Below are 115,343 nucleotides of genomic sequence, written 5' to 3'. Positions count from 1 at the left end.
CGGATCGCGAAGTCCAGCCCTTCCTCGATGACGTCGACGCGGCGATTGGTGGCATCGATCAGAACCTGCACCTGTGGGTTGTCGCGCACGTAACGGGAAACCGTCTCGGCGACGCCCGAGCTGAGAAGCGCAACCGGGCAACTGACCCGCACGGTGCCCTGCGGCTGCGAGCGGGTCTGGTCGACGATCTCCTTGGCGGCCCTGGCTTCGGCCACCACCGCAAGGCAGTGCTGGTGAAAGTGCCGCCCGGTCTCCGTCAGCGACAGGCTGCGGCTGGTGCGGTTCAGCAGGCGCACGCCAAGCGCCTCCTCCAGCGCGCGGATGCGCCGGCTCAGTTTCGATGTCTGCTGGCCAAGGCTACGGGCGGCGGCAGTGAAGCTGCCGCGATCCACCACTTCGGCGAACAGCCGAAGGTCGTTGAGGTCCGGTATCTGATCCATGTGGAGGGGCCTTCAGGATGATCGGATCATCCTACTGGTGGCAACGATGCTTTGCAAATGCGGATATTTCGCCGTTGTCGTTGCTTGTCTAGCATTCATCCCAACCAGAGACCACGCTAAATCGTGCGGGTCGATGGGAGAGCCGGTCGATCGCGGACGGCCTGACCGAGGGGATGGAAATGCTCGTACACCGGCGTTGGGAATCACTGGATGCAGCCGATCATGGCTGGCTCCGCGCGAAGCACCACTTCCAGGTCGATGCCGCTGGCAACCCCGCGCATCGCCCGCTTGGCTCGCTGATTGTCTGGAATGACGACGAGATAGCGGTCGATGGAGGCTTTCCGCTTCATGGGCACCGCGACATGGAGATCGTCACGTATGTCCGCCAGGGGACGCTCGAACACCGCGACACGCTGGGCTCTACCGGCACGATCCGGGCGGGACAGGTTCAGGTGATGAGTGCCGGCCGTGGCATTCGTCACGCCGAGTCCAACCGCGGCAGCGAGACGCTCAGGCTCTATCAGATCTGGCTGCTGCCGCGCGAGCGTGGCGGTGACCCGCGATGGGAGACCCGGCCTTTTCCCGAGGCTGACCGATCCGGACGCTTCGCGGTACTGGCCAGTGGATTTCCCGGCGACGGCGACGCACTGCCGATCCGTGCGAATGCTCGGCTTCTCGCCGCGACGCTCGGGCCCGGCGATCGCCTCACACATTCATTCGCTCCACACAGCAACGCTTACCTCGTGGTGGCTTCGGGACGTATCGCCGTGGATGGCGAGTTCGTCGGGCGACGCGATGGGGTGGCGATCACGAACGCCGCATCCATCGACGTCGCGGCGCTTGAACACTCTGAACTGGTGATGGTGGAAACCTGTTGAGAGTCACTTGATCCATCCACCTCGAAGCACTTTCGTCTGAAAGGACATGACCATGGAACACAACAAGTACTTCCCGCTACTCGGCCGCATCCTGCTCGGTGCGCCATTTCTCATGAGCGGTCTCGGCAAACTGGCCGCATATGGCGGAACCGTTGGCTATATTTCCGCAGTCGGCCTGCCGGCGGCGCCGCTGGCATACCTGATCGCGGTGGCGGTCGAGGTGGGCGGCGGCGTGATGCTGTTGTCGGGTTATCGGGTGCGCGCGGCGTCGCTAGTGATGGCGGCATTCTGTGTGGCGACAGCCGTTTTCTTCCATCACAACTTCGCCGATCAGAATCAGATGATTCACTTCCTGAAGAATCTGATGATCGCGGGCGGCCTTTTGCAGATCGCCAGCTTTGGCGCGGGCGCATGGAGCCTGGACGCGCGTCTTGCGGGGCCGGCGCCGCGCAAGACGGCGTTGCGGGCGAACTGATATCGGCGCTTGCTTGGCAAGCATGACGAATTGCCTGCAGGAGGCAACCAATGCAGAACAGTATTCCAACGCTGTTGCGGCGCAATCTTGAAGAGGTCTTCGGCGAAATCGATCCGGCGCGCAGGCGCCGCGCCATCGACGATATCTTTACTGACGACAGCGTGTTCTACGATCCGAACAGCGGTGTCCATCGTGGCCGCGACGCGATCGACAGGATTGCAGGTGTTATCAAGGCGTCGCATCCGGACTTCCGGTATCAGCCGATTGCCGAGCCCGAGGTGGCGGGGGACGGGGGGCGCATTCGATGGGTATCGGGGCGTCCTGGCGAAGCGCCTGCGTATGCGGGTACCGACTTCATCGTTGCCAGGGACGGCCGCATTGTCGCCGTTTATCTCTTCTTCGACGAATTGCCTTGAGTCGTGGCGCGCCCGCCCCAAAGGCTGGCGCTGCCGAATCCCTCCGGCGTTGCCGGAACCATAGAAACCTCATGAAGGAGTCTGCAAATGTCCAAGGTCCTGGTGCTGTATTACTCCACCTACGGGCACGTGGAAGCCCTGGCGGAGGCAGTCGCTGAAGGCGCTCGCGCCACCGGCGCTACCGTCGATGTCAAGCGGGTACCGGAAACGGTGCCGGCGGCGGTAGCCGAGGCTTCCCACTTCAAGGTCGACCAGAAAGCGCCGGTAGCCACGGTGGAGGATCTGGCTAACTACGACGCCATCGTGGTCGGCACGCCAACGCGCTTCGGGCGCATTTCCTCGCAGATGGCCGCGTTTCTCGATCAGGCCGGTGGCCTGTGGATGCGCGGCGTGCTGAACGGCAAGGTCGGTGGCGCTTTCACGTCTACTGCCACTCAGCACGGCGGGCAGGAAGCCACGCTGTTCTCGATCATTGCCAACCTGCTGCACTTCGGCATGACTATCGTCGGCTTGCCGTACAGCCATCAAGGGCAGATGACGCTGGATGAAATCGTCGGCGGGTCGCCGTATGGCGCGACGACCATCGCTGGTGGACAAGGGCAGCGTCAGCCGAGCGCCATCGAACTCGCGGGTGCGCGCCACCAGGGCGAACTGATCGCGAAGACCGCGAACAAGCTGTTCGGCTGAAGTTGTGTATCGCTAGCTGAGCGGCCTGCCGGTGGCAGTCGGGCAGGGAGTGGCGTCTTGCCTGGGCGTCGCTTCCTTTCGCCCATGGCGGAACGGCGCGCTCGGGTGCTAGAAGTTATGCCGCATGGCCAGTGCAAAGGTCTGCGGGTCGGCGCCGGCCTTCACGCCCAGACCGTTGATGGCGAAGTCATAGAGGGCGTTCCGCTTGTTATTGATCCGGCTGTAGTAGGTATAGATCGACGTGCGCTTGGAAAGCGGATAGTCGTAGCCAACAGTGATCTGCGTGGCGCCGGTCTCGGGGCCGGCATGGAATGACCCAATCGTCTCGGTCGCATTGCCCGCGCCGTTGCTGGCGAACGTGAAGCCGATCTTCACGCTGCCGGGTCCGAGCTTCTGGACCAGTGAGGTGTAATAGCTGTTGCGCGTCAGGTCGCCGGTGGCAGTGCGATAGTGCAATCGCTCGTACACCAGGGCGATCGTCGTCGTGGGGAACTGGTAGGAGACGCCGACCTTCATGCCATCGTCGTTACGGCCGGCGGTCTGATAGTGCTGATGGATCTCGTAGGCCATCGACACACTGAGCGGGCCGCGTTCGTACGCACCCGCGAACGAGTACAGCGCCGGATTACGCGGCACGCTGATCTTTTCTTCCGGCAGGCCCCAGGTCATCGCGCCGCTTAACCCGTGCCATTGCGGCGACTGGTAATGCAGGGAGTTCTGCTGGCGCCGGTCGAACGAGTTGGTGTTCTGGACGTTGTCCGTGGTGGCGGCCGCGCCATTGCCCATGATCGACATATAGCCGGCGGTGGTCGGGTAATAGGGGTCGAGGGTCTTGGTCGAGGTGGTATATGCCGTATCCCAGTTGCCCATGAATACGGTGCCATACGGGCTGGCCATGCCGAGCCGCGTGTCGCGCGCGGCGATCTGCCCCGCGCCGGTGTCGATCGACAGCGTGCTCTCGACCTGCCAGATGGCCTTGAGCCCATACCCGAGCGCTTCCTCGCCGCGAATACCGAAGACGGACCGGTTGTTGGTCAGCCGCGCAGTGCCGCCCAGGTGGGTGCCATCGGTCGCGGTGGAGGCTGACGCGTACTCGACGGCCGTATTGAGTCGCCCGTAAATCACAACGGATGACTGGGCGTTGGCCGTGCCGACCAGGCAGGTGGCCGAGGCCGCCAACGCCGCTATCGTCGCCAGGGGGCGCAGCCAGTGCCACACGCCAACTCTTGTCATCTCGCGCTCCCCCGTTGGTTTGATTCCTATAGTAGTGAAGCGTCGCACGGACGGGAATCGACGTTGATCGATAGAGGGACCACTACAAGGGAATCATGGCGCTCGAGAACCAGAAACCTATTCCGGCCAGCATGCACGGCTGTGTGCTGTCGTTTGTCGCAGGCTTTGTTGATGTGGTTGGCTTTGTCGCCCTGTTCGGGCTGTTCACGGCCCACGTGACCGGCAACTTCATCATGATCGGCGTGGAGTTGACTGGGAACTCGGACGGCCTGGCGACCAAGCTGCTGGCACTGCCGGCCTTTGTCATCGCGGTGGCCGCCACACGTGTGCTCGAGGCGAATTTCGCGCGACGCCAGCGTCCGGTGGTTGCGCTGCTGCTCGCCATCGAATGCCTGTTCCTGCTGCTGTTCATCGGCACCGGGCTTTGGGCGAAGGCTGGCGCTGGCCTGACTGCCAATGCGTTGCCGTCCACGCTTGCGGGAATGCTGGCCGTGGTGGCCATGGGCATCCAGAACGCGTTGTCCCGTACCGCGCTGGCCGACCTGGGGCCGACCACCATCATGACTGGCAATACCACCCAGGTCGTGATCGATCTCGTCGATCTGACTTCCGCCAGCCCGGAACAGACCGGGGCGATCGTCACGCGGCTGCGCAAGATGCTGCCAGCCGTGGTGGGGTTTGCCGCCGGCGCGGTGCTCGGCGCGCTTGCCTATCAGGCGGTCAGTTTCTGGTGCGTCTTTCTGCCGGTGCTGCTGCTGGCGGCGGTGTGTCGCCAGCGTTGGCCCGGCCGGGTGGCGTTGGCCTGAACCGAGGTTCACCAGCCGCCGAAATTTCGCCTTTTTGATTTGAAATATTTTGGTGTACCATCCGCATACATTAACAGCGTCAAAGTATGCAAAAAATGGAAGCCAATGAGTTTCGCCCGCTGGCTGGCGTAAAAGTGCTTGAGTTGTCACAGATTCTGGCGGGCCCCACCTGTGGGCTGATGCTGGGCGATCTCGGGGCCGACGTGGTCAAGATCGAGCGATTTCCTGCCGGGGATGACGCGCGGAAGTACCGTCGGCCGGGCGACAGCGGATTGCCGCCTTCCTTCCTGATTGTCAATCGCGGCAAGCGGTCGCTCGGACTTGACCTGCGCAAGGAAGAGGGCAAGGCCGTGCTCAAGCGGATGGTTGCCCAGGCCGATGTGCTGACCGAGAACTTCCGTCTGGGAGTGATGGAGAAACTGGGCCTTGGCTACGACGTGCTGCGCGAGGTGAATCCGGCCCTGATCTACTGCTCGATTACCGGATACGGACGGACGGGGCCGCTGGCCAGCAAGGGCGGTTTCGACCTGATTCTGCAGGCGTTCTCGGGGCTCATCAGCGTGACGGGAGAGCCGGGCCGCGACCCGGTCAAGCCGGGCATGTCGATCGCCGATGTCAATGCTGGCATCCTGGCCGCATTCGGTATCCTGGCCGCGTACATCAACCGGCTACGCACGGGCGAGGGCTCGCGCGTCGAGACCTCGCTGCTGCAGGCGTCGATGCAGCAGCTTTACTGGTACGCGGCGGCCTACTTCTCGACCGGGGCGATTGCGAAGCCGGTCGGCACGGCGCATCCGCTCATCGCGCCTTACCAGGTGTATCAATGCGCTGATGGCGGTATCGCGCTCGGGGGCGCCAATCAGACCAACTGGGAGCGCATCGCCGACGTGCTGGGCCATCCGGAGTGGAAGGCCGATCCGCGTTTCGACAGCGCGGCGGAAAGACTCGCGCGCCGTGCCGAACTTGAAGTGTTGATCACCGATGTCCTGAGGGGCGCGCCCGTGGCGACGTGGGTGGAGCGATTCGATGCCGTGGGGGTGCCTGTCGGCCCGGTTCAGAACGTGGGGCAGGCACTGGAGCATCCGCAGGCGAAGGCAGTCGGGATGGTCATGGAAGCCCGCAAGCCAGGCGGCGGCGTGACGCGCGCGCTGGGGCTACCCGTCCTGTTCGACGGGGGCAACGCCAGCTTGACCGGCCCGGCCCCCGCGCTGGGCGAGCATTCCAGTTCGGTGCTGCAGGAGTTTGGATTTGCCGCGGGAGAGATCGAGGACCTGCTACGCAACGCCGTGGTCCACGACTGCGCTCATCCGGTCGCGGCGTGATGCGCGTGATGTGTTTACGGGCGACGTCCGCGGCTGACCGCCGCGCCATCGTCGGGCATCGCCGCGATCATGTCGGCATAGACATTGCCGCCCGCGGAGATGTGCCGGACCATCGCTTCGGCGGCGGCATCCTCGTCGCCAACCTTGATCGCGTCGAGCACGGCCTTGTGCTCGGCCAGCGATGCGCGAACGCGCGCGGGGTGCTCGAAGCGGTAGTCCCGCATGCCACGCATCCGCGCGCGCATGGTGCGGATCTGCTTGGCCAGGATGTCGTTGCGACTGCCCTCGTAGAGCACGCCATGGAATTCGTCGTTGGCGGCGCGGTAGGCCTCGGCATCTCCCTGCGCGGCCGCGCACGCTTCGTACGCGGTCTCCAGCGCGTCCCGCTCCGCCGGTGTCATGCGGCGCGAGGCGAGTCGGGCGGCAAGCGATTCCAGCTGGACCAGGATCTCACTCAGCGCGACGTAGTCGCGCAATGTAATCGACGACACGATCGCGCCCTGGCGCGGCACCAGGGTGACGAGTCCCGCCGAGGCGAGCTGGATCAGCGCCTCGCGCGCGGGCGTGCGGGACACGCCGAAACGGTCGATCAGTTGCTGTTCATCGATCTGGGTGCCGCTCGGCAGGTGCCCGGACAGGATTTCCTGCTCTATCTCGGACCTGATGGTCTCGGTGCGGCTCTTCTTTTCTTCCGACATGCCTGTGTTCATCGCTGTAGATGTGGCGATTCTACGCTGCTGCCGGCGCTTTCCGGCCGCCTTCCGGCCCGGAGTTCGATCTTTTTCGTCGTTTATGTACACATAACGTTAGCTTGCGCATGCACAGATTTGCTGCGTGAGCGCCTTTACACACCTTCATCCCCAAACCTCCCATGACCGACACATCCGGACTGCCCTCGCTCGCCATCGAAGGGCGAGTTGCCACCATCACATTCCAGCGCCCCGACGTCGCCAATCGCCTTGGGCCCGATGACCTTGACGAGATTCATCGCCATATCGAAACGGTGAACGCCAGCGAAGCGCTCGTTCTGCGGATTCGTGGCACCGGCAAGTACTTCTGCAGCGGCTTCGATATCGGCAAGCTCGCGGCGGGTCAGCGTGGGTCGGGCTTTGAGGAACTCGTCAACGCGGTCGAGGACTGCCGACCCGTCACCATCGCCGCGCTTAACGGTGGCGTCTATGGCGGCGGCACCGATCTCGCGCTCGCGTGCGACTTCCGCGTTGGCGTACCGACGACCGACATGTTCATGCCCGCCGCGCGTCTCGGCCTGCATTTCTACAAGCGTGGCATGGAGCGATACGTGACCAGGCTCGGCCTGGACACGGCCAAGCGGCTCTTCCTGACCGCGGCCCGGCTCGAGTCGGACGAACTGCTGCGCTGCGGCTTTCTGACATCGCTGGTCGACGCTGCCGACCTCGACGCGAACGTCGATGCGCTGAGCGAAACGGTCGCCAGCATGGCGCCGCTCGCGGTGCTTGGGATGAAAAAACACCTCAACCGGATTGCCCGGGGCGTGCTCGATGTCGAGGAACTGGCTGTCGACGTTGCACGCGCCGCGCAATCGGCTGACATCAAGGAGGGCGCGCTGGCCTGGAGGGAAAAGCGCAAACCAAGGTTCCAGGGCAACTAGTCCAGGGAGCCGGCTTTCATCAGTAGAACCGAAATGGAGACAGAAGCATGAAGATTGCGAAGGCATCGAGGGTATGCATCGCCGCCGCGTTGCTGGTGCCGATGACGCTGGCGTGGGCGCAGGGCCCTGCCGCGTATCCAACCAAACCGATCCGGCTGATCGTCGGTTTCCCGCCGGGCGGCGGCGCGGATGCCGTGGCGCGCATCGTCGCGGAGAGAATGTCCCGGGACCTGGGGCAGAGCATCATCATCGACAACAAGCCCGGCGCCGGCACGACCATCGCGGCGGAAGCGGCAGCCCGCGCCGAGCCCGATGGCTATACGGTCTTCATGGGTAGCGCGAACCTCTTCGGAGCGGACAAGGTCCTCTACAAGACGATTCGCTACGACGGGCAGAAGGACTTCACGCCAATCTCGCGCTGGACCATCGCGCCGATGGTCCTGGCGGTGAATAACGATATCGGTGTGAAGTCGGTGCAGGAACTGATCGCCAAGGCGAAGCAGAATCCCGGCAAGTACTTCTATGCTTCATCCGGCAGCGGCGGGGCGCCGCATATGGCTGGCGTCTACTTCAACAAGCTCGGCGGCACGCGGATGGAGCACGTGCCGTTCAAGGGCGGCGCGCCGGCCGTGACGGCCGTGATTGCTGGCGATGCGCAGATGATCTTCGCCACGCCGCCGTCGGTGCTGCCGATGGTGGAGACCGGCAAGCTCAAGGCGCTGGCCGTGACGTCGGAGAAGCGGTCGCCCTTGCTGCCGAACCTGCCGACAGTGTCGGAGAGCGGCGTCAAGGGCTACGACTTCACGTTCTGGTTCGGGTTGTTTGGCCCGGCCAATCTACCGCCCGATGTCGTGCGCAAGCTTTTTGCCGCAAGCCAGAAGGCATTGAGCGATCCCGAGGTGGTGCAGAAGCTCGCGGCGCAAGGCAACCAGGCGCTGCCTTCTGCGTCGCCGGATGAATTCCGCAAATGGGCGTTGGCGGAAGGCGCCAAGTCCAAGCAATTGATTGAGCAGTCTGGCGCACATCTGGACTAGGCTGGGCGGAGCAGGGCCGCCAGGCCCACGGCCAATGGCGGAAATAGTGACGATTCAGGCGTTTGACTTTTTAAGACGACTGGTCATATTATTTCCGCCATGGCTCGTACATCAGACAAGACCGACATTCCGAACCGCCTGACCAAGGCGGGTCGCGAACTGTTCTCCCACCACGGCTACAACGCCACCGGCATCCAGCAGATCACCGATCACGCTGGCGTGCCGAAGGGCTCGTTCTACAACCACTTCGAAAGCAAGGAAGCGTTCGCGGCAGCGATCATCGCGGAGTACGCCGATTATCTGCACCGCTCATGGGAAGCCATGATGGAGGACGCCCCGCCCGAGCCGATGGCGGCGATCCGCTATGTCTTCACGCGGATGATTGCCTATCACGAATGCTGCCCCACGCAGGCGGGTTGCCTGATCGGCAACTTCGCTGCCGAGATCGCCTTGACGAGCGATACCTGTCGGGCCGTGCTGCAGGACGCCCAGTTCGCCTGGCGCGAACGGCTGGCCGGCATGATCAGCCTTGCCCAGGCGCATGGTGAGATCCGCGCCGATATCGCGTCAGCCGAGCTCTCGGGGCTCGTCTGGGATACGTGGGAAGGCGCCTTGCTGCGTATGAAGATTGAACGCTCGGTTGCCCCGCTGCGCCGCAGCGTCGACCTGATGTTCGACCACCTGTTCCAGCCGGCCGCCGCGGCCGGCATCCACCACAGTCCAACCTTGGAGTAAGTCATTCATGGGTGCACAGACCGAAGCATTCCTCACCGAAGCCCTGTTTCAGCCGATCAAGCTGGGCCGTATCGAACTCGCCAACCGCATGGCCATGGCACCGCTCACGCGCAGCCGCGCCGATGACGATCTGGTGCCGACCGAGATGGTGGTCGAGTACTACCGCCAGCGCGCCAGCGTCGGCCTGATCATCGCCGAAGCCACGCAGGTTTCGGAGACTGCCCAGGGCTACACGAACACCCCCGGCGTCTACACGCCCGAGCAGATCGCGGCCTGGAAGACGGTAACCGACGCCGTGCACGCGCAAGGCGGCAAGATCTTCCTGCAGATCTGGCATACGGGTCGCATGTCGCACTCGCATTTCCAGCCGGACAATCAGGCACCGGTGGCGCCTTCGGCCATTGCGGCCAATGCCAAGACGTATATCAATGGCCAGGGCTACGTCGAATGCTCGCTGCCGCGCGCGCTGGAAGCTTCGGAAATTCCGGAGATCGTGAATGACTTCCGCGTCGCCGCAGCCAACGCGATCAAGGCTGGCTTCGATGGCGTCGAAGTGCATGGCGCGCACGGCTATCTGCTCGATGCCTTCCTGCGCGATGGCACGAACAAGCGTACCGACGCCTACGGCGGCAGTATCGAGAACCGCGCCCGCTTCCTGCTTGAAGTCATGGCGGCGGTGACTGCCGAAATCGGTGCCGATCGCGTGGGTGTCCGACTGGCGCCGGTGTCGCCGGTCAACGATGCGGTGGAAAGCAATCCGCAGCCGCTGTTCGAATACGTCGTGCGTGAGCTGGAAAAACTCCATCCGGTGTACATCCACGTGGTCGAAGGCTACACGGGTGGCCCGCGCGACAACGTGCCGTTCGACTACGAGGCGCTGCACCGCCTGTACTCGGGCGTGTGGATGCTCAATAACGGCTACAGCAAGGAAATGGCCGAAGAAGCGATCCGCAGTGGCCGTGCCGACATGGTCTCGTTCGGCCGCAAGATGATCACCAACCCCGACCTGCCGCGTCGCTTCCGTGAGAACCAGCCGCTGAACAGTCCGTTCGAGGACGCGTCGCTCTACGGTGGTACTGGCCCGCACGGCTACGTCGACTATCCGGCATTGGCCTGATCTTCGGCATTGCGCGCTCTACGGGCAGGTTTGCATCCGGGGCTATGTCCTTAGGTCCGGATCGCGGCAAGCTTGACGTAGAGCGTGCTTCTTGAAATCCCCAGCGTTCTGGCGGCCCTTGAAAGGTTGCCGCGCGCATCGTTGATGGCGGCGAGTATCGCCTGCCGCTCCAGATCGTCGAGGCGGCCAGACGCTGCCGATATCGGTATCGGGGCCAGAGCCGTCGCGTCTCCGGCCGGCCCGGATTCGACGAGGGAGGACAACATCGACACATCGATGCCATTGTTCTCGCCGAGCGCGAACATGACCTCGAACACGTTCTGTAGTTCACGAATATTCCCGGGCCAGCGATAGCGCACCAGTGTCTGATAGACCGACGGTTCGATCCGCTTCGGCGGGCACCCGTACTTGCGCGCGAGCTTGTGGTTGAGGTGATTGACGATGGACTCGATATCGCCAGGCCGGTCGCGCAAGGCCGGAAGCTGCAGACTGACCGCGCAGAGACGGTGGTACAGATCCTCGCGAAAGCGCCCGGCGGCAATTTCCTTCTGCAGATCGCGGTTGGTCGCGGCGACAAGTCGCACCGATACCTGCCGCTCCCTCGTATCCCCCAGACGAACCACCACGCCATCCTGCAGCACACGCAATAGATGCGGCTGCATGTCGAGCGGCATCTCGCCGATCTCGTCGAGGAACAGCGTGCCGCCTGCGGCCTGTTCGAATTTTCCGGGATGGCCGCCGCGACGCGCCCCCGTGAAGGCGCCTTCCGCGTAGCCAAATAGCTCGCTGGCCAGCAATTCGCGCGTCAGAGCGCCGCAATTCACGGCAACGAATGGACCGTCGGGCCGCTTGCCAGACCGATGCAATGCGCGTGCGAACAGCTCCTTGCCCGCGCCGGTCTCACCGACCAGCAGCACGGGCAGATCGAGCGACGCGATACGGCGGGCGCGTGCCTTGGTGGCGGCGAGAATTTCGCTCTCGCCGATGATCTCGGTGAACGGGTCATCCGTTGTCACCGCAGTCGGGGCGGCGGGGAGTGAAATGCTGGTCCGGCCCGGGCGTGCCGCGAGTGGAATCACGAGCATCGTGCCGAGCAGTCCTTCGCGATCCTTGACCGTGTGAAGCCATTCGGGCCGCAGCCAGCCCGGGCGCTGACGTATTTGATCGACCTCCGTCTGTGTGAGGTCGAGCCCTGGTATCGCGCTGCCGGTCTCCAGCGCGAAACGTACACCATGGGCATCCCCGGCGGCCTGCGAGTGGCCGTTGATACGAACGACACGGCCGCGGAAATCGGCAAGGACCACGAAGTCGCTGGCATAGCGCACGAAATCGTCGATGGAGCGGGCCAGCAGCCGCTCGTGCATCGCCACGTCGCGCCGAGCCAGCTCGCTCTCGATCTGCCGGGCCGCCGCCACCACCAGACCGAGGGTGTGCCCGTGGAATGACTCCTTCACGCCCGAAACATCAACGACGCCAAGCAGGTGACGTCCGAACGGATCGAGTATCGGCGCGGCGGCGCAGGTCCAGCGTTTGACGTCCCAGCAGAAATGCTCGCTGGCATGGATCTGCACCGGCGCGACGGTGGCGATCGCGGTGCCGATGGCATTGGTGCCGATCACTTCCTCACTCCAGCATCCGCCCATGGCAAGGTTGACTTCCTCGCCGACGCTGCGCACGCGGGTCGAGCCATTGAGCTGAAGGATGGTGCCGTCGGTGTCGCTGAGCATGATCAGCGTGCCGCATTCGCGCAAGATGTCGCGCAGGCCTTCGAGCGCCGGACCCGCTGCGTCGCAGAGGTCACGGTTTTGGGTGCGCAGTTGGCGAAGGCGATCGTCGGCGGCGCCCGGCGCCGAATGCAGGGTCGGGTCGACAGCCTCGGAACGACACCGCTGCCAGGAAGCGAGGACAACTCTGCGTACGCCATCCCCCTCATGTGGATGATGGGGATGGTCCCGCAGGAAGCGTTCCCAGGCCGAGGCCACGACAGGTTCGTCGCTGATGCGGGGGACCAGAGTGCCGTAGTGGGTGAACGGCATGGAGCGATCACTCTCAGTTGATTCCGGCAACCGTAGCCCCACGCTTTTCGCAAGTCAACAATTCTCTTTGCAATCAAGGGTTTGTGCTGTGCAGCAGGGGCGCGAAAGTGTCCGGAATCCGGACACTTTCGCGTAGACGTCCGGAAATTGCACAACGTTGGGCGTTGATTGCCCCATGCCCGAACTGGCCAGTCGGTGACGGCAAGGCATTGATTTCAATCACATGTGATCGGCTCCTGCAGGTGCCAATGCCGCCTGGCATGTCCCTTGCCATGAAGGGTGTGTGGGACCTCCCACGACGATGACACCAATGACAGGAGACAACATGCAATCCCACTCCACCGTACAGGTGATGGGCATCGATGCAGGCGGCACGATGACCGATACATTCTTCGTGCGCTCGGACGGCCGGTTCGTGGTCGGCAAGGCGCAGAGCAACCCCGGCGACGAATCGCTGGCCATCTACAACTCGTCGGAGGATGCGCTGGCGCACTGGGAGCGCACCGTGGATGACGTCTACCCGGAACTGCTGACCTGCGTGTATTCCGGCACGGCGATGCTCAACCGCATTCTTATGCGCAAGGGCCTGGACGTCGGCCTTATCTGCAATCGCGGTTTCGAGCAGATCCATTCGATGGGGCGTGCGCTGCAGAGCTATCTGGGCTACGCATTGGAGGACCGCATTCACCTGAACACGCATCGCTACGACGAACCGCTGGTGCCTGTCTCGCGCACGCGTGGCGTGACCGAGCGCACGGATGTGCAGGGCAGGGTCGTCATTCCGCTGCGAGAGGAAGAAGTCCGGCAGGCCACGCGCGAACTGGTGGAGGCCAAGTCGCAGGCGATCGTCATCTGCCTGCTGCAATCCCACAAGAACGAGTCCAGCGAACAACGTGCGCGCGACATCGTGCAGGATGAACTGACGAAGCTGAAGGTCGATGTCCCGGTGTTTGCGTCGGTGGACTATTACCCGTCGCGCAAGGAAAGCCACCGGATGAACACCACAATCCTCGAGGCCTACGGCGCGGAGCCCTCGCGGCAGACGCTGAAGAAGGTCAGCGACCGCTTCAAGAAACACGGTGCCAAGTTCGATCTGCGTGTGATGGCCACCCATGGCGGCACGATCAGCTGGAAGGCGAAGGAACTGGCGCGGACGATCGTGTCGGGGCCGATTGGTGGCGTGATCGGATCGAAGCTCCTGGGCGAGGCGCTGGGCGACGAGAACATCGCATGCTCGGACATCGGCGGCACCAGCTTCGACGTGGCGCTGATCACCAAGGGCAACTTCGCGATCAAGTCGGACCCCGACATGGCGCGCCTCGTGCTGTCGCTGCCGCTGGTGGCGATGGACTCCGTGGGCGCGGGCGCTGGCAGCTTCGTGCGGCTTGACCCGTACAGCAAGTCGATCAAGCTAGGGCCCGACAGCGCCGGCTACCGCGTGGGTACCTGCTGGCCGGAGAGCGGGCTGGATACGGTCACCGTCTCCGACTGCCACGTCGTGCTGGGCTATCTGAACCCGGAGAACTTTCTTGGCGGTGCGATCAAGCTCGATGTGGAACGCGCCCGCCAGCACATCAAGGTACAGATCGCAGATCCGCTCGGGCTGTCGGTCGAGGACGCGGCAGCAGGGGTAATCGAATTGCTGGACCTCACGCTGTCCGAGTATCTGCGCGCCAACATCAGCGCCAAGGGCTACAACCCTGCCGAGTTCACATGCTTTTCTTACGGCGGCGCGGGCCCCGTGCATACCTACGGATACACCGGCGGCGTCGGCTTCAAGGACGTGGTGGTGCCGGCCTGGGCGGCTGGCTTCTCGGCCTTCGGCTGCGCCTGCGCGGACTTCGAGTATCGCTATGACAAATCGGTGGATCTCGGTGTCGGGCAATTCGCACCGGACGCCAGCAAGGAGACCGCGTGCCGGATCCTGCAGGAAGCGTGGTCGGAACTGGCCGTCAAGGTGATCGAGGAGTTCCGGACCAACGGCTTTGATGCCAGGGACGTCGTGTTGATCCCGGGCTACAAGATGCAGTACATGGGGCAGCTCAATGATCTCGAGATCGTCTCGCCGGTAGCCACCGCGTCGTCCGCCGAGGACTGGGACCGCATCGTCGACGCGTTCGAGAATACCTACGGGCGCGTCTACGCCAGTTCGGCCCGCTCGCCGGAACTGGGCTTTTCGATCACGGGAGCCATCCTGCGCGGCATGGTGGTCACGCAGAAGCCCGTGCTGCCAGAGGACCCGGACGCCGGTCCAACGCCACCCGGGGAGGCCTACCTGGGGGTTAGGCCCTTCTACCGCCACAAGGAATGGATGGATGCCGCGCTCTGGAAGATGGAGTCGCTCAAGGCCGGCAACCACATCGTGGGTCCCGCCATCATCGAATCCGACGCCACCACGTTCGTGGTGCCGGGCGGCTTCGAAACCACGATCGACAAGCACCGCCTGTTCCATCTCAAGGAAGTCAAATAAGGAGACACATCATGAACATGATGAGCAACAAGGAAGTCGGGTTCGCCGATCTGTTGAAGAACGGCCAGACCCTCAAGGAATTTCGCGACGCCATCCTCGCCCGTACCGAAGAATCTGGCCACTACAACGGCCTTACCAGTCTGGACTTCCGGGACAGCGACCCGATCGGATACGAGAAGCTGTTTTCCAAGCTGCGGGGTGGACTGGTCCATGCACGTGAAACCGCCAAGAAGATTGCCGCCAGCCCGATCGTCGAGCAGGAGGGCGAGCTCTGCTTCACGCTGTATAACGCGGTCGGGGACTGTGTGCTGACCTCCACCGGCATCATCATCCACGTGGGCACGATGGGTGCGGCGATCAAGTACATGATCGAGAACAACTGGGAGGCCAACCCCGGCATCCATCCCGGCGACATGTTCACGAACAACGACTGCTCCATCGGCAACGTGCACCCATGCGACATCGCTACGATCGTGCCGATCTTCTGGGAAGGCAAGCTGATCGGCTGGGTGGGCGGCGTGACGCATGTCATCGACACGGGCTCCGTAACGCCAGGCTCCATGTCCACGGGCCAGACGCAACGCTTCGGCGACGGCTACATGATCACGTGCCGCAAGACGGGCGCGAACGATGTGCCGTTCCGCGACTGGCTGCATGAGTCGCAGCGCTCGGTACGCACGCCGAAATACTGGATTCTCGACGAACGGACCCGCATCGCCGGCTGCCACATGATTCGCGATCTGGTGGAGGAGGTGATCCGCGCCGACGGCATCGAGGCCTACGAGAAGTTCGGCTACGAAGTCATCGAGGAAGGCCGCCGCGGGCTCCTGAGCCGCATCAAGGCCATGACGCTGCCAGGCAAGTACCGCAAGGTATCGTTCGTCGACGTGCCGTACAAGCATCCGGACGTGCAGGTCTCCAACGCCTTTGCCAAGCTCGACTCCATCATGCATTCGCCGGTGGAAATGACGATCCGCCCGGACGGCAAGTGGCGCCTGGATTTCGAAGGCGCGAGCCGCTGGGGTTGGCACACGTTCAATGCCCACCAGGTGGCCTTCACCTCGGGCATCTGGGTGATGATGTGTCAGACCCTGGTGCCGACCCAGCGTATCAACGACGGCGCCTACTTCGCCACCGAGTTCCGGCTGCCCAAGGGCACATGGTGCAATCCCGATGACCGGCGCACCGGCCATGCGTATGCCTGGCATTTTCTGGTGTCCGGCTGGGCGGCGCTGTGGCGTGGTCTCTCTCAGTCGTACTTCAGCCGTGGCTATCTGGAGGAAGTGAACGCGGGCAACGCCAATACTTCCAACTGGCTGCAGGGTGGCGGCATCAACCAGGATGGCGAGATTCACGCGGTCAACAGCTTCGAGGCCAGCTCCTGCGGCACAGGCGCGTGCGCAGTCAAGGACGGTCTCAACCACGCCGCTGCCATCTGGAACCCGGAAGGCGACATGGGCGACATCGAGATCTGGGAGATGGCCGAGCCATTGCTCTACCTGGGCCGGAACGTCAAGGCCAACTCCGGCGGCTACGGCAAGTATCGCGGCGGCTGCGGCTTCGAGACCCTGCGCATGGTCTGGAACGCCCAGGACTGGACGATGTTCTTCATGGGCAACGGCTTCATGAACAGCGACTGGGGCATGATGGGTGGCTATCCGTCGGCCACCGGGTATCGCTTCGAAGCGCACCGCACCGGGCTGGAACAGCGCATTGCCAGCGGCGACTCATTGCCGCTTGGCGGCGACATCGACCCGGCCAATCCGGACTACGAGCGCCATATCGACGCCACCGCCGAGGTCAAGCGCGACAAGCAGTGCATCACGACCGAGGACTGCTATGCCAACCACGATCTCTACCTGAACTACCTGCGCGGCGGCCCGGGCTTCGGCGATCCACTCGATCGGGACTCGAAGGCAATCGAGGCGGACCTCAACCAGAAGTTCTTGCTGCCTGAGTATGCGCAGAAGGTCTATGGCGCTGTGTTCGCTCAGGACGCCAGGGGTGTGTTCGCGGTGGATGCCGCCAAGACCAGAAAGCGTCGCGCGGAGATCCGCAAGGAGCGCCTGGCGCGCGCGGTGCCGACGCGCGAGTGGATGAAGGAGGAGCGCGAGCGCATTCTCAACAAGCACGCATCGGTCCAGGTGCAGCACATGTTTGCCACGAGCTTTGCGTTGTCGGAGAAGTTCACGCAGAGCTTCAAGGACTTTTGGAACCTGCCCGAGGCATGGCACGTGAAAGAGGAGGAACTGGGTGTGCCGGCCTATGGCGCCAAGCACCGTATGGATCTGTCGCTGATGCCGGACGTCACCACCGTCGTCCAGGTCGAAGAGTAACCACCGCACTCAGGAGTCGAACCATGTCTGTTTATACCAACGAACAAGTCGACCACCTCGTCGAGGGGAAGCTCGACTGGGAAACCACGTTCCGCATGCTGTCGATGCCCAAGGACGAAAGCCGCTTCGAGCAGTACCTGGCGGCCTTGCAGGCGAAGGTGAGTTTTCCGGACCGCATCGTGCTGCCGCTCAGCCCGCACATGTATATCGTGCAATCGGCCGCCAGCAAGAAGTGGGTGGTCAAGTGCGACTGCGGCCACGAGTTCTGCGACTACCGCGAGAACTGGAAGCTCCATGCCTCCATCTATGTGCGTGATACCGAGGAGGCCATGGCCGAGGTCTATCCGACGCTGATGGCGCCTGATACGAGTTGGCAGGTGTATCGCGAGTACTACTGTCCGTCGTGCGGCGCGATGCATGACGTGGAGGCGCCCACCCCGTGGTATCCGGTGATCCACGATTTCGAGCCGGATATCGACGCGTTCTACAAGGAGTGGGTGCACCTGCCGGTGCCCGAGCGGGCACCAGACTGATCGGGTAGGACAGGTTTGCCGGACGGTGCGAAGCAGCGGGTGGCGCAGCCCGCCCGCTCCGCGCCGTCCGGCGCCCCTCAGTGCGTCACTGCCCTAATGCATCAGCGCGGTTGATTGACCGCAGTAGTCAGGACGCTGGGCAGGCCATTACGGAACTGATAGGCACGTTCCGTGTAGCCCGCCGGGAACAGCACGCCGCTATGCAGCTGGCCATCGCGTAGCGCGAATACCAGCTTGGCGCCTTGTCCCACCGGCCAGGCGTTCCAGCCCAGCCTTGCCACGGTGGCAGCGGCATCGCGCGACATGTCGAAAACCATCACGTTTTCGTTGCGCGCATAGATGGACCACTTGCCGGTGACCGTGGTGTAAGCGGTCATGCCGAGCGGTTGGCCCGGGCTGACCTGCGAACCGAACACCGAGTTCAGCAGCGAGAACTGCGCCGTGCCATCCGCGTTGATCTGGACCTTCACCTGGCTCATCACCGGCTCGATCATCGTGCGGCCCACGAGCTGACGGATCGACGTGAGCGGGCTGGGCAGCGCCGTGTCGTTGATGACCGCCGACGGGTAGGCCGTTGGCAGTCCCGGGGCGATCGGGCACTGGCTGTTGCTCTGGTAGGGGACCGGGCAGCCGCCAAGGTCGATCGGCAGCACCACACGGTCCGTGTCGTATGACTGGATGCCCAGGTAGCCTTGGGTGCCCGCCGGCAGCTTTGCATTCTGCAATGCCGGGGCCAGCGAGGTGTCGGGACCGAACCGGCCGCCTGTTACCGCGTCAAAGGCCGGCAGGTTGCTCATGTCCACGTCGCGCGATTCGTACTGGAACGTAATGCCGGTTACCGGATCGGTACCGGCGAGCCGGTGGCCGATGGTGGTCAGCGGTAGCGGTGCCTTCAGATCGGAGGGCTGGAGGAGCCTGGTCCAGGTGCCGTCGGCCTTCATGTCGAACTCGGACGTCGGATCGCCCAGCGATACGAAGTCGCTGGCGGCCGCCTCCCAGGCGCCGCCGGCGGTCTGGCGTGCCTGGTAGTCCTTGCGCAGCGCATTGTTCTGAATCTGGATGACGGCTTGCGTGGGGGAGCCCAGGTTCGTCATCAGCGAATCGATGTAGCTGTACACCGGCGCCGCCAATACCTTGGAGGCATCGGCCAGCGTGTACAGCGGCTTGGCGGCCTGGGTATCGACATCGGCCTGCGTCACAGCCACGTCGCCCTTGGTGACCATCGCGTTCAGCACGTTGCGCACGATCGTGGCATCGGCCTTGCCGTCCTTGGCCAGCGAGGTGATCGTGTCGATGATGGCGATGGCCTTCGCGGTGGTGGCAGCGTCGCCATTGGCCACGAAGTCGGCCGTCGGATCGACGTTGCTGCCCAGCAGTGCCTGCACCGCGCGCACCGCTTCGTCGCGACTCATGCCGGCTTCCATCTGCGCGGTCACCAGCGTCGTCAGCGGGGACACGTGCTGGCCGGTGGTGCCGCCTTCGAGCACGGCGGACATCGTGTAGCTGGCCGGGAATGTAAAGCCCGCCGGGCGGGACAGGTCCTTCGTGGCAGGCGTGACCTGCACCAGCAGGCGCTTGCCGCTGGTGTCGCCGGTGTACGGCAGCGTGAAATTGCCATTGGCGTCGGTCGTGGCCGACGGCTCGCCGCTATCGCAAACGTTGTTCGCATTCAGGTCCAGGCAGACGGTCGCGCCGACCAGATAGCCGTCGATGGCTTTGCCGGTGATCGACGGCGTGGTGACGGCCGGGGGCGTGGTCGTCGGAGGCGTGCTGGTGCTCGGGCTGTTGCTGTCACCGCTGCCACCGCATGCGGCCAGCATGGTCGCGCACAAGGCGGCAATGACGGTGGGTTTGCGTGGAATGTTGTTCACTGCTGAAAGTCTCCTGCGAGGGGAAATACGACCGGAATGGTCCGCGGACACTGACGGCAAGACGTGGCGGCTTTTCTACCCCTCCTTCGCGGGTGAACCCACAATTCGCCCGGAATCCCGGCGATCAGGTGTGCGACAGGAGCACTGGAACTAAAAAATGGGCAAAAAATGCCGATATCGCCAGGATTCACCTTCAGTCCATGCAAGCCAAGACACCCGCCTTCGAGCAAGCCATGAATGCGCACCGGCACGGCGACCTCGCAAGCGCGGAGCGCCTGTATCGCGTCGCGCTGGCATCGGACCCTCGACACGCGGGTGCGTATCACCATCTTGGTCTGCTGTGCCACCAGGCGGGCCGACCGGCCGAAGCCGTGGCGCAATTGCGGCGCGCCGCCGTGCTCGCCCCTGGCGATGCTGGTGTGATCGTCAACCTCGGCATCGCCTGCAAGGCAGCCGGCGATTTTGCCGCCGCCGTGACGTGCCTCGTCCGGGCGACGCAACTCGCACCTGCCATGCCGGCAGCGCATTTCAACCTTGGGCTTGCGTGGATGGCCGCTGGCAAGGCCGCCGAGGCGGTGGAGAGTTTCGAGGCGGTGATCCGGCTACAGCCGCAGGACGCGGCGGCGCTGGCCAACCTCGCTTCGGCAAGGTTGGCGCTCGGCCTTCATGCTGAGGCAGTGGTGGCTGCCCGTCGGGCCATCGCAACTGCCCCGGGTCAGGCGCGATTCCACGCACTGCTTGGCCATGCGTTGCAAGGGGCAGGGCATGGCGTTCCTGCGGCGGAGGCGTTCTTGCGCGCCATCGCGCTCGATCCTGCCTCCGTCGAGGCGCGTCTGGGCGCCGGCACCACCTTGTGCGCGATCGAGCGGTACGCGCAGGCCATCGAGCAACTGGGGCTGGCAACGCAACACGATGCACAATGCTCGCCCGCGTGGTTCAACCTCGGTATCGCACACCTTGCACTCGGGCACTACGTGCAAGCCGAAGCTGCGTTCCAGCGCGTGCTGGCACTGCGGCCGGGTTGGCCTGTCGCCCATTTCCACCGGGCGATGAACTGGTTGTCGGCGGGAGATTTCGCGCGTGGACTGCCGGAATACGAGTGGCGCCTGAAGCTCGATGCCTACGCTGGCGAGCCACAGTGGCCGCGCTGGTCGGGCGCGCCGCTCGACGGCTGCCTGGTCGTCGACGCAGAACAAGGCCTCGGCGACACGCTCCATTTCCTGCGCTTCGTGCCACTTGCAAGCGACCGTGTGGGCAAGGTGGTCCTGCGTGTGCAATCGGCATTGCTGCGGCTGCTCAAGCCGCTGGAGTTGCAGTGGGGAGTTTCAATCGTCGCGCTGGACGATGCGCCGCCCGAGGCGCAAGCGTGGTGCCCGCTGATGAGTCTGCCGCTCATGCTTGGCACGTCGATGGACAGCATTCCGGACATGCCGGCGCCGCTGCCGGTGCCCGAGGCCAGCCGCGAGACGTGGCGCGCCAGATTGTCGGGCCTGAAGCGCCGTCGCGTCGGCATCGCCTGGTCGGGACGGATACGCGCCAACGAGAACCGCGCCATCCCGCTGCATCTGCTCGCGCCGCTATTCGCGCGCGATGACATCGACTGGATTGTGCTGCAGCGGGACATCCCCGCCGATGATGCGCAACACCTTGCCATGTACGCCGGCACCGGACGGCTGCATGATTTCAGGCATCACATCGAGGACATGGCCGACACCGCGGCGATCATCGGAACGCTCGACGCCGTTGTGTCGATCGACACCGCCATTGCGCATCTTGCCGGTGCCATGGGCAAGCCACTGTGGCTGATGCTCGCCGTGGCCGCTGACTGGCGCTGGCGGCAGGATGCGACGCACAGTCGCTGGTATCCGTCTGCACGGCTGGTCAGGCAGACCACGCCGGGCGACTGGCTGCCCGTGATCGCCGCGGTGAACGAGGCCTTGAACGTGGTCTTGGCAGGATGAGATCGGCGCTACGACATCGCCGATCCTACCGGTCCCGCCAGTAGTTCGGTGAGCGTGCCCGAATCCTCCAGGTCATCCAGCGACAGCAGGCAATCCTCGATGGCGCGCTGGCGCTGCGCGGGTAGCAGGCCGTCGGTGAGTCGGCGGTACTTGGCCACCACCTGCTCGCGGCTCATCGGTTGCAGGGCGGACTTGGGGGCAGGTTGTTCGGCCTGCAACTCGGTGCCGTCACGCAGGCGAATGCGCAGGCGGGTCCGGCCACGGCCAAGCGCGCCGGCCTGGTCGAATCCGGCGTCGTGGTGCGCGCGAATCCGTGGAATGAGTGCCCACACGTCATCGCGGTCGATGCGCTCGGGCGCGAACTGTCGCACCATGGCTTCGCCGTCCAGCAGGGTTACCGCAAGCGCGTAGGCGATGTTCATCTGGGCGGCAATCGGCGTGATTGGCCGCGCGAGGTCCCACCAGCCGTGGTGATAGACGGCGTGGGAAAGGTCGACGTCGATGCGCTCCACATCCTCGGCGCGGAACCGGTGCGTGGCGACGAGATCGAGGAGGGCGTCGATGCCCGCGTGCAGCCCGCCCATCGCCGCATGGGCCTTGAGCACGAAGCGGGGCGTCTCCCAGTGCTCGCCGAGTCCGTGCGCGATCTGTGTGGCATCGGGGTTGTGCCCCTCGCCGAAGGTCGAGAGAAAGCCACCGTACTCGCGCTCGAAAACGCGCTGGATACCGCTGTAGCCGCTGGCCGCCAGATGGGCGGCGTAGAGTCCGTTACGCGCGGCAAAGCCGTGGTGCATACGCTTCGACATCGCTTCATATTGCGCGGCCATCAGACCGGCGGACTGCGTTGCCGCCAGTCCAAGGGCGTCTTCGAAGCCCGCGGCATCCAGTTGCAGCAGCGAGCCCACGGCCGCCGCCGCCGCGTGCGTGCCGAACACCGGACCCGAATGCCATCCACGCGACAGCATTTGGCCACCGTGCAGGGCCAGGCCGACGCGCGGACCCACCTCGAATCCGGCGATCGCCGCCGCCAGCATCCGATCGCCACGGATGCCGCCGAGTCTTTCCGCCGTGGCGAGCAGCGAAGGCAGGATCAGTGACGCGCTATGCAGCGGCGCCAGCGGGTGGAAGTCGTCGAGCTCGAATCCCTGGATAAAGGTGCCATTGAGCAAGGCGGCCACCGGAGCAGTCGCCTTGCGACCCCATCCAATGATGCTGCACGGCCCTTCGGCTTCGAGGGCCATGACCGATTCAACCGCGGTGCGGGACCACGGCAACTGGGCGCCAACCAGCGCGCAACCCACGCCGTCCAGCAGCAGCAACCTGGCCCGTTCGCGCACGGTGTCAGGCACCGCGCTCAAGTCGAAGTTGGCCAGCCAGGTAGCCAGTTGGCCGGTCGGGCCCGAGGGATCGCTGGCCTGTCGTCGAGCCTGTTCGCTCATGCTGTTCTCCATGTTTTCAGATACGTTCGAAAATGCCATCCAGACGGCCCCGGGCGAGGACCGATCGGTCAAGCTGCGCCAGCACTTCGCGCAGCGTCGGCGGATTGTCGAAATGCAGTTTCCCGTTGAGTGCCAGCAACTGGAAGGAGTAGCGATGGGGCCCGTGGCCGGGCAGGGCTCTCGGGCCGGCATAGGCGGTTTTGCCGAAGCTGTTGCGGCCCAGCACGGCATGGATGCTTGCCGGTGGATTGAAGGCGGCCTCCGGCAGGCCGCGCAGGTTGGGGTCGATGCCGGTGGCGACCATGTGCACGAATGGGCGTGGCAAGGGCGCATCGGCATCTTCGATGATCAGCACCAGTTCCTCGGTCTCCGAAGGCAAGCCGCGCCAGGCGAGTGCGGGCGAGCGATTCTCACCGACGCCCTTGCCGGCGTGCGCGACCGGAATCGTTTGCCCGGCGCCGAAGCTGCCGCTGCTGAGTTCCAGCAGAGCGGGGGCAGAGGCAACGGCCGGGTGATGCCAGGCAAGGCGTTGCTCTCCGGCCCTTCGTCCTTTCAGGAGACGTCCCAGCAGGCGGCTCAGCATGATTTGACTCCGCTTCCGCTATCGGCATTGGCTTCGGACAGGTCCCATACCCAGGGCCGGCGCTGACGGTCGGCGGCCTGCCAGGCACGGATCTGGTTGTCTTCGAGCAGCGTGCCCCCGATCTCGTCGAGGCCCTGGAGGAGCATCTCCCGGCGGAGTGGGTCGATATCGAAGCTCCAGCGGCGATCGCCGGCTTCGACCACCTTGTGCTGGAGATCCACCTTGAACGGGATGGCATGGCGCGCGAGGTTCATCAGTTCGCTGACCAGCGCCTCGTCGAGAATCAAGGGCAGGATGCCGTTCTGGAAGCAGTTGTTGTAGAAGATGCTGCCGAAGCTTGGCGCGATGATGCACCGATAGCCCATCGACTGCAGCGCCCAGACGGCGCTCTCGCGCGACGAGCCGCAGCCGAAATTGGCACCGCTGACAAGAATCGGCGCGCCGGAGAACTCAGGCTGGGCCGGAAGGAATGCCGGATCGGGGCTGCCATCGGCCAGGTAACGAATCGCCTCGAAGGCGTGCACGCCAAGTTGGTCTCTGGGTACGGTGGTAAGGCGCTCGATGCGGATGATGACATCGGTATCGAGGTTGGCGCGGGGCAACGGCGCCGCAAGGCCAGCAAGTGTATGGAACGGTTGCATCTCAGAAGCTCCTGATGTCGGTCAGCACCCCAGTGATCGCCGCTGCCGCTGCCATGGCCGGGCTGGCCAGATGCGTGCGGGCGCCCGGTCCCTGACGGCCGACGAAATTGCGGTTTGAGGTGGAGACCGCTCGCGCACCCGGAGGCACCTGTTCACCGTTGGCCGCCACGCACATGCTGCAGCCGGGCTCCCGCCACTGGAATCCAGCATCTTCGAAGACGCGATCCAGCCCTTCGGCCTCGGCGGCGCGCTTGACCAGTTCGGAGCCGGGCACCACCCAGGCCGTCACGCCGGCGGCTACGCTGCGGCCACGCACGACGTGTGCTGCATCGCGCAGATCGGATAGCCGGGAGTTGGCGCAAGAGCCAATGAAAACCCAGTCGACCGGCGTGCCTGCCAACGCCTGTCCGGCCTCGAGCCCCATGTACGCCTGCGCTGCGCGCCATTCCTCCGCTACGGCCGGGTTTGGGGCATCGTCCGGGTGGGGCACGCACTGGTCGATGGCGACTGCCTGGTCCGGACTGGTGCCCCACGTAATCACCGGACGCACGGCTTCGGCAACGATGTGTTCTTCTCGATCGAACACGGCGTCCGCGTCGCCGGCCAGGGACCGCCACGTCTCGACGGCACGCTCGAACAACTCGCCCTTTGGGGCGAAAGGCCGGCCGCGCAGGTAGTCGAACGTGGCGTCGTCCGGTGCGACCATGGCGAATTTGGCGCCCAGCTCCACCGCGAGGTTGCACAAGGTCAGCCGGCCCTCGATCGGCATGGCTTCGATCGCCGGTCCGGCGAACTCCACGGCGTGGCCGACGCCGGCGGATGCGCCGAGTGTTGCGATGATATGCAGGGCCAGGTCTTTCGGTGTCACGCCCCTGGGCAGTCGTCCATCGACACGCACGCGCATACGCCGCGGCTTTTGTTGGCGCAGCGTCTGGGTGGCCAGCACATGCACGATTTCGGACGAGCCGATACCGAAGGCCAGCGCGCCAAGGCCACCGTTGGTACACGTATGGCTGTCACCGCAAACCAGGGTCGTGCCGGGGAGCGCGATGCCCAGTTCGGGCGCCATGACGTGAACGATGCCCTGACCCGGCTGGCCGAGGTCGAACAGACGAATGCGGCCTTTCTCGCTCCCCTGCTTGAGCCCGGCCCAGAGCATGGCACCAAGTGGATACGTTGTTTCCGTGCGACCGGGCGCGCTGGAGACGACGTGATCGGGCGTTGCAAAGCACAGTTCCGGGTTGTGCGGCGGCAGCTTGCGCTTGGCGAGCTCCCCCAGGGCCGGCGCGCCGGAGAGATCGTGCAGCAGATGCCGGTCAATGTGCAGTAGCGCCCAGCCGTCACCGAGGTCCTTGATGACATGCGCATCCCAGACCTTGTCAAAAAGCGTTCGACCCATGCTTCACTCCTGATGGCTTTGCTGGAAGTGCTGCCGGAGCGCGCTCCATTCGTCGGCACCCAGCCGGCGGAACAGCGCGGCGACGGTCGCGTCCATCCGGGGCGCGGGCATTTGCCCCTCGCGCTGCACGTCCTGCAGCACGGTGTCGCAGGCTTCGATGGAGGCCTTGAGCAGAAGACCGGGAAGGATGACCATGCGATATCCGAGTTCCCCCGCTTCTGCGAATGGCAGCAGCGGTGTGCGTCCGGTGGGGACCAGATTGAGCAAACAAGGCCCGCTGACTTCGCGCGGGATGGTGGCGACTTCTTCGCGGGTTTGCGGCGCTTCCACGAATGCCATATCGGCGCCGGCCTCGAGTGCGAGGTTCGCGCGGGTGATGGCCTCTTCGAGGCTGACCACGGCGCGCGCATCGGTCCGCGCGATGATCGTGAAGTCCGGATGCCGCCGCGCGGCCACGGCGGCGCGGATCTTGGCGAGGAACTCGTTTCGTTCCACGATCTCCTTGCCGTCCAGGTGGCCGCAGCGTTTGGAGAAGACCTGGTCCTCGATATGGATGGCCGCGACGTTGCGGGATTCGAACTCGCGCACGGTGCGCGTGACGTTGAGCTCGTTGCCATAGCCGGTGTCGGCATCGGCAATCAGCGGGATGTCCACCGAACGCGCGAGCACGGCGGCGTTCTCGACCATTTCGCTCATGCCGAGCAGGCCGAAGTCCGGGAACCCGCGGGCAGCGGCGGTGCCGGCGCCGGTCATGTACACGGCGCTGAATCCCGCCTGCTGAACGAGGCGGGCGGTGAGGCCGTCATAAGCGCCCGGTGCGACCACGATTTCCGGTCGGGCGAGCAGTTGGCGCAGCTGGGTGGCAGCGTTCATCGAGGTCTCCTGGCTTGATTTGAGGATGATGCGAAGGGTTGGGTCACTGACTGATCTCCTCGAGCGAGAGGCCGGAGGTACGCGGTCCGAGCAGGCCGATACTCAGGGCCACCAGCAGCATGCAGGCGACGATCAGCCCCACCGCGCCGGGCACGCCAGCGTGCTTCAGCGATGCGGCGATCAGGAATCCGCTCAATGCGCCGGAGACACGGCTCACGGCATAGACGAAGCCGATCGCCTTGGCGCGGTGGCGCGTCGGATACAGCTCGGCCTGGTACGAGTGGAAGCCCAGCGAAATCATGGTTCCCCCGAGTGTCAGCAGCGCGCCCGTCATCAGGATGGCGACCCCGCTGTTCAGGTTCACGAACATCGTGCCTGCGCCGGCCATTACCAGCGCGGAGACCACGATCAGGGTCTTGCGCTCGACACGATCGACGAAGGCCACCGCCAGCAGCGGGCCAAGCGGTGCGACGAGGGAGACCATCAATCCGTACTCGAGGCTCGAGGAAAGCCCCACGCCACGCTGCACCAGGAACGTGGGCATCCAGTTCGAAAAGCCATAGAGGCCAATGGCCTGGGCGGCGTGGAACAGCACGAGCATGACTGTTCGGCGTCGGTACGGCGCGCGCCAGATCTCGCGGAAGGCGGCCGGTTTGCCAACGGGCACCTCGCGCGGCGGGAGAGGTGCCGGCAAGGGGCGGCCACTCTGCTGGCGGGCTTTTGCTTCCAGTTGCTCGACCACTGCCGTGGCCTGCTGCAATCGGCCATGGCTGGCCAGCCAGCGAGGACTTTCCGGCAGGCCCAGCCGCAACAGCCAGACGAACAGTGCTCCGACGCCGCCCATCAGCACCACCACGCGCCAGCCGTCGAGACCCAGCACGGTGCGCGGCACGAACCACCAGGCCATCAGCGCGACTGACGGCACGGCAAGGTAGGAAATCACCGCGCTCACCGCGAACGCGCGGCCACGGATGCGCGCCGGCACGAGTTCGCTCAGGTAGGCGTCGATGGTGACCAGCTCCACGCCGAGGCCGATGCCCGTCATCAACCGCCAGAAGTTCAGCCAGGCCGCGTCGTGCTGGAACGCCATGCATACCGCCGACGCCGAATACCAGAGCAGGGCGACGGTGAATACCGAGCGCCGCCCAAGTCGATCGGCAATCGACCCGAATGCCAGTACGCCGATCAGGAGGCCAAGGAACGTCGCGGCGATATAGCTCGCCGCGCCGTCGAGGGCGAAGAAGCCTTCCGTGGTCGCGCTGAGCACGCCGCTGTGGATGATCCCGGGCAGCACATAGGCCGTGGAGAAGAGCTCATAGAACTCGAAGTAGGCCCCCAGCGAGAGCAGCAGGACCAGGCTCCAGGTGCTGCGCGTGGCTGGAAGGCGGTCTATCCGTGCGGCCAGTTCGCCGGCACTGATGCGTGCGGGGGCGGCCTGCGATGCCGCGGACAGCGTCCGATCAGTCATGTTGTCTCCGTCTTATCTGTACGGACTTGGCATGCGCTGCCTCGTCCGCAATTAATGTTGTTATATTATTATGATGTCATAGATACGGCACAGCAAGGGGAATTTCAGATAAGCTCCGGACTGACAGGAGGGATTCGCCACAAATGACATCGGATGTGATGCATAGCGCGCTAAAGCGTAGCCCGGGCACGTCGTTGCACCGGCAGATGTTCACGGTCCTGCGCGATCTGATCGTGCGCGGCCAGTACCGCGCCGGCGCGATGATTCCGAAGGAGGAAGAGCTTTGCGCCATGTTTGGCGTTTCGCGCATCACCGTGCGGCGCGCATTGGCCGATCTGGAAGCGGAAGGGCTGGTCGAAAAGCGCCAGGGCAAGGGCACGTTCGTTCGCCTTGAACTGCCGGCGATGCGCCCGATGGCCACGCTTGGGTATCTCGAATCGCTACGTCAGATTTCGGATGAAACGCAGGTCGAAGTGCTGAACTTCGAGCGGCTGCTGGCGGCAGGGGATATCGCGCAGCTACTGGGGATCGAGGAGGCGTCGCCGCTGCTGCACGTGACGCGTCTGCGCCGCAAGGCCGCAGTGCCCGTGATGATTACCGAGACATGGGTGCCGGAGGCGTATATCGGAGAGATCAACCAGTCGGATCTGGAAACGGAGCCGCTGTTCGAGCTGCTGATGAAGCGGGGCATCCGGTTTGGGCGCGTGGCGCAGGAGTTCACCGCCATCGCTGCATCGCCGGCGCAGGCGCGGCTGCTGCAGGTACCCCCGGGCCAGCCGCTGATCGGTATCAACCGGCTGATCTATGACGATCAGCAGCACCCCGTGCAATACCTTGTGGTTGTGATGTCGCCGGAGCGCAGCAGGGTGCTGATGGATATCGCGGTCGGGGCCATGAATACGCCGGCGACCGGAAGCATCGTCCACGACGCCGCCGCCTAGCCGCCTAGCCGCCTGGCCGCCTGGTCGGGCGGCGGCGTTGTGGCAGTCGACGGGACTACGCCAACCTTACTGCGCGTCGAGCTGGCGGCGCGCGCGGCGCGAATAGTAGGCGAAGGTCGCTTCGAATCGCTTCTGCGTGCTGACCCAGCGCTGAGCCTCGCGACCGAGTTCGGGTGGAATCGGCTGGATTTCCCCGGCGGCCATCGCCAGCAGTTGCAGGCGAGCGGCGCGCTCGAACATCACGCCCAGCACGCAGGCTTCTTCCACCGACGCGCCCGCCACCAGCAGGCCGTGGTGCGACAGCAGAATCGCTTTCTTGTCGCCCAGGGCGCCCGCGATGAGTTCGCCCTCTTCATTGCCGACTGGAATGCCTGGCCATTTTTCCAGGAACGCGGTCTGGTCGTACAGCACGCACGTGTCCATATGCGAGATCGTCAGCGGCACTTCCAGCATGGCAAGCGCGGAAGCGTGCGGCGCGTGAGAGTGCACGATGCAGTTCAGATCGGGACGCGCGCGATAGAGCCACGAATGGAAGCGATTGGCGGGGTTTGGCATCCCGTTCCCCGAAATCACTTCGAGATCCTCATTGACGAGCAGGAGGTTGTCCGCCGTGATTTCGTCGAAGCCAAGACCCAGGCGTTGCGTGTAGTACGTGCCCGGTTGTTCCGCCCGCGCCGTGATCTGGCCGGAGAGCACGGAATCGTGCCCGAATGTGAACAGGATCCGGCAGGTCTCGGCGACAGCTTCGCGCAGCGGCATTCTGTCCGCGCGGAGTTCGGTCTGCATTTTTTCGAGCGAAGACGCGACGATTTCGCTCTTGCTCAACTGCATGGTATTGGCCATGTTGTGTCCTTCAGGGATGTGCTGGAGTCGGGATAGGAGGTGGCTTTACTTGTTGCCTGCGCCAAGCAGGGCAGACCATCGCTGATTCTCGTCGCTGATCAGCTTGCGGAATTGTTCGGGTGATGACGCGGCGGGCTCGGTCCCTTGCGCGATAAGCGTTGCCTTGAACTTCGGATCGGCAGCCACCTTCGCCACGGCGGCATTGAGTTTTTTCACGATGGCCGGATCAAGTCCCGCGGGTCCGATCAGGCCGGCCACGGAGCCGGATACCAGTGATGGAAAGCCAAGCTCTGCTGTGGAGGGTACCTGCGGCGCGGTGGAGAGCCGGTGCGGGCTTGCCACGGCCAGCGCGCGGAGCTTGCCGGACGTCACGAACGGCATCACCTGGGGCGTGGCCTCGAATGTCATGTTGACCTGGCCCGATACGACGTTGGTGACGGATTCCGCGCCGCTCTTGAATGGCACATGCAGGAATTCGACCTTCGCCACGTCCTGGAAAATGCGCATTCCCTGATAGGGCGCGCTCCCCACGCCGGCGGTGCCGACGCTGATGGCATCGGGCTTGCGCTGAGCGAGCTTGATCAGTGCGGGCAGAGTGTTAGCCGGAACATCCGCGCCAACCACGACGAGGAATGGCGTGGACCCCACAAGCGAGATGTAGGTGAAATCCTTCGCGCTATCAAAGTTGACCTTGACGTCCGTATGCGGATTGACGGCCAGCACGCCAACGGTGGCAAACATCAGCGTGTAGCCATCGGGGCGCGCGCGCCGCACGAAGTCGGCAGCGATGTTGCCGCCGGCGCCGGGCCGATTCTCTACCACCACCGACTGGCCAAGCTGCTCGGAGAGCGCCTTGCCCGTCGCTCGCGCGATAAGGTCGGTAATGCCACCGGCGCCGAACGGCACGACCAGGGTGATTGGCTTGTCGGGGTATCCGGTGGCATTGGCGGTGAACGGGATACTCAGCAGCATGGCGGCAGCCAGGCTGGCCATGGATGACAGGCTACGGCGGCGGTGGGGGCGGGTAGGGCGGGTGGGACGCACTTGCATTCTCCTTCAGGGGGCATATTGGAAACAAGTGTGTCTAGCATGACACCAAAGTGTCCTTAGTGCAACCGAGTTGCCGGGTGGGTCCATCGGGCCGTAAAATCGCGGACCGATGGATGCGCCGGTTCAGGCGCGCACAAACCTCGATTCCGGGATGAGCAAAAAGCAAAAAGTGGAACCCGTGGCGGCCGAGCCGAGCATTGCCGAGCGGCTGGCCGAGCTGCGCAAACTCAACGGCCTGACGCTCGAAGAACTGGCGCAACGCGCGTCACTGACCAAGAGCTACCTGTCCAAGCTGGAGCGGGGACTGTCGTCGCCGACCATTGGCACTGTGCTCAAGCTGGCCGATGCGCTGGGCGTGACGGTGGATCAACTCATCACGCGGTCGTCGCGAGCCAACGAGATTCTTCATATCCGGGCGGCGGACCGGATTCCTTTCAGCCCTTCCACGGAGCGCCTTGGCTATACCTACGAGGCCATTGCGACCGAACGGCCCGACAAGGCGATGCAGCCGTTCATCATGGTGCCGCCGTTCACGCTGGAAGAAGGCCAGCCCATGGCGAGCCATGCGGGAGAGGAACTGATCTTCGTCGTTTCGGGCGAGATGGAGGTCCTGTTCGATGACCGTACCGTGCGCATGAGCGCTGGCGATTCGCTGTATTTCAACGCTTCCATTCCGCACCGGTCACGTTCGCTGGGGCGGATTCAGGCACAGGCCCTGGTAGTCGTCAGCGATCGCAAGAAGGCGTAACGCGAAGGCGAACCCTCGCGGAGGCTGACTTTCGCTCCAGGCAACAGCGGATCACGTAGTTCTGCAATTCACTTGCCGCGCCGTACCTCTGGCCCTATGATTTCATGACACAGTGTGTCATATAGGAAATTTTAAGGGTATGGAGGAAACCGTGAGTCAGACCTCAGACCGCAGCGTCGAAGCCACTGCGCCGTCGTGGCGTGGTGTTGTCCGCTTTCTTCACAAAACGCCAAGGGCTTTCCTGCCGATGCTGCCCTTTCCGGAGATCACCCTCGTCGCTGGCAAGGGTATCGAAGGGGATCGCTACATGATCGGCAACGAGGCAGGGTTCTACTCTCACAAGCCTGAAGAGGGCCGGCAGGTCACGCTGTTCGAACTGGAAACGCTCGAGGCGCTGGCCCGGGATGCCAAGGTCGTGTTGCATCCCGAGGAACACCGCCGGAACGTCACGGTAGAGGGCGTGCCTCTCAATCACCTCGTGGGGCGCCGGTTCTGGCTTGGCGACACGTTGCTGGAAGCCACTCGCCTGTCCACGCCATGCCGTCACCTGGAGGAAATCCTGGGCAAGGCTGTCTTCGATCCGCTCGTTCATCGCTCGGGTCTCAACTGCAAGATACTCAGCGGCGGTGTGGTCCGTATTGGCGATGTAGTGAGGCCAGCCTGATGGCGGCCCGGCCCATCAAGACCGTCTCGGTGGTGGTGTCCGCCATCGACGAGCCACTGCCCGGCGTCAAGCGGTTCGTCCTCAGCGACCAGGACCACTGGCCATTGCCGCCTTTCACCCCCGGCGCGCATATCGACCTGCATCTCGGAGGCGGCCTGGTGCGCACGTACTCGCTGTGCAACGCGCCTTCGGACAGGAACCGGTATGTCATCGCCGTGAAGCACGAGGTGGCGGGGCGAGGGGGATCGGCCTTCGTGCACGAGCGGCTCGATGTCGGGGCGTCGATCGGGGTGTCGCTGCCCAGAGGTGGCATCCGCACCACGGATACGGGGATGAACGTCTTCATCGCAGGCGGGATAGGTGTGACGCCGTTTATCTCGACGATCTGCGATCTCGAACTGCGGGGTCAGACGAACTACGTGCTGCACTGGTCTAGCGCGGGGGCGCCATCGCTCGTCGACATGCTGGGCGACGCCATCGCGGCGGGCAGGGTCCGGCTGTACGACACGCGCGTCGAATCCGCGCCGGATATGGATGCAATTCTGAATGCGTGCGATGGGAACGCCAAAGCCTATTGCTGCGGTCCGGTGAGGATGCTTGACGTCTTCGAGCGGATCGTCGAAGGCTGGCCGGACGCCCGCAAGCACATCGAGCGCTTCACGCCGCCCAAACCTGTGGAAGATACCGACGCGGCGCCCTATACCGTGGTGCTGGCAAGGAGCGGGAAGGAGGCGATCGTCGAGCCAAATGTCGGGCTGGTCGCAACGCTGGAGGCACTTGGGGCGGACGTGTCCGTGTCTTGCGGAGGCGGCGTTTGTGGCGCGTGCAGGACGACCTGGCTGGAAGGCCCGCCGATTCATCGGGACCGGGTCCTGTCGCCGGAGGAGCGCGCCCAGGACGTCATGGTCTGTGTGGCCGGATGCGCGGGGTCACGTCTGGTGCTGGATCTGTAGGGGCTGCCGTTTCGCCCCTGAGCCTGTGCATGGTTTCGGTTTTCGCCGGATCCCACTCCGTCCTGTGTCGTGATAGCATTTGTCCTATGACAATGCTGCGGCGGGAGTGGCATGTCCGCTCACCGCTGATATCCCGATATGCGCCGAGGCCCGGGCCATGCACACAGATTCCCCTGATTCCGTACATCCGACGCAGCCGCTCCACGACCTGCACAACCGCTGGCCACAGGCCGAGTCCGTGGAGGACTTCCGTCACAACCTCGCAGCGGTTCATGCGCGCATCGCGGCGGCCTGTCACCGCGTTGGCCGTGATCCTGCCGGTGTGCGGCTGTTGCCCGTCAGCAAGACCAAGCCGGAGGCGAGCATTCGTCTGGCCCATGCGGCCGGCTGCCGTCTGCTCGGTGAAAACAAGCCGCAGGAGGCCTACCGAAAGTGGGAGGCGCTGGCGGATCTGGAAGACCTGCAGTGGTCGGTGATTGGCCACCTGCAAACCAACAAGGCCAAGCTCGTGGCGCGTTTCGCCACCGAGTTCCAGGCGCTGGACAGCCTGCGCGTGGCCGAGGCACTGGACCGACGTCTGCAGATCGAGGGCAGGGCGCTCGATGTGTTTGTGCAGGTCAACACGTCCGGCGAGGCGAGCAAATTTGGTCTGCATCCCGATGAGGTGCCGGGATTTCTGCGCGCGCTGCCTGCGTTCTCCGGCTTGCGCGTGCGCGGGCTCATGACGCTGGCGCTGCTGTCGGCGGAAGCCGAGCGGGTACGCCAGTGCTTCGTGCTGCTGCGCGAGCTTCGCGAGCGGCTACGGCAGGATGCGCCCGTCGGCATCGGGCTCGAGGCGCTTTCGATGGGTATGTCCGGGGATTTCGAGATTGCTATCGAGGAAGGCGCCACGGTCGTGCGTGTTGGTCAGGCAATTTTTGGCGCCAGATCTACGCCCGATAGCCATTACTGGCCAGAGGCGGAGGAGGGCGACCCTACAATGAGTGCTGCTCGCTCCGGCCTTCAAGACGAACGTTGATGGCACACGCTGAATTGCATCGCAAGGGAATGATCCATGTCTGCTGAGACAGATTCCGGGGACGCGCTGCGTCCCATCTTCATGGACGTTGTGTCCGTACAGTCGCAGGTGGTCTATGGCCATGTTGGCAACAACGTGGCGTTGCCAACGCTGCGTGCGCATGGCCTGAACGTGGCCGCCGTGCCGACGGTCATGTTCAGCAACACCCCTCACTACCCGACGCTGCACGGTGGGGCGCTACCCACCGACTGGTTCGGGGGATATCTAAGCGACCTGTCGGCCCGTGGCGCGCTCCAGCGCCTGAAAGCCATCCTGGTCGGCTATCTCGGCAATCCGGAGCAGGTGGCCGTGCTATCCCGCTGGATCAATCAGGTGTTGGCCGAGTACCCGGATGTGCAGGTGATCGTCGACCCGGTGATCGGTGACCATGACACCGGGATCTATGTCGCGGATGGCATGGTCGAGGCCGTGCGCGAGCTGCTTCTGCCGCTGGCGCATGGACTCACGCCGAACGATTTCGAACTCGGGCATCTGAGTGGCCGTTCCGCCGACAGCGTCGAGCAGGTCGTCGCCGCCGCGCGCAGCCTGTTGACCGATCGCGTGCAATGGATGGTGGTCACCAGCGCGGCCCCCGGCACGTGGGGACACGACGACATGAAACTGCTCATCGTTACCCGGCACGATGCGCAGGTGCTGAGCCATCCCCGCATCCCGGTGTCACCCAAGGGCACCGGAGACCTGTTCAGCGCGAAGTTGACCGCGCGGCTATTGGAAGGAATGCCGCTGGCTGAGGCTGCGGCCAGCGCCAGCGACCACGTGGTGACCGCTCTGGAAGCCACCCGTCGCGCGCAAAGCCTGGAGCTTCAATTGCCGTCGACCCCCTGTATCACGCATCGAGAGTGATCCGATGAAAACGTATCGACTCAACATCTGGCGCCATGACAGGCTGCTGGGCCATTTCGATTCCGGCACACCGTGGGCCGCGGAGGCCGTCAAGGACATTGCGGGCCGCCTAGGTGCCTCGGATGGCTATCGACTCGAGTTGCTTGTGGCAACGGATGAGCGTCGTGTGGTGGAAAGCGGCCCCGGTGGCGTGCGGGTGCTCGGCATCGAGCCGCTGTTCGTCAAGACCTCCCTGGACGAGCACATCCAGGGCTGAAATCGGTCAGGTGCGTGGGGCGGTTGTGGGGCGATTGTGGGGCGGATTGTGGGGCGGATTGTGGGGCGGATTGTGGGGCGAATGCGGGACGACTCAGCCCCGGCTGGCAATTGCCTGACCCAGCCGCACCGGCTGTCCGACCTGCCAGTCCGGATGGTATTGCCATGCCGATCCCGGCATCAGCAACACGATCGTCGAGCCGAGCTGGAAGTGCCCCATCTCCACACCCTGGAGCAGATCCTTCAGTTGAGGTGCGGTAGCGCCGTCGGCGTAGTGCCACTCCGAGACTTGCCCGGATCGCTTGGGCTCCACCAGGCCATGCCAGACCGTGGCGATGCGCCCGACGATGGCCGCGCCCACGAGCACCAGCGCAAAGACGCCGTGCTGCGGATGCTCGAACCAGCAAACCAGACGCTCATTGATGGCGAGCAGTCCGTCGATGCCTTCAACGATATCTGGCCTGACGGAGTACAGCTTGCCGGGCACATGACGCATGCCCAGCAGGCGCCCATCGCACGGCATGTGAATCCGGTGGTAGTTGCGGGGGCTCAGATACACCGTGGAAAAGCACCCACCCTCCAGCTGTTTCGCGAGGGCGGCATCCCCCAGCAACGCGGTGGCGCTGTAGGCATGTTGCTTGGCATGGATCATCTGGCCGGCTTCGACGCGCCCAATCTGGCTGATCGTGCCGTCCACCGGGCTGGTCCAGTCTGCTGCGGCGATCGGGCGCGCGCCGGGGCGCAACGCGCGGATAAAGAACTCGTTGAACGTCGGATAGGTGGTGAGGTCGCTGACCAATGCCTCATCGAGGTCGATCTTGTGCCGGCGCACGAACGTGCGGATCAGGTACTGGGCGAGCCAGGGCTGACGGCAATCCGCCAGTTGACCTGCGATACGGGTCAGCAGGTGTAGCGGGGCGAGGCGTTGCAGCAGGACCGAAAAGGACATGGAGGCGGGCGTTGGGGCGACCCGGTGCAACGCATCGGGCCGCTGATTGTTTCATGGGGCAGAATTCTAATGTGGAACGATCCCGTTTGTACTGTTTGTACCGTTTCTGCCCGGTATCGTCGCAAGGTGTCGTTGTTACGGCAGGGAATCACTGTATTGCCACCGTGGTGACGGCGATCTACCCAAGGCTGCGCCTGATGTCCTGCGCCAGCCGTTCGCATTGTGCCGGTTCGATGGCGGAAATCGTGATGCGCAGGCCCCGCACGCCATCCTGCACGGAGAAAACGCTCCCTTGCCGGACCAGCCAGCCTTGCCGGGCCAGTGCCAGGGCGATGGCCTGGTCGTCGCGCTGCAAGGGCACCCAGAGGTTGAAGCCATCGCCCTGCGCCATGTGCCCGATGCCCTGAGCGTCCAGCGCCTGCTCCATCGCCTGCCGGCGTCGGGCGTAGTCGTTCCGGGCCTTGTCGATCAGCCCGATGGTCTCGGGGCGGGTGACGGTGACCTCGACGATGTCCTGCAGAAGGTGGCTGACCCAGCTTGTTCCGGGCGCCAGGCACAAGCGTAGCTGCCGGGATGTGGCCACGTCGCTGGCAACCGCGGCGACGCGAAGATCGGGGCCCAGTGCCTTGGTGAAGGACCGCACCACGGCCCAGCGATAGGTGCTGCGAGGAATCACCGGGTGGTAGGAGGCGCCAGAGAGCAGGGCGAAATGGTCGTCGACGATTACCGGCACATTGGGATGCTTTGCGAGCAATCGCGAGATTGCCCGCGCCCGCTTCTCGCTCAGGCAGCAGCCCGTCGGGTTGTGCGCGCGCGGCGTCAGGATGACAGCCTGAGCCCCTTTGGCAAGGGCGCTTGCCAGACCTTCTGCCTGGATGCCTTCCGCATCCACGGGCACGCCGATCGGCTGCAGTCCGATGGCGCGCAGCATGTTGATGCTGCTCAGGAAGCAGGGATTTTCGACCGCTACCTTGTCCCCAGCCACCAGATACGCGTTGAGCAGCCGCTCGATGGCATCGACGGCGCCATGCGCCAGATTGACTTCGAAAGGCGTGGGGCAGTCGGGCTCGAACCATTTCCGCACATACGCTTCCAGCCCGGCATTGACGGTGGGTTCGCCATAGAGCCGCGGTTTGTAGGGGCGACTCTGCAGCGCGGCCGAGATATCCGGCAGCCACTCGATATTCGGATTGCCGCTGGCAAGATCGGTCAGGGGGCTGCCCGCCAGCGTGCCTTCCTGCTCACCCGGCTCGTACTGGTCGCGGATGATCGTGCCAAGCCGCCCCTGCGTCACGGCAATGCCCGCCATGGCGAGGCGCTTGTAGGCCGCGGCCACCGTGTTCCGATTGATGCCCAGTTCCAGGGCCAGGTCGCGTACGGGGGGAAGAGACGTTCCGGGGAGCAGTTGCCGGGACTGCGTCAGGGTGCGTACACAGTCGAAGATCTCCGCGGCGGTCTTGCCGTGTATTTTCATTGGGTGCCAGGACAGTCGATGTGTGCGGGAAAGCCAGGATTCATCTGGCCCGATCCAGTCCGATCTGGCCCGAAGGCGTCATTCTGACATGCCCGGACACTTGGCAGGTATGCCAATCCAGCGATTGGCATAGGGCAAAAAACGGTGATGCGGTGGAATCGGGGACGCCGGATTGAAGCGGGATCCGCACCGCATTCGCGGCGGTGGCTCCGCCCCGGCGCGCCGCGCGGATGCTCCACACCGATCCGTCGTTGGAGCCGCCAAAGGAACTTGCCGCCCTCCGCCGGGTCCATTGTTGCGGTCGGTTACAATGCTGTGCCGCAATATCACAATTCTCAGGCTGATGCCGCAGTTGTACCGTATCAGTCACAAGAAATGTGATTTTTATCCGCTTTTCACGCCCCCGATTTGATGCGTTTCGTCCTCTTCCTGCTGACTGCCTTGTGCCTGTCCGCGCTGTCGTTCTCGGCAGCGGCGAACGTGCGCTCGGCCGTGCCGAAGGTGGTAGCGGCGAAAGCGGAAGCGGCGAAGGTTGAGGTGGCCATACCCGATTACGATGCGAGGCTCGCCACCGGTGACGATCTCGCGCAGCTTGCCCTGCCGGGAGATCCCGACTTCGGTGACGAGGCGGAATTCGATGACGGTCCGCCGCCGGGGTACTGCAATATCTGGTCGGCTGATCTGCTCGATCCGCTCGATCTTTTCGACGCGGTCGACGAGACCAGCGCGTTATTCATCCTTCCCGCATTCCAGCTTGCGCAATCCGTCGATGTCGTGCTGCCCACGCTCACGGAACGCGGCAAGTTCCAGTCCGAAGGCCAGTTCCGGCCGCCCAGACCCTTCGTCTGATCGCTCAGGCGCACCGTCCGTGCTGACTGCACGCACGGTGCGCCTTCATTGCCCCTGAGCCCACACACGTCCGTGACGCTTGCCGTCGCGGTCTGACGCCATGCGTGCCCGCCTGCCGAACGATGTTCGGTGGCGGGGCGTGTGACGGGAAACGTGCGTGTAGGCGCCGGGGCAGTCGTACCGTTCGACCGATCCTGACATGAAGACCAAGAAAACGTTGACTTGGGCCGCCGCGCTGTCGTTGATGAGCGCGCCGACCTGGGCCGCGCAGCCCGTGCCGGCCGGCGTTACCGCCGCCCCCGGGGCTGCCTCGCCACAAGCGGCGAAGCTCGCCGCCAGGGCCATGCCGCGCGCTACCACGCCAGCCCCCGACACGTTCGACCTGCCGCAGTTGCTGCAACTGGCGCAGTCGACCAACAAGGGCGTGGAAGCCGCGCAGGCCAATGTGGATGCTGCCACGGCTGCTATTACCAGCGCCCGTGCGTATCCGAACCCGCAGGTGGAAGTGATGTATGGGCGCCTGTCCGGCAAGCAGCCGGGCGTGACCAGCGGCAATGCGCCGTCGTACGCAATCGTCCAGAAACTCGATTACCCGAACCAGCGCAATCTGCGCGAGCAGATGGCGGGCCGTGGCCTGGAGGCGTCCGAGGCAATGCGGCAAGGCTTCCGCAGCGACCTGGCTGCGCGCGTGAAGACGTCGTACTACCAGGTGCTGCGCCGCGAGACCGAACTGGCCGCCGCGCGCGAGGACCTGAACATGACGCGTCAGATCCAGGAGCGCGCGAAGGTGCGCGTGAACGTCGGCGAGGCCCCGCGCTATGAATTGATCAAGGCCGACACCGAACTGCTGGCTGCGCAGAAGACGCTGCAGACGGCCGAGCTGCGTGTCGACCAGGCCAAGGCCACGCTGCGCCAGCAGGTGGGAGGCGTAATGCCCGCGCGCTTCGCGCTGGACGGCAGCCTCGGGCACGCGCCCGACATGCCACCGCTGGCAACGTTGCGCGACACGCTGCAGGCCAGCAATGCGGAACTGACCCAGCGCCGCAGCGAGCTGGAACGCGCGAAGCTGGGCGTGGACTACCAGCGCGCGCTGCGCTGGCCCGAGGTGGCGGTGCGTGCCAGCTCCGAGCGGCAGCCCGACAACAATGTTTCGCAGATTGGCCTGGTGATGACGATTCCGATCTGGGATCGCCGCAGCGGCCCGGTGGGCGAGGCGACGGCGCAGGCCACGCAGGCCCGCACGGCGCTCGAAGCGCGTGAATTCGAATTGATGCAGGAACTCGACACCGCCTATCGCCAGTACGAGATCGCGCAGGCCCAGGTGACGGCGCTCGAATCGGGCATCGTGCGCGAGGCCGAGTCGGCGTTGGGCGTGGCTGAGTCCGCGTATCGCTTCGGCGAGCGCGGCATTCTCGACTACCTCGACGCCCAGCGCGTGCTGCGTAGCGCGCGCAGCGAGCTGATTGCCGCGCAGTACGAACTGCAAGTCGCCGCCATCCAGATTGACAAGCTCATGTCGGCCTCGCCGGGCGTCAATACCGCCCCGGCGTCGTCCATGCCCGATCTCCCGAATCTGAACTGATCATGCGTCCCCAATTCCTGCTTTCCTTTGCAGCCGCCGCCGTGATGATGCTGTCGCTGGCCGGCTGTTCCGATGACCCCGCCCCGGCCGCCGAGGCGCCAAAGTTGCCACCTGGCATCGTCAAGCCCGCGGAGAACCTCAAGCGCACACTCAAGGTGGCGCCGGTTGCCGCGTCCCCATTCAGCGAGATGTTGCGCGTGGCGGGCCGTATCGACTTCGACGAGCAGCGCGTCTCGCGCATCGGCGCCAGCGTGACTGGCCGCGTGACCGATCTCTATGCTGTGCTCGGCCAGGAGGTCAAGGCGGGCCAGGTGCTGGCCCGTCTGCACAGTAGCGAACTGGGCGCTGCCCAGATGGCCTTCCTGAAGGCCGAGGCGCAGAACACGCTGCAGTCCCGCAATGCGGAGCGCGCGCGGCAACTGTTCGCCGCCGATGTGATTGGCCGTGCCGAACTGCAGCGCCGCGAAAGCGAATACGCGATTGCCGCGGCGGAGGCCCGTGCCTACCGCGATCAACTGCGCGTGCTCGGCATGTCCGCCGCGTCGATCGCCACGCTGGCGAAGAGCGGCAGCATCGAGTCGTACTCGCCGGTGTTCTCGAGCATCAACGGCACGGTGGTCGAGCGCAACGTGGCGCAGGGCCAAGTGGTGCAGCCGGCTGACGCGCTGTACACGGTGGCCGATCTGTCGCGCGTGTGGGTCGTCGCCGAGGTGCCCGAGCAGCAGGCTGCGCAGGTGGCCGAAGGGCAGAGCGTCGATATCGAGGTGCCGTCACTCGCCAACAGCAATGGCCGCATCACGGGCAAGCTGATCTACGTGGGCCGGACCGTGAATCCGCAGTCGCGCACGGTGCTGGTTCGTACCGAACTCCAGAACAAGGATGGCCGTCTCAAGCCCGCCATGCTCGCCACCATGCTGATCGCCGCCAAACCGGTGGAACTGCTGGTGGTGCCGGGTTCGGCCGTGGTCCGTGAAGGCAACGATGAACAGGTCTATGTGGAGGTTAGCGACGGCCAGTACCGCCTGACCAAGGTGAAGCTGGGCCCGGAGAGCGACGGCATGCGTGTGGTCCAGAGTGGCATCAAGCCTGGCGACCGCGTGGTCGTGGAAGGCGCGTTCCACCTGGACAACGAGCGCAAGCAGCAGGAGCAGGGGTAACCGGCCATGATGACATCGCTTGTTGAAGCCGCGATCAAGCAGCGGCTGGTGGTGTGCGTGATCGCCGTGGTGCTGTTCTTCTTTGGCCTGCGTGCGGCCGGGAAGCTATCCGTCGATGCGTTCCCGGACGTGACCAACGTCCAGGTGCAGATTGCCACGGAAGCCACGGGACGCTCGCCTGAGGAAGTGGAGCGCTTTGTCACGGTGCCGATCGAGATGTCGATGACGGGCCTGCCCGGACTCGAGGAGATGCGCTCGCTGAACAAGGCGGGCCTGTCGCTGATCACGCTCGTGTTCACGGACAAGACCGACGTCTACTTCGCGCGGCAGCTCGTCATGGAGCGGCTGATCGAGGTTTCCGGCCGAATGCCCGAGGGCGTGACGCCGGTGCTCGGGCCGGTTTCCACCGGGTTGGGCGAGGTCTACCAGTACACGCTGGACCGCGCCGACGACGGCGACCGCGAACTGACGCAGGAGGAACTGTCGGAGCGCCGCATCGCGCAGGACTGGGTGGTGCGGCCGCTGCTGCGCTCGATCCCGGGCGTGGCGGAAATCAACTCGCAGGGCGGCTTCGTGCGGCAGTACCAGGCACTGGTCAATCCGGAACGGATGCGCCACTACGGCATCAACATCCAGCAGGTCTACCAGGCGCTGGCGCGTAACAACGCCAACTCCGGCGGTGGCGTGCTGCCGCACTACGCCGAGCAGTACCTGATCCGCGGCGTGGGCCTGGCCAAGGGTGTCGACGATATCGGCAGCATCGTGCTCAAGGAGATCAATGGCACGCCGGTCTACCTGCGCGACGTGGCGCAGGTGACGATCGGCCACGAGGTCCGCCAGGGCGCGCTGGTCAAGAACGGCCAGACCGAGGCCGTCGGCGGCATCGTGATGATGATGCGCGGTGGCAACGCCAAGGAAGTGGTGAGCCGCGTGAAGGCACGCGTGGCGGATATCAACGAGCGTGGCATGTTGCCGGGCAAGCTGCAGATCGTGCCGTACTACGACCGCAGCGAACTGGTGGACTCCGCGCTGTGGACCGTCACCAAGGTGCTGCTCGAAGGCGTGGTGCTGGTGGTGATCGTGCTGTTCCTGTTCCTGGGCGACGTGCGTTCCTCGGTGATCGTGCTGGCCACGCTGGTGCTGACACCATTGCTGACGTTCATCGTGATGAACCAGGTGGGGCTGTCGGCCAACCTGATGTCGCTGGGGGGGCTGGCCATCGCCATCGGCCTGATGGTCGACGGCTCGGTCGTGGTGGTCGAGAACGCGTTCGAGCGGCTCGGCCACGCGGAGAAAACCGGGCTGACGCGCACGCAAGTGCTGGTCAAGGCGGTGCAGGAAGTGGCCACGCCGGTGATCGTGGGCGTGGGCATCATCATCCTGGTGTTCCTGCCGCTGATGACGCTGTCCGGCATGGAAGGCAAGATGTTCGCGCCGCTGGCCTTCACGATCTCGATCGCGCTGGCGATCTCGCTGTTCCTGTCGCTGACGCTGTCGCCGGTGCTGTCGTCGTACCTGCTCAAGGGCGGCGCCGAACACGACACGCGCGTCATCGCGTTCATGAAGCGCTACTACCTGCGCATGCTTCACTGGTCGCTGGCAAACAGCAAGAAGACCGTGCTGTCGGCGGTGGGGGTGTTCATCGCCACGCTGATGATCGTGCCGCTGCTTGGTACATCGTTCATTCCGGAGATGAAGGAAGGCTCGATCGTGCCGGCTATCGACCGTGTGCCGAACATCTCGCTGGAAGAGTCGATCAAGTTGGAGAAACAGGCCAACAAGCTGGTGCTCGAAGTGCCGGGCGTGAAGTCGGTGGTCTCGGGCGTGGGTCGTGGCGAAAGCCCGGCTGACCCGCAGGGCCAGAACGAATCGACGCCGATCGCCAGCCTCAAGGACCGCGACGAGTGGCCCGATGGCTGGACGCAGGACGACATCGCCAACGCGATCCGCGAGAAGCTCAAGGCCATTCCCGGCGTGCAGATCGTGATGGCGCAGCCGATCTCGGACCGCGTGGACGAGATGGTCAGCGGCGTGCGTTCCGATATCGCCGTGAAGATCTTCGGCGACGACCTGGAGACGCTGCGTGACCTGGCCGGCCAGATCGCCCGCGTGGCAGGTGGCATCCAGGGGTCGCAGGACATCCGTATCGAGCGGATCTCGGGCCAGCAGTACCTGTCGATCGAGATCGACCGTCAGGCGATTGCGCGCTACGGGCTGAACGTGTCGGACATCCACGACATCATCGAGATTGCCATCGGCGGCAAGCGTGCCACGGATATCTTCGAAGGCGAACGTCGCTTTGCGGCGGCCGTACGCCTGCCTGAGGAATTCCGCAGCAACGTGCAGGAGATTCGCCAGTTGCTGGTATCGGCGCCCGACGGCGTGCAGGTGCCGCTGCAGAGCGTGGCGAAGATCGAAGTGACCGATGGCCCGGCGCAGATCAGCCGCGAAATGGCCAAGCGCCGCGTGGTGGTGATGATCAACGTGAAGGATCGCGATCTCGGCGGCTTCGTGGCCGAACTGCAGTCCGCCACCGAGAGCAAGGTCAAGCTGCCCGAGGGCTACTACTTCGAGTGGGGCGGCCAGTTCCAGAACATGGAACGCGCGATGGGCCACCTGAAGATCATCGTGCCGATTACCATCGCCGCGATCTTCTTCCTGCTGTTCCTGCTGTTCAACTCGGTGCGGTATGCCACGCTGATCATCACGGTGCTGCCGTTTGCATCGATCGGCGGCATCATCGGGCTGTTCGTCACGGGCGAGTACCTGTCCGTACCGGCGTCGGTGGGCTTTATCGCGCTGTGGGGCATGGCGGTGCTGAACGGGGTGGTGCTGGTGTCGTACATCCGTACATTGCGTGAATCGGGCATGTCGCTGCGCAACGCGGTGGTGCGCGGCGCCACGCAGCGTTTCCGTCCGGTGATGATGACCGCGACGATCGCCATGCTGGGTCTGGTGCCGTTCCTGTTCTCGACGGGTCCAGGCTCCGAGGTGCAGCGCCCGCTGGCGGTGGTGGTGATCGGCGGGCTGATTACGTCGACGCTGCTCACGCTGGTCATGGTGCCCACGCTGTACCGCTGGTTCGATGACCGCAAGCCGGAGCCGCGCGACATGTCGGTGTAGTCGGTGTAACGCGACCCGGAACATTCGATCCGTACGCCAGTACAATGGCAACCGGCCGGCATGCAACGCGCGTGCCGGCCTTTTTTGTTTGGAGTGCATACCATGACGATCCAAGCGCGCCGCGTGCTGACGGCGCTCGCATTGATCGCGCTGCCGGTGACCGCGATGGCGGCGCCTGCCGCATCCTCGGCCGACGCGCCCGTCAACGTCGAGCTGGGCCAGCGCGGCGGCAAGCCCGAAGCGCCCGAGGCGCCCGGTGCCTGCATGAACGCAGTGAAGGCCGCGTTGCCGAATCCCGACCAGTTTCGCTGGGTGCGAGGCACCACTCGCCGCGTGGCCGAAGACGTCTACAGCGTGGTCGGCAGCATCGAGTACGTGGACAAGTCCGGACAGGCCCGCAAGGGCGAGGCGCAGTGCGATGTGATGCGCGCCCCCGGTAACCAGTTCATCGTGCCGAAGGTGCGTTTGCCCCAGTAATTTCCGCGCTGACCCTGCCACACCGGAAACCCGCAAGATGACATTTTTGTCATCTTGCGGGTTTTTGTTGGACATCGACGACCCCGTCTTCTAACCTTTTGTGTACGCCGTACACAAGTAGCGGCGCAACTCACAAGGAGGCGTTTGCATGAAGATCGAAGCGACCAACGAACACCGCTGGCTACAGAAGCTCGTCGGCAGGTGGGTAGGCGAAGGCGAGGCCCAGATGGGCCCGGAGGCGCCGCCTGAAAAATGGAAGATCCCCGAGCAGGTCAGCCAGGTGGGCGACGTCTGGGTGCAGGCGCGTGCGGAGGGCGAGTTTCCGGGCTGCGGGTCGGCGGTCACGATCATGACGCTCGGCTACGACCCCGTTCGCAAGCATTTCGTCGGCACGTTCATCGGTTCGATGATGACCCACATGTGGGTCTACGAAGGCGATCTCGAGGCCGATGGGCGCACGCTCACGCTGCGTGCCGATGGCCCGGCGTTCGGCCCGGATGGCAATATGATCGAGGGAAAAACGGCGAAGTACCGCGATGTTGTGGCCCTGGTGGATGACGATCACCGCACGCTGACGTCGTTCATGCAGGCCGACAACGGCGAGTGGATGCAGATCGTGCAGGCTCGCTATCGTCGCGAGAAGTAGGACGCCGTTCGCGGTTTGACTGGCGTTATATACGTGGTTATATTGCGATGCGATGCCCGCCATTCCGCGGGCGCGCTGCCGTACTGCTGCCACGATGAACCGCTCACTGCTGTTGCTGGATGCCTTTGCTGCCCAACCCGGCGATCCCGTTACACGGGCGTTGGCCGGGGTGCTGGAGTCTGCCTGCGCGGGGCGCCTGCCGCGCTTCGCGCAATGGCTCGGCCTGCCGCCGGACGCGTTCCGGCACATGCTGGATCACTGCTTTCCCGGGGCCGCGCAGGCGGGGTGGGCGCCAGATGTTCCACCACAGGCGCCGGACAGCCTGCCGTGCGAATTCGCCGATCTGGTGGAGATGCTCGAGGACGGCTGCACGCCGGGCGCGGCAGGGACGCTGGTGCCGCTGGTGCATTGGGCCGCGCACGCGCTGGCCTGCGGCTGCTTCGGCCATACGCACTTGTGGCAGGACATGGGCCTGTCCGGGCGCGACGATGTGTCCGCGTTGCTGCGGCAGGTCTTCTGGCCGGTCTTCGCGGCCAATACCACGGACATGAAATGGAAGAAGTTCTTCTATCACCGCGTCTGCGAGCGGCTCGACATTCATCCTTGCCCTGAGCCCTCGTGCGAGGGCTGCGACCATTACGCGGCCTGTCACGGCGCCGAATCAGCCATTGAATCGGTCATTGAATCGGCCATCGAGTCGGTCATCGTGAGACAGCCCCGCTCCTGATTCCCGATTGAAGTCTCCCCAGCTCCCCGGTGCGGGCCGGCGAGCGCATGAGCGTGGTTACGCGCGATCGACGTGATCGAGTTCGCTGCTGTTCCACCAGGCCTCCAGCAGCGGCTGGAAGCGGTCGTCGGGCGCGCGCGGTACGCGCGTGCTCTTGCGGGCGGGCGGGAGCTGCCGGCCCGTGAGCTGGTAGACGATGGCGGCGGGCAACGTGCCGGGACCGTAGGGCACGTGATCGACCACGCTCATCTGGCGCGCGGCCTTCAGCGCGCGCGTGGTTTCCTCGGGGGTGAGACCACACGCGTCGGCCATCACGTCACGGCGCAGCGGACCTTGACGCTTGAGACCATCGATCAGCAGATGCACGCAATCGCGCGTATTCCGTTGTTTCATGTCGCGCATTTTGCGTACCTGCCCCGGACTGCACAATCGTGCATGACATTTGTTTGCATTCGTGCCGGGAATCCGTGGCAGTTCGCTGACAAGCGCACATTCCAGGCGGTGAGCGCGCCACATTCGTGCTGCAGGCTTGCATCGGTCTCGATACTGTATAAATATACAGTATTCGTAAAAATACGAGGGCAACGCCAGTCGATTGCGCCTCTTCATCCACATCATGACCGTGTCATCGCATGTCACGCCGCCGACAGTCATGGCGGGCCATGCGGCTTCCTCCTCCGCGCCCCGTGCATCGGTGAGCGAACTCGAGCACCGCTACCCCGGGCTGTGGCGCGCGGGTCAGCTCGGCCGCGCCGGGCGCTTGCCCGTGTGCCCGACCGGGTACGACGCCCTGACGGCCGAACTGCCAGGCGGCGGCTGGCCTGCTGGCGCCGTGACCGAGTTGCTGCTGGCCCAGGGTGGCGCGGGCGAATTGCGTCTGCTGATGCCGGCGTTGCGCGCGCTGGCCGCGGCGGGGCGCCGCATCGGTTTCGTCGATCCCCCGTACCTGCCCAATGCGGCCGGATTGACGGGAGGGCTGGCGGGAGGACTGGCCGACGGTGGCCTGCCCGCGCGCCAGCTTTACTGGGTACGTCCGCAGGCGGGTGCGACCGTGGCATCGCGCCGCGCCGACATGGCGTGGGCGGCCGAGCAGATGTTGCGCAGCCAGGCGTTCGGCGCGGTGCTGGTCTGGCTCCTGGCGGCGCGGCCAGAGGCGCTGCGGCGTCTGCAGGTGCTGGCGCAGGCCGGCGATACCGTGGTGTGGGTGCTGCGGCCGATCCGCGTGCTGCACGAATCGTCGCCGGCCATGCTGCGGCTGGCGTTATCGCCGTTGCCCGGCAATCTGCTATCCATCGTTTTTCACAAGCGGCGCGGCCCGGCACGCGACACGCCGCTGCTGTTGCCGCTGGAAGGCATGCTCCATGTGCCGCGGCGCGCGGGTGTGCCCGCGGTGCCCACGCCGGTCGTTCCGGTCGTTCCGGTCGCTCTGGTCGTTCCAGCAACTCCGGCAGGAGCCGATCATCATGTTCCCGATATCTCCGACATCCGCGGCAGCGCCAGCCATCCCGGCGTACTGGATCGCGGTGCACCTGCCGCGCCTGCCGCTGGACGCGCTGCAACCGAGCTGGCCTGAGCCGGTCGATGCCGGTATGCCCGCCGCTACGTCTGCCCGTGCGTCTGCCATTACGTCCGCCGGTGCGTCCGCCGGTGCGTCCGCCGATCCCCGGCCCGCACCCCATACCGGAACGCTGCATCAGGCGCTGCCGGTGGCGGTGATCGAGCACGAGCGCGTGGTGCTGGCCAATGGCCCGGCCGTGGCGCTGGGCGTGCGCTATGGAATGCGGCGCGGCGGCGTGCAGGCGCTGTCGGCCGATGTGGTGCAACTCGATCGCGATCTCGCGGCGGAGTCCGCATTGATGACCTCGGCCGCTTTGGCGTTGCTGCATTTCACGCCGGCCGTGGCGATCGATGCCGAACCCGAAGCGGCCACGGTGATGCTCGATGTCACGGCCAGCCTGCGCCTGTTCGGCGGCCATCGCGCGTTGTGCCGGGCGATTCGCGCGCGTGTGCGGCAACTGGGCACGTTTGCGCAGATTGGCAGCGGTACCACGGCGCAGGGCGCCGCATGGCTGGCGCGTCAGCCGTTGCGCAAGACGTCGCGCGGCATTGTCCGGCCCGCGCGCCGCGCGGTGCGTGCCGCCCGCATGACGCACCTGCTCGACCGCCTGCCGGTGGAATGCCTGCACAGGCTGGCCGATCCCGAATGGCTCGAAGGCATTGGCTGCCGCACGCTGGGGCAGGTGCGCCGGTTGCCGCGCGCGGGGTTGTCACGCCGTATCGGCACGGAATTGCTGGCGCGGCTTGACCAGGCCTATGGCCAGATCTCGTCCGGGTTTGCCTGGTTCGAGGCGCCACCGGCGTTTGCGCAGCGCATGGAACTGCCAGGCCGCGTGGAGTCGGCCGAGGGCGTGCTGGCCGGGGCGCAGCGGCTGTTGCTGGCGCTCGCGGGCTGGCTGGCCGTGCAGCAGGCCGGCGTGACGCGCTGCGTGCTGATGCTGGAGCACGAACGCTACCGGCTGGGCGAAGACACCGACAGCACGCCGGTGCCGCTCAGGCTGGCGCAGCCAAGCCGCGATCCCGTGCATCTGTCGAAGCTACTGCGCGAGAAGCTCGACAAGATCCGCTTTCATGCGCCGGTGGGCGGGTTGGCGTTGCGCGTGGAGGCGATGGAAATTTGCGTACCGCAAAGCGACTCGCTGTTTCCGGAACCGGGTGCCGAACCGGCGGAACTGGGCCGGCTGCTCGATACGCTGGTGGCGCGGCTAGGGCGCGACAACGTGCTGCAACCGCATCCACTGGCGGATCACCGGCCCGAGCGCGCCAATCAATGGGCGCCTGTCGACGAACCGCCCGCCCGGGGCACGACAAACGGCACGACAAACGGAGGCACGACTCCGCCCGAACGGCCGCTATGGCTGCTGGAATCGCCATTGCCGCTGCGCGTGCACAAGCATCGCCCCGTTCATGAGGGCCCGCTGGTGATGCTGACGCGCCCCGAACGCATCGAGGCCGGCTGGTGGGATGGTGGCCTGGCCATGCGCGACTACTTCATCGCCGAGCGCGACGACGGGCTGCGTTGCTGGGTCTATCGTGAACGCCCGGGGCATCCCACGCGCGACGGGCAGGAAGACGGCGGCGAATACCGCTGGTTCCTGCACGGGCTGTTTGCCTGAGCCCGCCGGATGCCAGGAGATTGATCGTGCTGTCCGGCCTGTCTTCGTTGTTGCCGTCGCTGCCCGACTACGTCGAGCTGCACTGCATCTCCAACTTCACATTCCTGAACGGTGCCTCGCATCCGCAGGAACTGATTTCTCGCGCGTTCCAACTGGGCTACAGCGGGCTGGCGCTGACCGATGAATGCTCGGTGGCCGGCACCGCCCGCGCGCATCATGCGATCAAGGTGCTGCGCGAGGATATGTGGGAGGCGGTAACGCGCAGCGCCCGGCGGCTTGCCGCGGGGCAGACGGCGGGCGATGTCGACGAGATGGAGGAACTGTCGGTATTCGACCTCGACACCGGCGACGAAGAGAGCGATGCAGGAGGTGTGGAGGATGCGGGGGATGCGGGGGATGAGGATGCGCTGTCGCCGGACGATTTCGACGATGACCCCGATGCCGCCGCGCGCCGTCATCGCGTGCTCGAAGCCCGCGCCGCCGCTGCCGATGCGTTCAACCTGATCATCGGCAGCCGCTTCACGTTGACAGCCGCGCCCGAAGACACCATGCCGCCACCGCGCCTGGTGCTGCTGGCGCGCAATCGCATCGGGTTTGGCGACCTGTGCGAGTTCATCACGCTGGGCCGCACCCGCGCGGAGAAGGGCAGCTATCTGCTGTATCCATCCGATCTTGCCGATCCGCAGCCGAAGCAGGCGCATCTGCGCGGCATGCCGGATTGCCTGGTGGTCCTGCTGCCCGATTACTGCGCCGATCTCGACGTCCTGCGCGCGCAGGCACGCTGGTGCCGCGCAACCTTCGGCGACCGCGCTTGGATGGCGATGGAACTGCTGCAGGGCCATGCCGAAGCCATGCATCGCGCGCGTTTGCAGCAGGTGTCGGCGGAAACCGGCGTGCCGCTGGTGGCGGCCGGCGCGGTCAATATGCATGTCCGCTCGCGCAAGCCGCTGGCCGATGTGCTGACCGCGATCCGCATCGGCCAGCCTTTGCCCGCGTGTGGACGGGCCCTCGCGCCAAATGCCGAGGCGCATCTGCGCATGCGCCAGGTGCTGTCGCGGCTCTATCCGCGCGAAGCGCTGGCGCAGACGCTGAAGCTGGCGGACCAATGCCGCTTCTCGCTCGACATGCTGCGCTACGAGTATCCCGAGGAACTCGTGCCAGACGGCGAAACGCCGATCACCTATCTGCGCAAGGAGGTGGAGCGCGGTATCACCGAACGTTTTCCACATGGCATGGCGCCGGAATGGGAGGCGCAACTCAAGGAAGAACTCGAACTGATCGAGGAGAAACACTACGAGCCGTTCTTCCTGACCGTGCACGATATCGTCCGCTTCGCGCGCCAGGAGGGCATCCTGTGCCAGGGGCGCGGATCGGCGGCCAACTCGCTAGTCTGCTACTGCCTGCATATCACCGAGGTCAGCCCGGAACAAGCCAACCTGCTGTTCGGCCGGTTCCTGTCGCGCGAGCGTGACGAGCCGCCCGATATCGATGTCGACTTCGAGCACCAGCGGCGCGAGGAGGTGATCCAGTACATCTATGGAAAATACGGCCGCCATCGCGCCGCGCTGGCCGCGTCGCTGATCACGTACCGCTCGCGCAGCGCGTTGCGCGACGTGGGGCGCGCGCTCGGCATCGACCCGGGCGTGGTGGAACAGGTGGTCAAGGGGCAGGCCTGGTGGGATGGCGGCGCGGCGTTCATTGACCGCATTTCGCGCTACGGGCTTGATCCCGATTCCATCACCGTGCGGCAATGGGCCAGCCTGACGGAGCAGTTGCGCGGCTTTCCCCGTCATCTGTCGCAACACGTGGGCGGCTTCGTGATCGCGCGGGACAAGCTGTCGCGGCTCGTGCCGATCGAGAATGCGGCGATGGAAAACCGAAGTGTGATCCAGTGGGACAAGGACGACCTGGAATCGCTGGGGTTGCTGAAGGTCGATGTGCTCGCGCTGGGCATGCTGACCGCGATCCGTCGTGCGCTGGCGATGATCCCGAATCCGGACCCGGAGCGCGCCGGACTGCCCACGCGCATGGAAGATCTGCCCGATGGCGACGTCAAGACCTACGACATGATCTGCAAGGCCGATACGATCGGTGTGTTCCAGATCGAATCGCGCGCGCAGCAATCGATGCTGCCGCGGCTGCAACCGCGGAAGTACTACGACCTCGTGGTGGAAGTGGCCATCGTGCGGCCGGGGCCGATCCAGGGCGGTATGGTGCATCCCTATCTGAAGCGGCGCGAAGCGTTCCGCCTCACCCGCAAGCCGCCGACCTACTTCGACGACGTGATCCGCCGCGTGCTGGGCCGCACCTTGGGTGTGCCGATCTTCCAGGAGCAGGTCATGCAGCTTGCGATCGAGGCGGCCGGGTTTACGCCCGGGCAGGCTGATCAGTTACGACGCTCGATGGCGGCCTGGCGTCGTCGTGGCGATCTCAAGAAGCATCAGGACGCGCTGGTACGGGCGCTGACCGGGCGCGGCTATCCCGAATCGTTCGCGCTGGCCATCTGCAAGCAGATCGAGGGGTTTGGGGAATATGGCTTCCCGGAAAGCCATGCGGCCAGCTTCGCCAAGCTCGTATACGTCAGCGCCTGGATCAAGTGTCATTACCCCGAGGCGTTCCTGTGCGCACTGCTCAACAGTCAGCCGATGGGCTTCTACTCGCCGTCGCAACTGGTGCAGGACGCGCGCCGGCATGGCGTGACGTCGCAGCCCGTGGACGTGACGATCAGCAACTGGGAGAGCACGCTGGAGCCGCGCCGGGAAGGGCAGAACTTCCGCGACGTGCGGCTGGGCATGAATCGCGTAAAGGGGATGCGCGAGGCTGCCGCGCTGCGGATCGAGGCGGCGCGTGTGGCGCGGCCATTCGACAGCGTCGAGGACCTCGCGCGCCGCGCGTCACTGGACCGGCACGACATTGACGCGCTGGCCGCGGCCGATGCGCTGGTATCCCTCGCGGGGCATCGACGTCAGGCACGCTGGCACGCGCGTGGCGCGGCGGTGCAGACCGCGCATCGCGATCTGCTGCATGATGCGCCGCCGCAGGAGCACGCACTGCAACTTCCCGAGCCGAAACTCGGTGAGGACGTGGCCGCCGACTACGCCAGCCTGGGGCTATCGCTGAAGTGCCATCCGCTGACACTACTGCGCCACAGACTGAGCGCGCTCAAGTTCGCGACGGCACGCCAACTCGCGAACTGCGCCAACGGCCGCCGCGTGCGCGCATGCGGCATCGTGACCGTACGCCAACGGCCATCGACGGCCAGCGGCACGATCTTCACCTCGATCGAGGATGAGACCGGCGCCGTCAACGTCATCATCTGGCCAGACCTGGTGGAGCGGCAGCGCAAGGAGGTCCTGGGAGCGACGCTGCTCGGCGTGATCGGCACCTGGCAACGACAGGGCGAGGTGCGCCATCTGGTCGCGGACGAACTGGTGGATCTGAGTCCGTTGCTGGGGAGGCTGATGGTGGGGAGTCGGGATTTTCATTGAGAAGGAGGTCCAGCTTTCCCCCTTTCTCATGCATCGGAGCAGCGCGCAGCAGGCCGGTCCCCGACTCCGGTCTCCGACTCAACGCACAAATCTTCAACCCCTGCAAGCAAAACCCCGTCAGGGTTGATTGCCCAAAAATTAGGCAATCAACCTTGAGCCAATACCGGCGCGGGCTGGCGGGTTGTCAAGAGGGGGATTATCCACGCTCTCTGTGGATAGTTCCTATCCGTCGTGCGGACTACCCCATCGGTATTAACAGAGGTGCTTACTTCGGTCCTTACTTCGGCTGGGCAACCGTTCGCAGATAGGGCTTGAGCGTCTTGAAGCCCTGTGGATATTTTTTCTTCGCGTCGTCATCCGACACCGAAGTGGGGATGATCACGTCGTCGCCCGGCTTCCAGTTGACTGGCGTGGCGACGGTGTGTTTCGCGTTCAGTTGCAGCGAGTCGAGCAGGCGCAGCACCTCGTCGAAATTGCGTCCCGCGCTCATCGGGTAGACCAGCATGGCCTTGACCTTCTTGTCAGGGCCGATCATGAACACCGCGCGGATCGTGGCGTTGTCCGCTGCCGTGCGTGGGCCGCCGCTCGCCTCGGGGTGGATCATGTCGTAGAGCTTGGCCACCTTGAGGTCGTGATCGCCGATCATCGGGTAGTTGACCGTGGCGCCCTGCGTTTCCTCGATGTCCTTGACCCAGCGCGAATGGTCGCCAACCGGATCGATCGACAGGCCGATGATCTTCGTATTGCGTTTGTCGAACTCGGGCTTCAGTTTGGCCATGTAGCCGAGCTCGGTGGTGCAGACCGGCGTGAAATCCTTGGGGTGCGAGAACAGGATGGCCCAGCTGTCGCCGATCCACTCATGAAAATGAATCTTCCCTTCAGTGGTGTCGGCGGTGAAGTCCGGTGCTTCCTCGCCAAGTCGGATTGCCATGGTCGTGCTCCTTTATTGGTGGGTTGGGTGGGGGCGTGACGCAGCCGTCTATGCGGCGAAAATCCAGTATAGGAACTGGTTTGCCTGCCGGACGGACAAATGGCCTTCATCCATGTGGCGGATGGCCGGCCTGGCCAGGGCCGTGCCGGTATCGCCGGAATCACTCCTGTCGTGCTACTCGGGCCGTTCCAGATCCTCGATGACCGCGCGCAGGAACCGGGCCGCCTCGCCGCCCGTGACCACGCGGTGATCGAATGTCAGCGACAGAGGCATGACCCGGTGCACGGCAGGCACGCCGCCGGATGCCACCACTTCGTCGCGCACGCGCCCCGCCCCGAGGATGGCAACCGTTGGCGGCACCACGATGGGCGCCGCGTAGCGGCCCGCGATCATGCCGAAGTTCGACAGGGTGATGGTATTGCCGCGCATCTCCTCCGGCGCGATGGTGCGCGCGACCACGTCGGCGCGCATTCGGTCCAGCCCGGCACGCAGGTCGGCGGCATCGCGTTTGCCGACGTTGCGCAGCACCGGCACGAACAACCCCTCCGGCAGGTCCGCCGCAATGCCCACGTCGATCCGTTCGAGCAGGTGGCGTCTGCCGGTCCTGCCTTCGTACCACGCGTTGAGCGCCGGTTCCGCGCGCACGCCGGCCACCAGCGCGCGCACCAGGCGGATCGTGATGTCCTGACCGGTCACCGATGCGCCGGTCGCCTGCCACGCGTGCAGGTCCGCATCGTCCATGACCGTGGCCGCGGCCACTTCGCTCTGCGCGCGCGCCATGTTCTGCGCCATTGCGCGGCGCACACCGCGCAGCACGTCCGGCGCGCCGACGTCCGCCAGGGTGGTGGCCACGCGCTGCACATCGGTGGCCGTGATCACGCCATCATGGCCGGATGGGGTGACCATCGACAGGTCGACCGACAGCTTGCGCGCCAGCGCGCGCACGGCCGGCGTGGCCTTGATGCCGTGTCCGCCGGGAATGCCGGCGGCGCCTACGCGCGTGACGCCTTCATTGACCACATGCGTGCCGACCTTGACGGCGCCTACCACCGTGCCGGCATCGTCGGGTGCCCCCGCGCCCTCGAAGCCGACCAGCGGCGCGCCAAGGTGGACGATGTCGCCCGGTTGCGCAAAGAGTTTCGCAACCTGTCCGGCGAACGGGGAGGGGATCTCGACGATGGCCTTGGCTGTTTCCACCGACAACAGCGGCTGGTCGGCTGCGATGGTGTCCCCGGGCTTCACATGCCAGTTGACGATTTCCGCTTCCTGCAGGCCTTCGCCCAGGTCGGGCAGCTTGAAGATCCGCATCGCTATCTCTCCTTGGCTAGGCTGCTTCCAGCGCGCGTCGCGCCGCGTCGACAATCCGCGCCACCGACGGCATGTAGCTGTGTTCGAGTCGCGCCAGCGGCACCACCGTGTCAGGCGCCGTCACGCGCTGCACCGGGGCGCTCAGCGAATAGAGTCCCGCGTCGGCCAGGTTGGCGGCGATCTCCGCGCCCAGGCCGGCGGTGCGCGGTGCTTCATGCACGATCACGCATCGGCCGCTCTGCGCAACCGATTCCAGGATGGTCTCCATATCCAGCGGCTTGAGCGTGGCCACGTCGATCACTGCCGCGGAAACGCCTTCGTCGGCCAGCACATCGGCCGCGGCCAGCGTTTCCCGCAACATCGCGCCCCAGCTCACCAGCGTGAGGTCTGTGCCCTCGCGCAGCGTGAAGCAGGCGTCGAGGGGCAGCGCCTGGCCGTCGTCGGCGACCTCCTGCCGGAACAGCCGGTACAGGCGGGTGGGCTCCAGGAAGATCACCGGGTCTGGGTCGCGAATCGCCGCGAGCAGCAGCCCGTAGGCGCGCGCCGGCGATGAAGGCATGACCACGCGGATGCCAGGCATCTGCGCGAACAGGGCCTCCGGGCTTTCGGAATGGTGTTCGGGCGCGTGAATGCCCGCGCCGCTCGGCGCGCGCACGACCATCGGGCACGTGATCCGGCCGCGTGTGCGGTGCCGCATATGACCCGCGTGATTCAGGATGTTGTCGATCGCCGGATAGATGAAGCCGGCGAACTGGATCTCCGCGACAGGCTTGAGTCCCATCGCCGCCATGCCGATGGCCGCGCCGACGATGGCGCCCTCGGCCAGCGGCGTGTCGATGACGCGGGCCTCGCCGAAGCGCGACTGCAGCCCCACGGTCGAGCGGAATACGCCGCCGTTCACGCCGATGTCCTCGCCCAGCAGCACCACGTCGGGATCGTTGGCCAGGGCATGGGCCAGGGCCAGGTTGACGGCTTCCACCATATGCAGTTCAGCCATGATGGGCTCCCGAGGTGTCGGTCTTGCCAGAGGCGTCGTATTGCCGCGCGGTGTCGAGTTGTTCGGCCATGGCGTCTGGCAGCGTTTCATACAGGCAATCGAACATCGCCGATGCATCGGGATGCGGCAGCGCAAGGTAGGCCTGCACGGCCGCGCCAACGGCCTGCTGGCATTCCTTGATCAGCGCCTCTTCCTGCGCGGCGTCCCAGGCGCCGAGGCGGGCCAGGTAGTCTCGCAGCCGGATAATGGGCTCGCAGCGCCAGGCTTCCTTGACCGATGCATCGTCCCTGTAGCGCGAAGCATCATCGGCTGTCGTATGGTCGCCCAGGCGGTAGCTCACCGCCTCGATCAATGTCGGCCCGCCGCCGTGGCGCGCATGTTCGATGGCCGCGCCAACGCGCTGCCGCACGGCAATCACGTCGTTGCCGTCGATCTGTTCGCCAGGAATGCCCGCCGCGATCGCCTTCTGGGCCAGCGTCGCCGCCGCCGTCTGCTTGGCGCGCGGCATCGAGATGGCCCACTGGTTGTTGTTGATAACGATGACCAGCGGAACGTGCCACGCGCCGGCCATGTTCATCCCTTCGTAGAAGTCACCCTTCGAGGTGCCGCCGTCGCCGAGGATGCACACGGCCACGTTCGGCGCCTGGCGCAGCTTGAACGTGTAGGCCACGCCGGCCGCATGGCCAACCTGGGTGCCGATCGGCACGCAGTTGCCGAAGTCATATGGCACTGCGGCAAACGCGCTGCCGCGCTCGTCGCCACCCCAGTACAGCAGGCTCTCCGTCATCGTGACGCCCCGCACAAACTGCGCGGCATGATCGCGGTACGACGGCACCAGCACGTCGTCGCGGCGCATCGCCGTGGCCACGCCGACGCCGATCGCTTCCTGGCCCAGCGCGGACGCGAACGTGCCGATCTGGCCGGTGCGCTGCATCGCGATGGCCTTGAGATCGAACTGCCGGGTCAGCACCATGGCGCGATAGAGCGGCAGCAGGGTGGCCGGATCGCGGGCAAAGTCGGGAAGGTCGGGCTCGGGCGAGCCGTCGGGGGAGAGGTAGCGGGTAAAGCCGATTTCAAAACGCGCAACAGTGCCCATGTGGTTGTCCCCTTGAGGTTGCTCCCTTGTGGTTCGCGGTGTCCTGTGCGGCGCAGCATCTTGTGAACGCTGCTGCCTTTGAGTGTAGGGCACGGAATCGCGCTGCGGGCGTGCGGTGGCGCACCGCCGTCACATTGTCGGCGCGGGCGGGTGGGGCAGTTTCATCGGGGGACGCGAAGCCGGGTCGCTAGCGGCGCCGATGCGCGGCCTGTGGCGGCACACCGCCACGTGGTGGATAGAGTTTCTGGAACTGGGTGGACGTAATCCCCATGCCGCCCTTGTCGTCGATGATCGTCATCTCGTGCCACGCGACGGGCGAGCCCTGAAGACCGGCGAATTCCCTCAGCTGCCAGATCCGGCCCGTCTGCGTGTCGAGCAGGAACGGGCCGGTGCGAGTCTGGCCGCTGGCGACGATCTGGAACCGGCCGGGCGCTGCGGCCTCCGCTGGCTGGCCTTCCGGGATGGGCGGCTGGGTGATGGCCCCGGCCCCGGCGTTGGATGCGGCGACGGATGCGGCATTGGATGCGGCGGAAGCCGGACTGCCGCTGGACGTGGCGGGTGCCCCTGCCTTGGGCTTGTCGCTGCCTCCGCATCCCGTCAAGACCACGAAGGCTGTCGCCATCGACAGAGACAGCATGGAACGTATCGCATCTTGCATACGGGCCTCCCGCGCGCCTGGTGTTGTTCCAGTCATTCCAGAAAGTTTAGGCGCGAGGCCGCGGGCGCGCCAACGCGATATAAGGAATCCGCATAATCGCGCGCGATTTGATTCGTTGTCCGGCTGGTGCGGCTTCCCTACAGTGCAAGACTTGTGCTTCCCCCAGAGCAAAGACCTGCCATGACGATTGCCACTGCCGACGCCACCGTCGATACCTCCGCCAACCTCGCCACCGAGTCTTCCGCCAGATCCCTTCAGGATTTCGAAATCCGCCCGCTGGGCGCCGCACTGGGTGCGGAAGTCATCGGGGTCGATCTGGCGCGGCCGCTGTCGCATGGTGATTTCCAGCGCATCCATCAGGCGCATCTCGATCATCACGTGCTGGTGTTCCGCGACCAGCGCATCACGCCGGCACAACAGATCGCTTTCAGCCGCCGCTTCGGGCCGCTGCAGATTCACGTGCTGAACCAGTTCCAGTTGCCGGGCCACCCCGAAGTGCTGATCGTCTCGAACGTGATCGAGAACGGCAAGCCGATCGGGCTGGGTGATGCCGGCCACTTCTGGCATTCGGATCTCTCCTACAAGGAGACACCGAGTCTTGGTTCCCTGTTGCACGCAAGGGAGTTGCCCGCCGAAGGCGGCGACACGCTTTTCGCCAATATGCACACCGCATGGGAGAGCCTGCCGGAAGCGCTGCAGCGCAAGGTGGCCGATCTCGCCGCCGAGCATACGTATCTGGCGCGGTACGCGGAGTTGCAGGCGCGCAGCCCGTGGCGTCCGAACCTGACGCCGGAGCAGATCGCGCAGGTCAAGCCCGTGGTGCATCCGGTGGTTCGCACGCATCCGGAGACCGGGCGCCGCGCGCTGTTCGTCAGCGAGCATTTCACCACGCGCATCGTCGGCCTGCCTGATGACGAAAGCCGCGCGATCCTCGATGAATTGTTCGCACACAGCGTGAAGCCCGAGCACGTGTACCGCCATCAGTGGCGCGAGCACGACCTCGTGTTCTGGGACAACCGGTCGCTGCTGCATCTGGCCGCCGGCACACCCGATCACCAGCGGCGCGTGATGTATCGCACCACGATCGAAGGCGATCAGCCGTTCTGATCCGGTTCCCGTTTTTTCACTCCGGCCCCATTTTTCAGGAGTCCATTGCATGTCGTTGTTTTCGTCCGCCTTTACGTCTGCTTCCACCCTGACCCGTCGCGCCGCCGTTGCCATGCTGACGGCGGGCCTTGCCTTGACTGGCAATGCGCACGCCGAAGGCCGCCTGCGCATTGCCGAGCAGTTCGGCGTGGTCTATCTGCTGCTCAACGTCGCACGCGACCAGCAACTGATCGAGAAACACGGCAAGCAGCAGGGCATCGACGTCAAGGTCGAATGGACGCAGCTTTCCGGTGGCGCGGCGGTCAACGATGCCTTGCTCTCCGGCGCGATCGACATCGCAGGGGCTGGTGTTGGCCCGCTGCTGACGCTGTGGGACCGCACCCAGGGCAAGCAGAACGTGAAGGGCGTGGCGTCGCTTGGCAACTTCCCGTATTACCTGGTCAGCAACAATCCCAAGATCAAGACGATTGCGGATTTCACCGAGAAAGACCGCATCGCGTTGCCGGCGGTGACCGTCTCGGTGCAGTCGCGCGTGCTGCAATATGCCGCTGCCAAGCAGTGGGGTGACAAGGAATTCAACCGGCTCGACAAATGGACCGTGGCGGTGCCGCATCCCGATGCTGCCGCGGCGATCATTGCAGGCGGCACCGAGATCACTGGGCACTTCGGCAACCCGCCGTTCCAGGAACAGGAACTGGCGGGGAATCCGAACGCGCGCATCGTGCTCAATTCCTACGATGTGCTCGGCGGGCCCAGTTCCGCCACGGTGCTCTACGCGACCGAGAAATTCCGCAGCGAGAACCCGAAAACCTATCGCGCGTTCGTCGATGCGCTGGCCGAAGCCGCCCAGTTCGCAACGAAGAACCCGGAAGCTGCCGCCGATCTGTATATCCGCGTGAACAAGGCGAAGATCGACCGCGCGCTGCTGGTGAAGATCCTGAAGAACCCGCAGGTGCAGTTCAAGGTGACGCCGCAGAACACGTTCGCGCTGGCGGACTTCATGTATCGCGTGGGTGCGATCAAGCATCAGCCGAAGTCGTGGCAGGACTATTTCTTCCAGGACCCGGCAACCGCCGAAGGGAGTTGACATGGCCGAAGGCAATAGCGCGCACCTGCGTGTGGTCGCCAGTCACGAACCGCTGCTGCAGGTGGATGGCGTATCGCTGGAGTACCGCACCGCGCAGCGCGTGGTGCGCGCCACGCATCGCGTGAGCTTCGACGTCCACGCCACCGACCGGTTCGTGCTGCTGGGGCCTTCGGGCTGCGGCAAGTCGACGTTGCTCAAGGCGGTTGCGGGCTTCGTGCCGCCGGCCGAAGGCGAGATCCGGCTCGATGGGCAACGGGTGCAAAAGCCGGGGCCGGACCGCATCGTCGTGTTCCAGGAATTCGATCAGTTGCCGCCGTGGAAAACGGTGCGACAGAACGTGATGTTCCCGCTGCGGCAGGCGCGTGGCATGTCAAAGGCCGAGGCCAACGACGTGGCGTTGCATTTCCTGGACAAGGTGGGGCTCGCGGCCTTTGCCGATGCCTATCCACACACGCTGTCGGGCGGCATGAAGCAGCGGGTGGCGATTGCTCGTGCGCTGGCCATGCGGCCGAAAGTGCTGCTGATGGACGAGCCGTTCGCCGCGCTCGACGCGTTGACGCGCCGCCGGATGCAGGAGGAATTGCTCGCGCTGTGGGACGACGCGGCCTTCACGCTGCTGTTCGTGACTCACTCGATCGAGGAAGCACTGGTGGTTGGCAGCCGCATTCTGCTGCTGTCGCCGCATCCGGGGCGGGTGCGCGCGGAACTCAACAGTCATCAGTTCACGCTGGCCAGCCAGGGCAGCGCGGAATTCCAGACGGCCGCGCACCGCATCCACCGGATGCTGTTCGACGAACCCGCCAGCGTGGAGGATGCGTCGAGCCGCATCGTTCACGCCTGAATCCCCAGGTATCCCCAAATTCCCGCCCTTCGATTCGAGATGCAAGCGATGAGTACCGCCAATCCCCCGGTTCGCCCCGAGTACGAGCACGTGCTGGCTCCCTTCACGGCCGCGCCGTTGTCGCTGCCGCTGCCGTGGTACCGGCAACTGTGGCAGCAAGGCTGGTTGCGCAAGGCCTTGATCCTGGTGGTGCTGGCCACACTGTGGGAAATCATCGCCCGCATTCAGGACAACGATCTGCTGCTGCCGACGTTCCTGGCCACAGCACGGGCGTTCGGCGAGGGCATCGCCAGTGGCGAACTGCCGGGCAAGGCGGCGGTGTCGTTGACAGTGCTGCTGCAGGGCTATGCGGCCGGCATCGTACTGGCTTTCGCGCTTACGACGCTGGCTGCGTCGACGCGTATCGGGCGCGACCTGCTCGACACGCTGACGGCGATGTTCAATCCCCTGCCGGCCATCGCGCTGCTGCCGCTGGCGCTGCTGTGGTTCGGGCTTGGCAGCAAGAGCCTGATCTTCGTGCTGGTGCACTCGGTGCTGTGGCCGCTCGCGCTGAATACGTATGCCGGGTTTCGCGGCGTGCCGGAAACGCTGCGCATGGCGGGGCGTAACTATGGCCTGCGTGGGCTGCGCTTCGTGGTGCTGATCCTGGTGCCTGCGGCGTTGCCGGCCATCCTTTCCGGGCTGAAGATCGGCTGGGCTTTCGCGTGGCGCACGCTGATCGCGGCCGAGCTTGTCTTCGGCGCTTCATCGGGCAAGGGCGGCCTGGGCTGGTACATCTTCCAGAACCGCAACGAACTCTATACCGACCGCGTGTTCGCGGGGCTGGCCACGGTGATCCTGATCGGGCTGGCCGTGGAAGGGCTGGTATTCGCCACACTGGAGCGCGTCACCGTCCGGCGCTGGGGGCAGCAGCACTAGCAGGCCGCACTAGGAGGCCACAGTAGCAGCACTGGCAGGCAGGTCTTGCCGTTGTCATGCGAGCGGAGTAACGTACGCGCTCATGACTGCGATCCATCATGCTGCCGCCCAGGGCTTCTCTGCCCAGGCCGATACCTACGCCCGTGGGCGTCCCGAATATCCCACCGAGCTTTCCGGCTGGCTGCGCGACACGCTTGGCGTGGCGCCCGGCAAGACCGTTGTCGACCTCGGCGCGGGCACCGGCAAGTTCACGCGCCTGCTGGCGCAGACCGGCGCCACGGTGATTGCCGTGGAACCGGTCGATGCCATGCGCGCCCAACTGTCGTCGAAGCTGCCGGATGTGCAGGCGCTGGCGGGTAGCGCCGAGTCGATTCCGCTGCCCGACGGCAGCGTCGACGCGGTGGTCTGCGCCCAGGCGTTCCACTGGTTTGCCAACACTGCCGCCGTGCAGGAGATCCGCCGCGTGCTGAAGCCCGGTGGCAAGCTCGGACTGGTGTGGAATGTCCGCGACGAGTCGGTGGGCTGGGTCGCCAGGCTGACCGAGATCATGACGCCGTTCGAGGGCGATGCGCCGCGCTTCTACAAGGGGGACTGGAAGAAGGTCTTCCCGGCCGATGGCATGGGACCGCTCGGTCTGACACGCTTTGCGTACACCCACAGCGGCGCGCCGGAACAGGTGATCGTCGATCGCGTGATGTCGGTCAGCTTCATCGCGTCGCTGCCGCAGGACCAGCAGGACGCCGTGCGCGCCCGGTTGCGCGAGGTCATTGCCACCGACCCGGCGCTGCAGGGGCGCGACGTGGTGTCGTTCCCGTACAGCACCGAGGCGTACTGCTGCGAACGGCTCTGATCCGGTGGAAGTCAGATGAGTATCAGGTGGCCGGCGCCAGCCGGTCGCGATAGCGCGCGGCCAGGACCTGACTGAGCATCAGCGCCAGCACCGCCGCCAGCGCGGCGAACAGGTACACGGCCGGGTAGCCGGCGTGCTTCGTGATCAGGCCGGCTACGGGGCCGGTCAGCCCGAGCGAGAAATCGAAGAACAGCGCGTAGGCGCCTAGCGCGGAGCCGCGATTGGTGGCTGGCACGCGCTTGACGGCTTCGATGCCGAGCGACGGAAAGACCAGCGAGAAACCGAAGCCCACCACGGCCGCGCCAGCCAACGCCTGCCACGGCGCCTGGGCCAGCCACAGCATCGCCAGACCCGCTGCCTCCACCGCGAACGACACCAGCGCCACCGGATAACCGCCGAAGCGCGTGATGCTGTCGGCCATGATCAGCCGCGTCAGGACGAAGCAGGTGCCGAGCGCGGTCAGCGCCAGCGCGGCATGATCCCAGCCATGCCCCGCGTAGTAGAGCGTGATGAAGGCCGTGATCGCGCCAAAGCCGACCGAGCCAAGCCCGAGGCACAAGCCGAACGGTGACATCGCGCGGAATACGCTGCGGAAGGGCAGGCGCTCGCCCTTGAGGATTGGCACGGCGGACTGGCGGCGCGCCAGCAGCCACGCGGCGCCGGCGATGACCGACGTCACGATGCCGATCGCGGTCAGGCCACCGTGGCCGGCCAGCAGCACGCCCACGGGTGCGCCCACCGCCAGCGCGCCGTAGGTGGTGACGCCATTCCAGGAGATCACTTTTGCCGTATGGCGCGCGCCCACGCTGCCGATGCCCCAGGCGATGGTGCCGGTGGTCACCAGGCTCTCGCCCGCGCCCAGCATCAGGCGGCTCGACAGCAGCCAGCCCAGCGCGAGCCAGTCGTTGCCCGCGAACTGCGCGGCGCCCAGCAGCAGCAAGCCGCTGCCCGCGCATAGCAGCAGGCCCGTCAGCACCGAGCGCTTCGGCCCTTTCATGTCGCACAGGCTGCCGGCCCACGGGCGGCTCAGCAGTGTGGCCAGGTACTGGATGCTGACCGCCAGACCCGCCAGTACCGCGCTATAGCCAAGGTCGCCATGCACGAAGCCGGGCACCACGGCGATCGGCAGGCCGACGCTGAGATATGCGATGAAGTTGAAGACAACGATGCCAAGTATGCGGCGGGTCACATTGCCGGCGGCGAGATCGCCATGCGGCGGCGTGGCCTCGGGGGAAAGCGGGGTGGTCATTCGGTGCGGGGCGCGATTGGACGGGGATTCAGGCCGGGTCCGGGTCGTGTATCAGGTACGACAACATAGGGAAAACCCGGGAGCGGCAATCATACCGGGAATGGGCGCGGCCTGTGCGGCGCGTTGGCGTGCAGATTGACATTGATTTGACCGTTCTATACCGTGGACGCCCGTTCCATGCCACGCCTTCGACGCTTTCTCCATGCCCCGCAAAGCCGCCCAACTCTCCGAAGCTGACAAGCACGCCGCCGAAGGTGGTGCCGTCGCCGTGGATCGGGCGTTGTTCGTGCTGTCGGCTTTCCGGGAGGGCGACGGGACGTTGGGGCTGGCCGAACTCGCGCAACGCAGCGGCCTCTACAAGAGCACGCTGCTGAGGCTGCTGGCCTCGCTGGAGCATGCGCGGCTGATCCAGCGCCATGCCGATGGGCGCTACGGGCTCGGCCCCGAGATCGCGCGTCTCAATGCGGTCTACGCGGCGTCGTTCTCGCTCGAGCAGGTCGTGTTGCCGGCGTTGCGCGAACTGGTGCGCGCTACCCGCGAATCGGCTGCGTTCCATATCCAGCAGGGCGAGCACCGGCTCTGCCTTTATCGCGTGGACTCCCCGCAGCCGGTACGCGACCACATTCGTGCCGGCGATCTGCTGCCGCTCAATCGCGGCGCCGGCGGCCGTGTGCTGCGCGCTTTCGCCGGCGCGCGCGGAGAGATCTATCAGCGTATCCGTGACGAAGGCGTGATCGCGCTGGTGGGCGACCGCAGCCCCGACATCGCGGGCGTGTCGTCGCCGGTGTTCGGGCCCGGTGGGGAATTGAAGGGCGCCTTGACGCTGACCTGCCCGACGCCGCGTTTCTCCGAATCGTTCCGCGAACAGGTACTCGATGCCGCGCGAGGGCTGACGCAGGCGCTTGGCGGGACCTTCCCGGAGGTCGTCGAAGCCGCCGGACCCTCATCCTCGGCGGCAACTGCCCCGCAGGACGACTGAGCATCCCCCGGCTTGTCGGGGGTGCCGCTCGGTGACCCGCGCGGGATAAGATGCGTGCTTTCGTGCCGACGATTGCAACAGGGGGCCACCCGCCAAGGGTAAACCTCGACAAGCGGCAGCCGCCCCCGGTAGCTTTAGAGGATTCGACTCCCGTGCACCTGGCCCAGCAGACCGTCCTGGTCGTGATGATGGTGGTTTTCTCCAGCACGCTCGTCATGGCGGCGGGGCTGGTGCTCGCGCTGCGCGCCAATGAGGCTGGCCGCCTGTGGGCTGTCGGGCATGTGATCGCCTCAGGCGCGGGGCTGGTCGTCGCGGCCAGCGCAAGCGCCGGATCGGCGGAACTCGGCGCGCTCGGTGCCGGTGCCTATGTACTTGGCCGCCTGACGATCTACCGGGGCGTGCGCGTTTACTACGGCATGTCCGAACAAGCGGCGCTGCTGCACGGTGTCGGCTTCGTGGCGCTGGTGCTGCTGATGCTGCTGACCGGCCTGCCCGACGGCAGCATGCTCATGCATGCCCTCGCGTACGGCTTGCTGGCCCTGATCTCGTTTTCCACTGTCATCACCATGCTGCGTAGCGCGCGCGGCCGCAGGAGCATCGGCGGCCCGCTGGTGCTGGCTTCCCACCTGGTGCTGCTGATCTCGCAGGTGGCGGCGCTGAGCTACGGGGCGACATTCAAGGGTTTCGAGGTCACGCCTTTCTTCCTGCAGCCCGAAGGCTCGGTCTGGCCGCTGGCGCCGCTGGTCGCCGTGTTGCTGGGCCTGTTCGGTTTCTGCCTGATGTCGATGGAGCAGATCATCGCGCGCAACGAGAGCGGCGCGCGTACCGATGCGCTGACCGGGCTGCTCAATCGCGGCGCGCTCGACATGATGGCCGTCAGCATGATCGCGCGCTGGCAGCGCGACGGCGAGGCGCTGTCGTGCCTCGTGATCGACGTCGACTATTTCAAGCTGGTCAACGACACGCACGGCCACCATGCCGGTGACAACGTGCTGCGTGAAATCGCGACGGCGCTCGACAATTCGCGGCGTGCGTCCGATATTGCCGCGCGCTATGGTGGCGAGGAGTTTTGCATCCTCTGTCCGCATACGGACGAGCACCAGGCCACTGCGCTGGCCAATCGTATTCTGCGGAAGGTGAGGGCGATCGAACTGCCCGGCGCGGGCGGTCATGCCAGCGTCAGCATCGGCGTGGCCGAGCTGCGCGGCGGGCCCTCAAGCCGTGAGGGCCTGTGGCGCAGCCTGTTCGCCACGGCAGACCGCGCGCTCTATCAGGCCAAGCAGCGCGGCCGCGACCAGTTCATGCTGGCGTCCAGCATGATCGAAGAGACACCGGTCGGCGACGCGCTGCAATCGGTGACCGAGCCGCAGATGATTGTTTGACGGTGGATACCCGGGCGGGCCCGGTGGACCTGGGCCGCCCTTATGCCGTCCTTAAGGCCGTCCTTATACCGCCCCGCCATCCACCGGCACATCCCGTTGCGGCTGCCCGTCATACGTCCAGATGAACTGGCGCGGAATCGGCCCCTTGTTGCGGCCGCCCTGCTGGGTTTGCTCCCACGCATGAGACAGGATGCCCACGGAGCGCGACAGGCAGAACAGCCCGCGTGCCAGCGGTGCCGGAAAGCCCAGTTCCGCGTAGATGACAGCGGTCGCGCCGTCGATGTTCATCGGGATCGGCTTGTCGCGTCCCGCGCCGAGCGCTTTTTCCACCGCGCGGGCAATCGCTGCGTAACGGCCGGACACCACGCCATCGTCGGCAGCCTGATCCACCAGCGTCAGCAGGCGCGGCGCGCGCGGGTCGAGCGGATGGAAACGATGGCCGAAGCCCGAGACGAACTTGCCGTGCAGGTCGCGATAGTGGGCCAGGCCGGCGGCCACGGCATCGTCAAACGGCGTGCCGGCGTCGAAGCGGCGCGCGATGTCCTGATAGAGTTCCACCGCTTGCTCGCCGGCGCCGCCGTGCACGTCGCCCAGCACGTTGACCGCCGAGGCCATCGCATTGTTCAGCCCCACGCCGCAGGTGGCGGCCATGCGGGCGATGGCGATGCTGGGTGCCTGCGGGCCGTGGTCGACGGCGGCCATCAGCGCCGCGTCGAGCAGTTCGCCCTCGCGCTTGCCCGGCAGCTCGCCGCGCAGCATCAGCCAGATCATCTGCGCGAACGACACATTGCCGATCAACTGCTCGATCGGGTAGCCGCGATAGCGGATCTCGCCCGGCTTCATGTCGATGATTTCGGTACGCCACCAGTCCTGCGAAGCCTGCTGGCCAGCGTCGATCGTTTCGTTCGTGGCGCTCATAGCGCGCGCTCCTGTTTGAGGGTGTCGATGGCGGCGGCGTCATAGCCGAGTTCGCCGAGGATGTCGTCGGTATGCTCGCCGAGCTGCGGCGGGGGCGTGTCCACGGACGGTGCCTGCCCGTTGACCTTGAAACCGGTGCGCAGCAGGCGGATGTCGCGACCCACGCCCGGCACGTTCTCGAACGCGCCGATCATGCCGCGGTCGCGCACCTGCGGAAGTGCGAGCGTGTCCGGCACCTTCAGCACCGGCCCGGCCGGCACGCCAGCCTCATTGAGCAGTTGCCACCAGTCGGTGGCGGACTTCTTCGCCAGTTCCGCTTCCAGTTCGGCGGTCAGCGCCGCGCGGTTCGCCAGGCGCGACTGGCGCTCCGCAAAGCGTGGGTCGGTCGCCAGCTCGGGGCGGCCCACCACGCGGCACACCGCTTCGAACTGCTCCTGCTTGTTGGCGGCGATATTGAGCGGGCCGTCGCCGGTGCGGAACGTACCGGACGGGCTCGCCGTCATGTTCTCGTTGCCCATCGGGGCGGGGTCCTTGCCCGCCACCAGATGGTTGGAAACAACCCAGCCCATCGTGACCAGCGTGGCTTCCAGCATCGATACGTCGAGGAAGTAGCCTTCCGTGCGTTCGGTATCGGCCAGCGAGGCGGCGATGGAAAAGGCCGCGGTCATGCCGCCGATCGTGTCGGAGACGGGATAACCGACGCGATACGGCGCGGTCTGCGGGTCGCCGGTGATGCTCATCACGCCTGCCATGCCCTGGATGATCTGGTCATAGGCCGGCAGGTCGGAGAGCGGCCCATCCTGGCCGAATCCGGAAATCGCGCAGTAGATCAGGCGCGGGTTCACCAGCTTGAGTTCGTCGTAGCCCAGGCCCAGGCGCGTCATCACGCCGGGGCGGAAGTTCTCGACAACGACGTCGGCGCTCTGCACGAGCTTGCGGAAGACTTCCTTGCCGCGCGCGTGCTTGAGGTTGATCGTGATCGAGCGCTTGCCGGGGTTCTGCGCCAGGAACGAGACGCCCATCAGCTTGCGGTTCAGCTCGGCATCGGCGCCAAGCTGACGTGCGAGGTCGCCCGTGCCGGGCGTTTCCACCTTGATCACCTCGGCCCCCATGTGGGCGAGCTGGTGGCAGCAGAAGGGCCCGGCCAGCACGTTGGTGAGGTCGAGCACGCGGATATTGCGAAGCGGCTTTTGCATGAGGGGCATGTGGGACATATGGGTCCGGCCAGGAATGTTGTTGGTCTTATTCAACGCGAGCGCCGGAGTCGCGCACGATCGTGCCCCAGCGCGTGTGCTCGCTCTTGATGAACGTGGCGAGGTCGGCCGCGGAGCCGCCGCGCGGTTCGCTGCCTTCGTCTCGCAGTCTGGCGATCGTATCCGCATCCTTGAGCGCCTTGTTCACTTCCGCGTTCAGGCGGGCGATCACGTCGGCCGGTGTGCCGGCGGGCGCCACCAGTGCCTTCCAGTCCTCGGCCTGGAAACCCGCGTAGCCCTGCTCCGCGACGGTAGGCACATTCGGCAGCAGCGCCACGCGCTTGGCCGACGTCACGCCCAGCGCGCGCAGCTTGCCTGCCTTGAGCATCGGCATGGCGATCGGCGGCGTGGCGAAGTAGAAGTCGGTCTGGCCACCCATCAGGTCGGTCAGCGCGGGCGATGCGCCCTTGTATGGCACATGCAGCGCCTTGAAGCCGGCACGGCGCTGGAACATCTCGCCGGTCAGGTGGCCCACGGTGCCGGTGCCCGCCGACGCCATCGACAGTTGCTTGGTCTTGGCCGCGGCCACGAGGTCAGCCAGCGTCTTGTACGGCGAGTCCTGTCGCACGATCAGCACCACGGGCTGCGCGGCCACCAGGGCCACGGGCGTGAAATCCGTGACCGCGTTGTACGGCATCTTCGGGTAGAGCGTCGGGTTGATGGCGAGGTTGGCGGTCTGGCCCATGCCGATCGTGTAGCCATCGGGCCGTGCCTTGGCCACGGCGTCGAGGCCGATGTTGCCGCCGGCGCCGGCGCGGTTTTCCACCACCACCGTCCAGTGCGTGGCGGTGCCAATCTTGTTGAAGACCAGACGCGATAGCACGTCGGTGCCGCCTGCCGGCGGGAACGGCACGACCAGACGGATCGGCTGAGCCGGATAGGCATCGGCGGCAAATGCGGACGCACCCGGCAGGGCGGCGATGGCCGCCACGGCGATCAGGCCGTGCACGAGGGTGCGGCGTCGCGAGGAGGCCGGGCGGGTCGGACGGGTCGGGTGGGTCTTGGTCATGCTGGGGTCTCCGATTTTTGATGTTCTATAGAACAGAACATCGATCTTAACAAAGGAATGAAACGGAGGATAGGAGGGGGGCGACGGACTGTCAAGTCATGGTGGATGACAGGTGGCGGCGGGATGTCAGGCTGCGGCACGCGGGTGTGATCCTGACCTGGATGGGAATTTGAACAGCTTGCCTTCTCCCCAGCCCGCTCTGGCGCTGCGGGAGAGGGGAGAAAACAGACGGTGTTTTGATGGGCGTGGGTGCGCTCCCCTCACCCGCGATGGCGCGAGAGGGGTTGGGGGAGAGCGAAAAGACGGGAGGGCGGCGTCAGGCCGCCGCGAGTGCGGTCAATGCGAAGCCAGCGCCTACAGCGTGTCGGGCGCCAGTTAGTGCGGATTTTGCCGCCGAAGCATCGCGCCCCAGCCGCAGCAGGCCGCCAAGTTGATGCGGAGCCTTGAGCAGGCCGAAGAGGATTGCGCCGATGTCGGTGCTGCCATCGGCCGCCATGCCGGCCACGGCCAGCGGGGGCACGGGACGGTCGGCAGGGTCGATCACCACGCGCAGCGCGGCGAACGGAATTTGGTGGGTCTGGGCGGCCAGCGCGGCGATGTGGGATTCCATGTCCACGGCCAGGGCGCCGTGGGATTCGTGCAGTGCGGTCTTGTCGATCACCGTGGTGACCGGGGTATCGGAGCCAGCCAGCAGGCCACACACGGCCTGAGGCAGGGCGCGGCGAAGCGCCGCTGTCCAGTACGGGTCGGTCGAGTAAGACGCGTCGCCCACCCGCACGGCCGTGGCGACGATCACGGTGCCCGGCGGCAGCGTGGGATCGAGCCCGCCGGCCACGCCGAAGCTGATCACGCCGTCGCAGCCTTGCACCAGCCTGGCGTCAAGCACACGCGCCAGTGCCGCATCGCGATGCCCATAGAGCGTTTCCACGCCCGGTCCCGACGCGATGCGCGCCTCGAAATCCATCCCGCTGACTGCCAGTACCGCCACGACTTCAGAGCCCCCAGGTGATGGCGCGATTGCCATCGCGCAGCAGGTTGCGGAAGCGCGCCAGTGCCCAGAGCGGGAAGAAGCGCGAATAGCCGTGGTAGCGCAGATAGAACACGCGAGGGAAACCCACCGCCGTGAAGTACGGCTCGTCCCAGAAACCATGGCTGGCCTGCGTGCGCAGCAGGTACTCGACGCCGCGCACCAGGGCGGGGTGGTCGCCCGCGCCGGCGGCCATCAGGCCGAGCATGGCCCAGGCCGTTTGCGATGCCGTGCTCGGGGCCTTTTCATAGCCACGATACTCGAGCTTGTAGCTGTCGCCCGACTCGCCCCAGCCGCCATCCTCGTTCTGGATCGACAGCAGCCATTGGGCCGCGCGCTTCATCTCGGGCGCGTCCGTGCCGATGCCGGCGGCGTTCAGCCCGCACAGCGCGCTCCACGTGCCATAGATATAGTTGGTGCCCCAGCGGCCAAACCAGCTTCCGTCGGCCTCTTGTTCGTCGAGCAGGTAGCGCAGCGCGCGCGCGGCCGGCTCGCTGTTGGCCGGCATCTGGCCGAGCTGGCACAGCATCGCCAGACAACGCGCGGATACGTCGGCCGTGGGCGGATCGAGCAGTGCGCCGTGATCGGCGAACGGGATGTTGTTCAGGTAGAGGTGCGTGTTCTCGGGTTCGAACGCGCCCCAGCCACCGTTGCTGCTTTGCATGCCGACGATCCACTCGCAGGCGCGGGATACGGCTTCGTCATAACGGTTGGAGCGGTCGCCCTTGTCCACGCGGTCCATCGCGGCAGCCACCACGGCGGTGTCGTCCACGTCGGGGTAGTGAGGATTGGCGTACTGGAAGGCCCAGCCTCCCGGGCGGACGTTGGGACGGCGCACCGTCCAGTCGCCGCGCAGTTCCAGTTCCTGCAGCGGCACAAGCCAGTCGAGCCCGCGTGCGGCCGCCGCGATCGTGCGCGGCTCGCCGACTTCCAGCAAGGCATGGGCGGCCAGCGACGTATCCCAGACCGGCGACAGGCATGGCTGGCAATAAGCCTCGTCATCCTTGACCACGAGCAGCTTGTCGATCGAGCGGCGCGCGATGGCCCGGTTCGGGTCGTTCTCGGGCACGCCGAGCACGTCGAACATCAGCACCGAGTTGACCATCGCCGGGAAGATCGCGCCGAGGCCGTCTTCGCCGTTCAGACGTTCGACCGTGAATTCACGCGCGCGCTCGATGGCCCGCTGGCGCAGGCCACGCGGGAACAGCGGCTCGGCCATGCGCACCACGGCGTCGAGCGTGCGGAACACGCCGACCCATAGCGGGCTCTGGTGCGGCGCGCGGCGCGGCAGGCGGGTGGCCTGGCACGGGCGCACGAACAATTCGTCGATGCCGATCTTGCGCGGATTGCGCGCCTGCGGACGCAGGCTGTTGAGCACCAGCAGCGGCACGATGACCGTGCGGGCCCAGTACGACACCTTCGACAGATGGAACGGAAACCACTCGGGCAGCAGCATGATTTCCACCGGCATCATCGGCACCGCCTGCCACGGCATCACGCCGTACAGCGCGAGCAGCGTGCGCGTGAAGACGTTGCTGGCCTCGGCGCCGCCCATCGCGTGGATCGCGGCGCGCGCGCGGCGCATGTGCTCGGCTTCCGGGTTGTCGCCGGCCATCTTCAGCGCGAAGTAGCCCTTCACGCTGGCACTGACGTCCGAGGCGCCGGCGTGGAACAGTGGCCAGCCGCCATCGGCGTTCTGGATGCGGCGCAGGTAGTTGGCGATCTTGCCTTCCAGTACCAGATCCGGCGTCTCGCCGAGGTAGTGGACCATCAGGATGTACTCGGCCGGAATCGTGGCGTCGGCTTCGAGTTCGTAGACCCAGTGGCCATCGGACTGCTGTTGCGCCAGCAGGGATTCGACGGCATGTGCGATGCCGGCATCGAGCGGATCGGGCAGGGCCGGCTGGGCAGGGCGACGGGCGCTGGTGGTCAGCGTTTCATCCTGGGGGCGGGTAATTGTTGCGGCCTGGTTCATCTAAATCGGGGGCACTTCTCTGTTCTGGGCACGCGGCAATGGCCGCGTGCCTTGGCTAAATACAAGGCGGGCAAATCATGCGATGGCATGTCGGAGCAGAATCCAGACCAGCTTTGCCTTGGGCACGCGCACGCGTGCGCGCGGCGGTTGCCAGCCACGGGCCAGCAGGCGGGTCAGGATGCCGTGATAGACATCGGACATGATGCGCGGCGAACGCACCACGCGCGCCGGACAGCGCGCCATGATCGCGGCGGAGGCATCGTAGTGAGCCTGAGCATCGCGCGCGATGCCGTTGCAGACTTCGGCGATCGCGGGATGATGGATGACGTCGTATGGCTTGCCGACGGGAATGCCGGCGGCGGCCAGGGCCTCGGCCGGCAGGTAAAGACGGCCGATCTCGGCGTCCTCGTCGAGGTCGCGCAGGATGTTGGTCAGCTGCAGCGCGCGGCCAAGATGATGCGCCAGCGCGATGCCGGGTGCTTCGTCCAGGCCGAACACGCGCACGGCCAGGCGGCCGACGGCGCTGGCCACGCGGTCGCAGTAGGTGTCCAGCGTGGCGGCATCCGGCGCGACGATCGTGGCAACGACGTCCATGATCATGCCGTCGATGACGTCGGAGAAGTCCTGCTGCTGGAGATTGAACGCCTTGATCTGCTCGTCGAGCGGGCGCAGCGCCGCAGGCGCCTGGCCTGCATAGCAGGCGGCGATGTCGGCGCGCCACTGTTCCAGCGCGGCGAGCCGGTCGGCGTGCTGGGTGTCGCCATCGGCGATGTCGTCCACGGCGCGGCAAAACGCGTAGATCTCGAACATGGCCTGCCGCTGCGAAGCGGGCAGGATGCGCATGGCCGCGTGGAACGAGCTTCCGGATGACACGGCGGGTCCGGCGATCGGCCCGCCTGGCGTTGCGATTTCAGTACCGGCCACGGGTTTCCTCGGCACGCATTGTCAAATACCTTCCAGCGGGGCAGCCAGCGGGTGGCGCCCCGGGAACGGCAGAATTTGGGGGGATTCGAAGTCGGGCGATTATAGCAACTTCATCGCGCCGGGGGATTTGTGACGTTATCACCATAACGTGGGTATGGTACGCCGCGTGCCGGGGTGGTGGTGGTCTGGTCGATGACCCGTTCTACGTCTGGCACTTCGCGCAGCGCGCCCAGGAATCCCTTCCGGTCGAAATCCGTGGCCACGCAGCCCTGCACGGTCAACCAGCGGCCCCGCACCATGATCCAGAGCGAGCTTTGCTGCCAGGCGGGCATCGTGTGCCGCAGCGTATCGAGCCGCCGCCGCAGGGCCTCGGCAATTTCCTGGTCGTACTGGTAAGCGTTGGCCAGCCTGCAACGGCCTTCCATATAGCAGTGGTTACCTTCCTCGATGCGGTGGTGCGCCTCGCGTTTCCAATCCGCCTCGGTAATGCGCGGGCCCGCCGGTTCGGGGCAATTGGTGATCGCCTGCGAGATTCGCAGGAACGGGTCGTTGCCGAAGTTGCGTGTCGTCTGTCCAAGTGCCATTTGCGCCGCGCATATCGTCATGGCCATTAGTGCGGCCAAGTGAATTGCCACGCGCAAGAAACACCGCGATGACCGAACGTCATCAATGCAATACATTATCTGCCCTGTGGAAAGCCCAGAAAGCAGAAAGCCCCGCCGGAGCGGGGCTTCCCAGGCAAGATAAACTGCCCGGTGATCCAGTTAGATAGCCTGGATCTTCGTGGCCTGTTCGCCCTTCTGGCCCATAGCCTTCACGTAGCGAACCTTCTGACCTTCCTTCAGCGACTTGAAGCCATTGCCTTCAATCGCCGAGAAGTGTGCGAACAGGTCATTGCCGCCTGCGTCCGGCGTGATGAAGCCGAAGCCCTTGGCGTCGTTGAACCACTTAACGGTACCGGTTTCCATATGTCTATCCAACCTCGAATTTCAAATGGGCGTAATTGCCCGACCAAGCATGTCGCTCACAACGAACCGGAGCAAAACGCTTCAGGCCGGCGCACATGCGAGCAGCCATTTTGACGGTTTTTTTCTGGCTGTCAATCGGACCATGCCCCTAATGGTGTTTCGGCATACAAACAGCAGATATTAAATTCTTCTACATCCATTCCGGATTTGTCTGACATCAGGGTGCCTTCTACGATGTTATGTCAGGCATTGCGGGCGTGGCGGTACCGGCAGTCGGTACATATTCGTAAGGAGGAGTGTGAGATATCACACAGTTCCCCGCAGTTGCCATGCGGACAATCACGCCGCAATACCTCAAATGGGCCAGATGCCGGAATGAAAATCCTGAGAGGTATGGTTATCCCGTATGCCCGAGCCGAGAAACTTGTGGTTAAGGCGAGCGTAGTGGCGGCGGACATCTGCATTTTTACCACCCGGTGTAACATCTGCTTACCGATTCCCGTGTGGTCAAGGGCCACGCAGGTTGAGTCGTGCCAAATGTCGTACGCATGACATGGCTTGTCGGGCACAATTTTTGACAATCTGTTTCAAACGGATGGCCTAGGATCCACCTGCTCGCAAAATAGGAAAAATCCTATATAGAAGTGATGTGTAAGGCATAATGCAGGCTTGGGCATCGTCCGAAATGCGGGCCATGTATGCGAGCAGGGCCTGCGCGCCGCCATCGGCAACCGTCATAACAGCAGCGGACTTTAAGCCAGTGAAGCAATTACAACGATGGATTCGGGGACTTTTCGAGGAGAGGGACGGGCTGACAGGCCGCTCGCGTTCCGGTGCGTGGCGTGTAGTGATGGCCGTGATTGCCATTGTGGCAGCCGGTGTCGGGCTTGTGCTTGGCACACTGACGCCGTCGACCGCGGCGCTGGCGCAGTCGCTGGCGCCAGCGCGCGTCGCGCCGAGCGTGGCATTTCACTATGGCGCCCGCCCGCCCGTGGACATGCTGCAGGCCTTCGACGTGGCCGTCGTGGAGCCCGATAGCGGCTTCGATCCGCGTAGCGCCAAAACGCCGAACACCGCCTGGTTCGCATATGTCAGCGTCGGTGAAGTTCTGCCGAGCCGCGCGTACTTCAAGGACATCCCCAAGGCCTGGCTTTCCGGCAGCAATGACGCATGGAACGCCAGAGTCGTTGATCAGGCCGCCGACGGCTGGCCCGCCTTCTATGTCGACAAGGTAATCACGCCGCTGTGGGAACGCGGCTATCGCGGTTTCTTCCTCGACACGCTCGATTCTTACCATCTCGTGGCCAAGACCGACGCCGACCGCGCGCGTCAGGAAGCCGGCATGGTGCGTGTGCTCCAGGCAATCAAGGCGCGTTATCCAGACGCGAAGCTGCTGTTCAACCGTGGCTTCGAGATTCTGCCGCAGGTGCATTCGCTGGCCTACGGCGTGGTGTTTGAATCGCTGTTCCGCGGCTGGAACCAGGCGCAGGGCACGTACACCGAAGTCAGTCAGCAGGACCGTGACTGGTTGCTTAACCAGGCGCGCATTGTCCGCGAGCAGTACGGCCTGCCCGTGATCTCGATCGACTACTGTCCGCCCACCGACGCCCAATGCCGACGCGACACCGCGCGTCGCATCGGCGCGCTGGGCATCACTCCTTATGTCACCGATTCCGGCCTGCAGACCGTGGGCGTCGGGTCGTTCGAGGTCATGCCGCGCCGCGTGCTGGTGGTGCAGGAAAACGAGCTCGATGTTTCCATCGACGACAGCGTCGGCGTGCGTTTCCTGTCGATGCCGCTCAACTATCTGGGCTATCGCGTCGATTTCGCCGAAACGCGCGACACGTTGCCGGAGATCACTCCCGACCGCTATGCCGGCGTGGTGGTCTGGACCAACGGCAATATCCGCCAGAACCCGGGCCGCTTCTATGCCTGGGCGGAGAAACAGATTCGCCAGGGCATCCCCGTGGTCTTCATGAACGGGTTTGGCGCGCAGCCCGACGGGGCGCTCGCGCGGATGCTGGACCTGAAGGTGGCCAAGGGCCGCACCTCGGGTGACGTCCAGATCCTGTCGCAGGACAAGATGATGGGCTTCGAGCAGCAGGTGGCCCCGGACCGTACCGATGCGGTGCCGGTGCAGATACGCGATGGCGCGGCGAACACGCGCACGCTGCTGCGCTTGCGCTCGGGCACGCTGACGTATGACGCCGCAGCGATCACGGCCTGGGGCGGCTATGTGATGGGCCCCTACGCCGTGCGGCAGAACACGCCCAAGGGGCAGGACCGCTGGATCGTGCAGCCGATCGACTTCCTGCGCGAGGCATTGCGCCTGCCGTTGATGCCGGTGCCGGATTCCACCACCGAAAGCGGCCGCCGGCTGCTGACCATCCATATCGATGGCGACGGTTTTGCCTCGAAGGCGGAGATTCCCGGTGGCGGTTATTCGGGCGAGGTGCTGTTCCGTGAGATCTTCGACCGGTACCGCCTGCCGATGACGATGTCCGTGATTGAAGGCGAGGTCGGCAAGAGCGGCATGTATCCGAAGCTGGCACCAGAACTGGAGCCGATTGCCCGCAAGATCTTCGCGCAGCCGTATGTCGAGGTGGCCAGCCATACCTATTCGCATCCGTTCGAATGGGGCCGGACCGTGCCGGGACAGGAGAGCAATGCCAGGATCATCGAGGGCGATGACACCTATCACCTGGCAATTCCGGGCTACAAGATGGACCTGAACCGCGAAATCGGCGGCTCGATCGATTACATCAACAAGGTGCTGTCGCCGAACAAGCCAGTGAAGCTGGTGCTGTGGCCCGGCGATTGCCAGGCCCCGCCCGAGGCGCTCAAGCTGACCGAAGCCGCTGGCGTGCTGAACATGAATGGCGGCGACACGCTGATCACACGCAGCAATCCGACCTGGACTGCCATCGCCCCGCTGGGCATCCACAAGGCGGATCACACGTTCCAGGTGTTCGCGACCAACCAGAACGAGAACGTCTATACGAACCTGTGGCATGGGCCGTACTACGGCTTCGAGCGCGTGATCGAAACGTTCGAGATGACGGAGAAGCCGTACCGCTTCAAGGCGGTGAACATTTACTACCACAGTTACTCGGGCACCAAGGTGGCATCGCTGAAGGCGCTGCGCAAGGTTTATGACTACGTGCTGACGCAGAACTTGCTGCCGATGCATTCCACCGACTACGTGCTCAAGGTGATCGACTGGCAGGGGATGGCCGTGGCCCGCGAGTTGGGCGATGGCGCCGACGGCGCGCCGGCCAGCGGCGCATGGCGCGTGCGGGGCGATGGCAACCTGCGCAATCTGCGCTGGACGGGCGCGGGCGTGCCCGACGTGGCCACCGCGACCGGCGTGACGGGTTCGTCGCCGGCGCCAGGTGGCGGCGTCTACGTGCATCTGGATGGTGGCAATGCGCGCTTCCGTTTCGCACCCACGGCCACGCAGTCGGTGCCGGAGCTGCCCGAGGCCAACGGTCTCGTGCGCGACTGGCGCCGCGATGGCAATGTCACCCGATTTACCTTCGCCGGCTATTACAAGCCGTTCTTCCGGCTCGCCAACGCGGGCCAGTGCAGTGTTTCCATCGATGGCAAGCCAGTAACCGGTGTGCGCGATCGCAATACGCTGCGTTTCGATACTCCGGCGGTCAATGATCCGATCCATGTCCAGCAACAAGTCGAAGTCCGCTGCGGCGCCTGAGCGCGAGCGGCTGTTGCCGCCGGCGCTGGTTCTGACCTTTACCGCGATTGTGGGGGTCGGGCTGGCGCTGATGTTCCCGCGCGAGACCCTGCGTGAGCGCCTGCTTGGTCAGGGGAGGGCCGTCGATGGCCTGACCGTGGCCTATCTCGAGGCGTGGTCACGCGTGGCGCCCAACGATACGAACTTCATGAGCGTGCTGGCCGAACAGTACGCCCGCAGTGGTCGGCTGGATGATGCCGAGACGATGCTCGAACGCATGTTGGCGGTGAAGGGCCAGGACCTGACGGGCCAGATCCTGCGCACGCGCATCGAGATCGCGCAGCAGCGCGCCTATGCGGCCCAGCCGGATTCCCCCGAGCGCGCGGAGCGTCTGGCCATGATGAACGGCCTGCTCAAGGACGCCACCACGCCGGAGATGCTGCGCGCCTGGTCGGTGGCCGATCTGCAGACGCTGGCCACGCAGTCGCGCCAGGTCGGCAATGCGGCTGCCGCCGTGAAGCTATTCCGCGAACTCAGCGTGCGCGACCCGGCCAACGTGGATTTCTATAATCGCCAGCTTGCCGGCATCGCGCTGGCGGGCGGCAACTATCGCGATTCCGCCCGCGCGTTGTTCGAGGCGCAGGCCCGCGCGAAAAATCTCTACGAGCAGCGCACGCTGTTCCTGCAGGCCCTGCAGACACTGCAGGCCGGCAATCTGCTCGATGAAGCGCTGGCCGAAGCGGAGCGCCATGGTGGAAAGCTGCTCGATGACGCCGAGGTACTGCGCTATCTGACCAGACTGGCGCTGGCGGCGAACAAGCCGGATATCGCGGCGAAGTATGTGGAGCGCCTGCTCAAGCTGTCGGCCAACCGGCCGACGAAGGGCACGCAGTTCGCACAGGCTGAACGGCAGGGGAACCTCCGCCGGGTCTCCGATACCGAGCCGTGGCTCGCGCGCGGCGTTGTGTTCCTCGACGGTCCGCGCGGCCTCGCCTTGCGCGAGCAGGTGGGCGAATTCGGCCTGCGCCGTGCGGCTGCGGAAGCGATTCCGGCGTCTGGCGTGGTGACGAAACCGGCCACGCGCGACATCACGCAGGCTGAGGCCCAGGAGACGGCCAAGGCCGAAGTGGCCACGGCCGTCGCCAATGGCAAGACGTTCAATCCCGACGACTACGACCTGGCCTACCGCGTGTTCCTGGCCGCGGGCAAGCTCGATCAGGCCCAGCGCGTGGCGCAGACGGCCGTGGACAAGTTGCCCAACGACGCCGTCTGGCGCGAGCGTCTGGCGCAGGTGGCGGAATGGAATCGCCAGCCAATGGTCGCGCTGCAAAGCTGGCTCAAGTATGCGCAGGAGACCAACGACGAACGCGCGTGGAATAACGTGATGCGGCTGGCGCCGGGCCTCAACGACGACAGGGCCTATCTGGCGGCGTTGCGGCATCGTGCGGCGGGCGGCGATCTGAAGACGATCGACGAGGTCGTCGCGGCCTACGAACGGCTCGGCGAGCCGGAGGCCGGCATGGCATTCCTCGACGGGCTCGCCAACGGGCCGAACGGGCGTCAGGTGATGGAGCGCAATGCCGAACTGGCCGAGCGCGCCGGCAAGGACGACCGCGCGTTCGAGCTCTACGGCCAACTGGAGAAGCGCTTCGGCGCGCGCCCGCTCTACGCGCTCAAACGCGCCAACATACTCTTCGTGCGCGGCCGGCTGGATCAGGCGATGGACGCGATGCTGCCTGCGCGCGACAAGGCCACCACGCAGGACCTGCTCTATTGGCGCACGTACACCCAGCTTGCCCGCCTGACGCAGCGGGACGATCTGCTCAAGTACGGCTATCGCCAGATGATGATCTCGATGGCCAAGAGTCATGACGATCACTGCATGGCGATGCCGCCCGGCGCTGCCCGCAACGACTGCCTGGCCGAAGTTCGCGATACCGAGGACGATGATTTCGCGAACCTGATCGAGTACTACGATCGCTGGCCGATCGACGCCGGCCGCATTGCAGAGGCAGGCTGGCGCAAGAACGGCAAGCTCGATGAGCTTCAGTTGGCGATGTACTACTACACGCGCGCGCACGCTTATATCCGCATCGAGCAGATGCTTGCCAGCCTGACTCCCGAGCAGACGCGACAGGCCGAATCGTCGGCGGGTTTCCTGATGCGTCGCGCGAGTACTGGCGCGCGACCGGTAATCACGAACGCGCGCTTGCCGATCTGCGTCATGCCATCGGGCAGGCCGATGCCGATAGCGAAACCTACGGCGCACTGCTGTGGGCACTCGTCGACATGGGTACCGACACCGAGGTGCGCGCAGTGATGCTGCGGCTGAAGCCAGAGGCGGAGAATGATCCGAGCCTCTGGGGTGCCTACGCAGCCGGCGCGATGCGCTTCCAGGACGGCCGCACTGCCTTGCACTTCCTGCGCAAGATGCAGCATGGCAAGAGCGCCGATCCGCTCTGGCTCGGCGTGACCGCCGATGCCTGCGAGGCTATCGGCCAGACCGATCTGGCCTGGCGTATCCGCCGGCAGGCATGGGTCGAACTGCATCGTACGTGGGCCGTGGGTGGCGCGAAGTGGGCCGAGGAAAGCGCCGGCGACGAGTATGCCGATGAAGACGAAGAAGATGCGCAGGGCCGTCCGGCACGCTCGGATCTCCGTCGGCAGATGATCGCGCTCGGGCAGATATTTGCCTCTGCCGATGTGTCGCGTGGACTCGTCGTCGAGATGCTGCGGCGCGACCGCGAAAGCGTCGCCGCGCGGCAGGCTGCGCCCAGCGATCCAAAATCGCCCTCGCAGCTCGGTAACGTGCCGGGTTTGTCCCCGCTCGAGGTGACGCCGCCCCCGGCGCTGGTGGAACGCGAACGGCGCAGACAGGCGCAGCTTACGGCCGCCAGTCGCGAGGTGGCGCTGGCCTGGGCGATGTCGTCGGAGTCGAACGAACTCGCGCGAGCCTGGCTGGCCCGTCAGTACGCCGAGCGGCTGCAGAGGCCCGCGTATGCCGAGATCGCGATTGCGCTCGACGACAACGACATGGACAAGCTCGACCGGATCATGGAGCGCAAGGCCGGGAAGGTGCCTGTGCTGAGCCAGATCGAGGTCAATCGCCAGCTCGACCGACTTTCCGCTGCCCAGACCCAGGCGTTTGAAACGCAGGAACTGGCGCGCACTGATGACTCGCTGCAGCAGACACTGCAGGACGCACTGTTGTTCAACGCCCAGGCAATCGAGCCGCGCGCGTCGTACCAGCGTCAGAATCCGCTGGAGTTCTACGAGTACAGCCTGGCTGGTGGAGCCCGGCTTTGGGACGGCTATGCGCTGAACCTGCGCGGCGTGTTCCGCGATCAGCGCTCGACCGACCGTACTGCGCTTGACAACGTGCCTGGCAGCGACCGTCGCGCCGAATTGGCGTTGACCTACCGCGACACCCAGAAACTCTGGCTGCTGGGCGTGGGGCGTCGCGACGGCCTGCAGAGCTTCACCACGGCGCGGCTGACTGGCGCGTGGAACCTGGAGGATCGGGTGTCTTTCACTGGCCGGCTCGGCTACAACCAGCAGGCGGACGAATCGGCGCAACTACGTGTGGGCGGCATGAAGGACCTGGTCGAACTGGGCGCGACATGGCGGCTGGGGCTGCGCGAGTTCATTCGCGGACGGATCGAGTACGACCGCTTCTACGGGCAGGACCGCAGCTCGCTGGGGCACGGCATGGTCTACGACGTGGAGGCCGGCTATCGCATTCGCACGCAGTATCCCGACTACACGGTCCGCATCGTCGGCACGCGCGGCATTTACAACACCAACGGCGGCACGCTGACGCCCACGATGCAGCGGCTGGTGCCGGCCGGTGGCGACGCTACGCCTGCGTTCTACATGCCGCAGAACTTCACGCAGGCGGGTGTGCTGTTCGGCTTTGGCACCGAACTGCTCGACGACTACACGCGCAAGTGGCGGCCCTTCCTGGACGTTGGGGCGCTCTACGACTCGCGCGCGGGGCACAACTTCCGCGGCCAGCTTGGCATGGCTGGTTCGGTGTTCGGCAACGACCACATGTCGATGTACGTGCTGCATGAAACCGCGTCCCGCAACGGCGGCACGCCGCTGACGGAAGTGGGTTTGCGATATCGCTGGCTCTACTGATAGTGACTACTGATGATCGAGTTCTTGAGAGTAACGAGGGGGATGGAAAACATGAACAGGATGACGACTCGCATGGGCCGCGTGATGGCCTGGTGTGGCGCGCTCGGCGCGGCACTGTGGCTGGCTGGTTGCGCGGTGACCGACGTGGGCCGCGCGCCGCAGATGTCGCCCGGTGACGTGGTGGCGGTACTGCCCATCGTCAACAACACCGAAACGCCCCAGGCTGGCCTGCGTGCCGAGGCGATCGCCGAATCGCTGCTGAAGACCGGCGGCGTGGCGAACCTCAAACGCTACCCCGCCTCGCTGAACCCGGAAACGCTGTTCGAACCGGCCGAGCGTGAATCGGTGGGCAAGGCGCTCGAGTGGGCCCGTGGCGAGCGCGCGCGTTACGCGCTGACCGGCTCGGTGCAGGAGTGGCGCTACAAAGTTGGCGTTGACGGCGAGCCTGCCGTGGGCATCTCGCTGCAGCTGATCGACGTGGCCAGCGGCCAGGTGGTGTGGTCGGCCACCGGCAGCAACGCCGGCTGGAGCCGCGAGTCGCTCTCGGGCGTGGCGCAGAAGCTGCTGCGTCGCCTGCTGGCGCCGCTGATGCAGGGTTGAGCACGGAAGGACGGGGGAGAGACGTGGCCAAGACCGTGGAAACAAGGCGCCAGGGGCAGGGCATCGGCCTGGGCGGGCGCTACGCGCGCTGGCTGGCGCCCGCGGGTGGCGGTGCGGCAGCCGTGATCGAGATGATCGTGATCATGGCGGCGGCAATGGGCGTCACCTGGCTCGTGCTGCCGCAGAACCCGCTGCTGCTGGGCATGGGCTTTCCATGGGTCTGGCTGCTGCCGGTGATTCTGGCGCTGCGCTATGGCACGTTGGTGGGTGTTGGCGCGGTACTGATGCTGCTGGGCGGGTGGTTCTTTTTCGACGAGATCGGCGCGCACAGTGGCGCCTTCCCGCGCATGTTCTTCATGGGCGGGCTGCTGCTGGTGCTGGTGGCGGGGCAGTTCGGGGACGTGTGGAATACGCGCCTGGCGCGAGCGCGGGCCGTGAATCGCTATCTCGACGAACGGCTGGCCGCGCTGACGAAGAACCACTATCTGCTGCGCATTTCTCATGCCCGGCTCGAGAACGATCTGCTGGCGCGTCCTACGACGCTGCGCGACACGTTGTCGCAACTGCGCGCGGTGGCCTTGCAGGACGCGATGAACGGCGGCAATACCGGTCCGCTGGCCGGCGCGCAGCCGATGCTCCAGGTCGTCGCACAGGCCTGTCAGGTCGAGGGCGCGGCGCTCTATGCCTGCGATGGCGAGCGTGTCGTGCCGAACGCCGTGGCCAGCATCGGCCCGGCCTTCGAGATCGACGTCAACGATCCACTCGTGCGGCACTGCCTTGAAACGCGCGCGCTGGCGCATTTGCGTTCCACGGGGCTCCAGCAGGACGCGCAGACGCGCTACGTGGCCGTCGCGCCCGTGCTGGCGGGGTCGGACCGGTTGATTGGCGTGCTGGTCGTGGAACGGATGCCGTTCCTGTCGCTGACCTATGAAAACCTGCAGATGCTGATGGTGCTGATGGGCTACTACGCCGATGGCGTGGAACATGCCCGCGCCACGCACGGCATCCAGGAAATGGCACCGGCTATTCCGTATGCGTTCGCGCTCGACTACGCGCGGCTGTCGCGGCTGCGTCACGAGACGGGCATCCAAAGTTCGGTGGTGGCGCTGGTCTTCGACCTCGACGAAGCGCGCGATGCGCTGTTCGAGCAGGTCGTGCGCAGCCGTCGTGCGCTCGATGTGGCCTGGCCGGTGCGCAACGCCCATCACCGGGCCATGCTGACGCTGATGCCACTGTCGGATGCCCAGGCGGTATCCGCCTATCTGGTGCGTATCGAGGACATGCTGCGCGCGCAGTTCGGCACCGATTTCTCAAGCGCGCATATTGGCGTCTACACGCTCTCGGTGCCCGCCGAGGGTGCGGAGGAGGCGCTCATGCGGCTGCTGCACCGCTGCCAGCTCGATGGGGCGTCCACGATCACGGCCGTGCAGGCCGATGGCACGCGCGACGCCAGCGTGGCGGGCGCCGGACCGGCAAGGGCAGGCTGACCCATGGGCAAGCTGACCTTCGGAGGCGCCGCCTTCCAGATCTCCGCCCTGGCGCTGCTGTTCGGCGGCGGGACTGGGCTGCCGCTGTTGCTGGGCTTCCTGACGCTGCAAGGCGCGGCCGCGGCGCTGCTGGGGCTGGCATTGTGGCGCCTGTTGCCGCGCCGCTTCCGGACGCCTTTCGTGTGGAGCTATGGCTATCTGGCAGCGTTCTGCTTCTTCGTGCCGGCGGGTGGCGTGTTGGTGTGCATGGGCAGCCTGTTGTTCTCGAAACTGTTCCCGCGCCGTGGCAGCAACAGCGGTATTGCATCGGTAGCGCTGCCCGAGTTCGTCACCCACCTGATCCAGCGTGTGACCCATGGCGGGGGCGCGCGGCTGCGCGCGCAACTCGGCAATACGCGCGCGCCATTGCCTGAACGCATGACCGCGCTGGTAGCCATGCAGTCGATGCCCACGCGAACGGCCAGCCCGGTGCTGCGCGAACTGCTGGCCGACAGCACCGACGATATCCGGCTGCTGGCCTACGGCATGCTCGATGGCGCGGAAAAGCAGCTTACGCAGAAGATCCTGGCCGAGCTGCCCCGTCTGGAGTCGGCTGACAGCCCGCAGGCGCGCGGGGAGATCAACCAGCGGTTGGCTGACCTGTATTGGGAACTGATCTACCAGAACCTGGTGCAGGGCGATGTGTACCGCTACACGGCTAGCCAGGTGGAGCGCTACGCCAGCGCGGCACTGGAGATCGACGGCAACATCGCCGCGCTCTGGTACATGCGCGGCCGGCTGGCGCTGACGCGCAACGCGCCCGCCGAGGCGCGCGAGTTCCTGGCTCGTGCCGAAGCGCTCGGCTTCGCGCGTGATCGCGTGTTGCCGCTGCTTGCCGAGGCGGCTTACCTGGAACGCGACTATGCCACCGTGCGCCGCCTGATGGCGGATTTCGACAGTCCTTCGCCGCTCCCACTGGTGCGGCCCCTGCTGCGGTACTGGCAATCATGAGCGAGATTCTGGTCAAGGGAACGTCCGCGGACGTCATGCTGCTTCTGGAAGGCACGTTTCCTTATGTGAGTGGTGGGGTGTCGAGCTGGGTCAATCAGATGATCCGCGCCTTCCCCGATATCCGGTTCGGCATCGTCTTCATCGGCAGCCGCCGACAGGACTATGGCGAGATGGCCTACGCGCTGCCGGACAACGTGGTGCATTTGGAAACGCACTTCCTCTACGACTTCGCGCCGCCGCCGATGGTGCATGGCACGAAGGGCGACGCGCATGCCTTCGACCGCTCGGACGAACTGCACAAAATGCTGCGCCAGCGCGGCAGGGAGGTGGAGGCGGGTGATCTGATTCGCGAACTGATGCCGGCGCTGGGCGAGGGCGGCGCGCTGTCCGAGGATGCGTTCCTCTACAGCAAGCGGGCGTGGGACACGATCACCGATCAGTACCGACGGTACTGCACCGATCCGTCGTTCACGGACTATTTCTGGACTGTCCGGATCATGCACAAGCCGCTGTGGCAGCTCGTGCGGATCGTGGACGGGCTGATTCCCGCCAAGGTCTATCACACGGTTTCCACCGGATACGCGGGATTCCTCGGTGCAATGCTGCGGCATCGCACTGGGCGCCCGTTGCTGGTCTCGGAGCACGGCATTTATACGAAAGAACGGAAGATCGACCTGTTCCAGAGTCAGTGGATCCGCGATAACCGGAACATCTTCGAGCGCGATATTTCCCAGATCAGCTATTTCCGCGAGCTCTGGGTGCGCTTCTTCGAGACGCTGGGTCGCGTCTGCTATGAGGCCGGTGACGAGATCACGGCGCTGTACGAAGGCAACCGCAGCCGCCAGGTGCTGGATGGCGCGCCGGCCGAGCGCACGCACAATATCCCGAATGGCATCAACCTGCCGCGCCTTTCGGCGCTGCGCGAGCGGCGCGCGCCGGGTGTGCCGCCGGTGCTGTGCCTGATTGGCCGGGTGGTGCCCATCAAGGACATCAAGACGTTCATTCGCGCGATGCTGACTGTGGTGCGGGAGTATCCCGATGCCGAAGGGTGGATTGCCGGCCCCGAGGATGAGGATCCGGATTACGCGACTGAGTGTCGCAGCCTGGCCGAAAGCCTCGGGCTGGGCAGCAAGGTGAAGTTTCTCGGCTTCCAGAAGATCGACGAGTTGCTGCCGAAAGTCGGCGTGCTGGTGCTGAGTTCGATTTCCGAGGCGTTGCCGCTGGTGGTGCTCGAAGGGTTCGCGGCGGGTGTGCCGTGCGTGACGACCGACGTTGGCTCGTGCAGCCAGCTCGTCTTCGGGCTGCCCGGCGAGGACGCGGCGCTGGGGGCCGCGGGCGACGTGGTGCGCATTGCGGACCCGGCTGCGCTGGCCGATGCGGCGCTGAAACTGATCAAGGAGCCCGCGCGATGGCAGGCGGCCCAGGCCGCCGGCATCGCGCGGGTGGAACGCTACTACACGCAGGAACAGATGGTGGGCAGCTATCGCACGCTCTATGCATCGATGATGGCGATGCCGGACAACACGCATCACGCACGCGGCGGGGCAAGCCCGGCAAAGTGCCCGGTGCACGGGGGAGGGCGCTGACATGGCCGGCATCGGATTCGAACTGCGCAAGATGCTGCGGCGGGACAGCCTTTCGGGGCTGATCGGCGCCTATGCCTATGCCGGGGTGATCAGCTCCGGTCCGTGGGTGCTGTCGATCGTCGGCATCCTGCTGATTGGCCTGCTATCGGTCGGTTTCGTGATTCCGGGCATGCTGATCACGCAGTTCCAGGTCTCGGTGACGTACCTGATCGCGTGCAGCCTGATACTGACCGGGCCGATGCAGCTCTCGTTCACGCGCTTCACCTCGGACCGGCTGTTCGAGCGTCGCGATGATCTGGTGCTGTCGAACTATCACGCGGTGGCGTTGCTGGCCACGATGCTGGCGGGGCTGATCGGCCTGGCGTGCGCGTTCTGGGCCTTTCCGGAGCAGTCGGTGCTGTACCGGCTGTTGATGATCGCGGGCTTCGTGATCATGAGCAACATCTGGATCGCGGCGATCTTCCTGTCCGGCATGAAGCAGTACAAGGCCATCGTGTGGACCTTCCTGATCGGCTATGCCATCACCGTGCTGGCGGCGCTGGCAATGCGCAAGAGCGGGCTCGAAGGTCTGCTCGGCGGCTTTGTGGTCGGCCAGCTATGCCTGCTGGTGGGCATGATCACGCTGATCTACCGGAACTACACGAGCCGCCGCTTCATGTCGTTCGAGGTCTTCCAGAAGCGCTACGCGTATCCGAGCCTGGTCGCCATCGGCCTGTTCTACAACCTTGGCATCTGGCTCGACAAGTTCATGTTCTGGTATGCGCCGTCCACCGGCCAGCAGATGATCGGGCCGCTCCATGCGTCGATCATCTACGACATTCCGGTGTTCCTGGCCTATCTGGCGATCATCCCGGGCATGGCGGTGTTCCTGGTGCGGATCGAGACGGACTTTGTCGAGTATTACGACGCGTTCTACAACGCGGTGCGCGGCGGCAGCTCGCTGGAGCATATCGAGGACATGCGCAACACGATGGTCCAGACCATCCGCCTGGGCCTGTACGAGATCGTCAAGGTGCAAGCCATCGCGTCGCTGGTGCTGTTCGTGGTGGGCGGATGGGTGCTGCGACTGCTCGGCATCTCCGAGCTGTATCTGCCGCTGCTCTACGTGGACGTGATCGGCGCCAGCCTGCAGGTGGTGCTGCTGGGCGTGCTGAACATCTACTTCTACCTGGATCGCCGCCGCGAGGTGCTGATGCTGACCGGCACGTTCGTCGTGCTGAATTTCGTGCTGACGCGCCTCACGCTCGAGCTTGGGCCGGCCTGGTATGGCTATGGCTTCGCGGTCTCGCTGCTGATCGTCGTAGCACTTGCGTTATATCTGCTCGATCGTAAACTTGACCGTCTCGAGTACGAAACCTATATGCTCCAATAAAGGACGCGATGCGTGGCGATGCTGCATTTTGCGTGCACGAAACCGTTACGCCCGCAATTGGAAACTGAGAGAGAAAGGTAAAGATTGAGGTTGGTCTGCAACATCCGAAGCGCAGAATCCCCTCTAACGTAGCCTCGACGGGCCGTGTTACCGTTCGGTAACATAACACCGCCGTGCCAGACACAGGCCGTAGTTATCAGAGGGAAGTATGAGAATTGCCTCCGTGGAGGACGACACCAGCCAGGCCGAGCAGATTTGCCAGCTGCTGGATGAAGCGGGCTTTGAATGCTCGAGCTTCGCGACCGGTTCCGCGTTCTTGCGAGCATTGCGGGACCAGGCGTTCGACCTGGTCGTCATGGACTGGCAATTGCCGGACGTCAGTGGTTACGAACTCGTGAGCTGGGTCCGCCAGCATTCGGGGCGCCTGCCACCGATCCTGTTCCTGACCAGTCGCATCGAAGAATCCGACATTGTTGCGGGCCTGTCCGTGGGCGCCGACGATTACCTTGCCAAGCCGATCCGGCCGGGCGAGTTCGTCGCGCGCGTGCGAGCGTTGCTGCGTCGCGCATATCCCAAGACCCTGCACGAAGACGATCTGATCCGGCAGGGCGCCTATATCGTGGACGCGCGCCGGCGCGTGATTGCGCTGGACGGGCAGAACGTCGATCTGTCGCCGCGCGAGTTCGACCTGGCATTGTTCCTGTTCCGCAACATCGGTCGCCTGCTGGCGCGCGACGTGATTGAACAGGCCGTCTGGGGGCGTGCGATGGATGCCGCCTCGCGCACGCTCGACACGCATATGTCGCGCCTGCGCATCAAGCTGGCCCTGCGCCCCGAGAACGGTGTGCGGCTGGCTTCCGTCTATTCGCATGGCTATCGGTTCGAAGCCACGGCCGCTCATGAGTAGCCGTCCCACGCTGCACCGCGCCGCCGTGGGAGGTGCGCTGATTTCCCTGATTCTGTCTGGCAGTGCGCTGGCCGGCCCTGCGGGCACGCAGGGCAAGGATTTCATCTATGAGGTCGAGCGGGGCGACACCCTGATCGGCCTGGCCACGCGTTTCATGACAAGCACGGACGGTTGGCATCTGCTGCAGACGCTCAATCGCGTGGAAGATCCGTACCGGCTGGTGCCCGGCACGCGGATTCGCATTCCCCTGTCGCAGATCCCCGTAGCGCCGTCGACGGCGCGAGTGGTTTTCGTGCGCGGACAGGCAAGCGTCGATGGCAGGCCGATGCAGACCGGCATGGCGCTGGCCGAATCGGCGCGGATCGAGATCGGTCCGAATAGTGCGGCAACGCTCGAACTGAGCGACGGGACCCGTGTGTCGCTGCCAGCGGCGACCAAGCTGCAGGTGCGCCGACTGCGCACATTCGCGCGCAGCGGTCTGACCGACACGATGATCGGCATCGACAGGGGCGGCGCCGATTCGGCGGTCGCGCCGAAGGGTGGCGGCGTCGGGCGCTATGAGATCAGCACGCCGTTGATGGTGACCGGCGTGCGTGGCACGCGGTATCGCGTCAGCGCCGATGACGGTGGTAGCCGTAGCGAAGTCATCGAAGGCAAGGTCGGTGTGGGGGCAGGCGCGCGTCCGGGCTCGGCCACCCAAGTCGCCGCCGGCTACGGTGTCGGGGTGTCGACCGCGGGCCGACTGTCCAAACCAACGGCATTGTTGCCCGCCCCGGTCGTTGCCGCGCTGCCGCAGCCGATTTCCAGCCGTGCCGTCACGGTGCGCTGGCAGGCCGTGCCGGGCGCGGCTGGCTACCGCGCGGGCGTGGCGCGCGATGCCGCGCTGACCGAATGGGTAGCGACGACGGAGTCGGCGTCGCCGGAGGCCGTATTCGACGATCTGCCGGACGGCGATCTTTTCCTGGCAGTCAGCGCCCTGTCGCCACAGCGGCTAGCCGGACGGAACGGCGTGCAACCGTTCAAGGTCTGGCGCAATCCGCCAGCGCCGTTCTCGCTGATGCCTGCACCCGACGCCGTCGAGCATGGCGGCGAGGTGGCGTTCCGCTGGGCTGCCGTGCAGGACGCATCGGGCTACGAGCTTGCGCTGGCCGCCGATCCCGAGTTTTCTCAACGCGCCGAGACGCGCCGTGAAAATGGCGTGGAGGCCGTCCGCACGCTGGCGGTGGGGCAGTGGTGGTGGCGCTTGCGTTCGTTCGATGCGCGGAATCAGCCGGGCCCATGGGGCGACACGCTAAAGGTGACAGTGCAACCGGCCCCGCCAGTTCCGGCGCCGGTCGACAACGGCGAGGAACTGCGCGTGCGCTGGCCTGCCGATGCCGGAGCCGCCGCTGCCACGGGCTATGTGCTCCAGATGGCGTCCGATCCCGCTTTCAGTGGCGATGTGGTCACGTTCCATACTACGGAGAGCGCGCTTTCGATTCCCCGCCCGGCACCCGGCACATACTTCGTTCGCGTGGCACGAGCCACTGGAACGGACGTGCCTCTGGCAAGCGCGTTTTCCGCGCCACAGCGAATCGACCTGCAATCTGTGCTGCGTGATGGACAGGGTGCGGTGATTATGACGGGCGGCGCGAAGAAAGGCGTGCAACTTGGCGCCCAATAGAGCTGACCTGCGCGGCGGCCAGTTCGACGCGGCCGAGCGGGAGGGCGCCCCGGGCGCCATGGGCTTTCGTCGGCGCACGCGACTGGAGTGGGCGCTGCTCACCATCGCCGTGCTGGTGATCTCCCTCGCCGCGTCAAGTTTCTCCTGGTTCGAGCGCGCGGACCTGGCCGTGCTGGACCTGGCCATCGTGGCCCAGAAGCATCCCGCCCGCGATGACATCGTGATCGTCGCCATCGACGACGAAAGCATCGGGGTGATCGGCCGCTGGCCGTGGCGGCGCACGGTGCTTGCCGCGCTGGTGGACCAGATCGGCGCTGACAATCCGCGTGCGATCGGCATCGATGTGATCCTGTCCGAACACGATATCCGTTATCCGTCCGACGATGCCGACCTGGCGCGTTCCGTGGCGCGGGCTGGCAACGTGGTCTTGCCCATGGTCGGCGAGTCAGGATCGAGCGGCGCGCGGCTGCGCGGCCCGATGGATGGCCTGCTGGCGCAGACCGGCCACATCAACATGATTGTGGATACCGATGGCGTGGCCCGACAGGTGTATCTGCGCGAGGGCGATGGCGAGGGGGCGCCGGTCTGGCACTTCGCGGCCGCCATGGCGGCGCTGGGCCAGCACACACCGGTGACAGCGGCGCAGTTCCGCAACGAACGCGCGGTACGCATGGATGGCGCGGGCTGGATCAGTCAGGACCGATTGCGGATTCCGTTCGTCGGCCCCCCGGGGTCGTTCGCGCGCGTCTCGGTGCTGGATGTGCTTTCTGGCGAGGTCAGTCGCGGCTACTTTCGCGACAAGTCGGTGCTGATCGGCACCGTCGCCACCGGACTCGGCGATGTGTTTCCGACGCCGGTATCGCGCGACGGGCGCGCCATGAGCGGTGTCGAAATTCTGGCCAACACCCTGCAGGCGCTGCTCGACGGCACCGGCATCGTTACCGTGCCCAAGCCGGTGGGCTGGCTCGGGACGATCCTGCCGGTGCTGCTGGCGGCCCTGGCGGCGTTGCGGTTCTCGCCGCGCAATGCGCTGCTCGCCACGATGGCGATCGTTGCGGCGGTCGTCGGTACCAGTCTCTGCCTGCCAGGCAGCATGCATCTGTGGTTCGCGCCGTCGGGCGCGGTGCTTGGCTGCATGATGGTCTACCCCCTGTGGAGCTGGCGGCGTCAGGAAGCCGCGCTTCGCTTCCTGTCCGAAGAACTCGGGCGCCTGGCGCATGAGCCCGGCTTGCTGCCGGCGCCGGCCACGCGCATCGACCACTCGCTCGATGGCCGGATGCAGGCGGTCTACGGCATGACCTCGCGCCTGCGCGACATGCGGCGCTTTCTGTCCGACGGACTGGAGAGCCTGCCGGAAGCTACCGTGATCTGCAATCTGGATGGCGGCATTCTGGTCGCGAACCGACGGGCGGTGGCGCTGGCGCCAACGATGCTCCAAGGGATCGACGGCGCGTACTATGCCAACGACCTGCGGTACATGCGCGGCAGCAATACATACGGCGAGCTAGGCCGCCCCGGGTTGCCCGACCTGATCGAGGTGATGTTCACGGTGGCGGGGCCGGGTCTGGCCTACTGGGACGCGCTGTGCGGTGCGCTCGAAGGTGACGCGCCGGTGATGTCGTCGTCGGATTCGCATGGCGTGGAACTGACCACCGAGGACGGCCGGCGCTATCTGTTGCATGGCGGGCCGCTGCATGGCGAGGCGGGGCGTCCCGCGGGCGTGATCGTCAGCCTGATCGACATCACCGCGATACGTCGCGCCGAACGCCAGCGCGAGCAGACACTGCATTTCCTGTCTCACGACATGCGCTCGCCGCAGGCGTCGATCCTGGCACTGATCGACATGCAGTCCCGCCCCGACCGTGCCTTGCCGCAGACCGAACTGCTCGGACGAATCGGCGAACACGCGCACCGCACGCTTGCCCTGGCTGACGATTTCATCCGGATTGCGCAGGCCGAATCGCAAAGCCTGACGTTTGCCGAGACCGACCTGACGCAGATCGTGCTCGACGCCACCGATGAATTGTGGGCGCTGGCCAAGGCGCGTGGGACCGAATTGCGGCTCGACATCGACGAGCAGGGGCCGAGGATGCGCGTGGCGCCAGCCCTGCTGGCTCGCGCCATCACCAATCTGGTCAACAACGCCATCAAGTACAGCCCGTGCGGCACCGAAGTGACGGTGCGCCTGCGCCGGCTCGGCCCCTATATGGCGATCGAGGTGTCCGATCAGGGGCCGGGCATCCCGCAAGACGCCCAGGCACAACTGTTCAGGCCGTTCAGCCGGGTGCACGCGCATGGCGCCGATGCGCCGTCTGGCAGTGGCTTGGGGCTTGTATTTGTGAAGACCGTGGCGGAGCGCCATGGCGGCCGGGTGATGGTTGCCAGTGAAGTTGGCAAGGGCACGATGTTCTCCATCTGGTTGCCCCTGCGCAGCCGCGCGACCTGAATTCAGGCCGACACAATTGTTGGCAGTCACATTTTCGGAAATTGCCTACGATCTGGGTGCCGCGGACTCCGCATCCGCGCGCCTTCCGGCCCGCGTCGTATCCCGACGCGGGCAATTTTTTGCGTAGTCGTCGGACAAACGCCCTGACGCTCTCCGCCGAAGAGCGAACCAGCAGCCATTGATAGGCCCTTTAGGGGGCGGTGGAGAGGGCAAGCGTCTCGATTGGCGCGAGACGCTATTCTGATTCTGGCTACTTTGCTGAATCGGACGGCGGGGCAGCCGGGGTTGCCGGAGCAGCCGGAGCAGCCGGAGCAGCCGGAGCAGCCGGAGCAGCCGGAGTTGCCGGAGTTGCCGGGGCGGCTGGATTAGCCTCTCCAGCAGCGGGCTTGGCCGGAGCAGCCTCCCCAGCAGCAGCGGGCTTGGCCTCCGAGGCTTTGTCCGACTCGTCCACCTCATCGTATGACGGCAGCGCGTTCTCGCCCTGGTTCAGCAGGTACTGGCGCCGCTGCGAATAGGCATCGCGCACGAACGCGTACTTGTCGAGCGCGGCCTGCGAGAGCAGGTCCGTCGCGCCCAGCAGGTTAGCGCGCGTGTTGATCACGTTGACGCCAAACAGCGAGTTGCGCCAGGCCGGATCCAGATAGTGCGCCGGGTCCAGGTAGATGCTGGCGGCCACGCCCATGCTGTCGCGGAACGAACTCGGTCCGTAGATCGGCAGCACCAGGTATGGGCCAGCGGGCACGCCCCAGGTACCGAGGGTCAGCCCAAAATCCTGCGAATGGCGGTTCAGGCCGGCGGCCGTCGCCACGTCGATCAGGCCGCCAATGCCGAGCACCGAATTGATGGCGATGCGCATCATCGTTTCGGTCGCATCGACGCCCTTGCCCTGCAGCACGTTGTTGACGAAGTTGCCCACGTCCGACAGGTTCGAGAAGAAATTGGTCACGGCCAGACGGGCCGGCTCCGGCGTTACCGCCTTGTAGCCCTTGGCCAGCGGTTGCGCGCCATAGGTGTCGATCGTGTCGTTGACCTTGAAGATCACCCGGTTCATGGGCTCCAGCGGATCCTGCGGATTGGCTTGAGGACCTGTGGCGCAGCCGGTGGCGAGGACAGAGAGCGAGGCGGCGGCCAGCGCGCGGGCAAGCCGGGGCTGGCGCAGTGCTACGGCGCCCGAAGGCGAAAAGCGGGATAGCATCGGGAAACGGTCTTGGCTTTGGTTTCTTGTAAGGGTGCGGCGCCTACCTTCCTGGGTGGCGTTGATCCGGCCCCGCTGTGTTATCGGCAGATTGTGACATGGACGCGGCTACCGAGAGCGGGGGCAGCGACGGGCCGAGCGGTTCGGCGCGGCCCGACGGCTGACGGCGCGGGCGTCCCATCAGGATCGGCTGGAAGAACACCGCGCCAGCCAGCGTGCAGGCCAGCGCCAGCGCCAGCAGCTTGCCCATGCTCGCAGTGCCCGGGTGATGCGACAGCCAGAGGCTGCCGAACGCCGTCGCCGTGGTGGCGGCGCTGAACAGCACGGCGTGGGTCAGGCTCGACTGCAGAAGCTTGGTCTTGCCATGGCGCCAGGCAATCACGTAGTAGATCTTGAAAGCCACGCCAATGCCCAGCAGCAGCGGCAGCGCGATGATATTGGCGAAGTTCAGCGCGATGCCGAACACCACGCAGAGTTCGAGCGTCACGAGGCCGGAAACCAGCAGCGGGATCAGTGTCCGCAGCACATCGCCGACGCTCCGCAGCGTGATCCACAGCAGCACCGTGATCGAGATCACCGCCAACACGCCGGCGTGCACGAACGCGGTCATGATCGTGTCTGCCGATCCGCGGATCGCGATCGGGCCGCCGGTGGCGTCCGGCTGCACGCGCGCCATCACGTCGATAAACTGGTTCAGTGCCGCTTCACGGGCGTCATCGTTCTTCGCGCCGGGCGGGGGCAGTTTCGGGCTGACGCTGACCAGTGCCTGACCATCGGGTGCGAGCCAGTCGCGGACCAGTTCGGGCGGCAGCGTCTGCTGCGAGATCGGCTCGGGCTGCAGCGCGTTCTGCAACGAGGCCAGCGCCAGTTGCAGCGGCAGCGCAATGGCCTGTTCCGCGCGGTCGCGCGTGGCGGCCGGCGCATCGGCCAGCTTCTTGAGCGCTTGCGACAGATGGTCGGCTGCAGCCGCGCCCGGGCCGGGGTGATCCTCGGCGGCCAGCGCGAGCTGGCGCGAAGCGTTGCGCAGCGATGCCACGCGGCGCACGTCCTCGGCCGGCTGCGAGCGCGTTTGCGTCAGCACGGGCATCAGGCTTTTCGCCATGCCGGCGACGATGGCCAGCTTGGCCGGTTGGTCATCCGGAATGAACGTCTTCAGCGTGACCACGCGCTCGACTTCCGGCAGCGTCTTGAGCCGCGTGGCGATCTGCTGGGCCGCCGCCACGGACGAGGCGAGCACGCTGACGTTGTCGGTCCCGGCCTGCGGCGCATCCTTGAGCGCGAGCAGCGTCGACATCGATTCGGAGTCAGGGTCCTTCAGGTGCAGCGGGTCGAAATCGAAACGCAGGTGCGGCAGCAGCGGCGCGCCCGCGATCAGCACTGCCAGCACGCCCACCAGCGTGCCCTTGCGATGACGTTCGAAGAAGGTATCGGCCGGGGCCAGCCAGGCAAAGCCCGGCACTTCGTCCTCGCCCGGCGGGGCCAGCACGCGGATCATGGCCGGCAGCAGCGTGAAGGTGGTGCCAAAGGCGATGAACATGCCGACGCCGGCGATCTTGCCAAGCTCGGCCACGCCGCGGTAGTCGGTGGGCAGGAAGCAGAAGAACGCCGCGGCGGTGGCAGCCGCGGCCAGCGTGAGCGGGCCTGCTACGTCGCGGGCCGCCAGCTCCAGCGCCTTGTTGATGTCGTCATGCTCGTGCCGCTCTGCTCGGTAACGCACGCCGAACTGGATGCCGAAGTCGACACCCAGGCCGACGAAAAGCACCGCGAACGCCACGGAAATCATGTTCAGCGCGCCAACCATCAGCAGGCCCAGCGCGGCAGTGATGATGAGCCCGGAGATCAGGCTGACAAGGACGGCCGTGATCAGCCGCGCGGAACGCAGCGCCATCCACAGGATGCCGATCACGACGACCAGTGTGAGGATGCCATTGAGCGCGGCGCCTTCGCTGACCGACGAGAATTCGTCGTCGGCCAGGGGCTGCGGGCCGGTCAGTCGCACAACGGCGCTGTAGCGTTCGGCAAGCTTGAGTTCGGTGGCCGCGGTGCGGATCGCTTCGCTGGCGCCAGAGCCGGCTTGCAGGTCGCTGAAATCGAGCACCGGCGACAGCGTCACGAAACTGAACGCGTTGCCGTCGGCGTTGGCCTTGAGGCTGTCGTCGACCAGTCCGGCCCACGACAGGGCCACCGTATGGTCGGCCAGCACGCCGTCGACGGTATTCGCGCTCGCCTGGAGCAGCTTTTCCATGTCAGCCAGCTTGATCTGTCCGAGCTGCAAGGGGAGGGCCAGCGTGGTGGTCAGCAGGTCCGACAGGCCGCGCAACGTGGGATCGTGCGCGAGGTTGTTGAGCAGCGGCCGGGCCTGCGTGAGTTTCTCGGCCATGTCGTTGACGCTCGCGGTATCGGCGAACAACAGGCCGTTGCGTTCGAAGAACGGGCCCGAACCGGGCTGCCCGACCGCGCGGAAGCGCTTGGGCTGCTTGCGCAGGGCATCGGCCAGTTCATTGGCGGCCGCATCGGCAAGCTCCTTGGCTGGGGCCTGCACCACGGCGAGGATCATCTTGTCGCGCTGCGGAAAGGCGTCGCTGATGGCCTGGTCGTGCTTCGCCCAGGGGGCGTCGGATTCAAGCAGCCGGCTGATATCGGTGTTGATGGCGAAGTTGCGGGCCGCGTAGATGCCTGCGGCAACGGTCAGCAACAAGGAAATGCCAATTACCAGCCAGGCGTGGGCGGTAGCGAATTTGACGGTGCGAACGAGCAGCGGTCTGATCATGTGTTTGAATTCTTCATCGCCCGGTTGCGGAGGGGCGCGTGGGCGGCACCCGGAGTATAGCGGGTGACGGTGGCGTTGCAGGTCCGGAGCGCCTTGCGCGCCATGCGGTCCGGCCTCGCGGCGATACGCTATATACTGGCTCGACTGGCCAGCCGGCCGATACCTTGAGCATCAGATTGTCATGAACCGTTACGGATTCCTTCCCGCCGCCATCATTGCGCCGATCGCCGCCGTGGCCGTCGTCAGTACCGCCCATGCGCAGGTCAATACCAGCGCATCGCCGGACAAGCTCGTGCAGTCCGCCGTCGAGGGCGTGATCACGAAGATCAAGGCCGATCCGGAAACCCGCGCGGGCGATCTCGGGAAGATCACGGCGGTGGTCCAGCGCGAGTTCCTGCCCTATACCGACTTTGGTCGCACCACGCGCCTGGCGGTGGGCGGTGCCTGGAAACAGGCGACGCCGGAGCAGCAGAAGGTCCTGCAGGAGCAGTTCACGGCGCTGCTGGTGCGCAGCTACGCGGTGTCGCTTTCGCAACTGCGCGAGCAGAGCCCGAAATTCTCGTACAAGCCGGCCAAAACCGGCAGCAATGCCAACGACGTGGTGGTGGCCACGCGGGTGATGAACAACGGCGACGAGATGCTGATCGATTATCGGCTGGAGCGCGGCGCGGAAGGCTGGCGCATCTATGACATCAACATGATGGGGGCGTGGCTGATCGAGGTGTACCGCAAGCAGTTTGCGGACATCGTCGCTCGTGACGGCGTGGATGGATTGGTGAAGTACCTGACGAATCACAACGCGCGGACTTGATGCCTGTGTGGGCCTGAATGGCCTGAGTGGTCCGGAAAAGCAATCGGGGTCGGCAATGCCGACCCCGATTGCTTTCACGTCACCAGAACAGGCTTAGTGCACCTGGGCGGCCTGCGCGGCCTCGGCGCGGCTACCCTGCGCCTTCTTCAGGTTGCCGATCTCGGCCAGCTTGATTTCCACGTGGCGCGAGAAGACGTACTCGGCGGGACGCTGCTTGTCCAGCGGGATGTCCGGGGCCATCGGGCCATCGGTCTTCACGCCGCGCAGGCTCACGCCCAGCGCCTTGATCGGGTGCGCGAACGTGTCGGCCACAGCCGTGGCTTCGAAGCCGCTGTGGACCATGCAGTTGGCGCACTTCTCGTAGTTGCCGACACCGTAGGCGTCCCAGTCGGTGTCTTCCATCAGTTCCTTGAAGGTCTTCACATAGCCTTCGCCGACCAGGTAGCACGGACGCTGCCAGCCGAACACGGTACGCGCCGGGTTGCCCCACGGCGTGCACTTGTAGGTCTGATTGCCGGCCAGGAAGTCCAGGAACATCGTCGACTGGCTGAACGCCCAGTTCTTGCCGGCGTTGCCGCGCGACAGGATGTCGCGGAACAGTTGCTTGGTCTTGCCGCGGTGCAGGAAGTGCTGCTGGTCCGGGGCGCGCTCGTAGGCGTAGCCCGGCGAGACCGTGATGCCGTCCACGCCCATCGCCTTGACCGAGTCAAAGAACTTGGCCACGCGGTCAGGCTTGGCATCGTTGAACAGCGTGCAGTTGATGTTGACGCGGAAGCCACGTTCCTTGGCCATGCGGATCGCTTCCACACAGCGGTCGTACACGCCTTCCTGGTTCACCGAATGGTCGTGCATTTCGCGGTCGCCATCCAGGTGGATCGACCACACGAAGTACGGGCTCGGCTCGTACTGGTCGATCTTCTTTTCCATCAGCAGCGCGTTCGTGCACAGGTAGACGAAACGCTTGCGGGCGATGATGCCGCGCACGATCTCCGGCATATCCTTGTGCAGCAGCGGCTCGCCGCCGGCGATCGAGACCACCGGGGCGCCGCACTCGTCCACGGCCTCCAGGCATTCCTGCACCGACAGGCGCTGGTTCAGGATGGGGTCCGGATAGTCGATCTTGCCGCAGCCCGAGCAGGCGAGGTTGCAGCGGAACAGGGGCTCGAGCATCAGGGCGAGCGGGTAGCGCTTCTGCCCGGAAAGATGCTTGCGTGCGATGTAGGCGCCTACGCGGGCGACCTGCAGAAAGGGAATGGCCAAGGGGGTGCTTCCTGTTAGGTTCGTTGCTTCAGCCTGCCGCCGTCTGGTCGGCAAGGCGTGCGTCGCTGGGTTCAGTGGTACTACTGGCCGCCGGGGCCTGCTTCACATCGTCCAGCTCGGCCGGCAGGCGGAATTCGGCATGTTCCTCGATCCCTTCCATGGTCGAGACTTCGACCGGACCAAGGCGGCGCAAGGCCGCAATGACGTCTTCCACCATTTCTTCGGGTGCCGAGGCACCCGCGGTAATGCCGACGACGGCGGCGTCGCGGACCCACGTGGGGTCCAGCTCGCTGCCATCGGCGATCAGGTAACTCGGTACGCCGCTCTCGGTGCCGATTTCGCGCAGGCGATTCGAGTTGGAACTGTTGGTGGCGCCAATCACGAGGATGACGTCCACGCGGGTGGACAACTCGCGCACCGCGCTCTGCCGGTTCTGAGTGGCGTAGCAGATATCGCGTGTACTCGGGCCAACCAGATTGGTAAATCGCGCGCCGAGCGCCGCAATGATATTACGGGTGTCGTCCACGGACAACGTGGTCTGTGTGATGTAAGCGACCGGTGCGTCATTCGGCAGGTCCAGCGTGGCGACATCGGCCTCGTTCTGGACCAGGATGACCTTGCCCGGAATCTGCCCCATCGTGCCTTCCACCTCGGGGTGGCCGGCATGGCCGATCAGGACGACGTGGCGGCCCGCTGCCGCGTACTGGCGTCCCTGATTGTGAACCTTGATGACGAGCGGGCAGGTCGCGTCGATCGCGTGCAGTTCGCGGCGGGCGGCCTCGCTGACCACGTCCCGCGACACGCCATGCGCGCTGAAGATCGTCACCGCATTGCCAGGCACCTCGTCGAGTTCCTCGACAAAGCGCGCGCCTTTCTGGCGCAGGCTTTCCACCACATGCTTGTTGTGTACGATCTCGTGTCGCACATAGACGGGGGCGCCATGCTTGACGAGGGCTCGATCGACGATTTCGATCGCGCGGACGACACCTGCGCAAAATCCGCGAGGTTGAGCAAGTATCACCTGCATCGAAATGGCCCCCAGACCCTCTTGTGAAGATTAGAAGACATTTATATTTTGGTACTCCCGGGATCACATTTCCGGATTACGGTGGTTACTATATACCGGTGTCAGTTTTCGTGTCGCCGCGTGGGAATTTGCCAACAGCGCGTTTCCGGCGAGAATGCCGCACCGCAATCCGGCTGTGGGCGGGCTTCTGCGGGGCAGAAATGCCTGCCGCGCCGGCAGTATTGTCAGGGGATTTGAAATTAACAATTGCATTCTTGTTACAGGTGCGTCGGGATTCCTGGGCTCCTCTGTGATGCGACAGGCACTCGACCGTGGCTTCCAGGTGCGTGTGCTCGTGCGCCCGACCAGCCCGCGCGCCAATCTGGCCGGCTTGCCCGTGGAGATTGTCGAAGGCGACATGCGCGATGCGGCGTCGATGACCCGCGCCATGGCCGGCGTCCGATACCTGTTCCATGTGGCGGCCGATTACCGGCTCTGGGCGCCTGATCCCGAGGAAATCGTGCGTTCGAACGTCGAGGGCACGGTTACGGTCATGAACGCCGCGCGCGCCGCCGGCGTAGAGCGTGTCATCTATACGAGCAGCGTGGCCACCCTGCGTGTGGCGGGCGCCACGGCGCCGGTCGACGAGACGGCGGCAATGGCCGGCCATGAGGCGATCGGTGCCTACAAGCGCAGCAAGGTGCTTGCCGAGCGCGAGGTGGAGCGTCTGGTGGCGGAAGGCCTGCCGGCGGTCATCGTGAATCCCTCCACGCCGATTGGCCCGCGCGACGTGCGCCCGACCCCGACAGGCAGGATCATTGTCGAAGCGGCCACCGGCAAGATCCCGGCCTTCGTCGATACCGGCCTGAATCTGGTCCACGTGGACGACGTGGCGAACGGTCATTTCCTGGCGCTGGACAAAGGGCGCATCGGCGAGCGCTATATCCTGGGCGGCCAGGATGTGCTGCTGCGGCAGATGCTGGCCGACATCGCGGGCATGGCCGGCCGCAAGGCGCCAACCATCGAGTTGCCGCGCTGGCCGCTCTATCCGGTCGCGCGCGTGGCCGAGACCATCGCACGCTTCACCGGCAAGGAGCCGTTCGTGACCGTGGATGGGCTGAAGATGTCGCAATACCGGATGTTCTTCACTTCCGCCAAGGCCCAGCGTGAGCTTGGATACGCGCCGCGCCCCTATCAGGAAGGGCTGCGCGACGCGCTCACGTGGTTCCGGGAAGCCGGCTATCTGAAGTAGCCGATCGGCATGGCGGGTGGCCCCGCCATCTGGACGTTACGATCGTACGGGCGCCTGCGAGCGCCCTTTCCACTGGCCGCCGCGACGCAGGTAATAGCGCCGCGCGGAATCCAGCGTGGCGCCCAGGTAGAACAAGGCGGTCAGCGGCAGCAGCGGTGCCATCCACACGGGTTGGCGATACTCACGCAGCATCGGCCGGTAGCTGATGGCCATCAGGAGCCAGGCCAGCCAGGCTGGCCAGGTCCCCGCGCCGCCGGCCAGCGCCAGGACCGGCGGGGCCAGATAGGTCAGGATCATGCCCAGCGTGGCTCCGATCAGCATCCACGGCGAGTAGTGCAACTGCGTGTAGGCACTGCGGGCGATCATGTTCCAGAGGCTCTGCCAGTCGTCGTAGGGGCGGAGCGAAATGCTGTCATCCGCCAGATCGAGCCGGATCGATCCACCTGCCTTGATCTTCGCCGCAAGGCTGCAATCGTCGATCAACTCGCCGCGAATGGCTTCGAACCCGCCGATACGGGCCAGCGCCGAGCGCCGCGCCAGCATGCAGCCGCCCGCCGCGCCGGCAACGCGGCTGCGCGGGTTCGCAATGCTCGCGAACGGGTAGAGTTTGGCGAAATAGAAGACAAATGCCGGCACGATCATGCGTTCCCACGCGGAATCGCAGCGCAGGCGCACCATCAGCGAGACCAGGTCACGCTGCTCGTCCTCGGCGCGGGCCACCAGCTCGGCCAGCGCATTCGGACCGTGCCAGATATCCGCATCGGTCAGCCAGACATACCTGGCCTCTGGCGCGGCCTTGTCGGCGGCGGCCAGACCTTCGGACTGCGCCCAGACCTTGCCACTCCAGCCGGCGGGCAGGTCGCGTGCCCCGATCACGGTCAGCGCGTCGCCCTTGCCGATGGACAGGGCCGCGGCACGCGCGATGTCCGCCGTGCCATCGGTACTGTGATCGTCCACCACCACCAGATGGAGCCGGCCGGCGTAGCGCTGGCTCAGCACACCGGTGACGGCGCGGCCAATCACGTCCGCTTCATTGCGGGCCGGGATCACGGTGACCACGGTGGGCCATTCGGCCGGGGCGGGAGAGGGCGTGGGCTTGCGCACGCGCCAGAAACCGGCGCGGGCGAAGACCAGCACGCACCAGACCACAAGGGTCAGCAGGGACAATCCAAACAGCATGGCGAATTATTTGACGAAGCGTCGTGCGAAGCGCGCCAGCTTGGGCACCGTGGTCGGACGCAGAAGCCGCGCATCATACCCCGCCATGCGCCGATCGTTCTCCGCCAGACAGAGATCGATCATCGAGCCGGGCGTCAGCGAGTCGGCCAATGTTTCGGCGGCGTTCATCGGGAAGTTGGCATCCTGGGCGCCGCCATGCTCGTCCACTTCGATCTGGCGGGCCAGGCCGATCCGTTCCCGAATCAGGAACAGCCAGACGCGGAACACCTTGAAGGCGAACGCGGGGCGACGCCACCAGGGCAGGCTGGCGCGGTACCAGGCCACCCAGTTGACGAAGAACAGGATGTGGCGGCCTTCTTCCTGAATCACCGGTTCGAAGGTCTCGACGAGTTCGGCGGGGAAGAAGCCCGAATCCTTGGCGGCCGCGAACAGGCCGAAGGCGGCAAAGCTGTCGATGCACTCGCTGTAGCCGGTAACCAGCCAGCCCCATTCGATGTCGGACGGCGGCAGATATTCGGGCTCGGGTTCCAACTGGATGCCGTAGGCCTCGACCAGCTTCGCCAGCACCACCTTGTGCCGCGCTTCCTCGTCGCCATCCATTTCCAGGGCGCTACGCAACAGCGGGTTACGCTGAAGCCGGGCAAAGCTGTGCACGCGGATCGACGCGCGGCCTTCGGTCTGCACGGCGATGTCCCAGATCGGCAGCGAGGTCACGCGCTCAAGCGCTTCCGGCGAGAGCTTCGGCCACTCGATGACGGCGGGTTTGTAGGGGTTGTGGGTCTGCAGAAGCATGTTGCAGAACATGCGCAGATGTTCGGGGGACCCGGCACGCACCGGACCCTCTACCGGGTCGGTCCAGTTGCGCATCGCATGATCGGCCTGGTCGATGGCAGCTCGGGCAACCGTGGCGGCCATTTCGGCGGCACGCGCCGCCGGGCTCGGTGTGGTGCTGGCCGACTGTGATCCGGATTCGGGGATCAACGGGTCGGCGGTCATGCCATCCGCTTCGAAATCTCTCTTCATCGGCGCTCCGGGCAGGGGATTGCGGAGCCATTGTATCCAGCCGGAGCGATCAGCGCAGGATTGTGTCGTTCAAGGCAGTCGAAATCGATCCGGCGGGCCATAGCCCGCCGGATCGTGACCGCCAATCGACCGCTAACGCGCGCGGTGTTCGTGCGCGGGCGGGTTCGGGCGGGGGCGCCAGTCCCGTGCGATGTCGGGGAAGACGTCGCACTCGCCACGCACGATGGCCTCGATCGTCGTGCAGACGCATTCGGTCCCCCGCGGGCCCACGCAGACGAGGCTGTGCGGATGCTCCGAATGGGGCGGAATGGCGTACACGTGCATGCCCTCGCGGTAGAGGGGATGCCGGGTGAGCCGCTCGTTCAGGATCTCGACGAAGCGGCGGGGGCTTACGGTGGGCTTGTCCATCGCTAGTTCGTCCTTTGAAGGAAACCCCGGCCCAGGCCGGGGGCGTTTGCAGGCGCGCGCGCCTAGTGGAGCGTTTGCGTGTCAGTGACTTCGCCCGCCGCGCGCGGCTTGTCGAGCATGCTGTTGCCGGCAGCCCAGCAGGCCGCCTCCGCTTCCGCGTGCGAGGGGTAGTCGGCCGCGGCTTCGATCATGCTGTCGCATTCGGCGCCGCCGCATTTCTCTTCCACCACGATGCGCCACGTATAGCGTCCGGGAGGGTCTTCAAGCACATGCATGACCAGCGTGCGGCGGTGGTCGGTCAGGGTCATGGGATGGGTGGTGGGCATGGCAATTCTCCCTTGCCGACGGGCCATGACAGGAACGACAACCCGGCGGACTTTCAACATAGTCAGCGTCGCGGGGCATTGCCACCCCGAAATGATGCGGTGCGGCGTCGGCGGCCTTTCCTCGTATCTCCGGGCCTGCTATCTTGTCTGGCTTCGGTCTTGCGGGTCGACTATCCGGCCCACCCGAACCCAATCCGACATGCCAGTCTCGCCGCCGACCCTTTCCGCCCGGATCTCCGCGCTGCTCGCCCATTTCGATACGGCCGTCCTGCCGCCCTGGACCGGCGCGGGATGGAATCCGGCGATGCAACTGGCGCATGAGGCACTGGACGGCGCCACTGGCCAGCCGTTGCCGGACAAACGCTATCGGGCGATGGCGTGCGCGCGCCAGCTCTATGTCTTTGCGACGGCCGGCAACCTGACGCATGCCGATACGCTGCTTGCAGCGCTGCAACGTCACTTCGGCGATGGAGCGGGCGGCTGGATCTACAGCATCGACGCGTCCGGCCAGCCGCTCGATACGACGCGCGATCTCTATACCCACGCCTTCGTGGTCTTCGCCTGCGCGCATTACCACCGCGCTGGCGGCAGCCCCGCGGCGCTGGACCTGCTGCGTCGAACGGTCGATGTCATCGAAAACCGCTTTGCCGATGGCAGCGGGCTGTATCACGCGGCCCTGGCCGAGGATTTCACGTCCAATGGCAGCGGCGTGCTGCAGAACCCGGTCATGCACCTGACCGAGGCCTATCTGGCCGCGCTGGAAGCCACTGGCGACACATGGTTCGCCAACCGGCTCCGTGACCTGGCCGATGCGGTGCACGCACGCTTTGTCGATGCCGCCGATGGCTGCGTGGCCGAACTGCCCCAGGGCAGCGCCGGCAATCGGATCGAGCCGGGACATCAATTCGAGTGGTATTCGCTGGTCATGACGGCCCCGGCATTGTTCGCCGATGCGGCACTGTCATCGGCATTGCGCCGGGCGTTCGATTTCGCGCGCCGCCACGGCGTGGCGGACGACACGCTGGGTGTTTGCGCGGCGCTGGATGGGGCGGGGGGTGTACTGGATGCCACCGAGCGCATCTGGGCACAGACCGAGTTCGCCCGGGCGCTGGCGGTCAAGGGATCGGTCGAACATGATGGCGAAGCGCTGGATGCGCTCGCGGTCTGGACTGACCGCTTCCGCACGCGCTTTCTCCATGCCGGTGGCTGGCACGAATGCCTGGCGCCCGATGGCATGGTCGTGCGGGCGGAGATGCCTTCCACCACGCCATATCACCTGCTGACCGCCTATCAGGCGCTGGGCGCGTTGCCAGGCTAAGCAGGCATCAATCGACCCGCGCGGCGCGCAGGTCGCTCTTGCGAATCAGTTGCAGCAGCGTGTCGGCCGGCTCGGTGAGTCGGCGTGCGGCCAGCGTGATGAACTCCACGTCCGGCAGTGCTGGCAGTGCATCGAAATTGACCGGTGGCACCAGGCCGCCACCGGTCAGATTCTCGGCCCGCACGGTGATGCCGAGCCCGCCGCGCGCCGCTGCGATGCATCCGGAATGGCTACTGCTGGTGCACACGACGCGCCAGCGCCAGCCATTCTTGGCCAGCGTATCCAGCACCACGGAGCGCGTCACGCTCGGTTCGTTCACGAGGATCAGCGGTAGAGGCTGACGCACATCCACAACCGTACCGGGTCGCGCCAGCCATTCGAGCCGGCCACGGAAAAGGGGCACGCCGCGGCGCTCGCCTTCGCGCCGCTTGCCGACGATGAGGTCCAGCGTGCCCGCTTCCATCCACTCGTACAGCTTGCTGGTCATGCCGATGGTGATCTCGAGCTCCACGTCCGGGTGCGTGGCGCGGAATGCGGCCAGCACATTCGGCAGAGGACCCTGCGCCAGGTCTTCGGAGGTGCCAAGGCGCACGCGGCCCTGCAGGCGCGGTCCGCTGAACTGGGATTCGGCACGGGCCAGGGATTCGAGAATCAGCCGGGCATGAACGAGCAGGGCTTCGCCATCGGGTGTCAGCGCCAGCGAGTGCGTATCGCGCACAAACAGCCGCCGGTTCACGCTGCCTTCGAGCCGCCGGATATGGTCGCTGACCGACGATTGCGACAGGCCAAGCTGACGCCCCGCGTCGGTAAAGCTGCGCGCGGTGGCCACGGTCGCGAAAGTCTGGATCCAAACGGGATTGAGCATCGACGCATTGTCATCGGAAAATCCGATTGCAGTCAACAAAGCCAGAGGGGTTCCCGATGGGGTGTCCGCTAGGTACCATGCTCGAACGTCTCCGGGATTACCCGGGGTGACGCCGCCCCATCAAGAATTTCCTATGCGTACCGCCTCTGCTTCCGCTACCGATCAGGCCTTCTCCCAGAAGGCCATGCTGTGGATCGTCTTCGCCGGCTTTTTCATGCAGACGCTGGACACCACTATCGTCAACACCGCGTTGCCCGCAATGGCGCGCAGCCTGGGCGAGAAACCGCTCGATCTCAAGCCTGTGGTGGTGGCCTACACGCTGACCATGGCGATGCTGACCCCGGCGTCTGGCTGGCTGGCCGACAGGTTCGGCACAAGGCGCGTCTACTTCAGCGCGATCCTGATCTTCGTGATTGGCTCGGTGTTCTGCGCCACGGCGCACACGCTGACCCAACTGGTGATCGCGCGGGTGCTGCAGGGCATTGGCGGATCGATGCTGTTGCCGATCGGCAGGCTCGCGGTGCTGCGCAACATACCCGGCGAGCAGTACATTGCCGCACTGGCCTTTGTCTCCATCGCGGGGCAGGTCGGGCCGATCTTTGGCCCGGTGCTCGGCGGATGGCTGGTGCAGAGCGCGTCGTGGCACTGGATTTTCCTGATCAATGTCCCGGTGGGGCTGGTCGGCCTGTTCGCCGTGCATCGTTACCTGCCGGCTGGCGAAGTGGATGCCGCGCCGCCGTTCGACTGGATAGGCTGTGGCCTGCTGTCGCTGTGCATGGTCACGTTCTCGCTCGCGCTTGAGCGTGGTTCGGTCAGTAGCCTGAGCGCCGCGCTGATGGCCGCAAGCATTGCCAGCGCGCTGCTCTACATTCCGCATGCGCGTCGCCATCGCACGCCGCTGTTCCGTCTCGCGCTGTTTCGGGAGCCCAACTTCACCGTGGGGCTGGTCGGCAACCTGGTCTGCCGCATTGGCTCGGGCGCCGTGCCGTTCCTGCTGCCGCTGCTGTTTCAGCTTCAGCTTGGCTACTCCCCGTTTCATTCGGGCCTGATGTTGTTGCCGGTAGCCATTTCCGGGACCATCTCGAAGCGCTGGATCGTGCCGCTGGTGAATCGCTTCGGCTACGACATATTCCTGCTCGTCAATACGGTGATCGTCGGGGCTTCGATCGCTTCGTTCGCGGCGATCTCGCCGGGCTGGCCGCTCGGGCTGTCGATCGTGCAGCTGGCGATTTTCGGTGCCGCCAACTCCATGCAGTTTGCCGCGATGAACGGCGTCACACTCAAGGGTTTGTCGCGTGAAGACGCAGGCAGCGGCAACAGCCTGTTTTCGATGGTGCAGATGCTCGCGATCGGCCTCGGCGTGACCATTGGCGGTGGACTCGTGAGTCTGTTCTCGGCCAAGCTTGGCGTGGCTGCTCCGGCCTATCGGCTGGCCTTCCTCAGTGTGGGCGTGATCACGCTGGCGTCCGCCATGGTGTTCCGGCGGCTCGATGCGGACCTGCTGAACCCGAAGCGGACTGCGGTGGAGGCGCGGTAGGGGACATCACGGCCGCGGTAAGCGCACGGCCGGGCCGCTCATTCATCGACGGAGATGACCAGCACACCCCGTTCCGACAGCGCGGGGCGGAGATCGTGCTGGAGGAACACGGACTTGCTGGTGTGCCGTGGTGCCGCCAGGAACAGTCCATTGTGGGCGTCGCTGAACACTGCTAGCACTTTGTAAGTGCCATTAGATGCTCAGTCTTCCTCGACGCCAGCCTCCCGCAGCATCCGCTCGCACTCATCGAGCATGTCGTGCGCGAATGCGGACTGGTAGTTCGGATCGAGGGCTTCCATCATCTCGTGCGAGGCGTAGAGGCCGGCTTCACGCGACAGCGTTTCGGCCAATTGCCGGGCGAGTTGATCGCTCAGGTCGGACAGCACACGCCGCTCCGACAGTGCCAGCTGCAGTTTCGAGCGCGACAGCCAGTTGCCCGCGAGCGTGGCGCCCTGGCCCTCGGTCATCCACTGGCCGTGTTCGTAGAAGGCTGACAGCCGTTCGGCGGTCAGCGCGAACATCAGGGCCTTGCGGGTGTTGAAGTCGATGCGGGGCAGGGGAGCGGCGGGGATCATGCGTGGATATCGGGGGTGGGGCACAAGAGGCGGATGAAGGACGGCCGCCATGTTAGCGCGGCAATCGTCGCGGCACTCACACAAAGCGCTCCTGCAGCCACTGGCCGATATCGACAATTTCCTCGATGCAGACCGAATGCGGCATCCGGTAGGTCAGCCATGTGACCGGATGACCCGCGGCAGCCACCCAGTCGCGCGCGCGGGTCCCAAGCACCAGCGGCACGACATCGTCCTCGGTGCCGTGGGCGGCGAGGATTGGCGTGGCGGCGTTGGCCGGTGCGGCCTCGGACGCGATCAGGTCGGTCGAGGGGATGTATGTCGACAGCGCAATCACTCCGGCGAGCGCTTCGGGATGGGTCAGGGCCGTGGTGTACGCGATCGCGCCACCTTGCGAGAACCCCGCCAGGACGATGCGGTTGGTTGGCACGCCGCGCGCGTTCTCGCGTGCGATAAGCGCGCGGATGGCATCGCGGGATTGCAGGATGCCCCGTTCATCGGCACGGCGACCCGCTTCATCTAGCGAGTAGATGTCATACCAGGCCGGCATGACGTAGCCGCCGTTGCAGGTCACGGGTATCGCCGGGGCGTTCGGGAAGATGAACCGGATGGCCAGGGTTTCGGGCAATCCGAGTTCCGGGACAACCGGAACGAAGTCGCTGCCATCGGCACCCAGCCCGTGCATCCAGATCACGGAGAACGCCGGGTTCGGCGCGGTTTCAATTTCGATGGCGGGCAGCGGTTCGCTCATGGCCGGTTCCAGTGCAACAGCACGAAGCTAGGGAAGGCGGCCAGTATCGCACAGGCCCGAACGAGCCCATGCGGGTGTTGCCACGCCAGCGCGGCGTCAGGCGGCAGAGGGCACGATTGGCACCGTGGTCAGGCCCGGTGCGGCACGTGCGGGTGCAGCGGCGGCGTCCGTGCCCGTATGGGTGATCGCATAGCGTCGGTCGGCCACACCCTCCACGCCGCTCGTTCCCACTTCTTCCAGGAAAGCGATCATGTTCCGGTAGTAGTCGACTTGCATCTGCGCTTCCAGCAGGCGGCGTTCTGCCTGGAAAAGCGTCAGCCTCATGTCTTGCAGTTCCTTCTCGGCGATTTTCTCGGGCGTCGGCGGACTGAACAAGTTTGCAAGCGAACGCATGGCATTTACCTCCAGGGGCTGTCTACGGCGGTGAGTCGTGAACGGATGTGAGCGCCATTGCGGTCAAATATAGACGATCCGGCGCAAGGTACACGATGGGTCACCATGGTTCATGTGGGGTCGACCACAAGAATGATTGCGGTACGCCGCACGCAGGAGTAGATTGTTTGCCCATTGGCCGGGATGCCGCGAACTGCGCGTCCCGGCTTTGTCGTTTCTGGGGCAATGGGCCGGGCGATTCCACCGATTGTGGCGGAGGTGCCACTGCCGGTCTCCGACGCGATCCGCGCCGTCAAATCCTGCCATCGGCAAAAAAACGACACCCCGTCTGCCGCACGCAACATCGGTCAATTGCAGGCATTTCTCCCGCATGACAGCGGCATGACGCGCCGATGACCAAATGATGGCGGGAACGCCTCGCCTGATTGTTTTTGTCCCGGTTTTGTCTTTTCTCGTCCCACTCTTTCGGAGGGGTAAAGGTTACTTTGCTGGATCCGTTAGTCCATCGATAGCCCCGGACAACGCGGGGCACGAAAGAGGAGCGGAGAAAGATGGCGTGGGATAACTTGAGCATGCGCATCCGGCTGGGCGCGGCATTTGGGGTGGTGGTGGTGCTGGTGGCGGTCATGATGACGCTGGCATTGGGCCAGATCGCCGATGGGGACACGCGAGGCTGGCTCTATGGGCTGGGCACGGCCGTGGCGGTGTTCAGCGTCGTGTGCTGGGCCCGTCTGGCCAGTGCGATCGAGGCGCCGCTGAAAGAGGCTGAATTCATCGCGGAGACGGTGGCTGCCGGCGATCTGAGCAAGGACTTCGAAACCGAGCGCGGTGGCGACTTCGGTCGTCTGCTCGGCGGCCTGGGAGAGATGGAAGACATGCTGACCGACCTGGTCACGCGCATCAAGTCCGCCAGCGATTCGATTTCTTCGGCATCGCAGCAAATCGCCGTGGGCAATACCGATCTGTCGCAGCGGACCGAGGAGCAGGCGGCCACGCTGCAGGAAACCGCGTCGAGCATGGGCGAACTGACTGCGATGGTCCGGCAGAACACCGATCGCGCGCGCACCGCCAACGGGCTTGCGGCTTCGGCGTCCGGCATCGCCGAGCGCGGTGGCGCGATCGTCGGCAATGTCGTGGAAACGATGAATGCCATCAGCGTCAGTTCGCGCAAGGTGACGGACATCATCGCCGTCATCGAGGGCATTGCATTCCAGACCAATATCCTGGCCCTGAATGCCGCCGTGGAAGCAGCGCGCGCGGGCGAGCAGGGTCGCGGCTTCGCCGTGGTGGCTGGCGAAGTGCGCACGCTGGCCCAGCGCAGCGCCGCGGCTGCCAAGGAGATCAACGTGCTGATCAATGACTCGGCGCGTCAGGTGGAAAGCGGTTCGGCGCTGGTCGGCCAGGCCGGGCAGACCATGGAGGAAATTGTCCAGGCGGTGCGTCGGGTGACGCAGATCCTTGGCGAGATCGCGACGGCTTCCGAGCATCAGAGCGACGGCATCGAGCAGGTGAATGTAGCCGTGACCCAGATGGACGATGTGACGCAGCAGAACGCCGCCCTGGTCGAACAGGCGGCTGCGGCTTCGTCGGCGCTGGCCGAGCAGGCGCAGGAGCTTCAGAAGGTGGTGGGCGAGTTCAAGCTGTAGCCTGTCGCTGATCGCCGTCAGAGCTTCCCGCTCTTCAGATAGGCGATCACTGGCGCCCAGAAACGGGTCATGTAGGGGGGCTCGATCGCCGCGTCATGCGGAAGGTCCTCGAAGGCTTCCAGCCGCCGGGGCCCGTGTGCGGCCCGCGCCAGGCACTCGGCATCCCGGAACGGGATCGTCTCATCCCGCTTGCTGTGCAGCAGCAGGATGGGCATGGTCAGATTCCGGATTTGCCGGATGTTATTCCATGGGTCCGGCAACATCCAGGCGAGCCAGCGCGGCACCCGGCCAGTGACGACTGCGGCGGCACGCGCCGAGCGGAATCCGGCGCCGATGACCATGCCGTCAGGTGCCGGCGCCAGATCGCCCACGACATCCAGCAATACGCCGCTACCGAGCGAATGCGCCATGACGTAGTGCCGCGACGCCTGCGGCGTAACGGCGCGGAACTGGGCATAGGCAGCCAGGGCGTCCTGGTGCAGGTGGCGAACGGAAGGCCGGCCCGTGCTGGCGCCATAGCCGCTGTAATCGAAGACGAAGGAACTGATGCCCGCGGCGTGCAATAGCGCCTGGACGGGTGCCCAGTCGGCCAGGCATTCCTCGTCACCATGAAATACGGACAGTGCGGGCGCGTCGGGTGAGGCCGCGACGTATGAGCCGCGCAGCAGGCGGTCGCCGCTTGCGAATGCAAACTGACGCGATGCAACGCCGAAATCGTCTGGCCTTGCCGTGCCGCCCGAGGCCGGAACGAACGCTTCACGTTCGATTGCGCGAAACATTATTAGCCGTCCGACGCCGGCCAGCAGCGCCACGCCAGCCAGCCCTGCGGCGCCAACCAGCCAGCGCCGGTACGGATTGGGGGCGGGGGACGCTTTGGGGGGCGGCATTGCGATGCTCGACTGTCGGCAGGGGTGAGTAACCCTAACACCTGCAAGGCCCGTCGGGAAAGCATCGGCAGGCTTCAGAAGAGGACTTACCTCAACTTTATCTCGTAAAATCAATTACTTATCTTCGTGATTGATGATTTCGATCGGGGCAATAGAAAAGTTTTTGAGTGGCGTCCCAAGTTTCTGCTTGCTTATCTATCTATAGGTAGATAGTATTCACGCCATGGACGAACACGTTGCAGCGCAAACAACCACCGCAGCGGGCAATCCAAGCAACACCAGACAGTGACGCAGTACCGGAAACGGTTCTTTTTTTAAGTCTTTGAATCTATCTAGTAGTAGATAGCAATCAGCAAAGAAGACGAAGAAGAGCGCCGCGAATTTGCAGACAGACTTCGGCCCCGCAATCCACAACCTGAACCGGATTGCCCGGCCCCTTGAAGAAGGAGAGCATCATGAACGCCAAGACCATCCTGACCGCCGCCGCCCTTGCCGCCGCTTTCGTGACGGGCGCCGCCCAAGCCTCCACCTCGCACGGCGAGGTCTACGGTTATACGTATCGCGTGAACGACCAGCGCAGCGCCTTTACCGATGGCGCCCGCCAAGGCAAGTTCGACAGCTTTAGCGAAGGCGCTCGCATCAGCAATCGCGACGGCTTTACCGAAGGCGCGCATATCGGCAACCGTGACGCCTATACGGATGGCGCCCGCATCAGCAACCGGGACGGCCTGACGGCCAGCATCAGCAACCGTGATGGCCTGGTGGAACGTACCATCGACCCGTATCTGGATGGCGCGCGTTTCGTAGCCGGCCTTGACCGCAGTGGCGTTTCCGCCAGCCCGGCTCGCAAGGCCGATCCGTATCTGGACGGCGCCCGTGGCAATGAAGCACGCAACCCGTACTTCGACGGTGCCCGGACCCCGGACGTCTACACCGGCGGCGCCCTTGCCTGACCAGTGCCATGGCCGCCCCGACCGGGCGGTTGTCAGCTGAAGCCCGGCGCCCTCGACAGGGCGCCGGGCTTTCATGGTGCGATACGCACGCTAAGATGAAATCGTCCGGGCCGAATGCCCGGATTCCCGGCGGCCGGAAAGTGGCGTGGTTTTGCAATCGCCACCTCCGTCGCGGGTTCCCGGCCTGAATGGCCGCTGGTTGGCTCCGGGAAAGTCCCGGTTGTGTATCTATCTTCGTGTAGATAAAGTGGCGACCATGAAAACGCAACCTGTCCGCGAGCAACTGCTCGAACACACGCTGATCCTGATCCGCCAACGCGGATGCAACGGCTTCAGCTATCGCGACCTGGCCGAGCTGGTGGGCGTCAAGACCTCCAGCATTCATTACTACTTCCCGTCGAAGGACGATCTGATCCTGGAAGCGGTCAAGGAGTACAGCCGGCGGATTAGCGAGCGGCTTGCTGGCATCAGCGCCGACCTGCCCGTGCTGGACCAGGCGCGTCAGTACCTGGAGCCGTTGCGCCAGACCTGCGGGTCGAACCAGATTTGTCTGGCGGGGATGCTGTCGACCGAGATCCTGAGCCTGCCGGAGTCGGTGCACTCGGTGCTCAAGGACTTCTATCACGTCAACGAAAACTGGCTGGCGAAGCTGCTCGAGCGCGGCCAGAAAGAGCGTGACACGCCGTACCCGGTGCCGCCCGCCATGCTGGCGCAGGTGATCTACGGGGCGCTGCAGAGCGGTCTGATTGCCGCGCGCCTGTTCGGCACGCAGGATCGTCTGGAATCGGCGGCCGAAACGCTGCTTGGCGCGCTGTGCAACAAGCGCGCTGCGGCGCTGCTCGAAGCGCACGCCTGAGTCGCGTACCAAACTATGTGCAGGACACATCATCCGCCGGAGGGCATCAGCCGTCCGGCGGTATTTTTTTGTCCTGCTTCCAGGCGGCCACTGTGTCGCACAGCCACAGAGGATCGTCGTGCGGCAGATCGTGTCCTGCCCATGGATGACGGATATGGCTGACGCCATCCGAACGCCAAGCTGCCGCCAGGTGCGCCGAGCAGGCCGGATTGACCAGTCGGTCGGCATCGGATGAGAGGATCAGCGTCGGACATGGCGGCGCGGCGGTCATGGCGCGAAATCGTGCGGCGGCCAGCAACTGCAGCCATGCCGCCTTGCGCGAGACCGGCGCGCTTTGTGCGATCTCGACCCAGCCGGCGATGTCGGCGTCGCGGGTATCGAGCCGCTCGCAGGTGAGCCGGTGCACGGTCCGTTCGCAGCGCACGCGATCTTGCCAGTGGTGGGCCATGCCTAGCAGCGCGGGCCAGTTCAGCGGCTGCAGGCGCTCCGTTATCGCGCTGAAGGGCCTCATGCTCGTATTGATCAGCACCAGCCCCGCCACGTCGTCGGGCCACGCCTGAACCCATCGGGTTG

General features: G+C 65.3%; 99 protein-coding genes and 1 pseudogene (2 of these 100 running past the window's edge). 55 read left to right on the top strand and 45 right to left on the bottom strand.

From position 1 onward, the window contains the following. On the bottom strand, positions 1 to 440 hold the 5' end (the start) of the coding sequence (locus tag B2246_RS18435) for a LysR substrate-binding domain-containing protein (protein ID WP_286882569.1). Its footprint begins 478 nt before the window's first position; only the first 440 of its 918 coding nucleotides appear in the window; the start codon lies at positions 438 to 440; its stop codon lies off the left edge, out of view. Between the two features lie 179 nt (positions 441 to 619). Between B2246_RS18435 and B2246_RS18430 the strand changes: the two genes are divergently transcribed. From B2246_RS18430 to wrbA, 4 genes are all read left to right on the top strand, one after another. Then, positions 620 to 1,318, top strand: coding sequence for a pirin family protein (locus B2246_RS18430; protein WP_035883356.1), 699 nt, complete (start codon positions 620 to 622; stop codon positions 1,316 to 1,318). Between the two features lie 52 nt (positions 1,319 to 1,370). Then, entirely contained in the window at positions 1,371 to 1,793 is a 423-nt protein-coding gene (locus B2246_RS18425) for a DoxX family protein (RefSeq protein WP_008644305.1), read from the top strand. Between the two features lie 50 nt (positions 1,794 to 1,843). Next, positions 1,844 to 2,209, top strand: a complete 366-nt coding sequence (locus B2246_RS18420; RefSeq protein ID WP_008644304.1) for a nuclear transport factor 2 family protein — start codon at positions 1,844 to 1,846, stop codon at positions 2,207 to 2,209. A gap of 87 nt (positions 2,210 to 2,296) precedes the next feature. Beyond that, the gene (wrbA, locus tag B2246_RS18415) at positions 2,297 to 2,896 is read left to right on the top strand and encodes an NAD(P)H:quinone oxidoreductase (RefSeq protein WP_008644303.1); all 600 of its coding nucleotides are present in this window, start codon (positions 2,297 to 2,299) and stop codon (positions 2,894 to 2,896) included. A gap of 108 nt (positions 2,897 to 3,004) precedes the next feature. Here the strand turns inward: wrbA and B2246_RS18410 are convergent, their stop codons facing one another. Beyond that, positions 3,005 to 4,129, bottom strand: coding sequence for a porin (locus B2246_RS18410; protein WP_286882568.1), 1,125 nt, complete (start codon positions 4,127 to 4,129; stop codon positions 3,005 to 3,007). Positions 4,130 to 4,224: 95 nt separating this feature from the next. Here B2246_RS18410 and B2246_RS18405 point away from each other — a divergent pair, with 95 nt between their 5' ends. Then, positions 4,225 to 4,935, top strand: coding sequence for a YoaK family protein (locus tag B2246_RS18405; protein ID WP_186425682.1), 711 nt, complete (start codon positions 4,225 to 4,227; stop codon positions 4,933 to 4,935). A gap of 95 nt (positions 4,936 to 5,030) precedes the next feature. Further along, positions 5,031 to 6,257 (top strand): CaiB/BaiF CoA transferase family protein, encoded by a 1,227-nt coding sequence (locus B2246_RS18400; RefSeq protein ID WP_008644300.1) that lies wholly within the window; start codon positions 5,031 to 5,033, stop codon positions 6,255 to 6,257. A gap of 14 nt (positions 6,258 to 6,271) precedes the next feature. Here the strand turns inward: B2246_RS18400 and B2246_RS18395 are convergent, their stop codons facing one another. Then, the gene (locus B2246_RS18395; protein ID WP_008644299.1) at positions 6,272 to 6,955 is read right to left on the bottom strand and encodes a GntR family transcriptional regulator; all 684 of its coding nucleotides are present in this window, start codon (positions 6,953 to 6,955) and stop codon (positions 6,272 to 6,274) included. Between the two features lie 173 nt (positions 6,956 to 7,128). On the opposite strand from B2246_RS18395, the gene B2246_RS18390 reads away from it, so the two are divergent. The 4 genes from B2246_RS18390 (at position 7,129) to B2246_RS18375 (ending at position 10,773) form a co-directional block, all read left to right on the top strand. Then, complete coding sequence (locus tag B2246_RS18390) at positions 7,129 to 7,887, top strand: enoyl-CoA hydratase/isomerase family protein (protein ID WP_286882567.1); 759 nt, start codon at positions 7,129 to 7,131, stop codon at positions 7,885 to 7,887. 47 nt (positions 7,888 to 7,934) lie between these two features. Then, positions 7,935 to 8,921, top strand: a complete 987-nt coding sequence (locus B2246_RS18385; RefSeq protein WP_215243070.1) for a Bug family tripartite tricarboxylate transporter substrate binding protein — start codon at positions 7,935 to 7,937, stop codon at positions 8,919 to 8,921. A 99-nt stretch (positions 8,922 to 9,020) separates the two neighbouring features. Further along, positions 9,021 to 9,656, top strand: a complete 636-nt coding sequence (locus B2246_RS18380) for a TetR/AcrR family transcriptional regulator (protein WP_011518597.1) — start codon at positions 9,021 to 9,023, stop codon at positions 9,654 to 9,656. 7 nt (positions 9,657 to 9,663) lie between these two features. Further along, positions 9,664 to 10,773 carry an alkene reductase gene (locus tag B2246_RS18375; RefSeq protein ID WP_286882566.1) on the top strand — a complete coding sequence of 370 codons (1,110 nt, stop codon included), beginning with the start codon at positions 9,664 to 9,666 and terminating at the stop codon, positions 10,771 to 10,773. Between the two features lie 50 nt (positions 10,774 to 10,823). Here the strand turns inward: B2246_RS18375 and B2246_RS18370 are convergent, their stop codons facing one another. After that, positions 10,824 to 12,809, bottom strand: a complete 1,986-nt coding sequence (locus B2246_RS18370) for a sigma-54-dependent Fis family transcriptional regulator (RefSeq protein WP_008644289.1) — start codon at positions 12,807 to 12,809, stop codon at positions 10,824 to 10,826. Positions 12,810 to 13,134: 325 nt separating this feature from the next. Here B2246_RS18370 and B2246_RS18365 point away from each other — a divergent pair, with 325 nt between their 5' ends. The 3 genes from B2246_RS18365 to B2246_RS18355 are packed head-to-tail and all read left to right on the top strand — an operon-like array spanning position 13,135 to position 18,148. Next, positions 13,135 to 15,279, top strand: a complete 2,145-nt coding sequence (locus B2246_RS18365; protein ID WP_008644287.1) for a hydantoinase/oxoprolinase family protein — start codon at positions 13,135 to 13,137, stop codon at positions 15,277 to 15,279. An 11-nt stretch (positions 15,280 to 15,290) separates the two neighbouring features. After that, a complete protein-coding gene (locus B2246_RS18360; RefSeq protein WP_008644283.1) occupies positions 15,291 to 17,615 on the top strand; it encodes a hydantoinase B/oxoprolinase family protein in 2,325 nt (774 codons plus the stop codon). Between the two features lie 23 nt (positions 17,616 to 17,638). Beyond that, positions 17,639 to 18,148 (top strand): acetone carboxylase subunit gamma, encoded by a 510-nt coding sequence (locus B2246_RS18355; RefSeq protein ID WP_008644281.1) that lies wholly within the window; start codon positions 17,639 to 17,641, stop codon positions 18,146 to 18,148. 101 nt (positions 18,149 to 18,249) lie between these two features. Here the strand turns inward: B2246_RS18355 and B2246_RS18350 are convergent, their stop codons facing one another. Beyond that, positions 18,250 to 20,019, bottom strand: a complete 1,770-nt coding sequence (locus tag B2246_RS18350; protein WP_008644280.1) for a hypothetical protein — start codon at positions 20,017 to 20,019, stop codon at positions 18,250 to 18,252. Positions 20,020 to 20,219: 200 nt separating this feature from the next. Here B2246_RS18350 and B2246_RS18345 point away from each other — a divergent pair, with 200 nt between their 5' ends. After that, on the top strand, positions 20,220 to 21,980 hold the full coding sequence (locus B2246_RS18345; protein ID WP_286882565.1) for a tetratricopeptide repeat protein: 1,761 nt from the start codon (positions 20,220 to 20,222) through the stop codon (positions 21,978 to 21,980). A gap of 8 nt (positions 21,981 to 21,988) precedes the next feature. Here B2246_RS18345 and B2246_RS18340 read toward each other — a convergent pair whose 3' ends face one another. The 6 genes from B2246_RS18340 to B2246_RS18315 are packed head-to-tail and all read right to left on the bottom strand — an operon-like array spanning position 21,989 to position 28,383. After that, on the bottom strand, positions 21,989 to 23,419 hold the full coding sequence (locus B2246_RS18340) for an MmgE/PrpD family protein (protein WP_008644277.1): 1,431 nt from the start codon (positions 23,417 to 23,419) through the stop codon (positions 21,989 to 21,991). Between the two features lie 16 nt (positions 23,420 to 23,435). Continuing rightward, on the bottom strand, positions 23,436 to 24,002 hold the full coding sequence (locus tag B2246_RS18335; RefSeq protein WP_286882564.1) for a YbhB/YbcL family Raf kinase inhibitor-like protein: 567 nt from the start codon (positions 24,000 to 24,002) through the stop codon (positions 23,436 to 23,438). Further along, positions 23,996 to 24,643 carry a 3-isopropylmalate dehydratase small subunit gene (gene leuD / locus B2246_RS18330; RefSeq protein ID WP_186425674.1) on the bottom strand — a complete coding sequence of 216 codons (648 nt, stop codon included), beginning with the start codon at positions 24,641 to 24,643 and terminating at the stop codon, positions 23,996 to 23,998. The genes B2246_RS18335 and leuD overlap by 7 nt, the downstream gene beginning before the upstream one ends. A gap of 1 nt (position 24,644) precedes the next feature. Next, positions 24,645 to 26,042 (bottom strand): 3-isopropylmalate dehydratase large subunit, encoded by a 1,398-nt coding sequence (gene leuC, locus B2246_RS18325; RefSeq protein WP_186425673.1) that lies wholly within the window; start codon positions 26,040 to 26,042, stop codon positions 24,645 to 24,647. A gap of 3 nt (positions 26,043 to 26,045) precedes the next feature. Then, positions 26,046 to 26,915, bottom strand: a complete 870-nt coding sequence (locus tag B2246_RS18320; protein WP_286882563.1) for an isocitrate lyase/PEP mutase family protein — start codon at positions 26,913 to 26,915, stop codon at positions 26,046 to 26,048. A 43-nt stretch (positions 26,916 to 26,958) separates the two neighbouring features. Beyond that, on the bottom strand, positions 26,959 to 28,383 hold the full coding sequence (locus tag B2246_RS18315) for an MFS transporter (protein WP_008644270.1): 1,425 nt from the start codon (positions 28,381 to 28,383) through the stop codon (positions 26,959 to 26,961). A gap of 143 nt (positions 28,384 to 28,526) precedes the next feature. Here B2246_RS18315 and B2246_RS18310 point away from each other — a divergent pair, with 143 nt between their 5' ends. Further along, positions 28,527 to 29,324 (top strand): GntR family transcriptional regulator, encoded by a 798-nt coding sequence (locus tag B2246_RS18310; protein WP_008644269.1) that lies wholly within the window; start codon positions 28,527 to 28,529, stop codon positions 29,322 to 29,324. Positions 29,325 to 29,390: 66 nt separating this feature from the next. Here B2246_RS18310 and B2246_RS18305 read toward each other — a convergent pair whose 3' ends face one another. Both B2246_RS18305 and B2246_RS18300 read right to left on the bottom strand, forming a co-directional pair. Further along, positions 29,391 to 30,167: an aldolase gene (locus B2246_RS18305; protein WP_011518603.1), complete on the bottom strand. Its 777-nt coding sequence runs from the start codon at positions 30,165 to 30,167 to the stop codon at positions 29,391 to 29,393. A 45-nt stretch (positions 30,168 to 30,212) separates the two neighbouring features. After that, positions 30,213 to 31,217, bottom strand: a complete 1,005-nt coding sequence (locus tag B2246_RS18300; protein ID WP_035883231.1) for a Bug family tripartite tricarboxylate transporter substrate binding protein — start codon at positions 31,215 to 31,217, stop codon at positions 30,213 to 30,215. Between the two features lie 109 nt (positions 31,218 to 31,326). Here B2246_RS18300 and B2246_RS18295 point away from each other — a divergent pair, with 109 nt between their 5' ends. The 6 genes from B2246_RS18295 (at position 31,327) to B2246_RS18270 (ending at position 35,759) form a co-directional block, all read left to right on the top strand. After that, positions 31,327 to 31,965, top strand: coding sequence for a helix-turn-helix domain-containing protein (locus B2246_RS18295; protein WP_008647707.1), 639 nt, complete (start codon positions 31,327 to 31,329; stop codon positions 31,963 to 31,965). A 151-nt stretch (positions 31,966 to 32,116) separates the two neighbouring features. Further along, a complete protein-coding gene (locus B2246_RS18290; protein ID WP_035883233.1) occupies positions 32,117 to 32,629 on the top strand; it encodes an MOSC domain-containing protein in 513 nt (170 codons plus the stop codon). Next, positions 32,629 to 33,582 (top strand): PDR/VanB family oxidoreductase, encoded by a 954-nt coding sequence (locus B2246_RS18285; protein ID WP_186425668.1) that lies wholly within the window; start codon positions 32,629 to 32,631, stop codon positions 33,580 to 33,582. Before B2246_RS18290 ends, B2246_RS18285 begins: the two co-directional genes overlap by 1 nt. A gap of 157 nt (positions 33,583 to 33,739) precedes the next feature. After that, positions 33,740 to 34,600: a YggS family pyridoxal phosphate-dependent enzyme gene (locus B2246_RS18280; RefSeq protein WP_286882562.1), complete on the top strand. Its 861-nt coding sequence runs from the start codon at positions 33,740 to 33,742 to the stop codon at positions 34,598 to 34,600. 36 nt (positions 34,601 to 34,636) lie between these two features. Continuing rightward, on the top strand, positions 34,637 to 35,503 hold the full coding sequence (gene pdxK / locus B2246_RS18275) for a pyridoxine/pyridoxal/pyridoxamine kinase (RefSeq protein ID WP_186425666.1): 867 nt from the start codon (positions 34,637 to 34,639) through the stop codon (positions 35,501 to 35,503). A 4-nt stretch (positions 35,504 to 35,507) separates the two neighbouring features. Beyond that, a complete protein-coding gene (locus B2246_RS18270; RefSeq protein WP_186425665.1) occupies positions 35,508 to 35,759 on the top strand; it encodes a cytoplasmic protein in 252 nt (83 codons plus the stop codon). Positions 35,760 to 35,852: 93 nt separating this feature from the next. Here B2246_RS18270 and asd read toward each other — a convergent pair whose 3' ends face one another. Together asd and ptsJ are read right to left on the bottom strand one after the other, a co-directional pair. Beyond that, positions 35,853 to 36,707, bottom strand: a complete 855-nt coding sequence (asd, locus tag B2246_RS18265) for an archaetidylserine decarboxylase (protein WP_008647693.1) — start codon at positions 36,705 to 36,707, stop codon at positions 35,853 to 35,855. A 178-nt stretch (positions 36,708 to 36,885) separates the two neighbouring features. Further along, entirely contained in the window at positions 36,886 to 38,181 is a 1,296-nt protein-coding gene (gene ptsJ / locus B2246_RS18260; RefSeq protein ID WP_286882561.1) for a transcriptional regulator PtsJ, read from the bottom strand. A 411-nt stretch (positions 38,182 to 38,592) separates the two neighbouring features. Here ptsJ and B2246_RS18255 point away from each other — a divergent pair, with 411 nt between their 5' ends. The 7 genes from B2246_RS18255 (at position 38,593) to B2246_RS18225 (ending at position 46,742) form a co-directional block, all read left to right on the top strand. Next, the gene (locus B2246_RS18255) at positions 38,593 to 39,030 is read left to right on the top strand and encodes a hypothetical protein (protein WP_008647690.1); all 438 of its coding nucleotides are present in this window, start codon (positions 38,593 to 38,595) and stop codon (positions 39,028 to 39,030) included. Between the two features lie 199 nt (positions 39,031 to 39,229). Then, on the top strand, positions 39,230 to 40,612 hold the full coding sequence (locus B2246_RS18250) for a TolC family protein (protein ID WP_035883242.1): 1,383 nt from the start codon (positions 39,230 to 39,232) through the stop codon (positions 40,610 to 40,612). A 2-nt stretch (positions 40,613 to 40,614) separates the two neighbouring features. After that, positions 40,615 to 41,769, top strand: a complete 1,155-nt coding sequence (locus B2246_RS18245; protein ID WP_008648666.1) for an efflux RND transporter periplasmic adaptor subunit — start codon at positions 40,615 to 40,617, stop codon at positions 41,767 to 41,769. A 6-nt stretch (positions 41,770 to 41,775) separates the two neighbouring features. Beyond that, complete coding sequence (locus B2246_RS18240; RefSeq protein WP_286882560.1) at positions 41,776 to 44,892, top strand: efflux RND transporter permease subunit; 3,117 nt, start codon at positions 41,776 to 41,778, stop codon at positions 44,890 to 44,892. Positions 44,893 to 44,994: 102 nt separating this feature from the next. Further along, entirely contained in the window at positions 44,995 to 45,369 is a 375-nt protein-coding gene (locus B2246_RS18235; RefSeq protein ID WP_008648670.1) for a DUF2880 domain-containing protein, read from the top strand. 148 nt (positions 45,370 to 45,517) lie between these two features. After that, positions 45,518 to 46,015, top strand: a complete 498-nt coding sequence (locus B2246_RS18230) for a DUF1579 domain-containing protein (protein ID WP_008648671.1) — start codon at positions 45,518 to 45,520, stop codon at positions 46,013 to 46,015. Between the two features lie 94 nt (positions 46,016 to 46,109). Next, a complete protein-coding gene (locus tag B2246_RS18225; protein ID WP_286882559.1) occupies positions 46,110 to 46,742 on the top strand; it encodes a nitrogen fixation protein NifQ in 633 nt (210 codons plus the stop codon). Between the two features lie 57 nt (positions 46,743 to 46,799). Here the strand turns inward: B2246_RS18225 and B2246_RS18220 are convergent, their stop codons facing one another. Continuing rightward, positions 46,800 to 47,135 carry a hypothetical protein gene (locus B2246_RS18220; RefSeq protein ID WP_241227890.1) on the bottom strand — a complete coding sequence of 112 codons (336 nt, stop codon included), beginning with the start codon at positions 47,133 to 47,135 and terminating at the stop codon, positions 46,800 to 46,802. Between the two features lie 223 nt (positions 47,136 to 47,358). Between B2246_RS18220 and imuA the strand changes: the two genes are divergently transcribed. The 3 genes from imuA to B2246_RS18205 are packed head-to-tail and all read left to right on the top strand — an operon-like array spanning position 47,359 to position 53,403. Continuing rightward, positions 47,359 to 48,315 carry a translesion DNA synthesis-associated protein ImuA gene (gene imuA / locus B2246_RS18215; protein ID WP_286882558.1) on the top strand — a complete coding sequence of 319 codons (957 nt, stop codon included), beginning with the start codon at positions 47,359 to 47,361 and terminating at the stop codon, positions 48,313 to 48,315. Continuing rightward, a complete protein-coding gene (locus B2246_RS18210) occupies positions 48,206 to 49,915 on the top strand; it encodes a Y-family DNA polymerase (RefSeq protein ID WP_286882557.1) in 1,710 nt (569 codons plus the stop codon). The genes imuA and B2246_RS18210 overlap by 110 nt, the downstream gene beginning before the upstream one ends. A 26-nt stretch (positions 49,916 to 49,941) precedes the next feature. Continuing rightward, positions 49,942 to 53,403 carry an error-prone DNA polymerase gene (locus tag B2246_RS18205; RefSeq protein ID WP_286882556.1) on the top strand — a complete coding sequence of 1,154 codons (3,462 nt, stop codon included), beginning with the start codon at positions 49,942 to 49,944 and terminating at the stop codon, positions 53,401 to 53,403. A 277-nt stretch (positions 53,404 to 53,680) separates the two neighbouring features. Here the strand turns inward: B2246_RS18205 and B2246_RS18200 are convergent, their stop codons facing one another. From B2246_RS18200 to B2246_RS18180, 5 genes are all read right to left on the bottom strand, one after another. Then, positions 53,681 to 54,334, bottom strand: a complete 654-nt coding sequence (locus tag B2246_RS18200; protein ID WP_008650897.1) for a peroxiredoxin — start codon at positions 54,332 to 54,334, stop codon at positions 53,681 to 53,683. 174 nt (positions 54,335 to 54,508) lie between these two features. After that, positions 54,509 to 55,642, bottom strand: coding sequence for a dihydrolipoamide acetyltransferase family protein (locus tag B2246_RS18195; protein ID WP_017515462.1), 1,134 nt, complete (start codon positions 55,640 to 55,642; stop codon positions 54,509 to 54,511). Positions 55,643 to 55,658: 16 nt separating this feature from the next. Beyond that, positions 55,659 to 56,639 (bottom strand): alpha-ketoacid dehydrogenase subunit beta, encoded by a 981-nt coding sequence (locus B2246_RS18190; RefSeq protein WP_008650900.1) that lies wholly within the window; start codon positions 56,637 to 56,639, stop codon positions 55,659 to 55,661. Continuing rightward, the gene (gene pdhA, locus B2246_RS18185; RefSeq protein WP_286882555.1) at positions 56,632 to 57,735 is read right to left on the bottom strand and encodes a pyruvate dehydrogenase (acetyl-transferring) E1 component subunit alpha; all 1,104 of its coding nucleotides are present in this window, start codon (positions 57,733 to 57,735) and stop codon (positions 56,632 to 56,634) included. Before pdhA ends, B2246_RS18190 begins: the two co-directional genes overlap by 8 nt. 187 nt (positions 57,736 to 57,922) lie before the next feature. Further along, on the bottom strand, positions 57,923 to 58,372 hold the full coding sequence (locus tag B2246_RS18180; protein WP_008650902.1) for a hypothetical protein: 450 nt from the start codon (positions 58,370 to 58,372) through the stop codon (positions 57,923 to 57,925). Positions 58,373 to 58,573: 201 nt separating this feature from the next. Here B2246_RS18180 and B2246_RS18175 point away from each other — a divergent pair, with 201 nt between their 5' ends. From B2246_RS18175 to B2246_RS18155, 5 genes are all read left to right on the top strand, one after another. Further along, positions 58,574 to 59,500: a TauD/TfdA dioxygenase family protein gene (locus B2246_RS18175; RefSeq protein ID WP_186425656.1), complete on the top strand. Its 927-nt coding sequence runs from the start codon at positions 58,574 to 58,576 to the stop codon at positions 59,498 to 59,500. Positions 59,501 to 59,612: 112 nt separating this feature from the next. After that, on the top strand, positions 59,613 to 60,587 hold the full coding sequence (locus B2246_RS18170) for an ABC transporter substrate-binding protein (RefSeq protein ID WP_286882602.1): 975 nt from the start codon (positions 59,613 to 59,615) through the stop codon (positions 60,585 to 60,587). A 1-nt stretch (position 60,588) separates the two neighbouring features. Continuing rightward, entirely contained in the window at positions 60,589 to 61,428 is an 840-nt protein-coding gene (locus B2246_RS18165) for an ABC transporter ATP-binding protein (protein ID WP_186425654.1), read from the top strand. Positions 61,429 to 61,476: 48 nt separating this feature from the next. Beyond that, entirely contained in the window at positions 61,477 to 62,346 is an 870-nt protein-coding gene (locus B2246_RS18160) for an ABC transporter permease (RefSeq protein ID WP_008650906.1), read from the top strand. A gap of 82 nt (positions 62,347 to 62,428) precedes the next feature. Beyond that, positions 62,429 to 63,196, top strand: a complete 768-nt coding sequence (locus tag B2246_RS18155) for a class I SAM-dependent methyltransferase (RefSeq protein WP_286882554.1) — start codon at positions 62,429 to 62,431, stop codon at positions 63,194 to 63,196. A gap of 22 nt (positions 63,197 to 63,218) precedes the next feature. On the opposite strand, the gene B2246_RS18150 is transcribed toward B2246_RS18155, so the two are convergent. Beyond that, positions 63,219 to 64,445 carry an MFS transporter gene (locus B2246_RS18150; RefSeq protein ID WP_286882553.1) on the bottom strand — a complete coding sequence of 409 codons (1,227 nt, stop codon included), beginning with the start codon at positions 64,443 to 64,445 and terminating at the stop codon, positions 63,219 to 63,221. A gap of 202 nt (positions 64,446 to 64,647) precedes the next feature. Here B2246_RS18150 and B2246_RS18145 point away from each other — a divergent pair, with 202 nt between their 5' ends. Both B2246_RS18145 and B2246_RS18140 read left to right on the top strand, forming a co-directional pair. Then, complete coding sequence (locus B2246_RS18145) at positions 64,648 to 65,424, top strand: IclR family transcriptional regulator (RefSeq protein WP_008650912.1); 777 nt, start codon at positions 64,648 to 64,650, stop codon at positions 65,422 to 65,424. A gap of 152 nt (positions 65,425 to 65,576) precedes the next feature. Further along, the gene (locus B2246_RS18140; protein WP_008650913.1) at positions 65,577 to 66,806 is read left to right on the top strand and encodes a GGDEF domain-containing protein; all 1,230 of its coding nucleotides are present in this window, start codon (positions 65,577 to 65,579) and stop codon (positions 66,804 to 66,806) included. Between the two features lie 63 nt (positions 66,807 to 66,869). Here the strand turns inward: B2246_RS18140 and B2246_RS18135 are convergent, their stop codons facing one another. The 8 genes from B2246_RS18135 to B2246_RS18100 form a co-directional block, all read right to left on the bottom strand. Further along, positions 66,870 to 67,724: a citryl-CoA lyase gene (locus B2246_RS18135; RefSeq protein ID WP_008650914.1), complete on the bottom strand. Its 855-nt coding sequence runs from the start codon at positions 67,722 to 67,724 to the stop codon at positions 66,870 to 66,872. Continuing rightward, positions 67,721 to 68,920, bottom strand: coding sequence for a CaiB/BaiF CoA transferase family protein (locus B2246_RS18130; protein ID WP_008650915.1), 1,200 nt, complete (start codon positions 68,918 to 68,920; stop codon positions 67,721 to 67,723). The genes B2246_RS18135 and B2246_RS18130 overlap by 4 nt, the downstream gene beginning before the upstream one ends. A gap of 46 nt (positions 68,921 to 68,966) precedes the next feature. After that, positions 68,967 to 69,986, bottom strand: coding sequence for a Bug family tripartite tricarboxylate transporter substrate binding protein (locus B2246_RS18125; RefSeq protein ID WP_008650916.1), 1,020 nt, complete (start codon positions 69,984 to 69,986; stop codon positions 68,967 to 68,969). Positions 69,987 to 70,302: 316 nt separating this feature from the next. Next, positions 70,303 to 70,950, bottom strand: a complete 648-nt coding sequence (locus tag B2246_RS18120; protein WP_008650917.1) for a phosphorylase — start codon at positions 70,948 to 70,950, stop codon at positions 70,303 to 70,305. A 28-nt stretch (positions 70,951 to 70,978) separates the two neighbouring features. Further along, positions 70,979 to 72,988: a squalene--hopene cyclase gene (gene shc, locus B2246_RS18115; protein ID WP_008650918.1), complete on the bottom strand. Its 2,010-nt coding sequence runs from the start codon at positions 72,986 to 72,988 to the stop codon at positions 70,979 to 70,981. Between the two features lie 75 nt (positions 72,989 to 73,063). Beyond that, on the bottom strand, positions 73,064 to 73,912 hold the full coding sequence (gene hpnD / locus B2246_RS18110) for a presqualene diphosphate synthase HpnD (protein ID WP_008650919.1): 849 nt from the start codon (positions 73,910 to 73,912) through the stop codon (positions 73,064 to 73,066). Positions 73,913 to 74,022: 110 nt separating this feature from the next. Then, positions 74,023 to 74,496, bottom strand: a complete 474-nt coding sequence (locus B2246_RS18105; protein WP_234707027.1) for a BON domain-containing protein — start codon at positions 74,494 to 74,496, stop codon at positions 74,023 to 74,025. 180 nt (positions 74,497 to 74,676) lie between these two features. Continuing rightward, complete coding sequence (locus tag B2246_RS18100) at positions 74,677 to 74,880, bottom strand: cold-shock protein (RefSeq protein ID WP_008650922.1); 204 nt, start codon at positions 74,878 to 74,880, stop codon at positions 74,677 to 74,679. Between the two features lie 850 nt (positions 74,881 to 75,730). Here B2246_RS18100 and B2246_RS18095 point away from each other — a divergent pair. From B2246_RS18095 to B2246_RS18050, 10 genes and pseudogenes are all read left to right on the top strand, one after another. Further along, positions 75,731 to 78,592, top strand: coding sequence for a bifunctional glycoside hydrolase 114/ polysaccharide deacetylase family protein (locus B2246_RS18095; protein ID WP_286882551.1), 2,862 nt, complete (start codon positions 75,731 to 75,733; stop codon positions 78,590 to 78,592). Continuing rightward, positions 78,555 to 82,711 (top strand): annotated as a pseudogene (locus B2246_RS18090) (tetratricopeptide repeat protein). Before B2246_RS18095 ends, B2246_RS18090 begins: the two are co-directional and overlap by 38 nt. 51 nt (positions 82,712 to 82,762) lie before the next feature. Then, on the top strand, positions 82,763 to 83,311 hold the full coding sequence (locus B2246_RS18085) for a hypothetical protein (RefSeq protein ID WP_008648366.1): 549 nt from the start codon (positions 82,763 to 82,765) through the stop codon (positions 83,309 to 83,311). Between the two features lie 23 nt (positions 83,312 to 83,334). Further along, a complete protein-coding gene (locus B2246_RS18080) occupies positions 83,335 to 84,798 on the top strand; it encodes a PelD GGDEF domain-containing protein (RefSeq protein WP_008648364.1) in 1,464 nt (487 codons plus the stop codon). Between the two features lie 3 nt (positions 84,799 to 84,801). Beyond that, on the top strand, positions 84,802 to 85,788 hold the full coding sequence (locus B2246_RS18075; RefSeq protein ID WP_008648362.1) for a hypothetical protein: 987 nt from the start codon (positions 84,802 to 84,804) through the stop codon (positions 85,786 to 85,788). Continuing rightward, positions 85,785 to 87,374 carry a GT4 family glycosyltransferase PelF gene (gene pelF, locus B2246_RS18070; protein ID WP_024570847.1) on the top strand — a complete coding sequence of 530 codons (1,590 nt, stop codon included), beginning with the start codon at positions 85,785 to 85,787 and terminating at the stop codon, positions 87,372 to 87,374. Before B2246_RS18075 ends, pelF begins: the two co-directional genes overlap by 4 nt. A gap of 1 nt (position 87,375) precedes the next feature. Further along, entirely contained in the window at positions 87,376 to 88,746 is a 1,371-nt protein-coding gene (gene pelG, locus B2246_RS18065; protein ID WP_008645329.1) for an exopolysaccharide Pel transporter PelG, read from the top strand. A gap of 208 nt (positions 88,747 to 88,954) precedes the next feature. Then, the gene (locus tag B2246_RS18060; protein WP_011518651.1) at positions 88,955 to 89,653 is read left to right on the top strand and encodes a response regulator transcription factor; all 699 of its coding nucleotides are present in this window, start codon (positions 88,955 to 88,957) and stop codon (positions 89,651 to 89,653) included. Next, on the top strand, positions 89,646 to 91,316 hold the full coding sequence (locus B2246_RS18055; protein ID WP_286882550.1) for a FecR domain-containing protein: 1,671 nt from the start codon (positions 89,646 to 89,648) through the stop codon (positions 91,314 to 91,316). Before B2246_RS18060 ends, B2246_RS18055 begins: the two co-directional genes overlap by 8 nt. Continuing rightward, a complete protein-coding gene (locus B2246_RS18050) occupies positions 91,303 to 93,762 on the top strand; it encodes a CHASE2 domain-containing protein (protein ID WP_286882549.1) in 2,460 nt (819 codons plus the stop codon). Before B2246_RS18055 ends, B2246_RS18050 begins: the two co-directional genes overlap by 14 nt. Positions 93,763 to 94,012: 250 nt before the next feature. Here B2246_RS18050 and B2246_RS18045 read toward each other — a convergent pair whose 3' ends face one another. After that, positions 94,013 to 94,957 carry an MlaA family lipoprotein gene (locus B2246_RS18045; protein WP_286882548.1) on the bottom strand — a complete coding sequence of 315 codons (945 nt, stop codon included), beginning with the start codon at positions 94,955 to 94,957 and terminating at the stop codon, positions 94,013 to 94,015. 43 nt (positions 94,958 to 95,000) lie between these two features. Further along, the gene (locus B2246_RS18040; protein ID WP_035883264.1) at positions 95,001 to 97,727 is read right to left on the bottom strand and encodes an MMPL family transporter; all 2,727 of its coding nucleotides are present in this window, start codon (positions 97,725 to 97,727) and stop codon (positions 95,001 to 95,003) included. A gap of 181 nt (positions 97,728 to 97,908) precedes the next feature. On the opposite strand from B2246_RS18040, the gene B2246_RS18035 reads away from it, so the two are divergent. Then, a complete protein-coding gene (locus B2246_RS18035) occupies positions 97,909 to 98,538 on the top strand; it encodes an MlaC/ttg2D family ABC transporter substrate-binding protein (RefSeq protein ID WP_008645112.1) in 630 nt (209 codons plus the stop codon). Positions 98,539 to 98,631: 93 nt separating this feature from the next. Here the strand turns inward: B2246_RS18035 and hpnH are convergent, their stop codons facing one another. Then, positions 98,632 to 99,798: an adenosyl-hopene transferase HpnH gene (hpnH, locus tag B2246_RS18030; RefSeq protein WP_008645108.1), complete on the bottom strand. Its 1,167-nt coding sequence runs from the start codon at positions 99,796 to 99,798 to the stop codon at positions 98,632 to 98,634. A gap of 28 nt (positions 99,799 to 99,826) precedes the next feature. Next, the gene (gene ispH / locus B2246_RS18025; protein ID WP_040010987.1) at positions 99,827 to 100,825 is read right to left on the bottom strand and encodes a 4-hydroxy-3-methylbut-2-enyl diphosphate reductase; all 999 of its coding nucleotides are present in this window, start codon (positions 100,823 to 100,825) and stop codon (positions 99,827 to 99,829) included. Between the two features lie 154 nt (positions 100,826 to 100,979). Between ispH and hpnA the strand changes: the two genes are divergently transcribed. Then, positions 100,980 to 102,056, top strand: coding sequence for a hopanoid-associated sugar epimerase (gene hpnA, locus B2246_RS18020; RefSeq protein ID WP_267880404.1), 1,077 nt, complete (start codon positions 100,980 to 100,982; stop codon positions 102,054 to 102,056). A gap of 36 nt (positions 102,057 to 102,092) precedes the next feature. Here the strand turns inward: hpnA and B2246_RS18015 are convergent, their stop codons facing one another. The 4 genes from B2246_RS18015 to B2246_RS18000 all read right to left on the bottom strand — a co-directional run bounded on the left by B2246_RS18015 (position 102,093) and on the right by B2246_RS18000 (position 104,992). Next, the gene (locus B2246_RS18015) at positions 102,093 to 103,235 is read right to left on the bottom strand and encodes a glycosyltransferase (protein WP_008645101.1); all 1,143 of its coding nucleotides are present in this window, start codon (positions 103,233 to 103,235) and stop codon (positions 102,093 to 102,095) included. Between the two features lie 6 nt (positions 103,236 to 103,241). After that, positions 103,242 to 104,258, bottom strand: coding sequence for a ferritin-like domain-containing protein (locus B2246_RS18010; RefSeq protein WP_286882547.1), 1,017 nt, complete (start codon positions 104,256 to 104,258; stop codon positions 103,242 to 103,244). Between the two features lie 132 nt (positions 104,259 to 104,390). Continuing rightward, positions 104,391 to 104,666 carry a hypothetical protein gene (locus tag B2246_RS18005; protein ID WP_011518661.1) on the bottom strand — a complete coding sequence of 92 codons (276 nt, stop codon included), beginning with the start codon at positions 104,664 to 104,666 and terminating at the stop codon, positions 104,391 to 104,393. Positions 104,667 to 104,728: 62 nt separating this feature from the next. Next, positions 104,729 to 104,992, bottom strand: a complete 264-nt coding sequence (locus tag B2246_RS18000) for a hypothetical protein (protein WP_035883266.1) — start codon at positions 104,990 to 104,992, stop codon at positions 104,729 to 104,731. 199 nt (positions 104,993 to 105,191) lie between these two features. Here B2246_RS18000 and B2246_RS17995 point away from each other — a divergent pair, with 199 nt between their 5' ends. Continuing rightward, positions 105,192 to 106,310: an AGE family epimerase/isomerase gene (locus tag B2246_RS17995; RefSeq protein WP_286882546.1), complete on the top strand. Its 1,119-nt coding sequence runs from the start codon at positions 105,192 to 105,194 to the stop codon at positions 106,308 to 106,310. A gap of 7 nt (positions 106,311 to 106,317) precedes the next feature. Here the strand turns inward: B2246_RS17995 and B2246_RS17990 are convergent, their stop codons facing one another. Continuing rightward, positions 106,318 to 107,175 carry a LysR family transcriptional regulator gene (locus B2246_RS17990; RefSeq protein ID WP_008645096.1) on the bottom strand — a complete coding sequence of 286 codons (858 nt, stop codon included), beginning with the start codon at positions 107,173 to 107,175 and terminating at the stop codon, positions 106,318 to 106,320. Positions 107,176 to 107,308: 133 nt separating this feature from the next. On the opposite strand from B2246_RS17990, the gene mdtD reads away from it, so the two are divergent. Continuing rightward, positions 107,309 to 108,712, top strand: a complete 1,404-nt coding sequence (mdtD, locus tag B2246_RS17985) for a multidrug transporter subunit MdtD (protein ID WP_008645095.1) — start codon at positions 107,309 to 107,311, stop codon at positions 108,710 to 108,712. Between the two features lie 38 nt (positions 108,713 to 108,750). Here mdtD and B2246_RS17980 read toward each other — a convergent pair whose 3' ends face one another. From B2246_RS17980 to B2246_RS17965, 4 genes are all read right to left on the bottom strand, one after another. After that, complete coding sequence (locus tag B2246_RS17980) at positions 108,751 to 108,891, bottom strand: hypothetical protein (protein WP_234707028.1); 141 nt, start codon at positions 108,889 to 108,891, stop codon at positions 108,751 to 108,753. A 21-nt stretch (positions 108,892 to 108,912) separates the two neighbouring features. Beyond that, positions 108,913 to 109,287, bottom strand: coding sequence for a hypothetical protein (locus B2246_RS17975; RefSeq protein ID WP_008645093.1), 375 nt, complete (start codon positions 109,285 to 109,287; stop codon positions 108,913 to 108,915). Positions 109,288 to 109,363: 76 nt separating this feature from the next. After that, positions 109,364 to 110,035, bottom strand: coding sequence for an alpha/beta hydrolase (locus B2246_RS17970; RefSeq protein ID WP_286882545.1), 672 nt, complete (start codon positions 110,033 to 110,035; stop codon positions 109,364 to 109,366). A 96-nt stretch (positions 110,036 to 110,131) separates the two neighbouring features. Further along, a complete protein-coding gene (locus B2246_RS17965; RefSeq protein ID WP_008645090.1) occupies positions 110,132 to 110,428 on the bottom strand; it encodes a hypothetical protein in 297 nt (98 codons plus the stop codon). 572 nt (positions 110,429 to 111,000) lie between these two features. Between B2246_RS17965 and B2246_RS17960 the strand changes: the two genes are divergently transcribed. Then, the gene (locus B2246_RS17960) at positions 111,001 to 112,074 is read left to right on the top strand and encodes a methyl-accepting chemotaxis protein (protein WP_186425734.1); all 1,074 of its coding nucleotides are present in this window, start codon (positions 111,001 to 111,003) and stop codon (positions 112,072 to 112,074) included. 17 nt (positions 112,075 to 112,091) lie between these two features. Here B2246_RS17960 and B2246_RS17955 read toward each other — a convergent pair whose 3' ends face one another. After that, complete coding sequence (locus tag B2246_RS17955) at positions 112,092 to 112,961, bottom strand: alpha/beta hydrolase (protein WP_008645086.1); 870 nt, start codon at positions 112,959 to 112,961, stop codon at positions 112,092 to 112,094. Between the two features lie 455 nt (positions 112,962 to 113,416). On the opposite strand from B2246_RS17955, the gene B2246_RS17950 reads away from it, so the two are divergent. Both B2246_RS17950 and B2246_RS17945 read left to right on the top strand, forming a co-directional pair. Then, a complete protein-coding gene (locus B2246_RS17950; protein ID WP_186425642.1) occupies positions 113,417 to 113,914 on the top strand; it encodes a copper resistance protein CopQ in 498 nt (165 codons plus the stop codon). Between the two features lie 256 nt (positions 113,915 to 114,170). Further along, complete coding sequence (locus B2246_RS17945; protein WP_008645082.1) at positions 114,171 to 114,770, top strand: TetR/AcrR family transcriptional regulator; 600 nt, start codon at positions 114,171 to 114,173, stop codon at positions 114,768 to 114,770. 46 nt (positions 114,771 to 114,816) lie between these two features. Here the strand turns inward: B2246_RS17945 and B2246_RS17940 are convergent, their stop codons facing one another. Continuing rightward, positions 114,817 to 115,343, bottom strand: the 3' portion of a protein-coding gene (locus tag B2246_RS17940) for an alpha/beta fold hydrolase (protein WP_286882544.1). It continues 250 nt past the right edge of the window; 527 of the gene's 777 nt are visible here — the last part of the coding sequence; its start codon lies off the right edge, out of view — the gene reads right to left on this strand; it ends in the stop codon at positions 114,817 to 114,819.

Origin of the sequence: Cupriavidus sp. UBA2010 (genome assembly GCF_002335265.1) — a bacterium.
Classification (GTDB): domain Bacteria; phylum Pseudomonadota; class Gammaproteobacteria; order Burkholderiales; family Burkholderiaceae; genus Cupriavidus; species Cupriavidus metallidurans.
The sequence above is the reverse complement of the archived record's forward strand: the minus strand, read 5'-3'. Positions and strand labels throughout refer to the sequence as shown.

Coding starts and splice junctions, on each gene's coding strand:
- B2246_RS18375 (WP_286882566.1), top strand. CDS start 9,664: ATGGGTGCACAGACCGAAGCATTCCTCACCGAAGCCCTGTTTCAGCCG.
- B2246_RS18135 (WP_008650914.1), bottom strand. CDS start 67,724: ATGAGCGCCACGAACGAAACGATCGACGCTGGCCAGCAGGCTTCGCAG.
- leuD (WP_186425674.1), bottom strand. CDS start 24,643: ATGCAACCGTTCCATACACTTGCTGGCCTTGCGGCGCCGTTGCCCCGC.
- B2246_RS18210 (WP_286882557.1), top strand. CDS start 48,206: ATGTTCCCGATATCTCCGACATCCGCGGCAGCGCCAGCCATCCCGGCG.
- B2246_RS18155 (WP_286882554.1), top strand. CDS start 62,429: ATGACTGCGATCCATCATGCTGCCGCCCAGGGCTTCTCTGCCCAGGCC.
- B2246_RS18220 (WP_241227890.1), bottom strand. CDS start 47,135: ATGAAACAACGGAATACGCGCGATTGCGTGCATCTGCTGATCGATGGT.
- B2246_RS18400 (WP_008644300.1), top strand. CDS start 5,031: ATGGAAGCCAATGAGTTTCGCCCGCTGGCTGGCGTAAAAGTGCTTGAG.
- B2246_RS18060 (WP_011518651.1), top strand. CDS start 88,955: ATGAGAATTGCCTCCGTGGAGGACGACACCAGCCAGGCCGAGCAGATT.
- B2246_RS18170 (WP_286882602.1), top strand. CDS start 59,613: ATGCTGACGGCGGGCCTTGCCTTGACTGGCAATGCGCACGCCGAAGGC.
- B2246_RS17965 (WP_008645090.1), bottom strand. CDS start 110,428: ATGCGTTCGCTTGCAAACTTGTTCAGTCCGCCGACGCCCGAGAAAATC.
- B2246_RS18125 (WP_008650916.1), bottom strand. CDS start 69,986: ATGACCAAGACCCACCCGACCCGTCCGACCCGCCCGGCCTCCTCGCGA.
- B2246_RS18395 (WP_008644299.1), bottom strand. CDS start 6,955: ATGTCGGAAGAAAAGAAGAGCCGCACCGAGACCATCAGGTCCGAGATA.
- B2246_RS18405 (WP_186425682.1), top strand. CDS start 4,225: ATGGCGCTCGAGAACCAGAAACCTATTCCGGCCAGCATGCACGGCTGT.
- B2246_RS18075 (WP_008648362.1), top strand. CDS start 84,802: ATGGGCAAGCTGACCTTCGGAGGCGCCGCCTTCCAGATCTCCGCCCTG.
- B2246_RS18145 (WP_008650912.1), top strand. CDS start 64,648: ATGCCCCGCAAAGCCGCCCAACTCTCCGAAGCTGACAAGCACGCCGCC.
- B2246_RS18190 (WP_008650900.1), bottom strand. CDS start 56,639: ATGGCTGAACTGCATATGGTGGAAGCCGTCAACCTGGCCCTGGCCCAT.
- B2246_RS18240 (WP_286882560.1), top strand. CDS start 41,776: ATGATGACATCGCTTGTTGAAGCCGCGATCAAGCAGCGGCTGGTGGTG.
- B2246_RS18310 (WP_008644269.1), top strand. CDS start 28,527: ATGACATCGGATGTGATGCATAGCGCGCTAAAGCGTAGCCCGGGCACG.
- B2246_RS17945 (WP_008645082.1), top strand. CDS start 114,171: ATGAAAACGCAACCTGTCCGCGAGCAACTGCTCGAACACACGCTGATC.
- B2246_RS18195 (WP_017515462.1), bottom strand. CDS start 55,642: ATGCGGATCTTCAAGCTGCCCGACCTGGGCGAAGGCCTGCAGGAAGCG.
- B2246_RS18095 (WP_286882551.1), top strand. CDS start 75,731: ATGGCCGTGATTGCCATTGTGGCAGCCGGTGTCGGGCTTGTGCTTGGC.
- B2246_RS17950 (WP_186425642.1), top strand. CDS start 113,417: ATGAACGCCAAGACCATCCTGACCGCCGCCGCCCTTGCCGCCGCTTTC.
- B2246_RS18130 (WP_008650915.1), bottom strand. CDS start 68,920: ATGCAAAAGCCGCTTCGCAATATCCGCGTGCTCGACCTCACCAACGTG.
- B2246_RS18315 (WP_008644270.1), bottom strand. CDS start 28,383: ATGACTGATCGGACGCTGTCCGCGGCATCGCAGGCCGCCCCCGCACGC.
- B2246_RS18085 (WP_008648366.1), top strand. CDS start 82,763: ATGAACAGGATGACGACTCGCATGGGCCGCGTGATGGCCTGGTGTGGC.
- B2246_RS18160 (WP_008650906.1), top strand. CDS start 61,477: ATGAGTACCGCCAATCCCCCGGTTCGCCCCGAGTACGAGCACGTGCTG.
- B2246_RS18120 (WP_008650917.1), bottom strand. CDS start 70,950: ATGGATTTCGAGGCGCGCATCGCGTCGGGACCGGGCGTGGAAACGCTC.
- mdtD (WP_008645095.1), top strand. CDS start 107,309: ATGCGTACCGCCTCTGCTTCCGCTACCGATCAGGCCTTCTCCCAGAAG.
- B2246_RS18055 (WP_286882550.1), top strand. CDS start 89,646: ATGAGTAGCCGTCCCACGCTGCACCGCGCCGCCGTGGGAGGTGCGCTG.
- B2246_RS17960 (WP_186425734.1), top strand. CDS start 111,001: ATGCGCATCCGGCTGGGCGCGGCATTTGGGGTGGTGGTGGTGCTGGTG.
- B2246_RS18250 (WP_035883242.1), top strand. CDS start 39,230: ATGAAGACCAAGAAAACGTTGACTTGGGCCGCCGCGCTGTCGTTGATG.
- hpnA (WP_267880404.1), top strand. CDS start 100,980: ATGCCGCACCGCAATCCGGCTGTGGGCGGGCTTCTGCGGGGCAGAAAT.
- B2246_RS18430 (WP_035883356.1), top strand. CDS start 620: ATGCTCGTACACCGGCGTTGGGAATCACTGGATGCAGCCGATCATGGC.
- ptsJ (WP_286882561.1), bottom strand. CDS start 38,181: ATGAAAATACACGGCAAGACCGCCGCGGAGATCTTCGACTGTGTACGC.
- B2246_RS18300 (WP_035883231.1), bottom strand. CDS start 31,217: ATGCAAGTGCGTCCCACCCGCCCTACCCGCCCCCACCGCCGCCGTAGC.
- B2246_RS18365 (WP_008644287.1), top strand. CDS start 13,135: ATGCAATCCCACTCCACCGTACAGGTGATGGGCATCGATGCAGGCGGC.
- B2246_RS18165 (WP_186425654.1), top strand. CDS start 60,589: ATGGCCGAAGGCAATAGCGCGCACCTGCGTGTGGTCGCCAGTCACGAA.
- B2246_RS18285 (WP_186425668.1), top strand. CDS start 32,629: ATGGCGGCCCGGCCCATCAAGACCGTCTCGGTGGTGGTGTCCGCCATC.
- B2246_RS18335 (WP_286882564.1), bottom strand. CDS start 24,002: ATGCTGAGCCGCCTGCTGGGACGTCTCCTGAAAGGACGAAGGGCCGGA.
- B2246_RS18040 (WP_035883264.1), bottom strand. CDS start 97,727: ATGATCAGACCGCTGCTCGTTCGCACCGTCAAATTCGCTACCGCCCAC.
- B2246_RS18255 (WP_008647690.1), top strand. CDS start 38,593: ATGCGTTTCGTCCTCTTCCTGCTGACTGCCTTGTGCCTGTCCGCGCTG.
- B2246_RS17995 (WP_286882546.1), top strand. CDS start 105,192: ATGCCAGTCTCGCCGCCGACCCTTTCCGCCCGGATCTCCGCGCTGCTC.
- B2246_RS18320 (WP_286882563.1), bottom strand. CDS start 26,915: ATGAACGCTGCCACCCAGCTGCGCCAACTGCTCGCCCGACCGGAAATC.
- B2246_RS18100 (WP_008650922.1), bottom strand. CDS start 74,880: ATGGAAACCGGTACCGTTAAGTGGTTCAACGACGCCAAGGGCTTCGGC.
- B2246_RS18305 (WP_011518603.1), bottom strand. CDS start 30,167: ATGGCCAATACCATGCAGTTGAGCAAGAGCGAAATCGTCGCGTCTTCG.
- B2246_RS18180 (WP_008650902.1), bottom strand. CDS start 58,372: ATGCTGTCTCTGTCGATGGCGACAGCCTTCGTGGTCTTGACGGGATGC.
- B2246_RS18230 (WP_008648671.1), top strand. CDS start 45,518: ATGAAGATCGAAGCGACCAACGAACACCGCTGGCTACAGAAGCTCGTC.
- B2246_RS18000 (WP_035883266.1), bottom strand. CDS start 104,992: ATGCCCACCACCCATCCCATGACCCTGACCGACCACCGCCGCACGCTG.
- B2246_RS18390 (WP_286882567.1), top strand. CDS start 7,129: ATGACCGACACATCCGGACTGCCCTCGCTCGCCATCGAAGGGCGAGTT.
- B2246_RS18015 (WP_008645101.1), bottom strand. CDS start 103,235: ATGCTGTTTGGATTGTCCCTGCTGACCCTTGTGGTCTGGTGCGTGCTG.
- B2246_RS17975 (WP_008645093.1), bottom strand. CDS start 109,287: ATGATCCCCGCCGCTCCCCTGCCCCGCATCGACTTCAACACCCGCAAG.
- B2246_RS18035 (WP_008645112.1), top strand. CDS start 97,909: ATGAACCGTTACGGATTCCTTCCCGCCGCCATCATTGCGCCGATCGCC.
- B2246_RS18235 (WP_008648670.1), top strand. CDS start 44,995: ATGACGATCCAAGCGCGCCGCGTGCTGACGGCGCTCGCATTGATCGCG.
- wrbA (WP_008644303.1), top strand. CDS start 2,297: ATGTCCAAGGTCCTGGTGCTGTATTACTCCACCTACGGGCACGTGGAA.
- pelF (WP_024570847.1), top strand. CDS start 85,785: ATGAGCGAGATTCTGGTCAAGGGAACGTCCGCGGACGTCATGCTGCTT.
- imuA (WP_286882558.1), top strand. CDS start 47,359: ATGACCGTGTCATCGCATGTCACGCCGCCGACAGTCATGGCGGGCCAT.
- B2246_RS17970 (WP_286882545.1), bottom strand. CDS start 110,035: ATGAGCGAACCGCTGCCCGCCATCGAAATTGAAACCGCGCCGAACCCG.
- pelG (WP_008645329.1), top strand. CDS start 87,376: ATGGCCGGCATCGGATTCGAACTGCGCAAGATGCTGCGGCGGGACAGC.
- B2246_RS18380 (WP_011518597.1), top strand. CDS start 9,021: ATGGCTCGTACATCAGACAAGACCGACATTCCGAACCGCCTGACCAAG.
- B2246_RS18005 (WP_011518661.1), bottom strand. CDS start 104,666: ATGGACAAGCCCACCGTAAGCCCCCGCCGCTTCGTCGAGATCCTGAAC.
- B2246_RS18045 (WP_286882548.1), bottom strand. CDS start 94,957: ATGCTATCCCGCTTTTCGCCTTCGGGCGCCGTAGCACTGCGCCAGCCC.
- B2246_RS18280 (WP_286882562.1), top strand. CDS start 33,740: ATGCACACAGATTCCCCTGATTCCGTACATCCGACGCAGCCGCTCCAC.
- B2246_RS18425 (WP_008644305.1), top strand. CDS start 1,371: ATGGAACACAACAAGTACTTCCCGCTACTCGGCCGCATCCTGCTCGGT.
- B2246_RS18355 (WP_008644281.1), top strand. CDS start 17,639: ATGTCTGTTTATACCAACGAACAAGTCGACCACCTCGTCGAGGGGAAG.
- B2246_RS18420 (WP_008644304.1), top strand. CDS start 1,844: ATGCAGAACAGTATTCCAACGCTGTTGCGGCGCAATCTTGAAGAGGTC.
- B2246_RS18345 (WP_286882565.1), top strand. CDS start 20,220: ATGCAAGCCAAGACACCCGCCTTCGAGCAAGCCATGAATGCGCACCGG.
- B2246_RS18105 (WP_234707027.1), bottom strand. CDS start 74,496: ATGGCACTTGGACAGACGACACGCAACTTCGGCAACGACCCGTTCCTG.
- asd (WP_008647693.1), bottom strand. CDS start 36,707: ATGTCCTTTTCGGTCCTGCTGCAACGCCTCGCCCCGCTACACCTGCTG.
- B2246_RS18340 (WP_008644277.1), bottom strand. CDS start 23,419: ATGAGCGAACAGGCTCGACGACAGGCCAGCGATCCCTCGGGCCCGACC.
- B2246_RS18385 (WP_215243070.1), top strand. CDS start 7,935: ATGAAGATTGCGAAGGCATCGAGGGTATGCATCGCCGCCGCGTTGCTG.
- B2246_RS18270 (WP_186425665.1), top strand. CDS start 35,508: ATGAAAACGTATCGACTCAACATCTGGCGCCATGACAGGCTGCTGGGC.
- B2246_RS18245 (WP_008648666.1), top strand. CDS start 40,615: ATGCGTCCCCAATTCCTGCTTTCCTTTGCAGCCGCCGCCGTGATGATG.
- B2246_RS17990 (WP_008645096.1), bottom strand. CDS start 107,175: ATGCTCAATCCCGTTTGGATCCAGACTTTCGCGACCGTGGCCACCGCG.
- B2246_RS17955 (WP_008645086.1), bottom strand. CDS start 112,961: ATGCCGCCCCCCAAAGCGTCCCCCGCCCCCAATCCGTACCGGCGCTGG.
- shc (WP_008650918.1), bottom strand. CDS start 72,988: ATGAACCAGGCCGCAACAATTACCCGCCCCCAGGATGAAACGCTGACC.
- B2246_RS18225 (WP_286882559.1), top strand. CDS start 46,110: ATGAACCGCTCACTGCTGTTGCTGGATGCCTTTGCTGCCCAACCCGGC.
- B2246_RS18295 (WP_008647707.1), top strand. CDS start 31,327: ATGGATGCGCCGGTTCAGGCGCGCACAAACCTCGATTCCGGGATGAGC.
- B2246_RS18200 (WP_008650897.1), bottom strand. CDS start 54,334: ATGGCAATCCGACTTGGCGAGGAAGCACCGGACTTCACCGCCGACACC.
- B2246_RS18370 (WP_008644289.1), bottom strand. CDS start 12,809: ATGCCGTTCACCCACTACGGCACTCTGGTCCCCCGCATCAGCGACGAA.
- pdhA (WP_286882555.1), bottom strand. CDS start 57,735: ATGGGCACTGTTGCGCGTTTTGAAATCGGCTTTACCCGCTACCTCTCC.
- ispH (WP_040010987.1), bottom strand. CDS start 100,825: ATGCAGGTGATACTTGCTCAACCTCGCGGATTTTGCGCAGGTGTCGTC.
- B2246_RS18175 (WP_186425656.1), top strand. CDS start 58,574: ATGACGATTGCCACTGCCGACGCCACCGTCGATACCTCCGCCAACCTC.
- B2246_RS18410 (WP_286882568.1), bottom strand. CDS start 4,129: ATGACAAGAGTTGGCGTGTGGCACTGGCTGCGCCCCCTGGCGACGATA.
- B2246_RS18010 (WP_286882547.1), bottom strand. CDS start 104,258: ATGAAGAGAGATTTCGAAGCGGATGGCATGACCGCCGACCCGTTGATC.
- B2246_RS18150 (WP_286882553.1), bottom strand. CDS start 64,445: ATGACCACCCCGCTTTCCCCCGAGGCCACGCCGCCGCATGGCGATCTC.
- leuC (WP_186425673.1), bottom strand. CDS start 26,042: ATGGGTCGAACGCTTTTTGACAAGGTCTGGGATGCGCATGTCATCAAG.
- pdxK (WP_186425666.1), top strand. CDS start 34,637: ATGTCTGCTGAGACAGATTCCGGGGACGCGCTGCGTCCCATCTTCATG.
- B2246_RS18360 (WP_008644283.1), top strand. CDS start 15,291: ATGAACATGATGAGCAACAAGGAAGTCGGGTTCGCCGATCTGTTGAAG.